Origin of the sequence: Aromatoleum sp., from assembly GCF_036675785.1 — a bacterium.
Classification (GTDB): Bacteria; Pseudomonadota; Gammaproteobacteria; order Burkholderiales; family Rhodocyclaceae; genus Aromatoleum.
On the sequence record NZ_JAKFEF010000025.1, the window covers coordinates 55,419 to 151,434 of the forward strand.

At 65.7% G+C, this 96,016-nt stretch carries 92 protein-coding genes, 4 tRNA genes and 1 pseudogene (1 of these 97 running past the window's edge); 22 read left to right on the forward strand and 75 right to left on the reverse strand.

Features of this window, described 5'->3' with window-relative positions; genetic code table 11:
* The 3 genes from V6M37_RS06950 to V6M37_RS06960 form a co-directional block, all read right to left on the reverse strand.
* Positions 1 to 178: the 5' portion of a SlyX family protein gene (locus V6M37_RS06950; RefSeq protein WP_332671815.1), read on the reverse strand. The gene continues 26 nt to the left of window position 1, outside the view; the window shows 178 of its 204 coding nt (coding positions 1-178); its start codon is at positions 176 to 178; its stop codon lies beyond the left edge, outside the window.
* Positions 179 to 197: 19 nt separating this feature from the next.
* The gene (locus V6M37_RS06955) at positions 198 to 1,811 is read right to left on the reverse strand and encodes an NAD(P)/FAD-dependent oxidoreductase (RefSeq protein WP_332671816.1); all 1,614 of its coding nucleotides are present in this window, start codon (positions 1,809 to 1,811) and stop codon (positions 198 to 200) included.
* A 276-nt stretch (positions 1,812 to 2,087) separates the two neighbouring features.
* Positions 2,088 to 2,795, reverse strand: a complete 708-nt coding sequence (locus V6M37_RS06960; RefSeq protein ID WP_332671817.1) for an alpha/beta hydrolase — start codon at positions 2,793 to 2,795, stop codon at positions 2,088 to 2,090.
* 224 nt (positions 2,796 to 3,019) lie between these two features.
* Here V6M37_RS06960 and V6M37_RS06965 point away from each other — a divergent pair, with 224 nt between their 5' ends.
* The 5 genes from V6M37_RS06965 to V6M37_RS06985 all read left to right on the forward strand — a co-directional run bounded on the left by V6M37_RS06965 (position 3,020) and on the right by V6M37_RS06985 (position 8,854).
* A complete protein-coding gene (locus V6M37_RS06965) occupies positions 3,020 to 3,451 on the forward strand; it encodes a hypothetical protein (RefSeq protein ID WP_332671818.1) in 432 nt (143 codons plus the stop codon).
* 236 nt (positions 3,452 to 3,687) lie between these two features.
* Positions 3,688 to 6,489 (forward strand): bifunctional diguanylate cyclase/phosphodiesterase, encoded by a 2,802-nt coding sequence (locus V6M37_RS06970; RefSeq protein ID WP_332671819.1) that lies wholly within the window; start codon positions 3,688 to 3,690, stop codon positions 6,487 to 6,489.
* A gap of 116 nt (positions 6,490 to 6,605) precedes the next feature.
* Entirely contained in the window at positions 6,606 to 6,821 is a 216-nt protein-coding gene (locus V6M37_RS06975) for a dodecin (protein ID WP_332671820.1), read from the forward strand.
* Positions 6,822 to 7,039: 218 nt separating this feature from the next.
* Positions 7,040 to 8,104, forward strand: a complete 1,065-nt coding sequence (locus V6M37_RS06980; protein ID WP_332671821.1) for an alpha/beta fold hydrolase — start codon at positions 7,040 to 7,042, stop codon at positions 8,102 to 8,104.
* A 270-nt stretch (positions 8,105 to 8,374) separates the two neighbouring features.
* Positions 8,375 to 8,854: a VOC family protein gene (locus tag V6M37_RS06985; protein ID WP_332671822.1), complete on the forward strand. Its 480-nt coding sequence runs from the start codon at positions 8,375 to 8,377 to the stop codon at positions 8,852 to 8,854.
* 74 nt (positions 8,855 to 8,928) lie between these two features.
* Here the strand turns inward: V6M37_RS06985 and V6M37_RS06990 are convergent, their stop codons facing one another.
* Positions 8,929 to 10,122, reverse strand: a complete 1,194-nt coding sequence (locus V6M37_RS06990) for an MFS transporter (RefSeq protein WP_332671823.1) — start codon at positions 10,120 to 10,122, stop codon at positions 8,929 to 8,931.
* A 28-nt stretch (positions 10,123 to 10,150) separates the two neighbouring features.
* Complete coding sequence (locus V6M37_RS06995) at positions 10,151 to 10,558, reverse strand: MarR family winged helix-turn-helix transcriptional regulator (RefSeq protein ID WP_332671824.1); 408 nt, start codon at positions 10,556 to 10,558, stop codon at positions 10,151 to 10,153.
* A gap of 242 nt (positions 10,559 to 10,800) precedes the next feature.
* Between V6M37_RS06995 and V6M37_RS07000 the strand changes: the two genes are divergently transcribed.
* Both V6M37_RS07000 and V6M37_RS07005 read left to right on the forward strand, forming a co-directional pair.
* On the forward strand, positions 10,801 to 11,982 hold the full coding sequence (locus tag V6M37_RS07000) for a trans-sulfuration enzyme family protein (protein WP_332671825.1): 1,182 nt from the start codon (positions 10,801 to 10,803) through the stop codon (positions 11,980 to 11,982).
* Positions 11,983 to 12,061: 79 nt separating this feature from the next.
* Positions 12,062 to 15,130 (forward strand): EAL domain-containing protein, encoded by a 3,069-nt coding sequence (locus V6M37_RS07005; protein ID WP_332671826.1) that lies wholly within the window; start codon positions 12,062 to 12,064, stop codon positions 15,128 to 15,130.
* Between the two features lie 167 nt (positions 15,131 to 15,297).
* Here V6M37_RS07005 and V6M37_RS07010 read toward each other — a convergent pair whose 3' ends face one another.
* From V6M37_RS07010 to rpoE, 22 genes are all read right to left on the reverse strand, one after another.
* Complete coding sequence (locus V6M37_RS07010) at positions 15,298 to 15,675, reverse strand: hypothetical protein (protein WP_332671827.1); 378 nt, start codon at positions 15,673 to 15,675, stop codon at positions 15,298 to 15,300.
* A gap of 6 nt (positions 15,676 to 15,681) precedes the next feature.
* Positions 15,682 to 15,957 (reverse strand): type II toxin-antitoxin system Phd/YefM family antitoxin, encoded by a 276-nt coding sequence (locus V6M37_RS07015; protein WP_332671828.1) that lies wholly within the window; start codon positions 15,955 to 15,957, stop codon positions 15,682 to 15,684.
* A gap of 227 nt (positions 15,958 to 16,184) precedes the next feature.
* Positions 16,185 to 16,592: a hypothetical protein gene (locus V6M37_RS07020; protein ID WP_332671829.1), complete on the reverse strand. Its 408-nt coding sequence runs from the start codon at positions 16,590 to 16,592 to the stop codon at positions 16,185 to 16,187.
* A 332-nt stretch (positions 16,593 to 16,924) separates the two neighbouring features.
* Positions 16,925 to 16,998, reverse strand: a tRNA-Cys gene (locus V6M37_RS07025).
* Positions 16,999 to 17,067: 69 nt separating this feature from the next.
* A tRNA-Gly gene (locus V6M37_RS07030) sits at positions 17,068 to 17,143 on the reverse strand.
* Positions 17,144 to 17,179: 36 nt separating this feature from the next.
* Entirely contained in the window at positions 17,180 to 17,773 is a 594-nt protein-coding gene (pgsA, locus tag V6M37_RS07035; RefSeq protein ID WP_332671927.1) for a CDP-diacylglycerol--glycerol-3-phosphate 3-phosphatidyltransferase, read from the reverse strand.
* Between the two features lie 31 nt (positions 17,774 to 17,804).
* Positions 17,805 to 19,613 carry an excinuclease ABC subunit UvrC gene (uvrC, locus tag V6M37_RS07040; RefSeq protein ID WP_332671830.1) on the reverse strand — a complete coding sequence of 603 codons (1,809 nt, stop codon included), beginning with the start codon at positions 19,611 to 19,613 and terminating at the stop codon, positions 17,805 to 17,807.
* Between the two features lie 19 nt (positions 19,614 to 19,632).
* On the reverse strand, positions 19,633 to 20,703 hold the full coding sequence (gene nagZ, locus V6M37_RS07045; protein ID WP_332671831.1) for a beta-N-acetylhexosaminidase: 1,071 nt from the start codon (positions 20,701 to 20,703) through the stop codon (positions 19,633 to 19,635).
* The gene (gene acpS / locus V6M37_RS07050; protein WP_332671832.1) at positions 20,700 to 21,077 is read right to left on the reverse strand and encodes a holo-ACP synthase; all 378 of its coding nucleotides are present in this window, start codon (positions 21,075 to 21,077) and stop codon (positions 20,700 to 20,702) included. Before acpS ends, nagZ begins: the two co-directional genes overlap by 4 nt.
* A 10-nt stretch (positions 21,078 to 21,087) precedes the next feature.
* Positions 21,088 to 21,843, reverse strand: a complete 756-nt coding sequence (locus V6M37_RS07055) for a pyridoxine 5'-phosphate synthase (protein ID WP_332671833.1) — start codon at positions 21,841 to 21,843, stop codon at positions 21,088 to 21,090.
* Positions 21,840 to 22,562 carry a DNA repair protein RecO gene (gene recO / locus V6M37_RS07060; RefSeq protein WP_332671834.1) on the reverse strand — a complete coding sequence of 241 codons (723 nt, stop codon included), beginning with the start codon at positions 22,560 to 22,562 and terminating at the stop codon, positions 21,840 to 21,842. The genes V6M37_RS07055 and recO overlap by 4 nt, the downstream gene beginning before the upstream one ends.
* Before the next feature lie 21 nt (positions 22,563 to 22,583).
* Complete coding sequence (gene era, locus V6M37_RS07065) at positions 22,584 to 23,504, reverse strand: GTPase Era (protein WP_332671835.1); 921 nt, start codon at positions 23,502 to 23,504, stop codon at positions 22,584 to 22,586.
* Positions 23,501 to 24,178 (reverse strand): ribonuclease III, encoded by a 678-nt coding sequence (gene rnc / locus V6M37_RS07070; protein WP_332671836.1) that lies wholly within the window; start codon positions 24,176 to 24,178, stop codon positions 23,501 to 23,503. Before rnc ends, era begins: the two co-directional genes overlap by 4 nt.
* Positions 24,178 to 24,537: a DUF4845 domain-containing protein gene (locus V6M37_RS07075; protein WP_332671837.1), complete on the reverse strand. Its 360-nt coding sequence runs from the start codon at positions 24,535 to 24,537 to the stop codon at positions 24,178 to 24,180. Before V6M37_RS07075 ends, rnc begins: the two co-directional genes overlap by 1 nt.
* Positions 24,538 to 24,555: 18 nt before the next feature.
* Positions 24,556 to 25,344 (reverse strand): signal peptidase I, encoded by a 789-nt coding sequence (gene lepB / locus V6M37_RS07080; RefSeq protein ID WP_332671838.1) that lies wholly within the window; start codon positions 25,342 to 25,344, stop codon positions 24,556 to 24,558.
* Positions 25,345 to 25,392: 48 nt separating this feature from the next.
* Entirely contained in the window at positions 25,393 to 27,189 is a 1,797-nt protein-coding gene (gene lepA / locus V6M37_RS07085) for a translation elongation factor 4 (RefSeq protein WP_332671839.1), read from the reverse strand.
* Between the two features lie 45 nt (positions 27,190 to 27,234).
* Entirely contained in the window at positions 27,235 to 27,510 is a 276-nt protein-coding gene (locus V6M37_RS07090) for a glutaredoxin family protein (RefSeq protein WP_332671840.1), read from the reverse strand.
* Positions 27,507 to 28,931 (reverse strand): DegQ family serine endoprotease, encoded by a 1,425-nt coding sequence (locus tag V6M37_RS07095; RefSeq protein ID WP_332671841.1) that lies wholly within the window; start codon positions 28,929 to 28,931, stop codon positions 27,507 to 27,509. Before V6M37_RS07095 ends, V6M37_RS07090 begins: the two co-directional genes overlap by 4 nt.
* Positions 28,928 to 29,401, reverse strand: coding sequence for a SoxR reducing system RseC family protein (locus tag V6M37_RS07100; RefSeq protein ID WP_332671842.1), 474 nt, complete (start codon positions 29,399 to 29,401; stop codon positions 28,928 to 28,930). The genes V6M37_RS07095 and V6M37_RS07100 overlap by 4 nt, the downstream gene beginning before the upstream one ends.
* Positions 29,398 to 30,372 (reverse strand): MucB/RseB C-terminal domain-containing protein, encoded by a 975-nt coding sequence (locus V6M37_RS07105; RefSeq protein ID WP_332671843.1) that lies wholly within the window; start codon positions 30,370 to 30,372, stop codon positions 29,398 to 29,400. The genes V6M37_RS07100 and V6M37_RS07105 overlap by 4 nt, the downstream gene beginning before the upstream one ends.
* Positions 30,369 to 30,917 carry a sigma-E factor negative regulatory protein gene (locus V6M37_RS07110; protein WP_332671844.1) on the reverse strand — a complete coding sequence of 183 codons (549 nt, stop codon included), beginning with the start codon at positions 30,915 to 30,917 and terminating at the stop codon, positions 30,369 to 30,371. The genes V6M37_RS07105 and V6M37_RS07110 overlap by 4 nt, the downstream gene beginning before the upstream one ends.
* A gap of 9 nt (positions 30,918 to 30,926) precedes the next feature.
* The gene (gene rpoE, locus V6M37_RS07115) at positions 30,927 to 31,526 is read right to left on the reverse strand and encodes an RNA polymerase sigma factor RpoE (RefSeq protein WP_332671845.1); all 600 of its coding nucleotides are present in this window, start codon (positions 31,524 to 31,526) and stop codon (positions 30,927 to 30,929) included.
* Positions 31,527 to 31,748: 222 nt separating this feature from the next.
* Between rpoE and nadB the strand changes: the two genes are divergently transcribed.
* Positions 31,749 to 33,332 carry an L-aspartate oxidase gene (nadB, locus tag V6M37_RS07120; protein ID WP_332671846.1) on the forward strand — a complete coding sequence of 528 codons (1,584 nt, stop codon included), beginning with the start codon at positions 31,749 to 31,751 and terminating at the stop codon, positions 33,330 to 33,332.
* Here nadB and V6M37_RS07125 read toward each other — a convergent pair.
* The 9 genes from V6M37_RS07125 to V6M37_RS07165 form a co-directional block, all read right to left on the reverse strand.
* Positions 33,329 to 33,799, reverse strand: a complete 471-nt coding sequence (locus V6M37_RS07125) for a protein YgfX (protein ID WP_332671847.1) — start codon at positions 33,797 to 33,799, stop codon at positions 33,329 to 33,331. The two genes, nadB and V6M37_RS07125, sit on opposite strands and share 4 nt — an antisense overlap.
* A gap of 22 nt (positions 33,800 to 33,821) precedes the next feature.
* The gene (gene fabF, locus V6M37_RS07130; RefSeq protein WP_332671848.1) at positions 33,822 to 35,060 is read right to left on the reverse strand and encodes a beta-ketoacyl-ACP synthase II; all 1,239 of its coding nucleotides are present in this window, start codon (positions 35,058 to 35,060) and stop codon (positions 33,822 to 33,824) included.
* Positions 35,061 to 35,080: 20 nt separating this feature from the next.
* The gene (gene acpP / locus V6M37_RS07135) at positions 35,081 to 35,320 is read right to left on the reverse strand and encodes an acyl carrier protein (RefSeq protein ID WP_002930040.1); all 240 of its coding nucleotides are present in this window, start codon (positions 35,318 to 35,320) and stop codon (positions 35,081 to 35,083) included.
* A gap of 89 nt (positions 35,321 to 35,409) precedes the next feature.
* Positions 35,410 to 36,168, reverse strand: a complete 759-nt coding sequence (fabG, locus tag V6M37_RS07140; protein WP_332671849.1) for a 3-oxoacyl-ACP reductase FabG — start codon at positions 36,166 to 36,168, stop codon at positions 35,410 to 35,412.
* Entirely contained in the window at positions 36,165 to 37,094 is a 930-nt protein-coding gene (gene fabD / locus V6M37_RS07145; protein ID WP_332671850.1) for an ACP S-malonyltransferase, read from the reverse strand. The genes fabG and fabD overlap by 4 nt, the downstream gene beginning before the upstream one ends.
* 18 nt (positions 37,095 to 37,112) lie before the next feature.
* A complete protein-coding gene (locus tag V6M37_RS07150) occupies positions 37,113 to 38,078 on the reverse strand; it encodes a beta-ketoacyl-ACP synthase III (RefSeq protein ID WP_332671851.1) in 966 nt (321 codons plus the stop codon).
* A complete protein-coding gene (gene plsX, locus V6M37_RS07155; RefSeq protein ID WP_332671852.1) occupies positions 38,075 to 39,088 on the reverse strand; it encodes a phosphate acyltransferase PlsX in 1,014 nt (337 codons plus the stop codon). Before plsX ends, V6M37_RS07150 begins: the two co-directional genes overlap by 4 nt.
* Before the next feature lie 86 nt (positions 39,089 to 39,174).
* Positions 39,175 to 39,354 (reverse strand): 50S ribosomal protein L32, encoded by a 180-nt coding sequence (gene rpmF, locus V6M37_RS07160; RefSeq protein ID WP_312657000.1) that lies wholly within the window; start codon positions 39,352 to 39,354, stop codon positions 39,175 to 39,177.
* Between the two features lie 27 nt (positions 39,355 to 39,381).
* Positions 39,382 to 39,885 carry a YceD family protein gene (locus V6M37_RS07165; protein WP_332671853.1) on the reverse strand — a complete coding sequence of 168 codons (504 nt, stop codon included), beginning with the start codon at positions 39,883 to 39,885 and terminating at the stop codon, positions 39,382 to 39,384.
* Between the two features lie 105 nt (positions 39,886 to 39,990).
* Here V6M37_RS07165 and V6M37_RS07170 point away from each other — a divergent pair, with 105 nt between their 5' ends.
* Entirely contained in the window at positions 39,991 to 40,563 is a 573-nt protein-coding gene (locus V6M37_RS07170; RefSeq protein ID WP_332671854.1) for a Maf family protein, read from the forward strand.
* Positions 40,560 to 41,279, forward strand: a complete 720-nt coding sequence (locus V6M37_RS07175) for an SAM-dependent methyltransferase (protein ID WP_332671855.1) — start codon at positions 40,560 to 40,562, stop codon at positions 41,277 to 41,279. The genes V6M37_RS07170 and V6M37_RS07175 overlap by 4 nt, the downstream gene beginning before the upstream one ends.
* A gap of 13 nt (positions 41,280 to 41,292) precedes the next feature.
* Here the strand turns inward: V6M37_RS07175 and V6M37_RS07180 are convergent, their stop codons facing one another.
* The 4 genes from V6M37_RS07180 to V6M37_RS07195 are packed head-to-tail and all read right to left on the reverse strand — an operon-like array spanning position 41,293 to position 44,179.
* A complete protein-coding gene (locus V6M37_RS07180) occupies positions 41,293 to 42,243 on the reverse strand; it encodes a S49 family peptidase (protein ID WP_332671856.1) in 951 nt (316 codons plus the stop codon).
* Positions 42,224 to 42,592 (reverse strand): Rieske (2Fe-2S) protein, encoded by a 369-nt coding sequence (locus tag V6M37_RS07185; RefSeq protein ID WP_332671857.1) that lies wholly within the window; start codon positions 42,590 to 42,592, stop codon positions 42,224 to 42,226. The genes V6M37_RS07180 and V6M37_RS07185 overlap by 20 nt, the downstream gene beginning before the upstream one ends.
* Positions 42,571 to 43,227, reverse strand: a complete 657-nt coding sequence (locus V6M37_RS07190; protein WP_332671858.1) for an HAD-IA family hydrolase — start codon at positions 43,225 to 43,227, stop codon at positions 42,571 to 42,573. Before V6M37_RS07190 ends, V6M37_RS07185 begins: the two co-directional genes overlap by 22 nt.
* Complete coding sequence (locus V6M37_RS07195; RefSeq protein WP_332671859.1) at positions 43,220 to 44,179, reverse strand: RluA family pseudouridine synthase; 960 nt, start codon at positions 44,177 to 44,179, stop codon at positions 43,220 to 43,222. The genes V6M37_RS07190 and V6M37_RS07195 overlap by 8 nt, the downstream gene beginning before the upstream one ends.
* A 377-nt stretch (positions 44,180 to 44,556) precedes the next feature.
* Here V6M37_RS07195 and V6M37_RS07200 point away from each other — a divergent pair, with 377 nt between their 5' ends.
* The gene (locus V6M37_RS07200) at positions 44,557 to 47,526 is read left to right on the forward strand and encodes an Rne/Rng family ribonuclease (protein WP_332671860.1); all 2,970 of its coding nucleotides are present in this window, start codon (positions 44,557 to 44,559) and stop codon (positions 47,524 to 47,526) included.
* 114 nt (positions 47,527 to 47,640) lie between these two features.
* On the opposite strand, the gene V6M37_RS07205 is transcribed toward V6M37_RS07200, so the two are convergent.
* Complete coding sequence (locus tag V6M37_RS07205; protein ID WP_332671861.1) at positions 47,641 to 48,108, reverse strand: low molecular weight protein-tyrosine-phosphatase; 468 nt, start codon at positions 48,106 to 48,108, stop codon at positions 47,641 to 47,643.
* Between the two features lie 10 nt (positions 48,109 to 48,118).
* The gene (uvrB, locus tag V6M37_RS07210) at positions 48,119 to 50,179 is read right to left on the reverse strand and encodes an excinuclease ABC subunit UvrB (RefSeq protein WP_332671862.1); all 2,061 of its coding nucleotides are present in this window, start codon (positions 50,177 to 50,179) and stop codon (positions 48,119 to 48,121) included.
* 172 nt (positions 50,180 to 50,351) lie between these two features.
* Between uvrB and V6M37_RS07215 the strand changes: the two genes are divergently transcribed.
* From V6M37_RS07215 to V6M37_RS07225, 3 genes are all read left to right on the forward strand, one after another.
* Positions 50,352 to 51,560 carry an amino acid aminotransferase gene (locus V6M37_RS07215; protein ID WP_332671864.1) on the forward strand — a complete coding sequence of 403 codons (1,209 nt, stop codon included), beginning with the start codon at positions 50,352 to 50,354 and terminating at the stop codon, positions 51,558 to 51,560.
* 60 nt (positions 51,561 to 51,620) lie between these two features.
* A tRNA-Asn gene (locus tag V6M37_RS07220) sits at positions 51,621 to 51,696 on the forward strand.
* A gap of 39 nt (positions 51,697 to 51,735) precedes the next feature.
* Positions 51,736 to 51,811, forward strand: a tRNA-Asn gene (locus V6M37_RS07225).
* Positions 51,812 to 52,039: 228 nt separating this feature from the next.
* Here V6M37_RS07225 and V6M37_RS18715 read toward each other — a convergent pair.
* The 4 genes and pseudogenes from V6M37_RS18715 to V6M37_RS07245 form a co-directional block, all read right to left on the reverse strand.
* Positions 52,040 to 52,164 (reverse strand): annotated as a pseudogene (locus V6M37_RS18715) (IS21 family transposase); the annotation flags it as partial.
* A gap of 233 nt (positions 52,165 to 52,397) precedes the next feature.
* The gene (locus V6M37_RS07235; RefSeq protein ID WP_332671866.1) at positions 52,398 to 53,474 is read right to left on the reverse strand and encodes a hypothetical protein; all 1,077 of its coding nucleotides are present in this window, start codon (positions 53,472 to 53,474) and stop codon (positions 52,398 to 52,400) included.
* Positions 53,475 to 54,315: 841 nt separating this feature from the next.
* Positions 54,316 to 56,733: a Lon protease family protein gene (locus tag V6M37_RS07240; RefSeq protein WP_332671867.1), complete on the reverse strand. Its 2,418-nt coding sequence runs from the start codon at positions 56,731 to 56,733 to the stop codon at positions 54,316 to 54,318.
* 90 nt (positions 56,734 to 56,823) lie between these two features.
* The gene (locus tag V6M37_RS07245) at positions 56,824 to 57,111 is read right to left on the reverse strand and encodes a hypothetical protein (protein WP_332671868.1); all 288 of its coding nucleotides are present in this window, start codon (positions 57,109 to 57,111) and stop codon (positions 56,824 to 56,826) included.
* A 277-nt stretch (positions 57,112 to 57,388) separates the two neighbouring features.
* On the opposite strand from V6M37_RS07245, the gene moaA reads away from it, so the two are divergent.
* Entirely contained in the window at positions 57,389 to 58,468 is a 1,080-nt protein-coding gene (moaA, locus tag V6M37_RS07250; protein WP_332671870.1) for a GTP 3',8-cyclase MoaA, read from the forward strand.
* Between the two features lie 37 nt (positions 58,469 to 58,505).
* Here the strand turns inward: moaA and V6M37_RS07255 are convergent, their stop codons facing one another.
* The 3 genes from V6M37_RS07255 to V6M37_RS07265 all read right to left on the reverse strand — a co-directional run bounded on the left by V6M37_RS07255 (position 58,506) and on the right by V6M37_RS07265 (position 63,488).
* Entirely contained in the window at positions 58,506 to 59,711 is a 1,206-nt protein-coding gene (locus V6M37_RS07255; protein WP_332671871.1) for a DNA recombination protein RmuC, read from the reverse strand.
* A 78-nt stretch (positions 59,712 to 59,789) separates the two neighbouring features.
* A complete protein-coding gene (locus V6M37_RS07260; protein ID WP_332671873.1) occupies positions 59,790 to 62,285 on the reverse strand; it encodes an ABC transporter permease in 2,496 nt (831 codons plus the stop codon).
* A gap of 30 nt (positions 62,286 to 62,315) precedes the next feature.
* On the reverse strand, positions 62,316 to 63,488 hold the full coding sequence (locus V6M37_RS07265) for a M20 aminoacylase family protein (protein WP_332671874.1): 1,173 nt from the start codon (positions 63,486 to 63,488) through the stop codon (positions 62,316 to 62,318).
* Between the two features lie 218 nt (positions 63,489 to 63,706).
* On the opposite strand from V6M37_RS07265, the gene V6M37_RS07270 reads away from it, so the two are divergent.
* A complete protein-coding gene (locus V6M37_RS07270) occupies positions 63,707 to 64,609 on the forward strand; it encodes a histone deacetylase family protein (RefSeq protein WP_332671875.1) in 903 nt (300 codons plus the stop codon).
* Complete coding sequence (locus tag V6M37_RS07275) at positions 64,606 to 65,451, forward strand: DUF429 domain-containing protein (RefSeq protein ID WP_332671876.1); 846 nt, start codon at positions 64,606 to 64,608, stop codon at positions 65,449 to 65,451. Before V6M37_RS07270 ends, V6M37_RS07275 begins: the two co-directional genes overlap by 4 nt.
* Before the next feature lie 64 nt (positions 65,452 to 65,515).
* Here V6M37_RS07275 and gdhA read toward each other — a convergent pair whose 3' ends face one another.
* The 7 genes from gdhA to mltG form a co-directional block, all read right to left on the reverse strand.
* Positions 65,516 to 66,859 carry an NADP-specific glutamate dehydrogenase gene (gene gdhA / locus V6M37_RS07280; RefSeq protein WP_332671877.1) on the reverse strand — a complete coding sequence of 448 codons (1,344 nt, stop codon included), beginning with the start codon at positions 66,857 to 66,859 and terminating at the stop codon, positions 65,516 to 65,518.
* Between the two features lie 353 nt (positions 66,860 to 67,212).
* Positions 67,213 to 67,881 carry an ankyrin repeat domain-containing protein gene (locus tag V6M37_RS07285; RefSeq protein ID WP_332671879.1) on the reverse strand — a complete coding sequence of 223 codons (669 nt, stop codon included), beginning with the start codon at positions 67,879 to 67,881 and terminating at the stop codon, positions 67,213 to 67,215.
* A 2-nt stretch (positions 67,882 to 67,883) separates the two neighbouring features.
* The gene (locus tag V6M37_RS07290; protein ID WP_332671880.1) at positions 67,884 to 68,657 is read right to left on the reverse strand and encodes a TatD family hydrolase; all 774 of its coding nucleotides are present in this window, start codon (positions 68,655 to 68,657) and stop codon (positions 67,884 to 67,886) included.
* 30 nt (positions 68,658 to 68,687) lie between these two features.
* A complete protein-coding gene (locus tag V6M37_RS07295) occupies positions 68,688 to 69,050 on the reverse strand; it encodes a PilZ domain-containing protein (protein ID WP_332671881.1) in 363 nt (120 codons plus the stop codon).
* Positions 69,047 to 70,108 (reverse strand): DNA polymerase III subunit delta', encoded by a 1,062-nt coding sequence (gene holB / locus V6M37_RS07300; RefSeq protein WP_332671883.1) that lies wholly within the window; start codon positions 70,106 to 70,108, stop codon positions 69,047 to 69,049. Before holB ends, V6M37_RS07295 begins: the two co-directional genes overlap by 4 nt.
* Positions 70,105 to 70,737: a dTMP kinase gene (tmk, locus tag V6M37_RS07305; protein ID WP_332671884.1), complete on the reverse strand. Its 633-nt coding sequence runs from the start codon at positions 70,735 to 70,737 to the stop codon at positions 70,105 to 70,107. Before tmk ends, holB begins: the two co-directional genes overlap by 4 nt.
* Entirely contained in the window at positions 70,734 to 71,735 is a 1,002-nt protein-coding gene (gene mltG, locus V6M37_RS07310; protein WP_332671886.1) for an endolytic transglycosylase MltG, read from the reverse strand. Before mltG ends, tmk begins: the two co-directional genes overlap by 4 nt.
* A 113-nt stretch (positions 71,736 to 71,848) precedes the next feature.
* Between mltG and ygfZ the strand changes: the two genes are divergently transcribed.
* The 3 genes from ygfZ to V6M37_RS07325 are packed head-to-tail and all read left to right on the forward strand — an operon-like array spanning position 71,849 to position 73,944.
* Positions 71,849 to 72,877 (forward strand): CAF17-like 4Fe-4S cluster assembly/insertion protein YgfZ, encoded by a 1,029-nt coding sequence (gene ygfZ, locus V6M37_RS07315; protein ID WP_332671888.1) that lies wholly within the window; start codon positions 71,849 to 71,851, stop codon positions 72,875 to 72,877.
* A gap of 3 nt (positions 72,878 to 72,880) precedes the next feature.
* Positions 72,881 to 73,183: a DUF4936 family protein gene (locus tag V6M37_RS07320; RefSeq protein ID WP_332671889.1), complete on the forward strand. Its 303-nt coding sequence runs from the start codon at positions 72,881 to 72,883 to the stop codon at positions 73,181 to 73,183.
* A complete protein-coding gene (locus tag V6M37_RS07325) occupies positions 73,174 to 73,944 on the forward strand; it encodes an NRDE family protein (RefSeq protein WP_332671891.1) in 771 nt (256 codons plus the stop codon). Before V6M37_RS07320 ends, V6M37_RS07325 begins: the two co-directional genes overlap by 10 nt.
* A 92-nt stretch (positions 73,945 to 74,036) precedes the next feature.
* Here the strand turns inward: V6M37_RS07325 and V6M37_RS07330 are convergent, their stop codons facing one another.
* The 15 genes from V6M37_RS07330 to fdhD all read right to left on the reverse strand — a co-directional run bounded on the left by V6M37_RS07330 (position 74,037) and on the right by fdhD (position 90,013).
* Positions 74,037 to 74,516: a L,D-transpeptidase gene (locus V6M37_RS07330; protein ID WP_332671893.1), complete on the reverse strand. Its 480-nt coding sequence runs from the start codon at positions 74,514 to 74,516 to the stop codon at positions 74,037 to 74,039.
* A 4-nt stretch (positions 74,517 to 74,520) separates the two neighbouring features.
* Entirely contained in the window at positions 74,521 to 74,985 is a 465-nt protein-coding gene (gene tadA / locus V6M37_RS07335; protein ID WP_332671895.1) for a tRNA adenosine(34) deaminase TadA, read from the reverse strand.
* An 85-nt stretch (positions 74,986 to 75,070) separates the two neighbouring features.
* The gene (locus tag V6M37_RS07340) at positions 75,071 to 75,508 is read right to left on the reverse strand and encodes an OsmC family protein (protein ID WP_332671897.1); all 438 of its coding nucleotides are present in this window, start codon (positions 75,506 to 75,508) and stop codon (positions 75,071 to 75,073) included.
* Positions 75,509 to 75,884: 376 nt separating this feature from the next.
* Positions 75,885 to 76,295 (reverse strand): thioesterase family protein, encoded by a 411-nt coding sequence (locus tag V6M37_RS07345; RefSeq protein ID WP_332671899.1) that lies wholly within the window; start codon positions 76,293 to 76,295, stop codon positions 75,885 to 75,887.
* 63 nt (positions 76,296 to 76,358) lie between these two features.
* Entirely contained in the window at positions 76,359 to 78,443 is a 2,085-nt protein-coding gene (locus tag V6M37_RS07350) for a CoA-binding protein (protein ID WP_332671901.1), read from the reverse strand.
* A gap of 54 nt (positions 78,444 to 78,497) precedes the next feature.
* Positions 78,498 to 79,847 (reverse strand): phenylacetate--CoA ligase PaaK, encoded by a 1,350-nt coding sequence (gene paaK / locus V6M37_RS07355; protein WP_332671903.1) that lies wholly within the window; start codon positions 79,845 to 79,847, stop codon positions 78,498 to 78,500.
* Entirely contained in the window at positions 79,837 to 81,183 is a 1,347-nt protein-coding gene (gene padI, locus V6M37_RS07360; RefSeq protein WP_332671905.1) for an NADH-dependent phenylglyoxylate dehydrogenase subunit beta, read from the reverse strand. The genes paaK and padI overlap by 11 nt, the downstream gene beginning before the upstream one ends.
* A gap of 76 nt (positions 81,184 to 81,259) precedes the next feature.
* The gene (gene padH, locus V6M37_RS07365; RefSeq protein ID WP_332671907.1) at positions 81,260 to 82,525 is read right to left on the reverse strand and encodes an NADH-dependent phenylglyoxylate dehydrogenase subunit epsilon; all 1,266 of its coding nucleotides are present in this window, start codon (positions 82,523 to 82,525) and stop codon (positions 81,260 to 81,262) included.
* Between the two features lie 11 nt (positions 82,526 to 82,536).
* On the reverse strand, positions 82,537 to 83,787 hold the full coding sequence (padG, locus tag V6M37_RS07370) for an NADH-dependent phenylglyoxylate dehydrogenase subunit alpha (protein ID WP_332671909.1): 1,251 nt from the start codon (positions 83,785 to 83,787) through the stop codon (positions 82,537 to 82,539).
* On the reverse strand, positions 83,784 to 84,083 hold the full coding sequence (padF, locus tag V6M37_RS07375; RefSeq protein ID WP_312657066.1) for an NADH-dependent phenylglyoxylate dehydrogenase subunit delta: 300 nt from the start codon (positions 84,081 to 84,083) through the stop codon (positions 83,784 to 83,786). Before padF ends, padG begins: the two co-directional genes overlap by 4 nt.
* Positions 84,080 to 84,652: an NADH-dependent phenylglyoxylate dehydrogenase subunit gamma gene (gene padE, locus V6M37_RS07380; RefSeq protein ID WP_332671911.1), complete on the reverse strand. Its 573-nt coding sequence runs from the start codon at positions 84,650 to 84,652 to the stop codon at positions 84,080 to 84,082. Before padE ends, padF begins: the two co-directional genes overlap by 4 nt.
* Positions 84,653 to 84,863: 211 nt before the next feature.
* Positions 84,864 to 85,775, reverse strand: a complete 912-nt coding sequence (locus V6M37_RS07385; RefSeq protein ID WP_332671912.1) for a DmsC/YnfH family molybdoenzyme membrane anchor subunit — start codon at positions 85,773 to 85,775, stop codon at positions 84,864 to 84,866.
* A gap of 10 nt (positions 85,776 to 85,785) precedes the next feature.
* Entirely contained in the window at positions 85,786 to 86,433 is a 648-nt protein-coding gene (locus V6M37_RS07390; protein ID WP_332671913.1) for a 4Fe-4S dicluster domain-containing protein, read from the reverse strand.
* Complete coding sequence (locus tag V6M37_RS07395) at positions 86,430 to 89,180, reverse strand: molybdopterin-dependent oxidoreductase (protein WP_332671914.1); 2,751 nt, start codon at positions 89,178 to 89,180, stop codon at positions 86,430 to 86,432. Before V6M37_RS07395 ends, V6M37_RS07390 begins: the two co-directional genes overlap by 4 nt.
* A 17-nt stretch (positions 89,181 to 89,197) precedes the next feature.
* The gene (gene fdhD, locus V6M37_RS07400) at positions 89,198 to 90,013 is read right to left on the reverse strand and encodes a formate dehydrogenase accessory sulfurtransferase FdhD (protein ID WP_332671916.1); all 816 of its coding nucleotides are present in this window, start codon (positions 90,011 to 90,013) and stop codon (positions 89,198 to 89,200) included.
* Positions 90,014 to 90,311: 298 nt separating this feature from the next.
* On the opposite strand from fdhD, the gene paaX reads away from it, so the two are divergent.
* On the forward strand, positions 90,312 to 91,271 hold the full coding sequence (gene paaX / locus V6M37_RS07405; protein ID WP_332671918.1) for a phenylacetic acid degradation operon negative regulatory protein PaaX: 960 nt from the start codon (positions 90,312 to 90,314) through the stop codon (positions 91,269 to 91,271).
* Between the two features lie 293 nt (positions 91,272 to 91,564).
* Here paaX and V6M37_RS07410 read toward each other — a convergent pair whose 3' ends face one another.
* Complete coding sequence (locus V6M37_RS07410; RefSeq protein WP_332671919.1) at positions 91,565 to 91,759, reverse strand: YfhL family 4Fe-4S dicluster ferredoxin; 195 nt, start codon at positions 91,757 to 91,759, stop codon at positions 91,565 to 91,567.
* A gap of 236 nt (positions 91,760 to 91,995) precedes the next feature.
* Between V6M37_RS07410 and V6M37_RS07415 the strand changes: the two genes are divergently transcribed.
* Positions 91,996 to 92,475: a MarR family winged helix-turn-helix transcriptional regulator gene (locus V6M37_RS07415; RefSeq protein ID WP_332671920.1), complete on the forward strand. Its 480-nt coding sequence runs from the start codon at positions 91,996 to 91,998 to the stop codon at positions 92,473 to 92,475.
* A 9-nt stretch (positions 92,476 to 92,484) separates the two neighbouring features.
* Here V6M37_RS07415 and V6M37_RS07420 read toward each other — a convergent pair whose 3' ends face one another.
* From V6M37_RS07420 to V6M37_RS07430, 3 genes are all read right to left on the reverse strand, one after another.
* Complete coding sequence (locus V6M37_RS07420) at positions 92,485 to 93,414, reverse strand: SphA family protein (protein WP_332671922.1); 930 nt, start codon at positions 93,412 to 93,414, stop codon at positions 92,485 to 92,487.
* Between the two features lie 175 nt (positions 93,415 to 93,589).
* Entirely contained in the window at positions 93,590 to 95,032 is a 1,443-nt protein-coding gene (locus V6M37_RS07425) for an aldehyde dehydrogenase family protein (RefSeq protein ID WP_332671924.1), read from the reverse strand.
* 9 nt (positions 95,033 to 95,041) lie between these two features.
* On the reverse strand, positions 95,042 to 96,016 hold a 975-nt coding region (locus V6M37_RS07430), incomplete at its 5' end, for an FAD-linked oxidase C-terminal domain-containing protein (RefSeq protein WP_332671926.1).

Sequence of the window (96,016 nt, forward strand, 5' to 3'; positions counted from 1 at the left end):
GCAGGTCGCGCGGACGGTCGGCGGGTGCGGCCGCGGCGAGCTGCCGCGCGAGTTCGAGGACCTGCTGTTGCAGCCGGTCGATCTGCAGCTGCTGCCGGTACACCGTCAGGTTCAGCTCTTCGAGCAGATCCTCGGACAGCGCGATCTTCGTCTCGATCTTCGTCAGACGTTCGTCCATCTCTTTCCCCTCGTCGCGCTCATGCATGGACGGCCTCCCCGAGCAGCGCGCCAGCGACCGCTTCGGCGACGCGGATCCCGTCGACGCCCGCCGACAGGATGCCGCCCGCGTAGCCCGCGCCTTCGCCGGCCGGGTACAGGCCCTTCACGTTCAGGCTCTGCAGGTCCTCGCCGCGCGTGATCCGCAGCGGCGACGACGTCCGCGTCTCGACGCCGGTCAGCACCGCGTCGGGCATCGAGAAGCCCTTAATCTGCCGCTCGAACGCCGGCAGCGCCTCGCGGATCGCGGCGATCGCGTAGTCCGGCAGGCTCGTCGACAGGTCGCCGAGCTTGACGCCGGGTTGGTACGACGGCTCGACCGAACCGAGCGCCGTCGACGGCCGCCCTGCGATGAAGTCGCCGACGAGCTGGCCCGGCGCCTCGTAGGTGCCACCGCCGAGCTCGAATGCGCGCGACTCCCAGCGCCGCTGAAACTCGATGCCCGCTAGCGGCCCGCCGGGATAGTCCTCGGGCGTGATGCCGACGACGATGCCGGCGTTCGCGTTGCGCTCGTTGCGCGAATACTGGCTCATGCCGTTCGTGACGACGCGGTTCGGCTCGGACGTCGCGGCGACGACCGTGCCGCCCGGGCACATGCAGAAGCTGTACACCGAGCGCCCGTTCTTCGCGTGATGCACGATCTTGTAATCGGCGGCGCCGAGCAGCGGGTGCCCGGCGTTCGGACCGAAGCGCGCGCGGTCGATCAGCGACTGCGGGTGCTCGATGCGGAAGCCGATCGAGAACGGCTTCGGCTCCATGAACACGCCGCGCGCGTGCAGCATCTCGAAGGTGTCCCGCGCGCTGTGACCGAGCGCGAGCACGACGTGGTCGCAGCGCAGCGCCTCGCCCGACGCGAACACGAGGCCACGCACGTGACCGTCCTCGATCAGCAGATCGGTCACGCGCTGCTCGAAGCGGATCTCGCCGCCGAGCGCGATGATCTCGGCACGCATCGTCTCGACCATCGAGACGAGCCGGAACGTGCCGATATGCGGTTTCGCGACGTACAGGATCTCCTCGGGCGCGCCGGCCTTGACGAACTCCGTCAGCACCTTGCGGCCGTAATGCTTCGGGTCCTTGATCTGGCTGTAGAGCTTGCCGTCGGAGAACGTGCCCGCGCCGCCCTCGCCGAACTGCACGTTCGACTCCGGGTTCAACACGTTCCTGCGCCACAGGCCCCAGGTGTCCTTCGTGCGCTCGCGCACCGCCTTGCCGCGCTCGAGCACGATCGGCCGGAAGCCCATCTGCGCCAGCACGAGCGCGGCGAAAATCCCGCACGGCCCGAAGCCGACGACGACCGGCCGGTTCGCGAAGCCTTCGGGCGCGCGCCCGACGAAGCGGTAATTCGTGTCCGGCGCCGGCGCGACGTGGCGATCCCCGGCGAACTTGCGCTGCACCGCGGGTTCGTCGCGCACGGTCACGTCAAGCGTGTAGATCAGCGTCATCGCCGCGACCTTGCGCGCGTCGCAGCTCAGCCTGAAAACGGTGAAATCGACGAGGTCGGCGGCGGAAATGCCGAGGCGTCCGACGATCGCCGCGCGGAGCGCTTCCGGCGGGTGATCGAGCGGCAGCCTGAGCTCGGTGAGTCGCAGCATGGGTGATTCCAGTGTCCGGGGTCGAAGATCGGGCGGGCGAAGAACGGCGCCGTCCGGAAAAGGGGCGATTCTAAACGGGATTGGACGTGGACCCGCTTCCCGAGGCCGGCGCCAATCCTCCGGCAGGAGCTCCCGTCGTCGATGCGGACGCGGCTTCAAATTCTTGACGCGGGATCCCGTTTACCAACGCCGGACCGGGATACCGTTCGGGCTAAGCCTGTCGAAGCCCTGCTGCCGCCCTTCGACGGTCCTCCGCGTTGTCGGTCGCGGCGCCGGTCAGCCCTCGGCCGCGCCGAGCACCTCGCCGAGCCAGGCTTCGATGTCACGCACCTCTTCCATCACCAGACCATGCTCCGCGAAGTACGGATGCCACGCGACGTCGTACCCCTGCGCGCGGAGCAACTCGCCCGACCGCTCGCCGAAATCGTAGGGAATCACCGTGTCGCCGTGCCCGTGCGCCATGAAAATCGGGACGTCGCGATTGGCCGGGTGGGCCTCGGCCGACAGCGTCTCGGCGAGAGGCAGGTAGGTCGACAGCGCGAGGATGCCGGCGAGGCGCCGCGGGTGCCGCAGGCCGGCATGCAACGCGATCGCGCCGCCCTGCGAAAAGCCCGCGAGCACGATATGTTCGTCCGGAATGCCGCGGGCGTTCTCGCGCGCGAGCAGCCGTTCGAGCATTCGCGCCGATTCGATCACGCCACGCGGATCCTCGCGGCGCTGCGAAAAGTCGAGCGAGACGATGTCGTACCAGGCGCGCATGACATAACCGCCGTTGATCGTCACCGGTCGCATCGGCGCGTGCGGGAAGACGAACCGCGTCGGAGGCAGGCGGTCGGGGTCGAACTCGGCGACGACGGGTTCGAAATCGTGGCCGTCGGCGCCGAGGCCATGCAGCCAGATGACGGCGCGAACAGGCGTAGCGGCGGGCTCGACCTCGACGGTCGGCAGCGGCGGCTCGGCCGCGGGCGGGATCGAATCAGTCATCGGCTTTTTCCCTCCACAGACCCGTGCATTGTAGCCAGCCGCGACGTATTTCTGCGATCCGGCGGCGGCCCGCCAAGTGATGCACGCCGAACTGCCATTGCCTCGTTCGAGGACATCGCGATATTCATTTTTGTTAGCTAGTATGCGTAACCCGCACACTGCCGGCACCGACCGACGCCCTTCGATCGCGCGATGCGCTTGTGTTGTCGCATCAAGGAAAGATCATGAAACCCGCGCTTTTTCTCCGAGTCGTCCTCGCGCTGCTCCTCGCGATCCCGGTCGCGCGGGCCGAGGACGTAACGCCGTCGACAAACGGATTCGATTGCTGGATCTCGGTGCTGGACTCGTACTACCAGGCGCACTACATCCTCTGCATCGTGGACCGGAGTGCCTCGCCCCCGCTCGACGCCTCGACCGCGGCGCCCAACCAGCTCGTCCTCGACGAGCTCCACCGGCTGGTCCATGAAGGCACGCACGCCGAACTCGACATGTACGTCGCGATGAATGCGCCGTTGCTCGAACCCGCCGCCCTCTGGCGCATCCGCATCCTGAGCTACCCGAGCGAGTATTCGTGGGAGGAAGAACGCCCGCAGATGCTGGCGCGAACGCTCTGCCCCGAAGGTTCCGACTGCCCGGTCTTCTTCCGGCGCTGGTGAGGCCGCGCGGCCGAAATCGAAAGACCGCCGTCCGCCGGAAGTCCCCTCGGCTCGCCCCCGAGTTCTGGCATACTTCGCCGAAAAAAAAGGAAGGGTTCCAAGCGCTTTCCCCCGGCGCGTGCGGCGCCGCAGTCTCGTGCAGCGCCGGCGAGGACCACCGCTCCTTCCCTGTCCGCGCCCTGCCCTCGCAGCGAAGCCCGGCTTTCAGGTGCGTCGCCGTTTGGAGAAAAGTCAGCTTGCGTCTTCCGATCCTGCGCCGCCGCACTATCCGCTCTACGGTGATGCTGCTCGTCGTCGCCTGTGTCTTGCCGGCGTGGCTGCTCGTCGCGGTCGTCACCTATGCGTCGTACCAGCGAGAGCGGACCGAAGCGCTGCTCGAGGTGGAAGTCGCGTCGCGCAGGCTCTTGCGGGCGGTGGAAGACCAACTCGACGCGGACCAGGCCGTCCTGCAGGCGCTTGCCGTGTCCGGTGAAATCGATCGCGGGGATCTCGCAGCATTTCACCGGCAGGCGTCCAGTGTGCTGAGCCATACCTCCGGATTCACGATCGTGCTGAGCGACGCACAAGGACGACAGCTCCTCAACCTGCTCAGACCGCCGGGGACAGCCTTGCCATCGCACGGCAATCCCGATTTATCGAAGCAGGTTCTGCAGACGGGCAAGGCCCGGGTTTCCGACCTTTTCATCAGCGGCCTCACCGGCTACCCTATGCTGTCCATCGAGGTCCCCGTGATGCGCGACGGCACGGCACTCTATGCGCTCAGCCTCGGCATCGACCCGGTGCGCCTGCGTGAGCGCCTCTATCAGCAACAACTTCCGCGGGACTGGATCGTGGGGATCATCGACCGGGCCGGGAAATTCATCGCCCGTATCCCGGACGGCGAGCGATTCGCGGGGCGCGACGCGGTGCCCGCGCTGGTGCACGCGATGCGGCAGGCCCCCGAGGGGTGGCTGGAAGCGTCAACGATCGAAGGCATTCCGGTCAGCGGCTTCTATATCCGTTCGGGGCGTTACGGGTGGTCCGTCGCGATCGGTATTCCGCAGGCGAGGCTGACCGCCGGCCTGAGGATCTCCGCCGGTTACTACGCAACGGGCCTGCTTCTGTTGCTGCTCGGCAGCCTCGCGCTCGCCGTCACGCTCAGCCGTCGGATTGCCGAACCGGTCCAGGCGCTCGTCGCGCCTGCGCTGGCACTCGGACGAGGCGACCCGGTCGTCGTCCGCGAGTCCTCGATCGAAGAGCCCGACGAAGTCGGACGCGCGCTCGGCAGGGCACAGCAACTGCTGCTGCAGCGCGCGACCGAACGCGACCGCGCCGAGGAGAAGCTCGCGCTGGCGGCCAAGGCGCTCGAAAGCGCGGCCGAAGGCGTGGTCATCACCCGGTGCGGGCACATTCTCACCGTCAATCGCGCTTTTTCGACAATCACCGGCTACGCCCCCGCGGACGTGATCGGCCAGCCGCTGTCGATGCTCCTGATCGAGACCGAGGCGGCCCATCGCGAAGAACGACGCCGGATCATCATGGAAACCGGCGTGTGGCAGGGCGAAGTCTGGGGACGGCGCAAGAACGGCGAACGGTACCCCGCGTGGAGCAGCGTCAGCCGGGCCCCCTCGGGGCAGGAGGAGCCGATCTTCGTGTCGGTGTTCTCGGACATCTCGGCGGCAAAGCAGTACGAGTCGAGGCTGCAGCATCTCGCGCATTACGACGCGCTGACCCAATTGCCGAACCGTCTGCTGTTCCGCGAGCGCCTGTCGGACATGCTCGCGCGGGCCGAGCGACACGGCAACGTGCTCGCGCTGCTCTTCATCGACCTCGACCGCTTCAAGCCGATCAACGACACACTCGGCCACCAGGCGGGCGACGAGCTGTTGCAGCGCGTTGCGGAGCGGCTCGCCGGCTGCGTGCGCACGAGCGACACGATCGCCCGGCTCGGTGGCGACGAATTCACCGTGCTGCTCGACGACCTGCATAGTCCGGACGAAGCCGGAATCATCGCCCGCAACATCCTCGACGCGGTCGAACGACCATACATCCTCCACGGCCAGGCCCAGTTCATCTCCGCGAGCATCGGCATCGCGTGCTACCCGTCCGACAGCGTCGACGCCGAAACGCTGTTGCGGCAGGCCGACATGGCGATGTATCGCGCGAAACAGGAGGGGCGCAACGGTTATCGCTTTTTCGCGCCCGAGATCAACCTGCAGGCGAGCGAGCGCCTGTTCATGGCCAACAGCCTGCGCGCCGCGCTCGAACGGGATGAACTGAAGCTCGTGTTCCAGCCGTCGATCAGCCTCGCGAGCGGCAAGGTCGAGGGGATCGAAGCGTTGATCCGCTGGGAGCACCCGGAAAAAGGCACGATCCTGCCGGCGCGGTTCATCTCGCTCGCCGAAGAATCCGGCCTCATCGAGCCGATCGGGGAATGGGTGCTCCGCGAAGCCGCGGCGCGCACCAGAGCGTGGAAGGAAGCCGGCCTCTTCTCGGGGCGGATCGCGGTGAACCTGTCGCCGCGCCAATTCCGCCGGGGCGACCTCGCGGCGCGCCTGCTGACGGTGCTGACCGAGACCGGGCTGCCACCGCAGGACCTCGAATTCGAGGTCACCGAAGGCATGGTGATGGAGCATCCCGAGCGGGCCGTTCTCGTCCTCACCGAGCTCGTCGCCGCCGGCGTGAATGTCAGCATCGACGACTTCGGCACCGGCTACTCGTCGCTCGCCTATCTCAAGCGCTTCCCGGTGCATCGTCTCAAGATCGACCGGTCCTTCGTCAGTGGCCTTCCGGACGACCGGAACGATCGCTCGCTGACGCGGGCCGTCGTCGCAATCGCGAAAAGCCTGGGCCTTTCCGTCATTGCCGAAGGGGTGGAGACCCAGGCGCAGGCCGACTTTCTGCGACGCATCGGTTGCGATTTCGCCCAAGGCCATCATTTCAGCAAGCCGCTCGGCGCCGACGCGCTCGAAGCCTTCCTCCGCGCGAACGCCGGCAAATCCTTGTGTCCCGAGCGCGCGGGGCTGGCGTCGCGCGCAAAAAACGAATCCGAGGCTTGAGAGAACCGATGTCCCGACCACGTCGCCCGACCACCGGCAGCGACCGTCGTCGGGCAAGCTCGTAGCGCCCTCCTATACTGGGGAATCCAACCGGCCTAACCCAGAAGGAGAAAACGATGTCGGACCAGAATCACGTCTACAAGCTCGTCGAACTCGTCGGCTCGTCGCCCAACGGCATCGACGACGCCATCCGCAACGCGATCGAGGACGCGAGCCGGTCGATCCGCAATCTCGACTGGTTCGAGGCGACGGAGATCCGCGGACACCTGCGCGACGGCAAGATCGCGCACTACCAGGTCAAGGTGAAAGTCGGTTTCCGCGTCGAAGACTGACACGCTCCTCAGCGTGCGGCCGGCCGGCTGCACGCGATCGCTCGACGCACCCGGCCCCTGCTCCGCCTCATGCAGCGAGTCCAGCGCCGCGCCTCCCCTTGCGCGGCGCCGCCGTCGGCGACTCCGGGCGGCCATCCTTCGGATTCGAAGTGTCGTGATCGAGGCCGCGATCGTACGGTTCCACGGCCGACTGTCGCTACTGCGCCGGCATCATCGCTGTGGAGGTAAGCCGATCGGGTGATTGCCCGGACGCCGGATCGACGACAAACGCCGCTTGCCGCCTGCCGGGGGTTTTCCCGAACGATCGAACGTTCCAAGGTGAGCTTGATCTTCTGTATATTGACGTTCACGTCAACGTCAACAAGAGTTGGCACAACGATACGACGGAAGAACAGGAGCGTGAAGGCTCGACCGGCTCCCCGCAGGCTGCCTCACCCGTCGATCATGAAGCACCCCACAGGAGACAATCAAAAATGACCGATCTGAGTACCCCCAGCATCCGTACGCACGACTCCTGGGTGGAACACCCCCAGGGACGCATTTACGCGCGCTCCTGGACTCCGTCGAACATGCGTTCGACGGCGGCCCCGATCGTGCTCTTCCACGATTCCCTCGGTTGCGTCGAGCTTTGGCGGGATTTTCCGGCCGAGCTCAGCGCGGCCGCGGGACGCCGAGTCGTCGCGTACGACCGGCTCGGTTTCGGGAAGTCCGGTCCCCGCCGCGCACGCCCTGCGCTGGATTTCATCGCGGACGAGGCGGCAACGTATTTTCCTGCGGTCCGCGAGCAGCTCGGGATCGGGCGCTTCATCGCCTTCGGGCACAGCGTCGGCGGCGCGATGGCCATTCATTGCGCGGCCGCATTCGCGGCGGAGTGCGAGGCGCTGATTACCGAGTCTGCGCAAGTTTTTCCGGAAGAGCTGACGCTGCGCAGCATCGCTCAAGCGAAAGAGCAATTCCGCGACGAGACTCAGATCGGGCGGCTCGCAAAATATCACGGCGACAAGACTGCATGGGTGCTCGACGCCTGGACGGAAAACTGGCTCGACCTCGAGTTCGCGTCGTGGTCGCTCGATACCGTGCTCCCGCGGGTGGCCTGCCCAGTACTGGCGATTCACGGTAACCAAGACGAGTACGGATCGACCTGCCATGCGGAGATCATCGGGAATCTTTCGAACGGCCGTGCTCAAGTCGAAGTCGTGCCCGACACCCGACACGTGCCGCACCGGGAGCGACCGGCTGTCGTTCTCGAGCTGGTGTCACGGTTTGCCGGCTCTCTCGATTGAGCAAGCGTCCGGTCGACACCTAGGCGTGCCGGGTCCGGCGATTGCTGCATGAATCCAGTCGCAGGCTCCCGGTGACCGGAAAGGCGGAAAACCGGAGTCGGGACGAATGCCCTCTCTCGGCGCAGATCGAACGCAAGGTGCCCATGCGCGTCCGTTCGCGCAGGGGACACAGCCGACAGGTCGCGTGACCGGTCACCTCGCGGAACGCCGGTCGGCGGCAACTCGACGCAAAGCCCTGTGTGCATTGCATCAAGAAGCGGGAGAACGAATGTGGTCAGCAAGAATACGATCTGTCTCTGGTACGACGGCACCGCCTTGGAAGCGGCGCAGTTCTACGCCAGGACGTTCTCTGATAGCGCGGTGGGAACGATCCTTCGCGCGCCCGGCGACTATCCCTCGGGCAAAGAGGGCGACGTCCTGACGGTCGAGTTCACCGTGATCGGCATCCCTTGTCTCGGTCTGAACGGCGGTCCCGAATTCACGCACAACGAGGCGTTTTCGTTCCAGATTGCAACCGACGACCAGGCCGAGACCGATCGTTTGTGGAGCGCGATTGTCGGCAACGGTGGCCAGGAAAGCGCATGCGGCTGGTGCAAGGACAAGTGGGGCTTGTCGTGGCAGATCACGCCCCGCGCCCTCACGGCTGCGATTGCCGATCCGGATCGCGCGGCGGCCAAGCGCGCTTTCGAGGCGATGATGCAGATGAGAAAGATCGACATCGCGGCGATCGAAACGGCTCGGCGCGGCTGACGCACAACGTTGGAGCGGCGTCGAAGACTCACTTGCCTCTCATCGTCATGCTCCTCCGAACGGCGCGGGCCGCCTTAGTTGCCGGTTACGGTGGCCCGCAATCGCACCACATGCCGGCCGTGGAGCAGGTAGAACGCCCCCGCGCACAGGACGGCGAGCGCTGCCATGCCCCAATACAGATTGCGGTAACCCGTCTCCGAGATCGTCAGCCCCAGGAGATAAGGTCCGAAGCCCAGGCTGGCGTCCAGGAAGATGAAGAACGTCGAGGTCGCCATGCCCATGCGTTGGGGTGCGACGACCTTCACCGAAACCGCGTACAGCGCCGACTGCAGGTTTCCGAATCCCAAGCCGATCAATGCCGCGGCCGTTAGCAGCGTGACCGCGGTCTGCGCGTTCGCGAGCAGGACCAGCCCGAGCGCGAGGAGCACGCAGCACGGATAGACGACGATGGCGGATCCTTTCCGGTCCATCAGCCGGCCGGTCAGCGGGCGGGTGCACAGCACCAGCGCCGAATACACGATGAAGAAAAAGCTCGCAGCGCTGACGAGTCCGAGCTCGACCGCATAGACATTGATGAAGGCCAGCACGCTCGCGTAGCACAGCCCGGCGAGGAAGGCCACCGCGGCGACCGGAATCGCACGCGACTCGAGCAGCCGGCCGAAGGAAAACTCGAAGCCGCGGATTTCCCGGTGCGCGGCGTCGAGTTCGGGAACCTTCAGCCAGGTGGCCGCCACCAGGCCGATTACCGCGACCGCCAGGCAGGACGCGAAGATCCAGTCGAAACCCGCGTGCTGCAGCAGCCACAGGCCCAGGAAGGGGCCGATCGCCGAGGACAAGGTAGTGCTGAGGCTGAAGTGGCCGATGCCCTCCGCCTTGCGCTCGGGCGGGATGATATGCGCAACCGCAGTGCCCGCAGCCGTACTGCCCACACCCAGCGCCAGCCCGTGCAGGAAACGCACGACGAGCAGCGTCGCGACGGAATTGCTGAGGAAATACAGGCAGGTGGTCAGCGCAAAGGCCGCCGCCCCGAGGATCAGGGTTCTTTTCCGGCCGATGACGTCGACCAGTTGGCCGATGACGAGCCGCCCCAGCAGAGTGCCAATGACGAAGATGCCGGCGACCAGACCGGCCTGGCTCAGCGACGAACCGTATGCCTCGACCGCATAGGCGCCGACCACCACGATCAGCATGTAGAACACGAGGGCCAGAAGGCAGTTCACGCCCGAGACGATCAGGAAGTCGCGGGTCCAGAGAGGTGACGATTGCATGTTGGGGAGAGAGTGTCGTTTGGGATCGTTATTTGAGATTGCCGAGCAGTTGTCCGAAGACGGCAACCGTCTGTTTGAGTGCAGTAGAGTCGATGCCGGCAGTGACCTGTTGTTCGAGCGCGGTGATCTTCCCCCGGCATTCGGAATAGACGCGCAGGCCTTGTTCGGTCAGTGCAACCGCCTTCTCGCGCCGGTCGTTTCCCGGAATGCAACTCAGATAACCCAGTTCCTCCAGACGCTGCACCCGGCGCGTCACGCCGGGCTTTTCGATACCGTAGTGCTGCGAGATCTGAACGAGCGAGACATGGGCATGCTCGTGCAGATAGACCATGACTTGCCACAAGGAGTAGGACAGCTCGTAGGGCTGGAGCAACTGATTCAGCGCCTGGATCAGGGGCCGGTAGACCAACAGGTAGGATCTGAAGAAGCCTTGCATCGTGCTCTGGTTATCTTGATTAACGGTTAACTTACGCAACCTTATAGCGGCGTCGATCTGCCGTCAATCGCGCCGTCCGATCCCAAGCCGCCTGCATCGCGTCTCGGGTCGAAGGCCCGCGCCGACAGGATTTCGGCATCCACCGCTATCGCATATGCCCGCAGTGAAATACCCGACCACAGCACCGGGCGGAATAACCGGTGCGACAATTGTCGGCCTCTCCACATTATGAGAATCCGGCAATGAATCACCTACGCACCCGCGCAGTCCATGCCGGCCAGACTCCGGACCCGGAAAGCGGCGCGATCTCGACGCCGATCAACCAGACGTCCGCCTTCGCGTACGTCACGCTCGCCAACGGCGCCGCGATCTTTGCCGGCGAGGCCGACGGCTTCCGTTACAGCCGTTTCGCCAACCCCACCGTCAAGGTGCTGGAAGACAAGATCGCTGACCTGGAAGGCGCGGAGGCTGCCGTCGCGTTCAGCAGCGGCACGGCCGCCGTGTGCTCGACCGTGCTGTCGCTGCTCGCCCCTGGCGACGAGATCGTGTTTCTCGGGCCGCTTTACGGCGGCACGGAGAGCCTGTTCAACGCCTTCGGCGGGCGCTTCGGAATCCGGGTCGTGGACGCGGCGGAGCGCGGGCTGGAAGCGAGTCTCTCGCCCGCAACCCGCCTGATCTGGGTCGAAACGCTGACCAACCCCACGCTGCACCTGCACGACCTCGCGACCGTTGCCGCGATGGCGCGGGCGCGCGGCATCATGACGATCGCTGACAACACCTTCTGCTCGCCGTGCCTGACGCGTCCGCTCGAACACGGCATCGATCTCGTGATGCATTCGATGACGAAATACCTGGGCGGTCACGGTGACAGCACCGGCGGCGTGCTCGCCGGCCCACAGCCGTTGATCGCCCAGGTGCGCGCAACCGGCATGGGGCATGTGGGCGGTAATCTTGCCCCGCACGAAGCCTTCTTGATCCTGCGCGGCGTGAAGACTCTGCCCCTGCGCATGGCGGCCCATTGCGAGGGGGCCACCGAAGTCGCCGCCTTTCTGTCGACGCACCCCGCGGTGGCTGCAACACACTACCCGGGGCTCCCGGGCCATCCGCAACACGCGCTCGCGCGGCGACAGATGGAAGGCGGGTACGGGGGCATCGTGTCGTTCGAACTCGCGCGAGGCACCCGCACCGCCGCCGCGGCCCTGCTGGACAACCTGAAGCTCTTCACACAAGCCGTGTCGCTGGGCGATGTCGACAGCCTCGCCTGCCACCCGGCGAGCACGACGCACAGTTGCATATCGCCCGAAGCGCGGGCACGGAGCGGGATCGGCGAGGGCCTGGTCCGCCTCAGCGTCGGGATCGAGCACCCGCAGGACCTGATCGCCGATCTGCGCGGCGCCCTCGCCGTGAGCGAAGCAGCCGGCTGATCGGGCGCCGGATTCGGAATGAATTTCCGCCCGTTCCTGCGACTCAAAGTCGATAGCAGCGCAGAAATGGGAGCAACGCATGTCGAGAGCGATTCAATCGAGCTGGTTGTCCCGACCCGAGAACAACGCACGGGTAAAGACCGCGTGGGAGGCGCTTCTGAAGGGGCACCTGTCACGACCGCTTCCCGTCATTCGACCTGCAATCAACGAGTCGTGGCGGCGCTGCGTTGCGAAACACGTCAGTCCGTTCGGAGATCCCCACCCGCCTCTGGAGCGGGGTGAGCTCGAAACACTGCGGCGCCACAACGAGCGGCTGCTGGCGGCGGCCGCGCCGTTCCTGGTCCAGGCGCGCGGTTTTCTCGCACATACCGGCACCGTGATGATCCTCACCGACTCCCAGGGCACGATTCTCGATGTCGAGGGAGACGCACAGCTTCGCGATGCGATCGAGACGGCGTGCCTGGTCCCCGGATACAACTGGCGCGAGGCGACGATGGGCACGAACGCGATCGGTACCGCACTTGCCGCCGATCAACCCGTTCAGGTTCACGCGTCGGAGCATTACCGGGAGGAAGTTCAGAAATGGACGTGCTCCGCGTCGCTCATTCACGACCCCATTGATCGTTCAGTCCTCGGCGTGCTGGACCTCAGCGGGCTGCGACGCGATTACAGCCCGCAGAGTCTCGCGCTGATTTCCGCCATCACCGACGGTGTCGAAGCGAGGCTGGTGCAAATGGAAACCGAGCAACGGCTTCAGTTGCTCGAAGCCGCCGTGACCCGGTTATCGAGCCCCGAGGGCGTCGTCGTTTTCGACGCTCACGGCCGTCTGGTTAAGGCGAACGAACGGGCTTCGGCTGCGGCCGCTGCCCTCGGCGTCACTCTGACGGCGGGCGTGCGGATTCCGGTGGCGGGCAGCGGACGGCCCGACGACGACAAGCCTCCTGTTCTGCCAACATGGGTGTTCGAAAATCGCGTCGAACCCGTGTTTCAGTGCGGCGGGCTGCTCGGGTTCGTCGTCTCGTTCGGGTTGCCGCCCGGTGAAACAAGCATTCCCAAGACAGGCTCCGCCCGCAAGCCGAACGCCCCGCCCTATGCCACCCTGCTCGCAACGATGATCGACCAGTCCGTCACGCTCATCGCGCTCAAGGATCTCGATGGTCGCTATGAATTCGTCAATCGACGTTTCGAGGAGGTGTTCGGCCTGCGCTCAGCGGACGTCCTGGGCCACACCGACGCTGACTTGTTCGAGCCAGAAGCGGCCCGACAGATTCGCGCTCGTGATTTCGAGGCAATGGAGCGAATGGCGCCGACCGCGTCAACCTCGGAACTCGACCTCGGCCCGCGTCGTGTCCGGCTTGCGAGCAGTCGCTTCCCGGTTTTCGACGAGAAAGGCGAGGTCGTGGCGTTATGCGTGCAGGCCACCGAGCTCGATCGCGCGGCGGACATTGCGCCTGCCCCCTCACCCGCGGAGGCGCTGCGCCGCACCGACGATGCAGTTCTGATCGCCGATGCCGAGGGCGTCATCCTCACGGTGAACGACACGTTTACCCGGGTCACCGGCTACGCGCGCGACGAGGCCGTGGGGAAGCGCCCGAACTTGCTCAAGTCGGGCCTGCATTCGAAGGAGTTCTACCACCGGATGTGGCGCGGGCTGATTGAACAGGGCCACTGGCAGGGAGAAATCCAGAATCGACGCAAGAGCGGAGAGATCTTTCCGGAATGGCTGACGATCTACAGCGTGAAGGACGCAGGGGGCCAGACTCAGAACTTCGTCGCGATTTTCGGCGAAAGCGCCGCCTTGGCCACTGCGCGCGAGCGCGCGGAATACGCGACCACGCACGACAGCCTCACCGGCTTGCCCAACCGGGAGCTGCTGGCCTCCCGGCTGTCCGGCTGCCTTGCCGAAGCGCGAAAAACGGGCGAGCGGGTCGCGGTGCTGCTGATCGATCTGGACGACTTCCAGGGCGTCAACGACTCGCTCGGACATGAAGTTGGCGACCTGCTCCTGCGCCAAGCCGCCGACCGGCTGCGCCGCAGCCTGTGCAATGCTCATACCCTGGCACGGGTTGGAGCGGACCAGTTCGCGGCCGTCCTCAGAGGCGCGGACAATGACGGGCTTCGGCGCGTCGCGGTCGAAGTTCTCGACTATCTCTCGGTCTCGTTCTGCCTGCGCACCCACGAGGTGCTCGGCGGAGCGTGCATGGGAATCAGCATTGCGCCGGACGATGGTTCGGAAGCAGGCGAATTGCTGCGGCATGCCGGCACCGCGCTGAACGAGGCGAAGCGCCGTGGGCGCAACAGCTTCCAGTTCTTCTCGTCGCAGATGCAGGTGGCGGTTCAACAACGTGTAACGCTGGCGACCAGCCTGAGAGCGGCGATCGACAACGACCGCTTCGAGATCGTCTATCAGCCGCAAAGCGAGCTCGAGAGCGGCAAGCTCGTCGGCGCCGAGGCCCTGCTGCGCTGGAAAGACGACGTGCTCGGGGAAGTTCCGGCCGGACGTTTCATTCCCGCCGCGATCCGCGCCGGATTGATCACCACGATCAACGAATGGGTGCTGAACAAGGTCGTGGGTCAGGTGGCGTTGTGGCGCGAGCAGGGATACGAGCCGCCCCGGATCTCGATCAACATCGCGGCCGAGCAGTTTCACGAACCCCGCTTCGTCGAGCACATCTGCGATCTTCTCGAGCGCCGCGGCGTCCCGCAGCGGGCGATCTGCCTCGAGCTGACCGAGGGGACGCTGATGGAAGATCTCGACGGGGGAACGGAGCTCCTTTCCCGGCTCGCCGAGCACGGCATCGTCGCGAGCATCGACGACTTCGGCACGGGCTATTCGTCTCTGGCCTATCTCAGCCGTTTGCCCGTCCATGAACTCAAGGTCGACCAAAGCTTCGTGCAGGGCATCGAGAGCGAGCCGCGCAAGCGATCCATCGTCATCGCAATCATTCAAATGGCACACGCGCTCGGCATGACCGTGCTCGCGGAAGGCATCGAAACGGAGGCGCAACTGTCGTTTCTGAAGGAGCGACATTGCGAACTGGGACAGGGCTTCCTGTTCCATCGCCCGCTCGATGCAGACCGCTTCGAGCATCTCTTCGCGATGCAGGCTAAGCGCGGGCAGGAGCCTGTCGCGCTGACCGCGCGGTAGCGGCGCTCAACCGCGCGGCCGTCATCGGGCACTTTCCCGCCACCTTATTCCGACATCACGGGAGTGGCGGGACCGGCTTTGCCACTCCACTCGTGGACGAAAAAACCCGCCGAAGCGGGTCGACGACAAGCGGATAGGTAGGCATCGGCCTGCACGGAGAGCCCTCCTCAAACCGCGTAGCTCAACTGGCGCTGATGCCGCATCGCCAGGAGCACTACCCGGTCGCTCGAATGTGCATACAGCACCACGTGACGCTTGAGCACATACTCACGCACGTGCGGCAACCGCGCCTCATCGGCAAGGGCTTGAACCTTGCGGGCACGAATCTGCGCTTGAACGGACCGCCCGCCGAAAAACCGCGCAGGGCGACCACCGGCTGGCGCCCATCGGAGCGTCTCGGTCATCTCACGCAACTCGGCACGAAGCGCACGAAAGCGGTCGTCCGCGGTCGTCTCGTCCTGCTCGACAATGAACGCCCTCGCCTCCTCCAGGCAGGCAGCGAAGTGCGGCGTCGCGACGACGGAGGCTCGCTGGGGTAGCGCCACGGGCGTTCAGCCCGCAAGCAGGCGGTTGAGTTCGTCTTCGGTGACGACCTCCCCCTCCAGCACTTGGCGCAGCCCGACCTCGGCGTCGTCCAGCAGCACCAGGCTGGCGTGCTCCTCTTCGAGCGTGTGGTAATAGTCGAGCTTTTTGGCGTCGACTATGGCTACGTAGCTCGCGCCGTTCTTGGTCAGGATCTTTTCGGCCCCGGCCCCCACGACTTCCTCGGCGAGCTCGGTCAAGCGCGCTCGCGCCTCGCTGATCGGGACCACGTCGCTGGCACGCATCTTCGGTTCCTTAACGAATTCGTTAACGTTCACTGTAGCGAACGAACCGGGTTGTGGAAAGTTCGATCGGCCCTGGCACTGGGCGCGGTGCCGCGGCAGGGAGGTACCGCTCGGCCGCCTACAAATGGGGCGGTTTGCATCGTAGTGCGGACATTCATCATCAGGGCCAATCTGATCAGCCAGCAGGATCGGCGGTCGTGCATGACGCGCCGACGCCCTGCCCGAATTCACCGCATTGGATTCGCTTCGAACGCGGAAAAAGCGCCCTCCTCATCTCCGCGTTCCTTCAGCACCTCGCAACTTCCATAGATTTCGCCACGGAGTTGCTGCGCCGACCAGGGAAGGAACAGCTCAGCCTCAAATAGAGCGGTCGGGAAGGACATGCCATTACAAGAACCCTGCAGCTTGAGCGGGAAGTTCCTTTTGCCGAGCGGCCGTACTTTCGTCACCACGCGGAATCCGGCCAGGACTCCTTGTTCGACGAACGCGCATTCGCTCAGGTCACCGGAGGAGAGAAAGGCGGCGCCGGCCTGCTCGCCGATGAAGACTCGCGCGTCACCTTGCCATTGGCCGACCTTGAACCCGAGGCGTGGACACCCTGCGTTTTCGACCGTGATCTGCCGGTGGCCGAACAAAACGGATAATGCATTCGCGGCGGGCGGACGAGAGCGGCAGGCAGATTCCGGTGAATCTCAGGATTTTGTCGAACGGATGCAACGGGAGCGGATCGTGGGCGGGGGACGGCCCGGGGCACTGAGGGACCGGCAGATAGCCAGCGACGGGGCCAACAACGAGATGAGGCTGAAGCCGGATCGCGTTTCGCCGGCATTCGAACTCGCGACCACGGCCGATTTGGCCGTTGACCTGCCGCTTTACTCCGCCCAACACCGGAGTGGCAAAACCATTTTGCCACTCGTCCCTAGCCGAAAAAAAGCCCGCTAAAGCGGGCTTAGGTCTTTGATTCTTTTGGAGGCGCGAACCGGAATCGAACCGATGTACACGGCTTTGCAGGCCGCTGCATAACCACTCTGCCATCGCGCCAAGCTACTCGCCTGACTTCCCGATGCGCTTCGATCGGGGAAGCATCCGAATGGGTGCTTCGAGAAATTCTGGAGCGGGAAACGAGTCTCGAACTCGCGACCTCAACCTTGGCAAGGTTGCGCTCTACCAACTGAGCTATTCCCGCTGAAAGACCGCCATTATAGTTCACGATCGGCAACTGTCAACCGTTCTTGCCCCGCATTTTTCGATCATGTTGCACGAGATGCGGCATCGCGCGGTGAAGATAGTATCCCATCGACCACAGCGTCAGCGCTGCCGCGATGTAGATCAGGATCTCTCCGACGATGCGCAGGTTCACGGACAAGAGCGGCGCATTGTAGAGCAGCAGCGGGATCGCCGTCATTTGGGCGGCAGTTTTCATTTTTCCGACGAAAGCGACAGCCACGCCGGCCGATTCGCCGACTCGGGCCATCCACTCGCGCAGGGCCGAAATCGTGATCTCGCGTCCGATGATGACCACCGCAATGATCGAATCGACCCGGGCGAGTTGCACGAGCAGGATCAGTGCGGCGGCGACCATCAATTTGTCGGCGACCGGGTCGAGGAAGGCACCGAAGGCCGAAGTCTGGTTCAGCGCGCGCGCAAGGTAACCGTCGAACCAGTCGGTGATGGCGGCGACGATGAAGATCAGGGTTGCTGCGAGATTTTTCCCGTCGGCATCGAGCCAGTGATCGGGAAAGTAAAAGACGCCGACGAACAGCGGAATCAGCGCAATGCGCGCCCATGTCAGCGAGTTTGGAACGTTGAATAGCATTGAATAAGGCCGGGAGGCCGTGGGGAGCGCGTCAATGCAGGGCATTGTATATCGCTTCGGCAGTCTTTCGGCTCACGCCCCCGACGCGGCACAGGTCTTCGACCGTCGCGGAGCGCACCCCGTCGAGGCCGCCGAAACTGGCCAGGAGGTTCCGGCGCCGGGTCGGCCCGACGCCGGGAATGTCCTCGAGCCGCGAGCCGATCCGCGTCTTGGCCCGCTTCGCACGATGCCCGGTGATCGCGAACCGGTGCGCCTCGTCCCGGATTTCCTGGATCAAATGCAGCGCTGGGTGGTCGGGGGCGAGGTTCAGCGCCCGCCCGTCGGGAAAGATCAACGTCTCGAGACCGGGCTTGCGCTCCTCGCCCTTCGCTACGCCGACCATTGCGATCGACTCCAGCCCGACGTCGGCGAGCACCGCGCGCGCAGCGCCGACCTGCCCCTTTCCGCCGTCGATGAGGATCAGGTCGGGTGACACGCCTTCTCCGGACGCGACCTTCCCGTAGCGGCGCTCGAGCACTTGACGCATCGCGGCGAAGTCGTCGCCCGGCGTGATCCCCGTAATGTTGTAGCGCCGATATTCGGAGTTCTTCATCGCGCCGTCGACACACACGACGCAGGATGCGACGGTCGCCTCCCCCATCGTATGGCTGATGTCGAAACACTCGATCCGCGCGGGGACTTCGTGCAGGTCGAGCGCTTCGCGAAGCGCGTCGAGCCGCAGCTGTGCGCGACCGGTGTCGTGCTTGCGTGCGAGGATCGCGAGGCGCGCGTTGTTCTCGGCCATCTCCATCCACGCCTTCTCCGCCTGAAAACGCGGCGCGACCGGCGAACAGGGTTTGTCTGTGATTTCGGCCATCAGCGTTCGGACCGCGGCAAGCGGGACGTTCACGAGCAACCGCGCCGGCAAGGGCTGGTGGCGGTAATGCTGCTCGATGAACGCGAGCGCGCCGTCAAGCGCACCGATTCCGGCAGCGGCGCTCGGAAACTGCGGACGGTCACCGAGGTGCCGGCCGCCGCGCACCATCGCGAGGTTCACGCAGACGACGCCGCCCTCCTCGACCGCCGCGACGATGTCCACGTCCTCGTCCTTGCGGCTGTCGACGAACTGGCGCTGCAGCACCGCCTGCAGCACCCGGACCTGATCGCGGCACGCGGCCGCCTCCTCGAAGGCGAGTCGTTCAGCGGCCGCGTTCATGCGCGCCGTGAGGTCGTCGATGACTTCCGACGCACGCCCCTCGAGAAAGCGGGCCGCGAGCTTCACATCTCCGGCATACGCGGCCTCGTCGATCAGCCCGACGCAGGGCGCGGTGCAGCGTTTGATCTGATACAGAAGACACGGGCGCGACCGGTTCTGGAATACCGAGTTTTCACAGGTGCGCAAGCGAAACGTCTTCTGCAGCAGGTGGATGCTTTCGCGCACCGCCCACGCGTTCGGAAACGGGCCGAAGTAGCGCGCGCCTTTCGAGAAGGCACCGCGGTGATAGGCGAGACGCGGGAAGTCGTCCGCGGACAATTCGATATAGGGGTACGACTTGTCGTCGCGGAACAGGATGTTGTAGCGGGGCGCGAGGGTCTTGATGAGGTTGTTTTCGAGCAGCAGCGCCTCGGCCTCGGAGCGCGTCGGCGTGATGTCCACGCGCCGGATCTGGGCCACCATCATCGCGATGCGGGGACTCGGCTGCGTGCGCTGGAAATAGCACGACACGCGCCGCTTCAGGTTCTTCGCCTTGCCGACGTAGAGGACCCGTTCCTCGGCGCCGATCATGCGATAGACGCCCGGATCCTCCGGGACATTCCTCAGAAAGTCCTTGGCGTCGAACACGCTGCCCGAGCCACTCATCGAAAGCCGCCCATCCGCGTTACGCGGTGTCCTCGACGATTCCGGCCACGACGGCACGCGCCTGCTGGTAAATCGCATTCTGCTCGAGCGTCGCCGCATCTCCGCATTGCGGCCGCGAGCGGAGCGCTTCGATACGGGCCCGGCTTTCCGCGCCGATCTCCGGCATCCAGTGATCGAGCAGGTCGGAGGCGAGGTCGGGACGATTGCACACCAGCACCATGTCGCAACCCGCCGTATGAGCGGCGCATGCCCGCGCCAGAATGTCGCCGGCGACGGCGGCGCCCTCCATCGTGAGATCGTCGCTGAAAATCACGCCGCCAAATCCGACGCGCGTGCGAAGAACGTCCTGCAACCAGAACGACGAGAAACCCGCCGGTTTTGCGTCGACGCGCCGGTAGATCACGTGCGCCGGCATCACCCCGGACAACCGGCTCCCGAGGCGGTCGCGATATGGCGCGATGTCCTCGGCCCAGATCGCATTGAAGTCACGCTCGTCCACGGGAATCTCGACATGCGAATCGGCTTCCGCGAAACCGTGACCCGGAAAATGCTTGCCGACACAACCCATTCCCGCCTCGGCCATGCCCGACACCAGCGACTGAGCGAGCGCCGCGACGACCTGGGGGTCCCGGTGGAAGGCGCGGTCGCCGACGACGCGGCTGCAACCGTAGTCGAGGTCGAGCACCGGCGTGAAGCTGAGGTCGACACCGTGCGCGAGCAACTCGGCGGCGAGCACGTAGCCGGCCGACCGTGAAGATTCCAGCGCGACGACGTGATCCCGCTCCCAAAGGCGACCGAGGCAACGCATCGACGGGATGCGCGTGAAGCCGTCGTTGCGGAAGCGTTGCACGCGCCCGCCCTCATGATCGACGGCAATGATCAGGGGCCGCTCGCGCAGCGCGTGGATCTCCGCCGTCAGCGCCGACAACTGCCGTGAATCGCTGAAGTTGCGCGCGAACAGGATCACCCCGCCGACGAGTGGGTGACGCAGGCGTCCGCGCTCCTTGTCGGTCAGCGTGTAGCCGGCGACGTCGAGCATCACCGGCCCGAGCGGCAGGACCTTTGCGGGCGAAAAAAACTCGTCGGTCATCGTTTCTCGATCAGGGCGAAGGCGACGACGTAATCCACCTCGTCGGTAAGACTCAAATGGGCGTCGAGGCCACGTTCGCGCAGGAAGTCGGCAAGGGCGTCGTCGAAGCGGAACAGCGGTTTTCCGAGCTCGTCGTGATCGACCGCGACCGCGTGCAAGGTTGCCGGTACCGCGACACCCGTCCCGAGCGCCTTGCCGAACGCCTCCTTCGCGGCAAAGCGCTTCGCGAGGAAGCGTGCAGGATCGCGGCTGGCCGAAAAGCCGTCCTGCTCCGAACCGGCGAGGATCCGCCCTGCAAAACGCTCGCCATATCGCTCGAGCGACTGACGCATCCGCGCGACCTGAACGATGTCGGTGCCGATACCGTGGATCATCGGGGCCGGCTCATCGCGCCGCGTCCGCCGCCTCGCGCATCAGCCGCTTCATCTCCCGGACGGCGTCGCGCAGACCGGAGAAGACCGCCCTGCTGACGATCGCGTGGCCGATGTGCAGTTCACGCACGCCCGGTAATTGCGCGATCGGCTGCACGTTGTAGTAGTTCAGCGCATGGCCGGCATTGAAGCGCATACCGAGCGCGCAAACGGCCTCCCCGGCGCGCCGCACCTTTGCGACTTCGGCGAGGACCGCCGGACTTTCCGCGTCACGCCCGGCGGCGTGGAATGCATGCGCGTAGGGGCCGGTATGGATTTCACAGACGCGCGCGCCGATCCGGGCCGCCGCCTCGACCTGCCGGAGTTCGGCATCGATGAACACGCTGGTGACGATCCCCGCGTCCGCGAGGCGGCCGATGGCCTCCTTCAGCCGCTGCTCCTGAACGACCACATCGAGCCCGCCCTCGGTCGTCACCTCATGACGTCCTTCCGGCACCAGCATCGCCATTTCGGGCTTCAGCGCGCAGGCGATGCCGACCATCTCGTCGGTCGCGGCCATCTCGAGGTTGAGCTTGATCTGCGTGAGATCGCGCAGCTTGCGAACGTCCTCGTCCTGGATGTGGCGCCGGTCTTCGCGTAGATGCACCGTGATCCCGTCGGCGCCGCCGAGATGCGCGTCCACCGCAGCCCACACGGGGTCCGGCTCCCACGTGCGGCGCGCTTGCCTGAGGGTCGCCACATGGTCGATATTGACGCCGAGTTCGATCACAGTTCCTGAAACTCCTTCAGCACCCGACGCGACTGCAACGGCTGTCCGCCGAGATAATGGTTGATCAGCATGCGCAGCAGCGCCTTGCTCTGGACGAGGGTTTCCACCCGGGAAAAATCGTCCCGGGCCATATCGAGCAGCACCTGTCCGTCCACAACCGGCATCCCTTCGGTGCCGTGCGCAGCCGGCGTCGGACCCTTCTCGATTATATAGACGTACTGCCCGGCCGGATCGACGGCACGATCCGAGTCCACCTCGTTTTCGAGCCCGAGCCCATACCCCAGTTCGCGGAGCAATCCGAGTTCGAAGCGACGCAGGATTGGAGCGGCGCTCTCGTTCCGTCCGAGGCTCGCGAGTGCCGTTGCGTAGGCATCGAACAACGCCGGATGCGGATCCTCGCGTGCGGTCAGGCGCACCAGAAGTTCATTGAGGTAGTAGCCGCACATCAGCCCCTGTCCGCCGAGCAGCGGCTGCCCGCCGCGCCATTCCGCGCGCACGAGCGTCTTGATTTCACCGCCGCCCGACCAGTCGAGCAGCAAGGGCTGGAACGCCATGATGACGCCCCGCATCGCCGACATCGGGCGTCGGGCGCCCTTGGCGACCAGCGCGACGCGCCCGTGGTCGCGGGAGAAAGCCTCGACGATCAGGCTCGTTTCCCGCCATGGGTAAGTGTGCAGGACGAACGCCGGCTGCTGATCGACGCGCTGCTTCGGATTCACTGACGGATGCGCCGAAGCGCGTTATTCGTAACCGAGGCTCTTGAGCGCGCGCTCGTCATCGGCCCAGCCGCTCTTGACCTTGACCCAGACTTCGAGAAAAACCTTGCCGTCGAACAACTTCTCGAGCTCGACGCGCGCTTCGGACGCGATCCGCTTCAGCTGCTCGCCGCCCTTGCCGATCACGATGCCCTTGTGCCCCGGCTTGTCGACGACCACCGCCGCGTGAATGCGGCGCAGGCTGCCTTCGGTTTCGAACTTCTCGATCTCGACCGCGATGCCGTACGGCAGCTCGTCGCCGAGCAGACGGAAGAGCTTTTCCCGCAGGAATTCGGCCGCGAGAAAACGCTCGCTGCGATCGGTGATCTCGTCCGCGCCGAACATCGCCTCGCCCACCGGCAGCAGCGGGACTGCCGCCTTCAGGAGCGTCTCGACGTTCGTTCCGCGCTCCGCGCTGAGCGGCACGATTTCGGTGAAGGGATACGCCTCGGCCATCTTCGCAATGAAGGGCAGGAGCCGGCTCTTGTCTTCGAGCCGGTCGACCTTGTTGATGACCAGCACGACGCGCGCATCGGCCGGCAGGACGTCGACGACCTTGCGATCGTCCTCGCCGAAACGCCCCGCCTCGACGACGAAGAACACCAGATCCACGTCGGCGAGAACCTGCGAGACCGTCCGGTTCATCGAACGGTTCAGCGCGTTGCGATGGCGGGTCTGGAATCCGGGGGTATCGACGAACACGAGCTGCGCGTCGTCCTGCGTGAGGATGCCGGTCACGCGATGCCGTGTCGTCTGCGCCTTGCGCGAGACAATGCTGATCTTCTGACCGATCAGCCGATTCAGCAGCGTCGACTTGCCGACGTTGGGGCGGCCGACGATCGCGACGAAACCGGCGCGAAACGGAACCTGGTGATCAGCGCCATCCGGCGCATTCTCGAAATTCATTGCTTCCTCAACTGGGCGAGCGCAAGTTCGGCCGACTGTTGCTCCGCGGCCCGACGGCTCTGCCCGCACCCGATGGTGCGAACGTTCAGCGCGTTGACCTCGCACATCACCTCGAATTCCTGCGCGTGCGCTTCGCCGCGCACTTTTACCGTGACGTAGGTCGGAAGCGGCAGTTTGCGGCCCTGCAGCAGCTCCTGCAGGGCGGTCTTGGGGTCCTTGGCCGCGACGCTCGGATCGATCGCTTCGATGGCCGCCGCGTAGAGCCGGTCGATCACCGCCTTTGCCGCCGGAAAGCCGTCGTCGAGAAAGACGCCGGCGAAGACCGCTTCCAGCGCGTCGGCGAGGATCGACGGGCGGCGGAAACCACCGCTCTTCATCTCGCCTTCGCCGAGACGCAGGTAGTCGCCGAGCTGGAGCTGCGCCGCGACGCGATGCAGCGCGTCCTGGCACACGAGGGAAGCGCGCAGGCGCGACATCTCGCCTTCGCGCAGTCCGGCAAACCGATCGAACAGCGCCATCGCGACGACACAATTGAGGATGCCGTCACCGAGAAACTCTAGGCGCTCGTTGTTGGGCTGCCCGAAGCTGCGGTGCGTGAGGGCCTGCCGCAGCAGCGACGGATCACGAAAATGATGGCCAAGCGCGCGCTCGAGGCGCTCGAACTCCGAAGGCACTACCGCGCAGCCGAAGAGGCGTGGAAGTCGAACAGCAGGCTGACGTTTCCGGCGACCGGCACCTTGCGCTCGTATGCGACCTCGACCAGCGTCTTGCCGCCCTGCTTGGATATTTCCAGGTCGGCGCCGGTGATCGTCTCGACGTCGTCGATCTGTCCGCGGCGGTCGAAGTTGCGTCTCAGCTCCGCCGTCGCCACGCCGTTGTCGCCCTCTTCGGCGACGAGCTTGACGTTCCGCTTGATCGCCAGATACTCGTTGACCGCGGGGACGGCACGAAAGCCGATCAGCAGCGCGAAGCCGAGCAACGAGGCGACGATCAGGAGGCCGATCAGGCTCAGCCCCTCTTGTTTGCACTTCATGCGATCACACGCTCCGTATTAGTGGAAGCCGCCGATGCGCTTCATGTCACTGAAGTTGAACCAGATGAAAAAGGCGCGTCCGACAATGTTCGCGTCGGGGACGAATCCCCAGACACGACTGTCGCTGCTCGCGTCCCGGTTATCGCCCATGACGAAATAATGGTTTGCGGGTACGACGCAACTCACGCCGGCCGTAGTATAGGTGCAGTTTTCCCGGTACGGAAAATCCAGCACATGCGGAACGAATGACGGAGCGTCCCGTTCGATCAGCACCGAATGCTCGACCTCGCCGAGCTTCTCCATAAAGCGTGGCGAATAATACAGCCGGTCGGGGTGAAGATAATCCCCCTGCGCCTGCATTTCGACCGGCTCACCGTTTATCCGCAAGCGCTTGTTCAGGTATTCGACCTTGTCACCAGGAAGCCCGACCACGCGCTTGATGTAATCGAGCGACGGGTCGGCCGGATAGCGGAACACCATCACGTCGCCGCGCTTCGGATCTTCGACCTCGACGACCTTCTTGTTGATCACCGGCAGGCGGATGCCGTAGACCCACTTGTTGACAAGAATGAAGTCACCGACGAGCAGAGTCGGAATCATCGACCCCGACGGGATCTTGAACGGTTCGACGAGAAAGGAGCGCAAGCCGAACACGATCAGGATGACGGGAAAAAAGCTTGCACCGTATTCGACCCACCACGGCGACGGCGCCGCGGGGCCCCGCCGCTTGCGCGCGAACAGTCGATCGATCAACCACAGCACGCCCGTAGCCACGAGCAGCAAGAACAAAATCAGGGCGAAATTCACACAGACTCCGGAGTGGAGGATTTCGGCAAGTGGATGCCGGATGCCGCGTCACTTGCCTTCATCGACGCGCAGCACGGCAAGGAAGGCTTCCTGAGGAATCTCGACGTTGCCGACCTGCTTCATCCGCTTCTTGCCTTCCTTCTGCTTCTCGAGCAGCTTCTTCTTGCGTGTGATGTCGCCGCCGTAGCACTTTGCGAGGACGTTCTTGCGCAATGCCTTGATCGTCTCGCGCGCAACAATATGCGAACCGATCGCCGCCTGCACCGCGACGTCGAACATCTGGCGCGGAATCAGGCCGCGCAGCTTCGCGGCGACCTCGCGGCCCCGATACTGGGCGGAGGCACGATGGACGATCACCGACAGCGCGTCGACCTTCTCGCCGCCAACCAGCAGATCGAGCTTGACGAGGTCGGCGCTGCGGTATTCCTTGAATTCATAGTCGAGCGATGCGTAGCCGCGCGAGACGGATTTCAGCTTGTCGAAGAAGTCCATGACGACTTCGTTCATCGGCATGTCGTAGATGAGCTGAACCTGGCGTCCGTGGTAGCGCATGTCCACTTGGGCGCCGCGCTTCTGGTTGCACAGCGTGATGACCGGTCCGACGTAATCCTGCGGCAGGAAGATCGTTGCGGTAATGATCGGCTCGCGGATTTCCGCGATTTTCGACAGATCCGGGAGTTTGGCCGGGTTTTCGACGCGGATGACTTCGCCGCTGTTCATCAGCACTTCATACACGACCGTCGGCGCGGTCGTGATGAGGTCCATGTCAAACTCCCGCTCGAGCCGCTCCTGGACGATGTCCATGTGCAGCAGCCCGAGGAAGCCGCACCGGAAGCCGAAGCCGAGCGCCTGCGACACTTCAGGCTCATACTGCAGCGACGCGTCGTTGAGCCTCAACTTTTCGAGCGAGTCGCGAAGCTGGTCGTATTCGCTCGACTCCACGGGATAGAGTCCGGCGAACACCTGGGGCTTGATTTCCTTGAAGCCCGGCAGCGGCTCGGCCGCAGGTTTCGTCGCCAGCGTCACCGTGTCGCCGACCTTCGCCGCCTGCAACTCCTTGATGCCGGCGATCACGAACCCGACCTCGCCGGCCGACAATTCGGAGCGGGCAACGGAGCGTGGAGTGAACACGCCGACCTGATCGCACGGATACTGTGCGCCGTTCGCCATCAGGAGGATCCGGTCCTTCGGCCTGAGCACGCCATCGACGACGCGCACGAGCATCACGACGCCGACGTAATTGTCGAACCACGAATCAATGATCAGCGCCTTCAACGGCGCCGTCGGATCACCCTTCGGTGGCGGCACCCGCCGCACGACCGTCTCCAGCACATCCTCGATGCCGAGGCCCGTCTTCGCCGAGCACAGGACGGCTTCCGACGCGTCGACGCCGATGACGTCCTCGATTTCCTGGCGGGCGTTTTCCGGGTCTGCGGCAGGCAGGTCGATCTTGTTCAGGACCGGGACGACTTCGACGTTCTGCTCGATTGCCGTGTAGCAGTTCGCCACCGTCTGCGCCTCGACCCCCTGCGACGCGTCGACGACGAGCAACGCGCCTTCGCATGCCGACAACGAACGGCTGACCTCGTAGGAGAAATCGACGTGCCCCGGCGTGTCGATCAGGTTGAGGTTGTACACCTGCCCGTCTTTCGCCTTGTACTGGAGTGCCGCCGTCTGGGCCTTGATCGTGATCCCTCGCTCGCGCTCGAGATCCATCGAATCGAGGACCTGCGCCTCCATTTCACGGTCCGACAGTCCGCCGCAGTAGTGGATGAGACGGTCGGCCAGCGTTGACTTGCCGTGATCGATGTGCGCGATGATCGAGAAGTTTCGGATATGTTGCATGCGACAACAAAAGAAAGGTGCCGTGCGGCACCTTGTATGTATGGGTTAATCCGGGCAAGTCGCGGATTCTAGCGGAAAACGGCGGCAATAGGCACGGATGGCCGCCTCGTCCAGATGATAGCGGCACAACTGCGTATCGCCCGCCAGGACGACGGGCACCAGTTCATCCCATCGGACCTCGAGCTCGGGATCGGCATCGACGTCGAAGACGCATACCGTCCAGCCCAGTTCGGCTGCAAGCGGCCGGAGTCGGTCGAGAAGATCGTGGCACAAGTGACACCACTCGCGACTCATGACGGTGAACTCTCGACCGCCCGTCATTCGCCGGCCCGCAACGTGATATACGAATTGCCGTCCGCCCGCTCCACGAGCAGCGTCACCTGCTGTCCATCCTTCAACCCCGAGACCATCCGGTCGAATGTCTGGACCGATGTCAGCGCCGTCTGCCGCCCGCGCGAGACGATCGCGACGATGAGGTCACCGACCTGCAACTCGGCCCGGGCCGCCGCCCCCTGCACCCGCTCCACGACGAGCCCGCGATCGATCTCGCGCTCCCGTCGTTGCGCGGCGGTCGGCTCGCCGACGACGAGTCCGAGCTTGTTGGTCGACGGCGCGGGACGTCGGGAGGGCGAAGATTTGCCTCCCTTTTCGTCCTGCCACTCACCGACAGTGACAGCCAGTTCCCGCGACTCACCCGCCCGGTACACGCGGACCGGGACACGCGTGCGGGGGCGAATCGCGGCGACGATCCGCGGCAGATCCGCGGACGCGGAGACGTCCTTGTCGCCGAAGCGGACGATGACGTCGCCCTGCTCGATGCCGGCGCGAGCAGCGGGACCGTCGGGGTCGACCGTGCTGACGAGGGCGCCTTCGGCTTGCGGCAGGCCGAAGCTCTCTGCGAGCCCGCGCGTCACTTCCTGGATCGCGACGCCGATGCGTCCGCGCTGAACCCGTCCCGTCGTCCGCAACTGCTGCTGGACGTCCATCGCGACGTCGATCGGGATCGCGAACGACAGCCCCATGAAACCGCCGGTCTGGCTGTAGATCTGCGAATTCATGCCGACCACCTCGCCGCGGAGATTGAACAATGGCCCGCCGGAATTGCCGGGATTGATCGCGACGTCGGTCTGGATGAAGGGAACGAAATTCTCGTCGGGAAGGCTTCGCCCCTTGGCGCTGACGATGCCGGCAGTGACCGAATGGTCGAACCCGAACGGCGAGCCGATCGCGACGACCCACTCGCCGACCTGCAGCGCATTCGGATCGCCGATCGCGAGCCGCGGCAGGCCGGTCGCGTCGATCTTGATCAATGCGACGTCGCTGCGCGCGTCCGCGCCGATGACTTTCGCGTGAAACTCGCGCTTGTCCACCAAGCGGACGAGAATTTCCTCCGCATCTGCGACAACGTGCGCATTCGTGAGGATGTAACCGTCCCCGCTGACGATGAAGCCCGATCCGAGGGAGCGATTATCCGGATCGGCGTGAGGAATCCCGGGCCTACGCGGGATGAAGCGGCGAAAGAAGTCGAACATCGGATCGTCTTCATCGATGCCCGGGAAATTCGGTGTCGCCGCCTTAACGGCCTGGCGCGTGCTGATGTTGACGACCGCCGCCCCGTGTTTCTGCACCAGCGCGGTAAAGTCCGGCAGCGAGGCCGCACCGCCGGTGAGGGGCGTCAGAGAACAGACCGCAGCAAGAAAAAGGATCCGGAGCGAGTACCCGAGGGACCGCAGCGGCGTCATTCGAATACCCCTCCGCAGCGCGAGCGCGGCGACGGACCCTTCGACAATTCGACGTCGAGACTGCGCCGCCACCTTCCGCTGCGGAGCAACAGGCGGTTCAGTCCGATCACCGCTGCAAGTCCGCCGGCGCCGCCCGCGAAGGCGAAGAGATCCTCGCCCGCCGCGGGTGCGAGCGAATGACCGATCGCAGCGCCGGCGATCAGCAAAGCGACGCCGAGACCATACGTCGCGAACGCGCTGCGCAACGGCATGCGCTCGTCGATGCGAATGCCGACTCCGTCTCCGACTCGGGCACCGATCCGGTTCGGCAGACGGAATTCCTCGTCGGGAGTCTTCAATGCATAGGCAAGACCGATCGAGCGGCAGCCTCCCGGTTCGTCACAACGTCCGCATCCGCCCGACGACCGGTCGACCCGAACCCACGCGTCGCCGTCCTCCAGCCGCGTGACCACGCCATTCGCCTCGATCATCGCGCTGCGGGCTCGATTCCGTCACCCATCCTGCGGACGGTTTCAAGAGGCACTTCGCCGAGCGCGGTGACCACGTGTCCCGCGACGATCCGCTTGTACATATTGACCGCCCCGGTCGCCATCGGGACGACCCCCGGTCGCGCACCGCTCGTGCCCACCGGTTCGATGAATACGGAAACCGCGGCCAGTCCGTCACTGAATACGAGATGCAATGCCTCGCCACGATCCCGGCCCAGCGGCCTGCGCACCACCGAGGTCAGCGCGAACCCGGGCAGCGGAGCACTAAGTGACCAGCCGATGTCCTCTCGGGCGACCTCGACGCCGTGTGCCCGCACGACGCGCCAGTCGCTCTCGCCGGTATAACGCGGTTTGAGCGCCTCGCTGCCGATCTCGCCGCCGATCTTCACGTCGCTGAACGTGAATTGCTCGATGATTTCGCCGGCTTCCCCAACCGTGCGGGCCTTCAACAGCAGCCCGGTTTGCAGTTCCGCCCAGAGCAGATGTCCGTAACGCAGATTGTCCTTCGGCTCGAGGACGATCAGTTGCGCGTCGAGCCCGGCGACGCGGCCCACTTCCCCCTTGCGGATGCGATAGTTTTCCGCCAAGCCGCCGAACGAGACCGGCAAACGGGAAGGGAACGCCCGCTGTCCGCCGGGCTGGTCGACGATGACCATCTTCTGGTCGGGTAGCACACAGCGGACTTCGCTGTTGTTGCGGATCACCTCGCGCGGGCTGCCGTCGAGCACCTCGAGGCGCTCACGCTCGCCGCCGACCGGATCGGCCAGGTGCGCGATACGGGAAGTCTCGAAGTTCTTGCCGGCCTGATAGATGAAGGTCCCGGAATAATTGAGACGATGCCCTGCGCTCGCGATGCGACCCAGCCAGGAGAGCGGATCGCCCGGCGCTTCGGCGAAAACCGCCGAATGGACAAGAAACGCGCAGAACCCGACTACGACTGCGAAACCCTTCATCGAGCAGAATCCTGTCTCACATCCGCGACCGTACGTACATGCTGGATCGCGCCCGAGATCGGACCACCGCCGGTCATCGCCTGGTGCGCGAACAGGTATTCACGATGAGGATCGATCGTCTGGCCGGGAGAGGACGGCCGGACCGAAACCGCAACGCTTTCCGACACGGGGATGCGAGGCGCGGCGGCCATCTGCGGCGATGCATTCTTCGGCCCGGCGTACAAGCCGTGCGCGACCCAACCCACCGCCGCGACACCCATCAGGGAAGCAGCGAGCGGCATGATCTTTCGCCAGGCGTTGTCCTGAGCCGGCGCGCGGCCGCTCGTTCTCGGCGCGAGCAGCGTCGGCTCCCCTTCGATGCCCGCCATCACCCGTTCGACGAAATCGGGGGATACATCGCGATCGCCCCTGATGACGTCCCCGATCGCACAATAAGCGTCCCAGTCGGCGCGCAGGGGCCGATCCCGACGCATCGAGTCGAGCACTGCGTGCATTGATTGTTGATCGAGATCGCCGTCCAGCAGTGCCGACAATTTGTCCTTCATGAGTACCACCTACCAACGTTTGTCAGGAGCCGTGTCCAGCAGCGGCCGAAGTCTTTCCGCAATTGCCTCTCGCGCCCGGAAGATCCGGGAACGCACCGTCCCGATGGGGCATTCCATGATGCTGGCGATCTCTTCATAGCTAAGCCCTTCCAGTTCCCGCAGCATGATCGCCGTCCGCAACTCTTCGGGCAGCGCCTCCATCGCCTCATCGACCGTCCTTCCGATCTGCTGCGTCATCATCAAGCGCTCGGGCGTGTTGATGTCGCGCAGCTGGTCCCCTTCCTCGAAGGTCTCCGCCTCCTCGGAATCGAAGCCGGTCGATGTCGGGGCCCGCCGGCTCTGGGATACCAGGTAATTTTTTGCAGTATTGATGCCGATGCGATAAAGCCAAGTGTAAAAAGCGCTGTCCCCTCTGAACGAACCCAAGGCGCGATACGCCTTGATGAACGTTTCCTGGGCAACATCCTCCACCTCGGCAGAGTCGCGAATCAATCGCGAAAGCAGCCTGTGCAGCTTGCGTTGGTATTTGCTTACCAGCAAACCGAAGGCTTGCTTGTCGCCGCGCTGGACGCGTTCGACAAGCTGCTGATCTATCTCGCGATCGCTCATGGGCGGGTCGTTTCTCTAGGTTGGGCAAAATCCGCGCCAGTATAACGACCGCCCCAGAGTACGGCAAAGCCGAGGCTAACCGAACAGACACAGGCCCGGAAAAATAGTTCAGATATCGGAAGGGTCTTGCAACGCGTGTGCCTGAACCGACCCAAACCGCATCCCGGCGCGCCTTCCCATCATGCTATAGTCCCCCGCGTCAGACCTTGGACTAACACGATCTTGTTAAGACAATACGACGTACTCATTCTGGGTAGCGGCACCGCTGGCCAGTCCTTGGCATTGCGGCTCGCGAACCACCTCCGAGTCGGATTGGTCACGAAACGCGCCTTGCTGGACAGTGCGAGCAATTGGGCTCAGGGCGGCATCGCCGCCGTCCTCGACACGTCCGACAGCATCGAGGCCCACATTCAGGACACGTTCACCGCGAGCGCGGGGTTGTGTGATCCGCAAGCGACGCGCTTCGTCGTCGAACACGGCAAGGCTGCGATCGAATGGCTGATCGGACGCGGCGTGCCCTTCACGCGCGAAGACCAATCGGAACTCGGTTATCACCTGACGCGCGAAGGCGGCCACTCGCATCGTCGCATCATCCACGCCGCCGACGCGACCGGCGCGGCGGTGCAGGCGACGCTGAGCAAACAGGTGCAAACGCACCCGAACATCGAAATCCTCGAGAACCATATCGCGATCGATCTCGTGCTCGGCGAAAAGATCGGGCGCCCCGGCGAAGGTTGCTTCGGTGCGTACGTGCTGGATATCGCGAAAGACCAGGTCGTGACAGTGGGTGCGCGCCATACCGTGCTCGCCACGGGCGGAGCCGGCAAGGTTTATCTATATACGACAAATCCGGACGTCGCGACCGGCGACGGAATCGCAATGGCGTGGCGCGCGGGTTGTCGCGTCGGCAACATGGAATTCATCCAGTTTCATCCGACTTGCCTGTATCACCCGCACGCCAAGTCGTTCCTGATTTCCGAGGCCGTGCGCGGCGAGGGGGGCGTGTTGCGGCTGCCGGACGGCACCCGTTTCATGCCCGAGCACGACCCGCGCGCTGAACTCGCACCGCGAGATGTCGTCGCCCGCGCGATCGACTTCGAAATGAAGAAACGCGGTCTGGACTGTGTGCTGCTCGACATCAGCCACAAGCCGGCGGACTGGCTGCGCTCGCATTTCCCGAATATCCACGCGCGCTGCCTCGAACTCGGCATCGACATCACCCGCGAGCCGATTCCGGTCGTTCCGGCCGCTCATTACACCTGCGGCGGGATCGTCACCGATCTGTCTGCGCGAACCGATGTACCCCGGCTTTACTCGGTCGGCGAATCCGCCTTTACGGGACTGCACGGCGCGAACCGGCTCGCCAGCAATTCGCTTCTCGAATGCCTGGTCTTCGGCGAAGCAGCCGCAAAAGACATTCTCGCGAGCGCCCGTGAAGAATTTCCGGTGCTGCCGGACTGGGACGAAAGCCGCGTAACGGATGCCGACGAGGAAGTCGTGATCACCCACAACTGGGCGGAATTGCGCCGGGCGATGTGGGATTACGTCGGAATCGTACGGACGACCAAGCGACTGCAGCGCGCGCAGCACCGGATCAGGCTGCTGGCACGCGAAATCGACGAGTTCTACTCCCACTTCCGCGTCACGAACGATCTGATCGAACTACGCAACCTCGTTGTCACCGCCGACCTGATCGTCCGATGTGCGCTGCGGCGGCGGGAAAGCCGTGGCCTGCATTACTCGCGGGACTTTCCGGAAACGCTCCCGCGCGCCCGCGATACCATCCTTCACCCGCGCCGGAATTAACCGACGTCTGCCGACGCGCTCGCATCGGGCTTCCCCGACGCAAGCGCCTTGTGCTTCAGCCAGATTCTCAACCCGCGCCACGCGCCAGGCGACAGGTTGTCGGGTAGTAACATCACAGCTGCCGCTCGGCTCGGGGCTTGATCCGGAGTGGCGGCGACGCGCCACTGCAGCCAGATCGCCCAGCCGAAGTCGGTACAGCCCCGATCCAGGAACGCCTGCGCGGCTTCGCCGCTGCACGATACCGCAAGTTTTCCCGAGTCCTCGAGGACCATGCGGAGGCCGTCTTTCGCACGTTCGCCACGAAACGCAACGAGCATCGACACCCCCAGTGCAATCGCAGCCGCGAGACGGACCGCCCACGGCAGCGACGAGAGCAGAAACGCCGTCGCCGCGATCAAATGGATCGCGGCGACAAGGACCAGCGCTTGCCGGGACGGCACAAGCTCCAGCTCGATCGGGTAGCGCATCAGGGCATGCGCTACGGCGTCATCAGATGCGACGGAAAGCCAAGGTACCGTTCGTCCCGCCGAAGCCGAACGAGTTCGACAACGCGGCGCGGATCTCCATCGAGCGCGCCTCGTTCGCCACGTAGTCGAGATCGCACTGCTCGTCCTGCTCGAAAATGTTGATGGTCGGCGGGGCGATCTGGTGGTGCAGCGCCAGCGTCGTGAAAATGGCTTCGACTCCGCCCGCTGCGCCCAGCAGGTGGCCCGTCATCGACTTCGTCGAGTTCACCGCAATCGACTTCGCGCGCTCGCCGAAGCAGCGCTTCACTGCAGTTGTTTCGGCGACATCCCCGAGCGGCGTCGACGTGCCATGGGCATTGATATAATCGACATCGCCCAAATCCATGCCGGCGTCGCGCATTGCGTTGGTCATGCAACGTGCGGCACCTTCGCCGTTTTCGGCCGGCGCCGTCATGTGGTAGGCATCGGCGCTCATGCCATAACCGACGACTTCCGCATAGATCTTCGCGCCACGGGCCTTCGCGTGCTCGTATTCCTCGAGCACCATCACCCCCGCGCCCTCGCCGAGCACGAAGCCGTCACGCCCCTTGTCCCACGGGCGACTCGCGGTCGCGGGATCATCGTTGCGCGTCGACAATGCCTTCGCCGACGCGAAGCCGCCGACCGCAAGCGGAGTGACCGTCGACTCCGCCCCGCCCGCGACCATCACATCGACATCACCGTACTGGATCAGTCGGGCTGCTTCGCCAATGCAATGCGTCGCAGTGGTACATGCAGTCACCATCGCGAGGCAAGGCCCCTTGAGACCGAACATGATCGACAGGTTGCCGGCGATCATGTTGATGATCGTACCGGGGATGAAGAACGGGGAAATCTTCCTCGGCCCCGCTTTCAGGTAATCGTCATGGGTCGATTCGATCATCGGCAGACCGCCGATTCCCGAGCCGATGTTGACGCCGATGCGCTCGGCGTTCGATGCAGTCACTTCCAGTCCGGAATCCTTGAAAGCCTGGACTCCGGCTGCCATGCCGTAATGGATGAAGACATCCATCCGGCGCGCCTCTTTCGGCGATAGATAGGCGCCGATATCGAAACCCTTCACTTCGCCGGCGATCTTCACCGGAAAGGTCGAGGTATCGAAACGGGTGATCTCACCGATACCGGAGCGGCCGTTGACAATGTTGTCCCAAGCCTCCGGAACGGTGTTCCCGACCGGGGAGACGATGCCCAGACCGGTAATGACGACTCTGCGACGGGTCAATGTTCGCTCCGGTACTCAGATTACTTCTTCAGATGCGCGTTGACGTAGTCAATCGCCTGCTGAACGGTGGTGATTTTCTCGGCTTCCTCGTCCGGGATCTCGCACTCGAACTCTTCTTCGAGCGCCATGACCAGTTCGACGGTGTCCAGCGAATCCGCGCCCAGATCGTCGACGAAAGACGACTCCGTCTTGATCTCCGACTCGTTTACGCCAAGCTGCTCGGCGACAATTTTCTTGACGCGCTGTTCGATGTTCTCCATGAACAAACTCCTTCCCTGAATGATCCAGATATGAAAAAAAGCCGGCGTATTCTACCAAAACGGCTGACAACCGCTATCGCGGCCGGCGCTCACGACATGTACATACCGCCATTCACGTGCAGGGTCGTGCCCGTGACGTAAGCAGCGGCGGGTGAAGCAAGAAACGCGACCGCCCCGGCAATCTCTTCCGGACGCCCGAGACGTCCGAGCGCGATGTTGCCGAGCAACGCGTCACGCGCGGCCTCGGACAATGCGCGAGTCATGTCGGTGTCGATAAAACCGGGCGCGACGCAGTTGACGGTGATGTTCCGGCTGCCGAGCTCGCGCGCCAGCGCCCGGCTCATGCCCGCGACGCCGGACTTCGCTGCAGCATAGTTCGCCTGCCCCGGATTGCCGGCACTGCCGACGACCGACGTGATGTTGATGATGCGCCCGCTGCGCGCCTTCATCATGCCTCGCATCACGAGACGCGACATCCGAAAGACCGCCTTCAGATTGGTGTCGATCACCGAATCCCATTCATCATCCTTCATGCGCATCGCGAGGTTGTCGCGGGTGATCCCGGCGTTGTTGACAAGGATGCAGACCGCGCCGAATCGCTTTTCGATGTTGCCGATCGCCGCTTCGCACGCGGCCGCGTCGGTCACGTTCAGCGCGATTCCGCTGCCTTTGATTCCGGCTTCATGCAATCCCTTTTCGATCTCGGCCGCGCCGGATTCCGACGTCGCGCTGCCGACGACCGTCGCGCCGAGCCGCCCGAGTTCGAGAGCTACTGCACGACCGATGCCGCGTGATGCGCCGGTCACCAGCGCCACTTGTCCTTCGAGAGAGAAACCCGTCGTGCTCATTTCACCGCCGCGATCAATTGTTCGAGACTCGCGGCGTCGTGGATCGACCCGCCCTGCACTTCGCCGGCGATGCGCCTCGTCATTCCGGCCAGGACCTTGCCGGGACCGCATTCGAGTACATGACTCATGCCCTGCCGCGCCAATTCCTGTACCAGTTCAATCCAGCGCACCGGCGAAAACGCCTGACGCACGAGTGCGTCGCGAATGCCTTCCGGATCGCTGCAGACCGCCACATCGACGTTATTCAACACCGGAATGCCCGGCGCGCTGATCGTAATCCCGGCGAGGCGCGCCGCAAGGCGCTCCGCGGCCGGCTTCATCAGCGCGCAATGGAAGGGCGCACTGACCGGGAGCAGCATCGCGCGTTTCGCGCCACGGGCCTTCGCAGCCTCGATCGCGCGTTCGACTGCCGCCTTCGCGCCGGCGATCACGATCTGTCCGGGCGCGTTCAGGTTGGCCGCCTCGACGACCTCGCCCTGCGCAGCTTCCGTACAGGCTTCGCGCACCGCGTCGACCTCGAGACCGAGGAGAGCGGCCATCGCGCCTTCGCCGGCCGGCACGGCTTCCTGCATTGCCTGCGCGCGGAAGCGCACCAGCGGTACCGCATCCCTGAATTCGAGCGCTCCCGCCGCGACCAGTGCGGAATATTCACCGAGACTATGCCCGGCGACGAACGACGGCTTCGGGCCGCCGACAGCGATCCACGCGCGGTACGCGGCGACGCCGGCAGTAAGCATCAGCGGCTGTGTGTTGACGGTCAGCGCAAGCCGGTCAGCTGGGCCTTCGCTCGCCATCCGCCACAAATCCTCGCCCAGCGCGTCGGACGCCTCGGCAAAGGTATCGCGGATCTCGGGACGCTCTCCGTAGCCCGCCATCATGTCGACGGACTGAGAGCCCTGTCCTGGAAAAACCAGTGCAAAAGCCATCGTGTCTTGATCCTGTAATCAGAGTTGGAGCAGCGCGGCGCCCCAAGTGAAGCCGCCGCCGACGCCTTCGACGAGGAAGCGATGGCCCGGCCGGATGCGTCCGTCCCGAATCGCGACGTCGAGCGCCAGCGGAATCGATGCGGCGGACGTGTTCCCGTGACGGTCGACGGTGGTGATCACCTTCTCCATCGATATGCCGAGGCGCTTCGCAGTCGCCTGGATGATCCGCACGTTGGCCTGATGCGGGATCATCCAGTCCACTGCGCCGACTTCGACGCCGCCCTGCTCGAGAACTTCGAGCGCGACGTCGCCGAGCACACGGACCGCGAATTTGAATACCGCCTGCCCGTCCATGCGAAGAAAGGGATCGCCAATGATCTGGCCCGACGCGACGCTGCCGGGCACGCAGAGGATCGGGTGGTGACTGCCGTCGGCATGCAGCGCGCTGGCAAGCATTCCCGGCGTCTCGGATGCCTCGAGAATCACCGCACCCGCGCCGTCGCCGAACAGCACGCAGGTGCCGCGGTCCGACCAGTCCAGGATGCGCGAAAAGACTTCAGCACCGACAACGAGCGCACGCTTGTGGCTGCCGGAACGGATGAATTTCTCCGCGACGCTCAACCCATAAACGAAGCCGCTGCATACTGCCTGGACGTCGAATGCCGCCGAGCCGTTGCGGATGCCGAGCTTGGACTGGAGAAGCGCCGCCGTGCTCGGGAAAATGCAGTCGGGCGTCGAAGTCGCGACGATGATCAAATCGATATCGTGCGGTTCGACGCCGGCGGCCTCGAGCGCGCGTTCGCTGGCGATTTTCGCGAGGTCGCTGGTCACGAGCTCGGGCGGCGCCAGGTGACGGCTGCGAATCCCGGTACGTTCGACGATCCACTGGTCCGAAGTGTCGATGCCTCGCGCGACAAGATCGTCGTTCGTGACGGCGCCGCCCGGCAGGAAACTGCCCGTGCCCGCGATCCGCGCATAAATCATGCTGCCACTCCCATAGCCGTCATCCGTTCGGAAATACGTTCAATCAGGCGGTTCGACGCTGCTTCGGCCGCACGATGTATGGCCTGCTCGAACGCGAATACGTCGGCCGAACCGTGGCTCTTCACGACCACCCCGCGCAATCCGAGCAATGCCGCGCCGTTGTATCGACGGTGATCCACGCGACGCTTGAACCGTTTGAGCGCCGGCATCGCGACGATCGCCATTGCCTTACTCAGAAGGCCGCGACTGAACTCCTCCCGAAGGAAGGTCGCCAGCATCTGGGCGAGCCCTTCGGACGTCTTCAGCGCGACGTTGCCGACGAAGCCGTCGCAGACAACGACGTCGGTCGTGCCCTTGTAAATGTCGTCACCTTCGACGTTGCCGTAGAAGTTGAGCCCGCTCGTTTTCAGCAACTCGGCAGCGCGCTTGACGGCGTCGTTTCCCTTGATCGCCTCTTCGCCGATATTGAGGAGACCGACCGTCGGCCGGTCGACATGTTCGACGGCCGAAACCAGCATTGCCCCCATGACCCCGAACTGGAGCAGATGTTCAGGCAGGCAGTCGACGTTTGCGCCGAGGTCGAGCACGTAGGTCTGCCCTGTGCGCGTCGGCAGGACCGATGCGATTGCCGGCCGATCGATTCCCGGGAGGGTTTTCAGGACGAAACGCGAAATGGCCATCAACGCACCGGTGTTACCGGCTGAGACCGCCGCCTGTGCGCGCCCAGACTTCACGAGATCGACCGCGACGCGCATCGACGAATCCTTCTTCGTCCGCATCGCGATCGCAGGGGGATCGTCCATCATCACGACTTCGGATGCCGCCTGGAGCGACACTCGCTCGCCGAAGGCAGCCCCGATCGCCTGCGACGCCTGGTCGAGCGCCTCCTGTCGTCCAACCAGGATGACTCGGGCTTCGGGATGACTACGAAGGAAGGCGTGTGCAGCCGGCACCGTCACTGACGGCCCGTGATCGCCACCCATACAGTCGATGGCAACGGTGACACCCATCGGTTTTCCGCGTGGCTCGGAGAAGAATTCGAGATGAAAAAACGGCGCAGTCGCACGAAGCGCCGCGCCGTTTCCGGTAACCGGAGTTACTCGCCCTTGGTCTTGACGACCTTCTTGCCGCGGTACACACCGCTCGGGCTGATGTGGTGACGCAGATGCACCTCGCCAGTGGTCGGCTCGACCGCCAGGGAAGGATCGGTCAGGAAATCGTGCGCGCGATGCATGCCGCGCTTCGAGGGGGATTTTTTGTTCTGCTGAACGGCCATGAAACACTCCTAATACAAATATCGCGCCTATTCCGCGCCGTCGTTCTTGCGAAGCTTGACGAGCGAAGCAAAAGGCGATTCCTTTTCACCCCCCTTCACGGGGCGCGGCGCATCACAACTTTCATGCCTCGGAGCAATCGGCACCGCAAGCACGATTTCATCCTCGACCAAGGCCAGCACATCCAAATCGGGCGCCCCCTCGATCGCGTCGAATTCATCGTTCTCGAGCTCATCCTCCGGGATCGATTGCCCCGGCCTGACGAGTTCGAGCACCACGTCGATATCCAGCGGCCACTCCATCCGCCCGAGACAGCGCTGACACCGCATCGGGAACACCCCGGCCGCCGTCAAACGCAGCCGCGCTTTCCGATCCAGCCCGAACTCGCCGACCAGGCTATAGGCGATCTCGCCCGATGTATCGACAAGCACATCGGACAGCCGACCCAAATCCTTCAGCGCGACCGTCCCTGAAACGCTGGCGCCTTCGGCGGCGAACCTGAAGGGATCCGGAATGACGCTTCGTCGTGGCATAAGGGGCGCATGATATTATTTTTGGCTTACCCTGTCAAAACCCGGCCGCACGCCGAATTCCTTCCGCCGCCCGCACACGTCCTCGACCTTCCTGGACCGACGCCGATGAAAATCATCCTCGCTTCAACCTCCGCCTATCGCCGCATGCTGCTCGAACGCCTGCAACTCCCGTTCGAGGTCGCCCGTCCCGAGGTCGACGAGACGCCGCTGCCCGATGAGCTGCCGCCGGCCACCGCGGAGCGACTGGCGATGGAGAAGGCCCGCGCGGTGGGACGCGTGCGAGACGCGCTGGTGATCGGCAGCGATCAGGTCGCACATATCGGCAGCGAAACCTTCGGCAAGCCGGGCACGGTGGAGCGCGCAATCGACCAGTTGCGGCGGATGAGCGGCAAGACGGTTGTGTTTCACACCGCGCTGGCGCTGCTGAATACGCGAACCGGGGAGATCCGAACCGAAGCCGTCCCGACCCGCGTGCAATTCCGCGTGCTTTCGGACGACGAGATCGTCCGCTACGTCGAAAAGGAACGCCCCCTCGATTGCGCGGGCAGCGCGAAGTCCGAGGCGCTCGGAATCACACTTCTCGATTCGCTCTCCGGGGACGACCCGACCGCTCTCGTCGGCTTGCCGCTGATTGCGCTGTCGGGGATGCTTCGCGCCGAAGGCGTGGTCCTGCCGTGAACACCGCCCATGGAACGTTGTTTCTCGTCCCGGTCAGCCTGGGCGACACGCCGTGGACTCGATTTCTTCCTGCCGACGCCCGAAGCCTCGCTTCCGGCATTCGGCATTTCGTCGTCGAGAATGCCAAGACGGCACGAGCCGAGCTCAAGCGGCTCGATCATCCGTGCCCGCTGCGCGAACTCGACATTCGAGTCCTGCCCGAGCAGGGCACCGACGCCGAGCTCGGTGCGCTGCTCGAACCCGCTCTCGCCGGCCTCGCCTTGGGCTTGATGTCGGAAGCCGGATGCCCGGCTGTTGCCGATCCTGGCGCGGCGCTCGTCGCGCGCGCCCATGCACTGGAAATACCGGTCCGCCCCCTCGTGGGACCGTCGTCGATTCTGCTCGCGCTGATGGCCTCCGGCCTGAACGGCCAGAGCTTCGCGTTCAACGGCTATCTCCCGGTCGCCGACGCGGAACGCGATTCGCGCATCCGCCAACTCGAGGACGAGTCGCGCCGGCTCCGGCGGACACAAATTTTCATCGAAACGCCGTACCGGAACGAGCGTCTTTACGACGCGTTGCTCGCCACCTGCCAGCCCGCCACACGTCTGTGCGTTGCCCGGAACCTGACGACCGACGAGGAATGGATCCAGTCCCGCACGGTGGCCGAGTGGCGCCGATCGGCTCGACCGGATCTCGCACGGCGCCCTGCCCTCTTTCTGATCCTCGCACGCTGAAAGCGGAGGCCGATCAGCGCAGGCTGAGGCGCCCGAGCGCCCCCATCATGTTCTCCGCAACGTCGGCACCAAAGCGCTGAGCGAAGCGCTCGGCGAAATTGCGCTTCTGCGTGAAGTCCCGCACTTCCTCCGCCTGGAAGACGTTGCGCGCGACCGATTCCACCGTGCCGAAGCCGTCCGCAAGACCCAGCTCGACGCTGCGTGCGCCGGTCCACACCAGCCCGGAGAACATCTCCGGCACTTCCTTCAGCCGGTCGCCGCGGCCCTTTCGCACGACCTCGATGAACTGCTTGTGGATGTCGTCGAGCAAGCCGTGCGCATGGGCGAGGTGGTCCGGGCGCTGCGGCGAGAACGGATCGAGGAAACCCTTGCTCTCGCCGGCCGACAGCAGTCGCCGCTCGACCCCGAGCTTGTCCATCGCCCCGACGAACCCGAAGCTGTCCATCAGCACCCCGATCGACCCGACGAGACTCGCCTTGTCGACGTAAATGCTGTCGGCCGCGACCGCGACGTAGTAGCCGCCCGATGCACAGACGTCCTCGATGACGGCGACGATCTTCAGGTCCGGCCGGGTGCTTCGCAGGCGCGCCACCTCATCGTTGATCATTCCCGCCTGCACCGGACTGCCGCCCGGACTGTTGACCCGCAGCACGACCCCGCGGACCGCAGTGTCGGCAAAGGCGTCCTGGAGCGAGGCGATCACCTGTTCGGCGCTCGCCTCGCTACCCGAATCGATCACCCCGTGGATGGACACCATTGCCGTGTATCCCTCGCGGTCGGCGAGTTGGTCTGCCGTATCGCCCCAATCCCCCAGCAGGTAGATGATCGCGGTCAGGTATGCGAAACCGAGCAGCTTGAAGAAAATCCCCCAGCGCCGGCGACGCCTTTGCTCGACGAGCCCTTCGGATGCCAGCCGCTCCAGCACCTTCCGCTCCCAGTCGCCTTCACGCTTTTCGCTGTCCATTTTCCTGTTCCGTAACGTAAATATTGCCGTCGCGCTCGATCACCGGAACGGGAGTCAGACTCCGTCCCCTGCACGGCCCCATGACGCATCGCCCGGTGTCCGGCTCATAGTGCGCCCCATGCATCGAACAGACGAGATAAAGCCCGCGGGCATCGAAAAAGCGCCCGTGCTGCCAGTCGAGCTCGATCGGAACGTGCGCGCATCGATTGAGAAACACCCTGACCGTACCGGCGTAGCGCACCGCGAAGGCCGGCGCGCGCCCGCTCGGCAAATCGACGTCGAACCGCAGGCCCTCGCCGCCGTCCGCGAGCTGCGACGACGCACAGATCAAGCGTTCGCGCGCAGCCACGCTGCCAATTCCCCGGGCGTCTCCACTACCGCCAGCGGCGACTCCTGCTCGAGGCTCGACCGCTGGTGTGCGCCGAACGCGACCCCGAGCCCGCGCACTCCCGCGTTGCGGGCCATCTGCAGGTCGTGCGTGGTATCGCCGACCATCAGAGTACGCTCGCGGCCAACGCCGAGTTCGTCCATGATTTCTTCGAGCATCGCCGGATGCGGCTTGGAGAAGCATTGATCCGCACAGCGCGTCGTGTGAAAGAAATCTCCCAGCTTGCTGTGCTCGAGCGCCCGCTTGAGTCCGAGACTGCTTTTCCCGGTCGCAACCGCGAGCAGGCGTCCCGCGCCCGACAGTTCGGCGACCATCTCGAACGCGCCGGGGAACAGCGTCAGCTCGCGGTCCTTCGCGAGGTAATGATGCCGGTAGCGCTCGGCCATCCGCGGGTAATCGGCGACCGCGAGTTCCGGAACGGCGTAATGCAGCGCGTCCGACAGCCCGAGGCCGATGACGTGTCGCGCCCTTTCCTCCGACGGCTCGGGCAGGTTCAGGTCACGGCAGGCACCGAGAATCGCGGCGACGATCGCCGCCGCGGAATCCATCAGCGTCCCGTCCCAGTCGAAGACGATGAGTTCGTATCGGTCAGCCATGTTTCTGCGGTTCGGTCCGGTCCAGGTGATCGAGAAACACACGGAGTTCGTCGGGCAGTTCGGACTGCAAAGCGATCCGCTCGCCGCTCAACGGATGGACGAAGCCGAGTTGCGCCGCGTGAAGGAACATGCGCTTCAGCCCTTCGGCTTCGAGCGCCTTGTTCAGCGCGAAATCCCCGTATTTGTCATCGCCACATAACGGAAACCCGACATGCGCGAGATGCACGCGGATTTGATGCGTACGTCCGGTCATCAGTTCGACCTCGAGCAGGCTGAAGCGCGCCCAGCGGCGCACGAGGCGCACGATGCTGTGAGACGCCTTCCCGTCGCTGCTGACCCGCACCCGCCGCTCGCCCTCGGGCGTCAGATATTTGAACAACGGCTCCTTGATGTGCTGCAGCGGGTTCGGCCAGCGACCCGCGACGAGCGTCAGATAGCGCTTTTGCACGCGTCCTTCGCGCATCATGTCGTGAAGCGCGGTGAGCGCCGGGCGCCGCTTCGCGATGATGAGCAGGCCGGAGGTCTCACGGTCGATCCGGTGTGCCAGTTCGAGCATCCGGGCTTCCGGGCGCTGGCTGCGCAGCTGCTCGATCACGCCGTAGCTGACGCCGCTCCCCCCGTGCACCGCCTTGCCCGACGGCTTGTCGACGACGATCAGCGCGTCATCCTCGTAGATCACCGGAAGCGGCTTGCCGGCGGGGGTCGGCCCGCTCGCGACCGGCTCGGCGAGCCGGACCGGAGGGATGCGGACCTCGTCGCCCTCCGCAAGGCGATAAGTGGGCCCCACCCGACCGCCGTTCACGCGCACCTCGCCGCTGCGCAGGATGCGATACACGTGGCTCTTCGGCACACCCTTGCAGATTCTCAACAGGTAGTTGTCGATGCGCTGCCCCGAAACGGATTCGTCGACCCGTTCGCGCCTTACTGCAATCGCTTTGCCTTGCGCCATCATCCTGAAATATACTTACGCCCGGTCCCGGTTGCGGTCGGCGCTCCTCGCGCACAGAAGCGGAGACGAGCGGACGACAACGAGCCCAAAAGCGAGCTCCCGGAAGACCAAAAACGTATCGTCGTTGCCGAAAAAGGCACTGATGGTAACGCAATCGACAAACTTCGATCCAATTGATTGAACGTGGATGCGTAGCTCACCCGCAGGATCAAGTGTTCCGGCCGTTCGCGGGAATACATGAAATTCGACCAGCCGTCCCATCAACGCCGATTACCGACCGGAAAAAAGTAGCCCTAACTACCCGCTCCTGATCACGTAGCAAGCGCGATGGTGCGCGCCGTTCGTCCTGCCCGTGGGTTTCGCACGGGAGAACGAAACATATGAAGCGCATGCTTTTCAACGCGACGCAGGCCGAGGAATTGCGCGTCGCGATCGTAGACGGTCAGAAACTGATCGACCTCGACATCGAATCGGCCGCCAAGGAACAACGCAAGAGCAACATCTACAAGGCGGTCATCACCCGCATCGAGCCGAGTCTGGAAGCGGCGTTCGTCGATTACGGCGCCGACCGGCACGGTTTTCTTCCGTTCAAGGAAATCTCCCGCTCGTACTTCTCCGCCGGCTCCGAAGGCGGCAAGGCCCGCATTCAGGACGTCCTGAAGGAAGGCCAAGAACTCATCGTCCAGGTCGAAAAGGACGAGCGCGGCAACAAGGGCGCGGCGCTGACGACCTACGTCTCGCTCGCCGGCCGCTACCTCGTGCTGATGCCGAACAATCCTCGCGGCGGCGGCGTGTCGCGGCGGGTCGAAGGTGACGAGCGCAGCGAGCTGCGCGAAGTCATGGATCAGCTCGACGTACCGTCGGGCATGAGCCTGATCGCGCGCACGGCCGCGATCGGTCGCAGCGCCGAAGAACTCCAGTGGGACCTGAACTACCTGCTGCAGTTGTGGCGCGCGATCGACGGCGCCGCGCAGTCGCAGTCCGGCGCGTTCCTGATCTACCAGGAAGGCAGCCTCGTGATCCGCGCGATCCGCGACTATTTCCAGCCCGACATCGGCGAGATCCTGATCGACACGGACGACGTGTTCGAACAGGCGCGGCAGTTCATGGCCCACGTGATGCCGTCGAACGTCAACCGCGTCAAGCGCTACAGCGACGATGTACCGCTGTTCTCGCGCTTCCAGATCGAGCACCAGATCGAATCCGCGTACTCGCGGCAGGTCGGCCTGCCGAGCGGCGGCGCGGTGGTGATCGACCATACCGAAGCGCTGGTGTCGATCGACGTGAACTCGGGACGCTCGACGCGCGGCGCCGATATCGAGGAGACGGCGTTCCGCACGAACCTCGAAGCGGCCGAGGAGATCGCACGCCAGCTGCGCCTGCGTGACCTCGGGGGCCTCATCGTCATCGACTTCATCGACATGGAGTCGCAGAAGAACCAGCGCGAGGTCGAGGGCGTACTGCGCGACGCGCTTCGCCATGACCGCGCGCGGGTGCAGACCGGCAAGATCAGCCGCTTCGGCCTGCTCGAACTGTCGCGCCAGCGTCTGCGCCCGGCGCTCGCCGAGACGAGCTATATCCCCTGCCCGCGCTGCAATGGCACCGGCCACATCCGCAGCACCGAGTCGTCGGCGCTGCACATCCTGCGCATCCTCGAGGAGGAAGCGATGAAGGAGAACACCGGCGCGGTGCATCTGCAGGTGCCGGTCGATGTCGCGACCTTCCTGCTCAACGAGAAGCGGGTCGACATCGCGCATATCGAGGTTCGGCACAAGATCCAGCTGATCATCATTCCGAACCGTCACCTCGAGACCCCTCATCACGAAATCATCCGGCTGCGTCACGACCAGCTGAACCAGGAAGAGACGACGCTCGCGAGCTATCAGATGGTCGGAAAGCCGGCCGAGGTGGATCTGCGCCTGCCGTCGAAGGATGGCGAAAGCCGCCCTGCCCGCGCCGAAGCCGTCGTCAAGGGCATCGCGCCGGCGCAGCCCGCCCCTGTCCGCGAGCCCGAGCCGGTCGCCCCGGCGCCGCAGCCCGGTCTCTTCGAGCGCCTCTTCGGCTGGCTGCGCGCCGGCAAACCGGCGCCGGCCCCGCAGCCGGCCGCCGAAACCGCGCCGAAACGCGAAAGCCGTCCCCGTACCGAGCGGGGAGACAATCGCCGGGGCGCGAATCGTAATCGTCGCGAAGGTCAGCGCTCCGAACGCGAAGACAGCGCCCCGACCCTCCAGCCGCTGCGGTCCGCAGGTCGTCCGGAACGCGCAGAACGTCCGGAACGCCTGGAGCGCATCGAGCGCCCCGAAGCGGTCGAACGCGAAAAACAGCCTCGCCAGGAACGCGCCGACAACGGCGGCCGTACCCGCCAGGGACGCGGCCCGCGCAATCAGCCGAAGCCCGCCGAGACGATCGAGAACGTGACCGAGTCGCAGGCGGCCGAAGTGGCCCTCGCAGTCCCGGCGGGCGCCGTCGAGGCGCCGGTTGTCGCCGGCGGCGAGGAAGGCGCCCCCGAGAAGCGGCGGCGTCGCAGCCGCGGTCGTCGTGACCGTCGCGGCGGCGAGGAGCAGGTCCAGGCCGTGGCGGTGTCGGGCGACGAATCGGCGCTCGCCGAAGCGCCGGTTGCCGAGGAGGGCGAAGCGCCGCGGGAAGCCGTCGCAACCGAAGCCGTAACCCCGGCCGCTGCGGTCGAAGCCGTTGCGGCAACGGAGGCGGCGCCGCTTCCGGTCGTTGCTGGAGCCGCCGAACCAGCCGTCGTCGAGGCGGAAGAAGCGCCGTTGCCGGTCATCGCGCAGCGGGAAGAATCCGCCGCGCCGCTGGCCGCGCCCGTGTCGTCTTCAGCGGCCCGGCCGGAACTCGCGATGAGCGAAAACAGCGAGGCGATCGTGTCCGTCGGCGCTACCGCTGCGCAAGCGCTTGAATCGGCGGCTGTGGATGAAGCCGGGCCGGTTCAGCCGGAAGTCGCCGAAGCGGAAGCCGAACCGTCGGTAGCGGTCGCCGCGGCGGCTGCAGAGCCGGAAGTGCGGACGGCGGCAGCGACCACGGTCGTCGAGGCGGGAACGGCGCTGCCTGCCATGCCCGCAGTCGGCGCCGCGCAAGCGGAACCGGCCGCGGTTACCGAGGGCGCGACTGTAGACGCGGTCGCGGAAAGCGCAGCGGCGCGTTCGCCTTCCGCTCCGATCGATCTGGGCGGGACGCTCGCAGAAAGCGGGCTGGTGATGATCGAAACGAGCCGCGAGAAGGCTCAAGCGGTTCCGCTCGCAGCGGAAGCGCCGGTGCAGCCGCTCGGGCGCCGCCCGCGGCCCGCTCCGGTCGTCGTCGATGAACCGCTGCAGCAGGTAGAAACGCACAAGTAACAACGCACTGCGAACGGCAAAAAGGGGCGTCCTTCCGGGCCGCCCCTTTTTTTGTTCGCCCTGCAGCCGTAAAGGCGACCGCTCCGCTTGCCGGTCCGCCCGGCGGCACGAATCTCAGCGCGCGATCAACTCCTCGAGCAATCCCTGCACGCCGTCTTCGCAATAATCCAGCACGGCTTCGAATCCCTTGTCGCCACCGAAATACGGATCCGGCACGTCTTCGCGGTCATGATTCCGCGCGTAGTGCATGAACATCTGCAGCTTCGGCCGATAGACCTCCGGACAAGCGCGGCGCATGCTTTCGAGGTGTTCGCGATCCATCGCGAGCAGAAGGTCGAACTCCTGGAAGTCGGCTGCTTCGAGCTTCCGCGCGCGCAACGACGACAAGGCGTAGCCCCTTTTCCCCGCGATTTTCTGCGCGCGCGGGTCCGGCGGCTCTCCCGCGTGGCCGCCATGCGTGCCCGCCGAGTCGACGGTGATCACCGCTCCGAGCCCCGCCTTGACGATCGCGTGTCGCGCGACCGCCTCCGCGGTCGGCGAACGGCAGATGTTCTCGGTGCAGACGAACAGGATTTTCGTCAATCTCCCCTCCCTAAGACGTGCCATGCTGGTCGGCGCCGAAAGCCCGCTGGCGGAGCCTGAAGAGCTCGTCCCGCGCCGCCGCGGCCTTCTCGAACTCGAGGTTGCGGGCATGCTCCTGCATTTCCTTCTCGAGCTTCTTGATCGATTTCGCCAAAGCCTTCTCGCCCATCGAAAAATACTCGGCCGACCGCTCGGCCACGGTCGCGGCCCGGCGCTCGTCACCCCCGCCCGCGTACACGCCGTCGATGATGTCCTTGATCCGTTTCGACACCGTCCTGGGCACGATGCCGTTCGCTTCGTTGAATGCGATCTGCTTCGCCCGGCGCCGCTCGGTCTCGCCGATCGCCGCATGCATCGAACGCGTGATCACGTCTGCATACAGGATCGCGCGCCCATGGACGTGGCGCGCGGCGCGCCCGATCGTCTGGATCAGCGAACGCTCCGAGCGGAGGAAGCCCTCCTTGTCCGCATCGAGGATCGCGACGAGCGACACTTCGGGAATATCCAGGCCTTCGCGCAACAAGTTGATGCCGACCAGGACGTCGAACTCGCCGAGACGCAGGTCGCGGATGATTTCGACGCGCTCGACGGTGTCGATGTCGGAATGCAGGTAACGCACGCGGATGCCGTTGTCCGCGAGGTAGTCCGTCAGATCCTCGGCCATGCGCTTCGTCAGCGTCGTCACGAGCACGCGCTCGCCGGCGGCGATCCGGCGTTTCGCTTCCGACAGGAGATCGTCGACCTGGGTCGTCGCGGGCCGCACTTCCACCGCGGGGTCGATCAACCCGGTCGGCCGGACGACCTGCTCGACCACTTGCCCCTGATGCTCGGCTTCATAGGTGGCCGGCGTTGCGGAAACGAACACCGTCTGCGGCATGAGGCGCTCGAATTCCTCGAACTTCAACGGACGGTTATCGAGCGCGGACGGCAGGCGGAAGCCATAGCCGACGAGGTTCTCCTTGCGGGAGCGGTCGCCCTTGAACATGCCGCCGACTTGCGGAATCGACACGTGCGACTCATCGACGAACATCAGCGCATCGCGCGGCAGGTAGTCGATCAGCGTCGGCGGCGGCTCGCCGGGGCCCCGTCCAGACAAGTGGCGCGAGTAGTTCTCGATACCCTTGCAAAACCCCATCTCATTGAGCATTTCGAGGTCGAAGCGCGTCCGCTGCTCGATCCGCTGTGCCTCGACGAGCTTTCCCGACGCCTGAAAAAACAACGCACGGTCGCGCAGTTCGTCCTTGATCGCCTCGATCGCCTTCAACACCGTCGCCCGCGGCGTCACGTAGTGGCTCGACGGATAGACGGTGAAGCGGACGAGTTTCTGCTTCAGGTGGCCGGTCAGAGGGTCGAACAGCGTCAGATGTTCGACTTCGTCGTCGAACAGTTCGATGCGAACGGCAAGCTCGGCGTTTTCCGCCGGAAACACGTCGATCACGTCACCGCGCACCCTGAAGGTGCCGCGACGGAAGTCGATGTCGGAGCGCGTATATTGCATCGCGACGAGCCGCTGGACGAGGTCGCGATGGCCGATGCGCTCCCCTTCGCGCAGATGCAGGATCATCGCGTGGTAATCGACCGGATCGCCGATCCCGTAGATACAGGAGACCGTCGCGACGATGACGACGTCGCGCCGCTCCATCAGGCTCTTCGTCGCCGACAGCCGCATCTGCTCGATATGCTCGTTGATGCTCGAATCCTTCTCGATGAAAAGATCGCGCGACGGCACATAGGCTTCGGGCTGGTAATAGTCGTAGTACGAAACGAAATACTCGACGGCATTCTGCGGGAAGAACTCGCGAAACTCGGCATAAAGCTGCGCGGCCAGCGTCTTGTTCGGCGCGAGGACGAGCGCCGGCCTTCCGCAGCGGGCGATGACGTTCGCCATCGTGTAGGTCTTGCCCGACCCCGTGACGCCGAGCAGCGTCTGGAACAACAGGCCGTCCGCGATCCCTTCGGTGAGCAGCTCGATCGCCGCCGGCTGGTCGCCCGCGGGCGCGAACGGCTGATGAAGACGGAATGGACTGCCTTCGAAAGTGATCACCGGAACGCTGTCGGTCGAACTCGTCATGCTAAAATTTCCGGCTGTTTCAGGCGCCTGCCCGACCGTCGCACCGAGAAGGGAGACGCGGCAGGACGCTCATTATTTCGCAAAACGCGGCTCAAGGCACGGCAGCAGGCACCCGAACCTCGAAGCGATGTTCCGGACCGGGCCGCGCACCCCGCCCAACCTGGAGTTGTCCATGCCCGCTTCGATCTTCGCCGCCGTCGATATGGCGCCCCGTGACCCGATTCTCGGCCTGAACGAGGCCTTCAACGCCGATGGGCGGACCGAAAAGGTCAACCTCGGCGTCGGCGTCTATTACGACGACAACGGCAAGATCCCGCTGCTCGCCGCCGTCCGCGCCGCCGAAAAGGCACGGCTCGAAGCGATGCCGCCGCGCGGCTACCAGCCGATCGAAGGGGCGCCCGCGTACAACAACGCCGTGCAGAACCTGTTGTTCGGCAAGGATTCGGCGCTAATCGCGAACGGGCAAGTCGTCACCGTCCAGGCCCTCGGCGGCACCGGTGCGCTCAAGGTCGGGGGCGACTACCTGAAGCGCCTGAACCCGGGCGCGACCGTCTATATCTCCGACCCGAGCTGGGAAAATCACCGCGCGATCTTCGAGTCGGCGGGCTTCCCGGTCGACGTCTATCCGTACTACGAGCCCGAGACCCGCGGCGTGAATTTCGCCGGGATGAAGGCCAAACTGGAGAGCCTCGCCGCCGGCTCGGTCATCGTGCTCCACGCCTGCTGCCACAATCCGACCGGCGCGGACCTGACTGAAGCGCAGTGGGGAGAAGTCGTCGAAACCTGCCGTGCGCGCAACCTCGTGCCCTTCCTCGACATGGCCTACCAGGGCTTTGCCGACGGCATCGAGCCGGATGCCATCGCCGTTCGGCTCTTCAGCGCCAGCGGCCTCCAGTTCTTCGTCTCGAGCTCGTTCTCGAAGTCGTTCTCGCTCTACGGCGAACGCGTCGGCGCGCTGTCGATCGTGACCGGGAGCAAGGACGAAAGCGCGCGCGTGCTGTCGCAGGTCAAGCGCGTGATCCGGACGAACTACTCCAACCCGCCGACGCACGGCGGTGCGGTCGTTGCTGCCGCCCTGAACTCGCCGGAACTGCGCCAGATGTGGGAAGACGAGCTCGCCGGCATGCGCGACCGCATCCGCGCGATGCGTGTCGGACTCGTGGACAACCTGAAGGCCGCCGGCGTCGCACAGGATTTCTCGTTCGTCATCCAGCAGCGCGGCATGTTCTCGTACACCGGGCTGTCCGCGGCGCAGGTCGAGCAACTTCGCACCGAATTCGGCATCTATGCCGTTTCGACCGGGCGCATCTGCCTCGCTGCGCTGAACTCGCGCAACATCGGCTACGTCGCGAAGGCGATCGCGTCAGTCGTGAAAGGCTGAGAATTACGTTAGGTAAATATTGACGAACACCCGCGCGGTGCCTATACTGCGCGGCTCAATTCCCCGATAGCTCAGTCGGTAGAGCAACGGACTGTTAATCCGTGTGTCCCTGGTTCGAGCCCAGGTCGGGGAGCCAATTTCGGCTCGGGCGAAGCGTTTCCCGGGCGCATACTGATCCCCGATAGCTCAGTCGGTAGAGCAACGGACTGTTAATCCGTGTGTCCCTGGTTCGAGCCCAGGTCGGGGAGCCAAAGCAACTCCAGCGCGCGGTTCAGACCGACAGCAGCGATCGCCGGATCCATCGCTTCCTCACCCACGCGAACGTAGCCCACTCCGTTCTCGGTCTTACCCTTGGTCCGGGCGCGAAACGGCGCGCAGGCCCGTGCCTGAACGTCCCAGTGCCGGCAGAACGCCTCGAATCAGCTATTTAACTGCACGCGGAGCGCGCCCGCGCGCTCCGGCTGTCGATACGGTACTCACCCGCCGGCCGCCAGATACCGCCGCACCGTGTTGCGCGCGACACCCAGCTCCTTGCGATGCGCTTCGACCCGCACCCCAACTTGCCCAGACGAACAATCGTCGTGTCCGCCTCCGGCTCCAACATCTCCCGTGCCCCGTGACCAAAAGGGCGCACAGGATTCACCACCACACCTCCTGCTTCCAACTTTGCCTCCTTGCGAACAAGGGGGTCAGTTCTTCGTGTCGTCAGGGGGTCAATTTACGCTGTCGCCTGACAACTGTGGGACCTGAGCGATCAATCCTGACCTTCTCTGGGGATGCGGTCGAATCTCGAGAACGACAAGGAAGCTCGCCGCCGCTCTGTCGGTCCCGCAGTGGTCACTTGCCAGAGAGGGGGACTTCCTCTTGCGGTACTGGTTCTAATTTCACCGGATAAGGGACGGTTTTGCGGAGACTTTCCTCGATCCGGTCAGATATGTAATAGACCTCTGCCATCACGCCTGTAGCGCGATCCTCCATCAGACCAAGCCACATGTCGTCCAGCGCGCCGTTCAAGTTCACCCGAAGTTGCGCTTCCATTTCCGGCCGTTGGTTCTCATGGGCAATAGCTCCAAAGGCAGCCGCCCCCAGCGAGATCAGCATGCTTCCAACGCGACCGAAAGGGGCCCCGACAGCACTTGCGCCACCACTGGTCGCAAGCTTGTCCGCCAGTTGTCCGCTGACCCGGTTCGCCACTGGCGATAACCTGGAGTCCGTTGGCCCGGCTCCTGCATCACCAGCTTTCTTTCGGATCTGAGCGACCAGAGCCACATAGGCCGGAAGCCTGGCGATCGGGTCGGCGTGGACAACCTGGTAGAGCGAAGCGCTGTGGGCGGGCGGAGGCGCCAGCGCAATTGCGGGAATTTCCTTGAGCCGCTGGTCAAACTGAGCTTGAGGTATACCGTAGCGCTGCGGGATTCCCTGAAGTTGCTCGCCGAGGAACTGGGCGTAGAGCTGCGTTGCTTGCCCCCTAACCGCCTCGGGATCAATCTCCTTGGCGACGGGATTCAAAACTCGATCGTTGTATTGCCCCTGCAGATACGTGGCCAGTCGTTTTACGGACGAATCCGCCTCTTCCCCCGCACTCAACTCGTACCATGCCAACTTGATAGCCAGCCATTGCTGGGTCCAGTAGCCAGTGAACCACGGAATGAAGTCTGCTTCGGTGCGCTGGGAGACGCGATCCCTCCATCTCTCCATGGAACTGCGCGCGTTGTTCTTGGCAAGTCCCTTCACGGCTAGCGACGCAGCGGTTATGTCGCTATCGACCTGCCACCAAGTATCCTCCGAGATTTGAATATGAACCGGCGGAGTTAGGTCGGCAGCGCGATAGGGAGTGACGCATCCTGTCAACGCCAACGTTACGGCGACGGCCAGGGAAGGTAAATTGAAGGTCGCAATCCCGTCAAATGGCATCAACGACAGTCGCCGACCTACTACCGTCGCACAGATTCGAACCGAGCATTTCACACCGGTTGCACCCGCTTCCTTACTCCGTAACCCCTGCGCCCTTTCTCTCACTGGCGTGGGGCGGCGTCTTTGCCAGCTTTGACCACCCGTCGGACGGTTTGATCCTCAGCGTTGGACGGTATCCGTGAAGCTCGCAGAGAACTTCGGGCCCTAGAAACATTCGTGGCCCCAATGTTGCAATGCACCCTTTCCATGGTAAGGGTGCAGTTGTCGCCTCCGCCCCTCCTCCTTTGTGTGGATTTCAGCCCGGGCTCGCCAGCGTTCCGGCTGTTCTTTTTTCTAGACCTGGTGCTGCCCATGGGCGGATGAGTCGGCGGCGGACTGGACGCTCTAAACCAGGGCCGCTGCCGCTAACCGATGGCGAACCTGCCCCCAAAGTAACTCCGTTGCCAGAACGCCCTTTTCCCTGGACGGGGAAGACGCCTCGGCCAACGCGTGACGCGGTTTCCCGGGCGGTCAGCATGGCGGGAGATTCCACGGCGGCGGGATGAGCGCCGCGAACACGAAGAAAAGGCCAGTATCGACGGTTCGAGCCCAGGGCGGGGAGCCAAATCGCACGTCAGCGTGAATTCCGCGATCGATTCCCGTATTCGAGGGCCAGTCTCCGTCACGGAACCTCCGTACGTTTTCGATGATTCCCGCTCTGCGTCGCCGATGCTGTTGGCAAAGTTGCGCGAACGTCGCGGGATTTACGCGAGATCGCTGAATAGGCACCGAGCTCGCCGATGCCCATCGTTCAGGCCGTTTCGGAAATTGCACCCAATCCGCATACAGTCGAAATGCGGCTTCAATGTTCCGATTGCCGCCGATGCCTGCGACTATCGCGCCCCTCGCTGTAAGCATGCTGCGCGGCCGTCATCGCCGCGAGCGCGGCGGCGACGCGCTGGTTGATCGTGCCTTTCGGTATCACGCCCTTCGCGTCGGGCTTGCCGGCCGGCAGGCCGGTCAGGACGGCCATCGCTTCGTCGACAGTTTCGACTGCATGGACATGAAAGCGCCCGCAGCGTGCGGCCTCGACGACGTCGGGGCGCAGCATCAGGTGGCGCACGCTCGCGGCGGGGATAACAACCCCTTGCGTGCCGGTGAGACCGCGCACTGCACACAGATCGAAGAAGCCTTCGATCTTTTCGTTGACGCCCCCGACGACCTGGGCCTCGCCGAACTGATTCACCGACCCGGTCACCGCCAACGACTGGCGGATCGGCACCTGGGCGAGGGCCGACAGCAACGCGCAGACTTCCGCAAGCGAAGCCGAGTCGCCCTCGACCGGCGCGTACGACTGCTCGAACACGAGGCTTGCGGAAAGCGACAGCGGCGTGTGCCGCGCGTAGCGTGACGCAAGGAAGGCCGAGAGGATGAGGACGCCCTTCGAATGGATCGCGCCGCCCAGTTCGATCTCCCGTTCGATATCGACGACGTCGCCTTCACCCAGCCGAACGGTCGCGGTAATACGCACCGGGTGCCCGAACTGCTCACCCGCGATCTCGACGATCACCAGCCCGTTGATCTGACCGCAGCGCTCGCCGACGCTGGAAATTAGCGTCGTGCCGTCGACCATCGATTCCAGCACTTTCTCCGAATAACGCGCGTAGCGACGGACGCGCGCCGCGGTCGCCCTGTCGACGTGGTCGCGCATGACCACCGACGCCTCCTCCTGGCGCGCGTGGTAATCCGCCTCGCGCATGAGATCGGTGAGCAGGCGGGTGCGCAGCGACAAACGTCCGGCATCCTCGGCAAGACGGGCGCCGTGCTCGACGAGACGCGCGACGCCGGTGCGGTCGAACGGCAGCAGCCCCGCGCCGCGCGCGAGCGTGGCGAGCAGGCGGACGTAGTAGCCGACGTTTTCGCCGCTGCGCGGCAGATCGTCGTCGAAATCGGCCGCGACCTTGAACAACTCCGGGAAGTCCGGATCGTCTTCGGTCAGCAGGTAGAACATCTCGCGATCCCCGATCAGCACGACCTTCAGGTCGCACGGCACCGGCTCCGGCTCGAGCGTCGCGATGCTGGTCCAGCCCTGCGCTTCCGCCGGCGGCTCGATCCGGATCTCCCGCGCGCGCAGTGCGCGTTTGAGCCCCTCCCACGCGAACGGCTGGGTCAGCAGGCGCTCGACGTCGACGACGAGATAGCCGCCGTTCGCGCGATGCAGCGCCCCGGTACGAATCAGGTTGAAGTGCGTCACGAGCGTGCCCATCTGTGCGATGTGCTCGATGCGGCCGATCAGGTTGCCGAAAGTCGGGTTGTCTTCGCCGACGACCGGCGCGCCGCGCGTCGCCGAATTGTCGACCAGCACCTTGACCTGGTACCTGTGGAAACGCTTTCCGGGGTCCTCGTCCGTGTCCTCCTCGTCCTCGGCCGGCGCGCCCCACTCGCCGCCGCTTTCGAGCAGTTCCCGCGTGATCGCGTCGAAGAACGCGAGGACCGGCGCAAGATCGGCGTAACGCGCCCGCAAGCCGCGCATCAGGTGCGACACGGCCGGCCCGAGCGCGTCCCGCTCGGCGCGCTTCACGGCTTCATGCAACTCCGTCCGCCATCCCGGAAACTGCTCCAGCAGCGCCGTCAGCCGGTCGCTCCATGCGCCGACTTTGCCCTCGATCAACTCGCGCTCCGGAGGCGGCAACGTTTCGAAGTCCTCCGGCGACATCGTGTCGTCGCCGCGTTTCGGAGCGAACACGAAGCCCTCCGGCGTCCGCAAGAGCGAGATGCCCTCGCTCGCGCATGCCTGCCCCAGTTCCCGCAGCGCATCCTCCTCGCGGGCCTTGTGTCCCTCCTGCAACGCATCGACCCGCGCACCGTGGGTTTCACTTTCCAGCGCGGACTCGATCGCCGGACCGAGATCCCGGATGAAAGTCTGCATGTCCGCGCGCAGCGCCGCTCCCCGCCCGGCCGGCAACCGCAGCAGCCGGGGCCGCAGCGGCTCGTCGAAGTTGTGCAGGTAACATAGGTCGGGTGGAATCTCGCCTTGCGCGGCCAGCGCTCGAACCAGGCGGAAGACGCCGGCGTGACGGCCGGTTCCGGGTTCGCCGAGAACGAACACGTGGTAGCCGGGCTGGCGCATCGCGAGGCCGAAGCGCAGCGCCTCCTCGGCCCGCGCCTGCCCGAGGCCGCCGGGCAGATCCAGCAGCTCCGCCGTCGTATCGAATGCGAAATCGTCGGGTTCGCAACCGGTGCGCAGTCGACCCACCGGAAGGGAAGAGAGATCGGCCATGTTGTTATTCCCCTGCCGAAAAGGAAACGGGGACTCCCTCGCGAGAGTCCCCGTCATAATCGCCTTGTAATCGCCGGGGCCGCAAGCCCGCTAGCGGAAGCCCCGGCGCTGACCCACGTCGTGCCCCCAGCGTTGATCGTGGTGCCCGATCTCGTGCTCGAACTGCGGAAACCGGCGATCGTGTTCCATCAGGAGCGCCATGATCGTCCCCGCGTGCTCCTTCGGAAAGCCCTGCCGGGTTCCCCCGCGCGTGTCGGTCATCAGCAGGAAGATGAACTTCCGGCACTCCGGACTGCCCCACAAGAGGTCGATCTTGCGCAGGTGGGGAAAACGCTCGTACAGCTTTTCGGTAGGTGTTTCGGTCACTCTTCCCGTCATCGGGACAACTCCATCGGGCTCGCTTGTCCGCCCGTTCAGAACTAATACTTTCGTCTTATATCCGACAACTCCGCCCGTCGCCATCCCCACAACCGCCGCGCCGTGACACAATGCGCATGGATGCCTTGAAACCGTACCAACGCTGGGTTGCAGGTCCGTCCGACGTCTCGGGACACGGATTAGGGACGAACTCTTTCCCGGATGCCTTGCGCCAAAGCAAGGAAAGCGCAATCCTTGAGCAGGACAATTCTCCTGCTCCATTCTGCGAAGCCGCCCCATGAAGATCATCCCGATCCAGTCCAGCTTCTCGAATCCGCTGCCCGAAAGCGTCCTGGATGAGACGCAGACGGCAGGCGAGCTACGAGACAGGCTCGGCCGTGCCGTTCATGACCTGCGTATATCCGTTACGGATCGCTGCAATTTCCGCTGCGTCTATTGCATGCCGCGTTCCGTGTTCGGCAGCGACTACGCTTTCCTTCCGCGAAACGAATTGCTCTCGTTCGAGGAGATCGTGCGTGTCGCCCGCCGTTTTGCCGAACGGGGGGTGCGCAAGATCCGCATCACCGGGGGCGAGCCGCTACTCCGCAAGCACGTCGAAAACCTCATCGAACAGCTTGCGCAGATCCCGGGGGTCGAACTGACGCTTACGACCAACGGCGTATTGCTGCCGAAGATGGCGCGCACGCTGAAGGATGCCGGATTGAACCGGGTCACCATCAGCCTCGACGCGATCGACGACGCGACTTTCCGGCTGATGAACGACGCGGACTTCCCGGTCGCGGCGGTCCTCGAGGGCATCGACGCGGCCAAGGCCGCCGGGCTCGGGCCGATCAAAGTCAATATGGTCGTCAAGCGGGGCGTGAATGATCAGGGCGTCGTGGACATGGCGCGCCACTTCCGCGGCAGCGGACACATCCTGCGCTTCATCGAATTCATGGACGTCGGCAGCTCGAACGGCTGGAAGATGGACTCCGTCGTGCCTTCCCGCGAGATCATCGAGCGGGTCGGCGCGATCTTCCCGCTCGAGCAGATCGATCCGAACTACACCGGCGAAGTGGCCGAGCGCTGGCGCTACCGCGACGGCGCCGGCGAGATCGGCGTGATCTCGTCGGTCACGCAGGCCTTCTGCTCGACCTGCTCGCGGATCCGCCTGTCCACCGAAGGAAAGCTCTACACCTGCCTGTTCGCGCAAAGCGGCCACGACCTCCGGGGTCTGCTGCGGGCGGGCGCCTCCGACGTCGACCTCGATCGCGCGATCGCGGCGGTATGGAAAGGTCGGGAAGATCGCTATTCCGAGATCCGCACCGCGAACACGGCGGGCCTGCGGAAAATCGAGATGTCGTATATCGGCGGTTGAGGCAGGACAGCAGGCGCACGAGGCATCCGCCGGTTCATCAACGCGCGACGCCCAATCGCCCGCGACGGATTTCCGGATCCTCGTCCAGCGGTCCTCCGTCCGGCAGCTCATCGAGTTGCGCCGCTTCGATCTTCTGGAAGTGCGCGCTGATCTTGCGCGAACTGACCTGCACGTCCTGAACGTCCTTGCTCGCCTGCTCGATGTGCCGGGCCAGCGCGTTCATCCGCTCGTCGAAGCGGGCGAAATCCTTCGCGAGCTTGCCAAGCGCGTCCTTGATCACGTGGACCTGCTTGCGCGTCTCGACGTCTTTCAGCACCGCTCGCGCGGTATTGAGCACCGCCATCAGCGTCGTCGGCGACACGATCCACACGCGGCGGCTCTGCGCGTATGCGACGACCTCGGGATGGAACGCGTGGATTTCGGCGAACACCGCTTCCGCCGGCACGAACATCACCGCGCCGTCGGACGTGACGTCCGAAATGATGTACTTCGACGCGATCGCGTCGACATGACGCTTCAAGTCGGCGCGGAATGCGCTTTGCGCGAGCTTGCGCTCGACCTCCGGGACCCCGTCGCCGCACATCCGATGGTAGTTCTCGAGCGGGAATTTCGAATCGACGCCGACGAGACCGGTCGGTTCGGGCAGGCGCAGCATGCAGTCGACCCGCGCGTTGTTCGGCAGCGTGTATTGGAATTCATAAGCTTCGGGCGGCAGCATGTTGCGCACCAGCGCTTCGAGCTGGATCTCGCCGAAGGCGCCGCGCGCGCGCTTGTCGCCGAGCAATTGCTGCAGGCTCACGACGTTCGTCGTCAGGCCGTCGATCTTCTTCTGCGCCTCGTCGATCGTCGCCAGCCGCGCCATCACGTTCGCGAACGTCTCGTTGGTCTTGCGAAAGCCTTCGTCGAGTCGCTCGCTGACGTGGCCGGACAAGGTCTCTAACCGGCGGTCCATGCTCCGTGTCATCGCCTCGATGCTCGTCGCAAGCTGGCCGGAGGCGCTCGCAAGCCCGCGCTGCAGCAACTCACGATCGGCGCGCGCGTGCTCGGACAGTCGGTCCGCCTGGCGCGCGAGGCCGTCGTGCAGGTCGCCGAGCATCGCCCGGTGCTGGCCGGCGAGCGCATCGCCGACTTCGCCGACGAGAATCTCCGGCAGGTCCTGTTCCAGCCGCCGGACCCGGAACGCGAGCCAGACGACGATCAGGATCAATCCGCCGACGAGGGCCGGCAACACGTATTCAGGCATGCGTGGAGGACTCCGGGAACACGCGGGTTACGATGAATGCAGCTGCCGCGCAAATTAAGGCGACGGGCGCGAGGAGCGTCATCCGAGCGCCCGCAGGCTCGCGAGCGGCGGGCGTTCGAGCAGTTTTCGCGTTCCGAGCCAGCCGCCGGCCACGACACCGGTAGCGCCCGCCAGCGTCGCGAACAGTAACGGCCACGCCGCCGGCACGTACGCGATCTTGAAGACGTAATGCGCGAGGCCCCAGCCGATCGCGGTCGCGCCGATCCCCGCCAGCGCCCCCGCGACGCCACCCAGGACGAGGAACTCCGCAAGCAGCGCCTGGCGAACCTGCCGGTTGCGCGCGCCGAGTGTGCGCAACATCGCCAATTCGTACTCGCGCTCGTCGTGCGTCGATTGCAGCGCCGCGTAGAGCACGACGAAACCCGCGAGCACCGCGAAGCCGAACACGAACTGGACGATCAGGATCAGTTTGTCGGTCATCGAGCGCACTTGCTCGATCACCGCCGCGACATCGATGACCGACAGGTTCGGGAAGCGATTCACGAGCGCGGCGGTGAACGCGTGATTCTCGGGCGGAAGATGGAAGCTCGTGACAAGGGTCGCCGGATCGTACTCGAGCATTCCGGGCGCGCCGATGAAAAAGAAGTTCACGCGCATCGAATCCCATTCGAGCTCGCGCACGCTCGTGATCGGCGCTTCGACGAGCCGCCCGGCGACGTTGAAGCGCACGCGGTCGCCGATTTTCAGCGCGAAGGTTTCCGCGAGCCCCTTTTCGACCGAGAATTCCGCGACCGCCACATCGCCGTGCCATTTGCCGTCGCTCACGCGATTGCCGTCCGGCAGCCGGCTGCCGTAGCTCAGGTTGAACTCGCGTTCCGCAAGGCGCTTCGTGCGCACGTCGACGAAATCGTCGGGTTCAACCCGCTTGTCGTTGATCGCGACCAGGCGTCCGCGAATCATCGGCAGGATCTCGGGCGCCGCAAGTCCGTGCTCCGTGAAGAACGCGGCGAGCGGTGCCCGCTGATCCGGCTGGATATTGATGATGAACCGGTTCGGCGCGTCGGGAGGTGTCATGGCGCGCCAGTTCTCGAGCAGGTCCGCGCGAATCAGCGTCAGCAACAGCAGCGCGGCCATGCCGAGGCCGAGCGCGGCCGCCTGGATTACGCTGCCCTTCATGCGCCGCGCGAGCGACGCGAGACCGTAACGCCATCCGCCGCCGCGCAGCGCTCCGCGCCCTTTCGCGCTCGCCGCCGCACTCAAGGTCCACCACGCCCCGAGCGCGAACACCGCGAGCGCCGCCGCGAAGCCGCCGGCGATCATCAAACCGAGTTTGAGGTCGCCGGCGATCCAGAAAATGATCGCAAGCAGCGCCGCGGCGCCCAGCGCCCCCGCCGCGCCGCTCACCGATTCGACCCCGCCGATCTCGCGGCGCAGCACCCGCACCGTGGACACCTTGCCGAGGCGCAGCAACTGCGGCAGCACAAAGCCGACGAGCAGGACCATGCCGACCGCGATCCCGTGCGCAACCGGCAGCAGCGACGGCGCCGGGAGCTCCGCCGCAAGGATTTCGACGAGGACGACCGCGAGGCCGAACTGCACCGCCCAGCCGATCGCGCTGCCGAGTGCGGCGGCGATCAGGCCGAACAGCACGAATTCGCCGATGACGATCGTCAGCACCTGGGCCTGCGCCGCGCCAAGGCAGCGCATCACCGCGCAGGCGTCAAGATGCCGCTGCATGAAACGGCGCGCGGACAGCGCGACCGCGACGGCCGCGAGGATCACCGCGAGAAGCGCCGCGAGCCGGAGGAAGCGCTGCGCCTGGTCGAGCGACGCGCGCACTTCGGGCCGCGCATTCTCGATGCTCTCGACCGACCGGCCGCGCCCCAGCCGTTCCCGAGACCAGCGCTCATATCCGCCAACGGCCTCGGGCTCGCCGGCGAGGTGCAGCCGCCAGGTCGCGCGGCTACCGACGGTCAGCAGCCCCGTTGCGGGCAGGTCGGCGGCGTTGAAGATCGCGCGCGGCAACAGGCTGAAGAAGTTCGCGCCGCGATCCGATTCGAAACTCACCATCGCGCCGACGCGAAATTCGAGCTCCCCGAGCCCGACGGGGTCACCGACCACGACGCCCAACTGAGCGAGGAGGCGCTCGTCGAGCCACACTTCGCCACGCTCCGGCACCCGCTCCGCGGTCGCATCCGCCCGATTGGGACCCGGCGCGATCCGCACGCTTCCGCGCAGCGGATATCCCGGCTGGACCGCCTTGACCCCGGCGAGCTGCGCGCCGTCTTCGGTGCCGACCATGCTCGTGAACAGCACGGTTTCGACGACGCGTAGGCCGCGCCGCCGCGCCTCGTCGACGAACTGCGCTTCCCACGGACGATCAGCGCGCAGCAGCAGGTCGCCGCCGAGGAGCTGGTTGGCCTCCCGGTCGAGTCCGCGCGCGACGCGGTCGGCGAGAAAACCGACGCTCGTCAGGCTCGCGATGGCGATCACGATCGCGAGCCCGAGCAGGTGGAGTTCGCCCGCGCGGAGATCGCGCAGCATCATGCGGAAGGCAAGCCGGAGCGTTTTCATCGGGATTCCGGGCGCATGCGAAGTCCGGCGTCAGCGCGCCGGGGCCAGAATCCGGCGCACCAGCTCGACCCAGTACGCGACGCCGGTCGGGATGATCTCGTCGTTGAAGTCGTAGGTCGGATTGTGCAGCGTGCATCCGCCCTCGCCCGCCCCGTTGCCGATCCACACGTAGCTGCCGGGCTTGCGTTGCAGGAAATACGCGAAATCCTCGGCGCCCATGCTCGGCCCCGCGTTCGTCGTGACCCGGTCGGGGCCGACGAGCGCGCTCGCGACTTCGGCCGACAACGCCGCTTCCGCGGGCGTGTTCACCGTCGGCGGATAGCCGCGGCGGTATTCGACCGCGACCTCGACGCCGAATGCCGCGGCGATGCCGTCGCCGACGCGCCGCAGCGCCGTCTCGATCTGGTCCTGCACGGCATCGCTGAATGCGCGCACCGTGCCGCACAGCTCCGCCCGGTCGGGAATCGCGTTGTATGCCTCGCCAGCGTGGAACTGCGTCACGGACACCACGGCGGAGTCCACCGGATCGATCGTCCGGCTGACGATCGTCTGGATCGCCTGGACGAGCGCTGCCCCCGCGGTGACCGGGTCGGCGCCGAGATGCGGCATCGCCGCGTGCGCGCCGTGCCCGGTAAGCGTGATGTCGAAACGGTCCGCGCTCGCCATGACCGGCCCGGGATGGACGATGAAATGCCCCGGCGCGAGACCCGGCCAGTTATGCATCCCGAAGACCGACTCCATTGGAAAGCGCTCGAACAATCCGTCCTCGATCATCGCCAGTCCGCCGCCCTCGCCTTCTTCCGCTGGCTGGAAGATCAGGTAGACCGTGCCGTCGAAGTCCCGGCGCGCCGCGAGCGCCTCGGCCGCACCGAGCAGCATCGTCGTGTGCCCGTCGTGCCCGCAGGCGTGCATGCACCCGGCGTGGACCGAGCGATGCGGGAAGTCGTTGCGTTCCTGGATTGGCAGCGCGTCGATGTCCGAGCGCAGGCCGATCGCCCGCAACCCGCGCCCCGCGCGGACGACGCCGACGACGCCGGTCCTGCCGACGCCGCGATGCACCTCGATGCCGAGCGACTCGAGACGGGCCGCGATCAGGTCGGCGGTGCGGTGTTCGGCGAATGCAAGCTCGGGATGCGCGTGCAGGTCGCGGCGGATCTCGGTGAGTTTCGCAAGCTGCGGCCGGATGGATTCGATGACGCTCATGGCTGGACCCTTATCGCTTGGGTTTTCGTATGGGCTTCTGCTGGAGTACGTCGAGTGTACTGATCCTCGCGGCGGCCGTCGAACGCGATTCGCCGGACAGAGCGGGGCAACGGCGTCCGCGGGGGCTTCGCAGCTCTTGCGCGTCGATTCGGCTAGACTTGCCGCGGCCCGATCCTCCCTCGTCACCCGGCCCCAGTCCCGGCCCATCGGAGCGCCGCATGAAACTCTTCTACGCCGACCACTTCGTGCTGCCATTGCCGGAAGGCCACCGCTTTCCGATGGAAAAATACTCGCGGCTGCGCGAACGGCTCGCGGCGTTCGGCCGCTTCAGGCCCGGTGACTTCCGGGTGCCGGACGCGGCGAGCGACGACGAAATCCTGCGCGCGCACGACGGCGCGTATCTCCGGCGGGTCGTCGGCGGCACACTCGACGCGGCCGAACAGCGGCGAATCGGCTTTCCGTGGTCGGCGCAGATGGTCGAGCGCTCGCGCCGATCGGCCGGGGCGACCCTCGCCGCCTGCCGCACCGCACTGGCCGAACGCTGCGGGGCGAACCTCGCGGGCGGCACACACCACGCGCACCGTGACTTCGGCTCCGGGTTCTGCGTCTTCAACGATGCGGCGATCGCGGCACTGACGATGCGGGCCGAAGGCCGCGTACGCCGCGTTGCGATCATCGACTGCGACGTCCATCAGGGCGACGGCACCGCCGCGATCCTCGCCGACGAGCCCGACGTCTTCACGTTCAGCATTCACGGCGCGAAGAATTTCCCGTTCCGCAAGGCGCAGTCCGATCTCGACATCGAACTCCCGGACGGGACCGCCGACGAAACCTATCTCGACGCACTGCGGCGCGGCCTCGATGCCGTGTTCGAACGTATCGCCCCCAACCTCGCGATCTACCTCGCCGGCGCCGATCCATACCGCGACGATCGTCTCGGCCGTCTCGCGCTATCGATCGACGGACTGGCCGCGCGCGACGCGCTGGTGCTCGGCGAGTGCTCGGCCCGACAGGTGCCGGTCGCCGTCGCGATGGCGGGCGGCTACGCCCGGGAGATCGATGACACGGTGGCGATCCATGCCAACACCGTGCTGGCCGCGTCCCGCTTTGCCGCCCGATGAAGGCCGCGACCCTGTTCGGCGTCGATTTCACGTCCGCGCCGTGCGTGCGAAAACCGATCACCGTCGCGGCGGGGCGCGTCGACCGAAAGTCGATCCGCCTCGATGCGCTCGAACTCTTGCAGGACTGGCCCGCGTTCGAAGCGTTTCTCGACCGCCCGGGCCCGTGGCTCGGCGCCTTCGACTTCCCCTTTGGGTTGCCGCGCGAGGCGATCGTCGATCTCGGCTGGCCGATGACGTGGACGTCGCTCGTCGAGCATTGCGCGTCGCTCGGCCGGCAGGCATTCCGCGAACAGCTCGACGCGTACCGCGCGACGCGACCGCCCGGCAAGCGCTACGCGCATCGAGCCGCGGATGCGCCGGCGCGTTCGCATAGCCCGTTGAAGCTCGTGAATCCGCCGGTCGGACTGATGTTTGTCGAAGGTGTCCCGCGGCTGTTGCGCGCAGGCGTGAGCTTGCCGGGACTGCAAGACGCGGAACCGTCCCGTATCGCGCTGGAAGCCTATCCGGGCCTTCTTGCACGCGCGATCTCGCGGGCGCCGTACAAGACCGACGAGCGTGCGAAGCAGACCGGTGCGCGACGCGATGCGCGCGAATCGATCGTCGCTGCGCTGGAGAGCGGCGCGCATCCGCTCGGGCTCCCGCTGTCGCTCGAAGGGGTGCAGCGCGCCGCGCTGATCGAGGACGCTTCGGGCGACCTCCTCGACGCGACGCTTGCGCTCGTCCAGTCCGCGTGGTGCCTGCAGGCGGGGCCGCCCGATTTCGGCTTGCCCCGGGGAATCGATCCGCTCGAAGGCTGGATCGCGACGGTGCCCGGGCCGGCGGGAGTCCCGCCCGGCGCCTGAACGACACCGCCGACGAGCGAGAGACCCGCGGGATGCCGCGCCCCTCGTCTCGAAGTCGCTGCGCTTAGATGACGCCCTGCGCGAGCATCGCTTCGGCGACCTTCACGAAGCCGGCAACGTTCGCGCCGTTCGAATAATTCACCTTGCCATCGGCCTTCGTGCCGTACTCGATGCACATGCGGTGAATTCCCTGCATGATTTCCAGCAGCCGCGCATCGACCTCTTCGCGCGTCCACGACAGGCGCATCGCGTTCTGGCTCATCTCGAGGCCCGACGTCGCGACGCCGCCGGCGTTGCTCGCCTTGCCCGGGGCGTACAGGACGCCGTTCTTCTCGAACACGCGCACGGCCGCGGCGGTGGAAGGCATGTTCGCGCCCTCCGCGACGCATTTCACGCCGTTGCGGACGAGCACCGCCGCGTCGTCGCCATCGAGTTCGTTCTGCGTCGCACACGGGAAGGCGATGTCGACCGGCACGTGCCACGGCCGCTTGCCGGCTTCGAAGCGCAAGCCGAGCCGCTCGGCGTATTCGCTGACGCGGCCGTAATGGACGTTCTTGACGTCCATCAGCACCGCGAGTTTCTCCGGGGTGAAGCCGGCTTCGTCGATGACGGTGCCGCTCGAATCCGACGCGGTGACGACCTTCGCACCGAGCGCCATCGCCTTCTCGATGCCGTACTGCGCGACGTTGCCCGAACCCGATACCGAGACCGTCATGCCCGCCATCGTCTTGCCGGTGTGGCGCAGCATTTCCTCGGCGAAATACACCATGCCGTAGCCGGTCGCCTCGGGACGGATCAGCGAGCCGCCAAAGCTCAGACCCTTGCCGGTGAACACGCAGCTCGCCTTGTTCGAGAGCTTCTTCATCATCCCGGCCATGAAGCCGACTTCGCGGCCGCCGACGCCGATGTCGCCGGCCGGGACGTCCGTATCCGAGCCGATGTGGCGATACAGCTCGGTGATGAACGCCTGGCAAAAGCGCATCACTTCGCCAGGGCTGCGGCCCTTCGGATCGAAGTCGGAACCGCCCTTGCCGCCGCCCATCGGCAGCGTCGTCAGCGCGTTCTTGAACGTCTGTTCGAACGCGAGGAACTTGAGGACCGACAGATTCACCGACGGATGGAAGCGCAGGCCACCCTTGAACGGGCCGATCGCGGAACTGTGCTGGATGCGGTAGCCGCGGTTGACCTGAACATCGCCTCGATCGTCGACCCACGAGACGCGAAACTGGATCAGGCGCTCCGGCTCGACGAGGCGGTCGAGCAGCCCATGCTCGGCGTAGCGCGGATTTTCGGAAATGAAAGGCCACAGGCTTTCCATCACCTCGGCGACGGCCTGGATGAACTCGGGCTGACCGGGGTTGCGTTGTTCGACGTGAGACAGAAATTCTTCGAGGGACTGGTAGCGCATCGATATGGCCTTTCATCTGGAAAATAACCGGAAGCCCGGGATACGGGCCGCCCGGGATTTTCCTCGAATTGAGCACCCGGCGCATGGATTTTGTGCAGCAAACGCCCACTCCCGGTGCTTTTTTAATCAATTGGTGTGCCCGCGCACGTTCCCGGTGATTATGCGGTGGCTGCCGATGCATTCCTGCACCATTGCGGAGCGCTTGATGCACTTTTTTGGGGCATGCGAGACGCAAAAACGAGCAGAACGACCGCCCGCCGTGCTGCGCCGGGTTCGCTGCGCACACCAGCACTTATGACATCGGTTTCGTCCGCCGGGCCGACTCGAAGTCCTTTTCGGGCGCGACCGCAGCGCTATTCGACCTCGATCCGCGGCGACTTCGGGGCGCTCCCGCGTCGCGCGCGCTCGGCGCGGATCAGCTCGGCAATGTCGCTATTCGCATTCGCCGCCGCCCAGCTGTCGGCGGTGAAGCCGCCGTCGTTCTTCTGTTCGAGATTCACGTCGGTCTTCAGCAGCCGGCGGACGACGTCGAGGTGGCCGTTGCGGGCCGCGACCATCAGCGCATTCGACTTGTTCGGCGCGAGCGCATCGACTTCCGCGCCGCGTGCGAGCAAGCGTTCGACGATGTCGAGGTGGCCTTCGAACGCCGCATACATCAGCGGCGTCCAGCCGTCATGATTGACCGGCGCGCCGGCTTCGAGGAGTTGATCGACGATGTCTTCGTGCCCCTTCAGCGCGGCCAGCATCAGCGCCGAATCGCCGGAGGCGTTGCGCTGCGCGACCTTCGGACGGAACTTCAGGATCGCCGCGACGGTTTCGCCGTTGCCTTCGCGCGCGGCGAGCATCAGCAGCGTGTTGCCCTGGTCATCGACGGTGTTCGGATCGACGCCGCGGTTGAGCAGCTGCACGAGTTGCGCGGCGTCGCCACGAAGCGCCGACCCCAACGAGTCTTCGTAACTGTTCGCGAACGCAGCACCGCTGAATGCCAGCGCGGCGAGTAAGGCGGCAATCGATCGGATCACGGTCAGCTCTCCTTTGCGTGCCGGAACAGGCGGAAGAAGTTTTCGGTCGTCGCCGCCTCGATGCGCTCGAGCGGCTCGTTGCGCAGCCGCGCGATCTCCTCGGCGACGTGGACCACCCAGCCGGGCTCGTTGGTCTTGCCGCGATGCGGCACCGGCGCGAGATACGGCGAGTCGGTCTCGATCAGCAGCCGGTCGAGCGGAACATACCGGGCCACGGCCTTGAGGTCAGTCGCGTTGCGAAACGTGACGATCCCGGAGAACGAGATGTAAAAGCCGAGGTCCAGCGCGGCCTCGGCCACTTCGCGCGTCTCCGTGAAGCAATGCATCACCCCGCCGGCGTCGGTCGCGTCCTCTTCGCGCATCAGGCGCAAGGTGTCCGCCGCCGCCGCGCGGGTGTGGATGATCAAGGGCTTGCCGCACGACCGCGCAGCGCGGATGTGCGTGCGGAAGCGCTCCCGCTGCCACTCGGGCGCGTCTTTCTGCCAGTAGTAGTCGAGCCCGGTCTCGCCGATCGCGACGACCTTCGGATGGTCGGCGAGCGCGAGGAGCCGTGCGAGGTCGGGTTCCTCGACGTCGTCGCCGTCGGGATGCACGCCGACCGACGCGAACAGATTCGGGTGTCGTTCCGCGAGCGCGAGCACGCGCGGAAACTCCTCGAGCTTCACCGCGACGCACAGCGCATGGCCGACGCGGTTCGCGGCCATCGTCGCAAGCGCCTCGTCCTCGCGCTGCGCCAGTTCGGGGAAATCGAGATGACAGTGGGAATCGATGAACATCGGCAGGCGGCAGGAATCGGTGCGTGGAAATCAGAGCGTGTGGGTCGGGCGGTTCGAGCCGAGGTTGCCGGCGAGGATCTGCTCGATCCGGGCGCGCAGCGCCTTGCCGGATTCGTCGGCGCTGAAATGGACGCCGATTCCCTGCGTCTTGCCCCCCTGTGCCCCGTGCGGCGTGATCCACGCGACCGTGGCCGCGACCGGATGCTTCATCGGGTCGTCCATCAGTTGCAGCAGCATGAACACTTCGTCGCCGAGCTGATGAGGCCGCGGCGTCGGCACGAAAATTCCGCCATTCGCCAGGAACGGCATGTAGGCGGCATAGAGCGCGGACTTCGAGTTGATGTTCAGCGACAGCACGCTCGGGCGCGCGACGCTGGATTTGGCTTCGCTCATGGTCGGGATCCGGTCACCGCGCGCGCATAGCGCAGGAGCATGTCTTCGAGCATCAGTCGGGCGTTCAGCGGATGCTGTGCGACCCGGCGGATGCTGGCGAGTTCATTGTAGCAGCCGAGTACCGACGCGACGGTCGAGCGCGGCGCGAGCGCGGACAGCGTGCCCTCCTCGCCGGGGAAGAAGCGGATCCGCCCGCCGAGCCGCAGCGAGGCGAGATCGGTGACCCAGCGCTGCATCCAGTCGACGAGCTGCACGATGCCGAAGCCGGCCGCGAGCGCCTCCTTCGATTTCAGCCACGCGTCCCACTGGCCCGCGAGCTTCAGCGGGTCGCCCGCCGGAAGCTGGGCGAGATCGCGGACGAAGCGCGCACGCAGCGTCGCCGTGCCGCGGCCCGCGAGGCGTTGCGCGGCGAGCGGCATGCCGCCGGTCAGCGCGAGCAGGTCGTCGTCTGCCCCGTCCTGCGCACGCATCCACTGCGCGAGCGCGTCGGCGGGCGGTCGGGCGAAGCTCCACTGCTGGCAGCGGCTGCGGATCGTCGGCAGCAGGCGGCGCGGCGCCGACGACACGAGCACGAACACACAACCTTCCGGCGGTTCCTCGAGGAGCTTCAGCAGCGCGTTCGCGGTGAAGGGATTCATCGCCTCGGCCGGGTCGACGACGACGACGCGCCGGCTGCTCTGATGGCCGGTCACCGCGACCGATTGCTGCAGGTCGCGAATCTGCTCGATGACGATCTGCGACGATTTCTTCTTCCCCGCGTCGGGCTCGCGCTCGCCGCCCTCCTTCGCGTCTTCGCTGTCGCCAACATCGGCGTCCGCCGCGGGCACGACGGTAAACAGGTCCGGGTGATTCCCGGACAGGCGCAACTGGCATGCGGTACAACGGCCGCAGGCGTGGCCGTCGGAACCAGGCGCCGAGCACAGCAGGCGGGCGGCGAGCGTTTCGGCGAGTTCCCGCTTGCCGAGGCCGGCAGGCCCGACGAAGAGCAGCGCGTGCGGCAGGCGCTGCCCGAGTTCGCACAGTCGTTGCCACGTGTCCTGCAGCCACGGGTAAATCATCCGAAACAGCGCTCCGCGACGATCGCAGCGACCTCGGCGCGAATCGCTTCCGGCGCGCGGTCCGCGGCGACGACGCGGACCCGCTGCGGCGCCATCCGCGCGCGGTCGAGGTAGGCGGCGCGCACCCGGTCGAAGAAATCGCGCTGTTCGCGTTCGAAGCGGTCTGGACTGACACCGGTGTTCGCGACCCGCGCCGCGGCGACTTCCGGCGGCAGGTCGAAGACGAGCGTCAGATCCGGCTGGAATCCGGGGTGCACCCACGCTTCGAGCGCGGCGAACTTCGCGGCGTCGAGGCCCCGCCCGCCGACCTGGTACGCATAGGTCGCGTCGCTGAAGCGGTCGGACACGACCCAGCGCCCGGCCGCGAGTGCGGGCAGGATGCGCGCGGCAAGATGCTCGCGGCGCGCGGCGAACATCAGCATCGCCTCGGTTTCGAGATCCATCGGTTCGTGCAGCAGGAGCTCCCTCAGGCGCTCCCCGAGCGCCGTGCCGCCGGGTTCGCGCGTCTGGTCGACGTCGCAGCCGCGCGCCCGCAGCAACTCGACGACCGCGGCGATCTGGCTGCTCTTGCCTGCGCCGTCGATGCCTTCGAAGGTGATGAAGCGCCCGCGCGCCAGGATCGAACTCAACTGCCTGCTCTCCGCTGGTATTGGTTGACGGCCCGGTTATGGTCGCTCAGGTTCGTCGAAAACACGCTCGTGCCGTCGCCGCGCGACACGAAGTAGAGGTATTCCGTCGCCGCCGGCCTGACCGCCGCGTTCAGCGCTTCGAGCCCGGGCATCGCGATCGGTGTCGGCGGCAGCCCCGGCCGCGTGTAGGTGTTGTACTCGTGGTCGCTTTCGAGGTCGCGCTTGCGCAAGTTGCCGTCGAACGCGTCTCCGTGCCCATAGATCACCGCCGGGTCGGTCTGGAGCCGCATGCCGATGCGCAGGCGATTGACGAACACCGACGCGACCAGCTCGCGGTCCTCGGGGCGCCCGGTCTCCTTCTCGACGATCGACGCGAGGATCAGCGCCTCATATGGCGAGGCGAGCGGCAGGTCGGGATTGCGCGCTTCCCAGATCAGCGCGAGCCGCTCGTGCATCGCGCGGTACGCACGCGCGAGGACCGCGAGCGAACTCGACTGCTTGTCGAAGAGGTAGGTATCCGGGAAGAACAAGCCCTCGGGATGCGGTTCGGTCGCGCCGATCCGCTGCAGGATCTCGGCATCCGAAAGCCCGACCGTGTCCTGCACGAGATCCGGATTCGCCTCGAGCGCCGCGCGCACTTGCCGGAAGCTCCAGCCCTCGACGAAGCGCAGGTCGCCCTGCGACACATCGCCGCTCGACAGCTTGAGGATCAGCTGCCAAGGCGTGACGCCCCGGTGCACTTCGTAGCTCCCCGCGAGGATGCGGTCGCCCTTGCCGCTCAGCCGCGCGATCCAGTAGAGCACGCGCGGGTTCACCTCGACGCCCGCGCGGGCGATCGCGGCGGCGGCCTGCCGCATCGTGTAGCCGCGCTGGACCGTGAAATCGACGACCGGCTGCGCGAGCGGAAGCGGCCGGTTCGCGTACCACGAGACGGCTCCGGCCGCGGCAGCGATCGCGAGCGCGACGACGAAAAACAACTTTATGAACAGGGACTTCATTCGAGACAGAACAATTCGAGCCGGATCGGTTTGCCGGAGCTGTTTCGACTCCGGCGACCGGGAAAGGGGCCCTATAATACTTCATCGCTTTCCCCGACTCCGGCCAAACCGACATGAACACGACCTGGACCGAATACCTGACCGAACAAGGCGCGACGCTCGATGGCGCCGGCATCCATTTCGACGCTCCCGATGCCGAAGTCCGCTCGCTCGCGTCGGGCACCGTCGTCGTACCGCTTGTGCATCTGGGCCTGATCCGCAGCCGCGGCGAGGACTCGGCACCTTTCCTCCACAACCTGCTGTCGAACGACGTCAAGAACCTCGCGCAGGACGTCGCGCAGTGGACGAGCTTCAATTCCCCGAAAGGCCGGATGCTCGCCAGCATCCTGCTGTGGCGCGAGTCCGACGCCCACGTGCTCGCGGTGTCGGCCGGGATCCAGCCCGCGCTGCTGAAGAAGCTTTCGATGTACGTGCTGCGCAGCAAGCTCAAGCTCACCGACGCGGACGCCGACACGGTGCTGATCGGTGTGAGCGGGACCGGTGCCGATCGTGTTCTCAGCGCCGCGGGGCTCGCGCTGCCGGCGACCGCGATGACGCAGACGGTAGCTGGCGACGCCCGCTGCATCCGCCTGGACGACAACAACACGATCGTCGCGCTTCCCGCCGCCGACGCGCCCCGGGTGTTCGGCGCCCTTCTCGCAGCCGGCGCCGTGAAGGCCGGAACCGTGGCGTGGGAACTCGCGATGATCCGCGCCGGCGTGCCGCTGATCACGTCCGCGACGCAGGAGGAATTCGTCGCGCAGATGATCAACTACGAAGTCATCGGCGGCGTGAACTTCCAGAAAGGTTGCTATCCGGGGCAGGAGATCGTCGCGCGCACGCAGTACCTCGGCAAGCTGAAGAAGCGGATGTACCGCGTGCACTTCACCGGCGACGCGTTGCACGCGCCGGGTGCGGATCTCTACACTGCCGAGTTCGGCGAGCAATCGGCCGGGAAGCTCGTGACCGTCGCGCCGGCCCCGGACGGCGGCTTCGAGGCGCTGGCGGTGATGCAGATGAGCTCGGCCGACGGCGACGTGCATGTCGGCAGCCCGACCGGGCCGCGTTTGTCCTTTCTCGATCTCCCGTACGCGCTGCCCTGAACCATGACCGACAGCGGCAGCCGTCCCACCCATTACTTCATCTATTACCGCGTGCGGTCCGACGCGACGCGCGCCCGGGCGAAAGTCCGGGCGATGCAGGCGAGCCTCGCGACGCGGACCGGCGTTGCCGGCCACCTGATGGAACGTTGCGGCGATGACGCGACGTGGATGGAAATCTACGAATCCGTTGCCGACCCGGCGGCCTTCGAAGCCGCACTGGGTATTGAGATCGAAGCCCACAAGCTCGCGGCGCTGATCGAACCCGGTTCGACTCGCCATCTCGAACGATTCGTCGAATGTGCCTGATCGTCGTCGGCTGGCGTGCCCACCCCGACTACCCGCTGGTCGTCGCCGCGAACCGCGATGAATATCTCGCACGCCCCGCGGTGGCGGCGCACTGGTGGACCGACTTTCCCGACCTGCTCGCCGGCCGCGACCTCGAGGCCGGCGGCACGTGGATGGGCATCGCCCGCAACGGCCGCTTCGCCGCGCTGACAAACTACCGCGACCCGACACTTCACCGCGCGGGCGTTCCGTCGCGCGGCGCGCTCGTCAGGGATTGCCTCGTCGCCGACCGCGACGCCGACATGATGCTGCGGGAAATCGCCGCGGTGAGCCCGGCCTACGCGCCGTTCAACCTGCTCGTCAGCGACGGCACGTCGCTCGGCGTCCACGAGAGCACGACCGGCGCCATCCGCCTGCTCGAACCCGGCATCTACAGCCTGTCGAACCACCTGCTCGATACGCCCTGGCTGAAAGTCCGCCTCGCCCGCGCACGCTTTGCCGTCGCACTCGCCGGGCTGCCCGACGGCGCGGCATTCCTCGCACTGCTGCGCGACGACGTGGCGGCCGAGGACCTGCACCTGCCGGAAACGGGGGTCAGCAGGGAATGGGAGCGCTGGCTGTCGCCGGCCTTCATCCGCGCGCCGGGCTACGGCACGCGTTGCTCGACCTTGATCGCGGTCCACCGCGACGGGCGCGCCCGGTTCAGGGAATGGACCTGGGACGAGTGCGGCGAACTCGCGGGTGAAGTGGCGCATACGTTCGGGGTCCGCCGGGAGCAGTGACCGCACATCCCGGTGGCGGACGCGACCGGCTCGTTCTTCCCGCCCCGTTCCTCGCACCCGCTTGTCGCGCCCGCTTCTCGCCCGCTTCGCGCTCATTCACCGATATCGACGACGGTTCCCGCCGGCACGAGATCGAACAGCTCGATGACCTCGCTGTTCCGCATCCGGATGCAGCCGTGCGAGCGCGCGACGCCCATCGGCTGGTCCTCGCCGGTGCCGTGGATGTAGATGTAGCGGCGCATCGAGTCGACGTTGCCGAGGCGGTTGCGGCCAGGCTCGCAACCGCACAGCCACAGGATGCGCGACAGAATCCAGTCGCGATCGGGACGCGCCGCGGCGAACGCCGGCGTCCACAGTTCGCCCGTCAGCCGCCGCCCGCGAAAGACGGCTCCCGGCAGTGCCCTGGCACCGATCTTTGCGCGAATGCGGTGACGCCCGCGCGGCGTGCGGTTGCTGCCCTGCTCTTCGCCGGGCCCATTCGCCGCGGTCGAGATCGAATAGCGCCGGATGCAGGCGCCGTCGGCCGCGTACAGGTCGAGCGTCTGCCGCGCGATGCTGACGTGGATCCGCATCGGCTTACGCGATCAGCGTTCGACGCCGCCGCGCGGCGAAGAAGCCGGACAACAGGCTCCCGCATTCGTCGGCGAGCACCCCGCCGGAAATCTGCGCGTGGTGGTTCAGTCGCAGTTCGGCGAAAAGGTCGATGACGCTGCCGGCGACGCCGGTCTTCGGGTCGCGCGCGCCGAAGACGACGCGCGCGATGCGCGAATGCATGATTGCCCCGCTGCACATCGCACAGGGTTCGAGCGTCACGTACAGCTCGCAGCCCGGCAACCGGTAATTGCCGAGCCGCGTCCCGGCGTCGCGCAACGCCATCACTTCCGCGTGCGCAGTCGGATCGTTGCGGCCGATCGGCTGATTGAAGCCGCGGCCGACGATCTCGCCATCGAGCACGACGACTGCGCCGACCGGCACCTCGTCACAACTCCCCGCAATCCGCGCCTGCTCCAGCGCCGCGCGCATAAAATCTTCGTCGTTCATCGAATCCGCCTCCAGGCCGCGCAGTTTACTTGAGCGGCCGGGGCCGTTGCGAGGCGCAGACGTTACCGACGCGGCGGATCGGCGTTCAACTTCTCAGCGTCGCATTCAGCGTGATTTCGGGAACGCTCGCGAGCGCCTTCGACAGCGGGCAGTCGCGCTTGGCCGCCTCGGCGATCTCGCGGAACTTCGCGTCGTCGATCCCCGGGACGGTCGCTTCCAGCGCCAGCGCGATCCGGTCGATCGCGAAGCCTTCGCCCTGCTTGACGAGCCTGACGCTCGCCGACGTGTCGACCGCGGTGGTCGCGAAGCCGGCCTTGTCACAGGCGAACGAGAACGCCATCGTGAAGCAGGCGGCGTGCGCCGCGCCGAGCAGTTCTTCCGGGTTCGTGCCGCGGCGGTCGTCTTCGAAGCGGCTGCCGAAGCCGTATGGGTAGTCCTTCAGCGCGTCGGTCTCGGTGCTGATCCGGCCCTCGCCCTGCTTGCCCTGGCCTTCCCAGTGGACGGTGGCTTTCTTTTCGGTCATCTCGTGCTCCTTGTCGATGCGAATGAATTCCCCAGCTTCGGGCGGCGGCGGTCGCGCCGCGCGTCGCAATACGGAGTGCGCGCCGGGAAGCCGTTGCGGGGCCGGCCAGATCCGGCCGGTGCGCCGCCGCGCGAATCGAAGCAAGGACGGCTCCCGGGGAGGACCCGACGGGATGCAGGCCTACACGTGATGCGGCGCCCACCCGCCGTGAAACCCGGAGCCGCACAGGCGCGTTCTCGTCCCCCGCCAGTTCTACGGAGAACTGAGCACCGCACGGGCACTTGCCGTTAATCGCCTGCCCGCGCAAACGCAAGAACCCGGCGACCGGGCAGTGCCGGTGGCCGGGTTCGATGCGGGAAAACGCGGGTGCGGCGAATCAGGCCGCCGCGAGCGCCTTCTCGCGCTTCGCCTTCAGGCGCTGCGCGGTCTTCTCGGCACCGACGACGAAGCGGTTGTGCTTGCCGCGGGCGACTTCCTCGAGCCCGTCACGCGCGGTGAATTCGAAGGTCACGGCCGGGCCGTTGACTTCGGTCACCGTCACCGTGATCTCGATCCACATGCCGAGCAGCGTCGCGCCGACGTGATCGAGTTCGACGCGCGTGCCGACCGAATCCTTGCCCGCGTCGATGTTTTCCAGCAGCAGGTCGCGGCACACGACTTCGATGTCGTACAGCAGCGCCGGCGTCGAATAGACGCGGCAGTCGTCGCCCATGAAGCCGATCGTGCGCGCCTGGTCGATGTCGTAGCGCCGCGTCGAGGTCAGTCCTGCCTTCAGTGTTTCGCTCATTTCAAATTCTCCTTGGATGTCGATTGGCGACCGGCCACGAGCGCGGACGGTCGCCTGCAGGTATTACGAATTGCGTTTGCGGATCGCGTCGCTGTCGAGGCGGGCTTCGACGTAACGGGCGAGCGCGCGCGTGCCGCGGCCGCAGTTGCGGAACACACAGACGCCCTGGTCCATCAACCGGCCGGCCATCGCGTCGTAGAGCACGCCGCCGTCGACGATGCCGATGACCGGCTTGTCGTTCTCGGCGACGAGCGGCGGGTAGATATGCACCGTGCCTTTCGGGTCGGACAGGTCGTGACCCGGGCGCAGCTTGCTCGATTCGAGGCCGCGGATTGCCGGTGCGGTCGGGTCGAGCCCGACGACGACCGCGTCGATGTTCGGGTCGTCGAGGAAGGCCTGCGTGACCTGCAGGTGCGCTTCGTCGTCCGCGCCCGGGTTGATGTCGATCGGGTTGCGCACCTCGACGAGCGCGTCGAGGCGCTTCGCCGCGAGAATCTCGCCGACGCGCCGGACGGTTGCCTCTTCGAGCGCGGGCATCTCGAGCGAGAAACTGCCCGATTCGATCGAATCGGCGATGCCGACCGCCTCGAAGCCCGCGCCGCTGATGCCGCCGACGCGCGACCCGATCTTCTTGTGATGCAGCGCGCCGGCGATGTAGAAGAGATCGTCGAACGCTTCGAAGTCCTCGGCAACGATCGCGCCGGCCTGGCGCAACACCGAGTCGGCGAGCCGCCAGTCACCGGCGATCGACGCGGTATGGCCCATCACGCCGCCCGCCCCCGCTTCGGTGCGGCCGGACTTGTAGACGACGACCTGCTTGCCATTGAGCACCGCGCGGCGCACCGCCTTCGCAAAGTCGAGCCCGTCGCCGTCGCGGAATCCCTCGATGTACAGGCCGATGGTCTCGATCTCGGCGCGCTCGGCGAAGTACGCGAGCAGGTCTCCGTGCGTGAGGTCGGTCTGGTTGCCGAGCGCGAGCATGTAGCGCGGGTCGAGCCACGGGTTGCGGGAGAGCCGCGTGATCATGAACGCGCCGCTCTGGCTCAGCATTACGGAGTTGCGCACCGGCTTCTTCTGCGGCTTCGGCAGGCGCTCGAGCGGAATGAACCACGAGTCGTAGCCGCCCGCGTGCGAGACGACGCCGAGGCAGTTCGCACCGAGGAACACCGGCCCGCCGCCGGGCCTGCCGTGCGCGGCGTTGATCCGTTCGGCGAGCTTCGCGGCAGGCTCCCGGCTTTTCGCGGTCTCCCCGAGTCCGCCCGGGATCAGCATCACCGACTCGACGGCGTCGCTTTCGATGATCTCGTCGACAAGGTCGTACACCGCGTCGGCGGCGACCGCGACGATCAGCAGGTCGAGCTTGCCGTCGAGCGCGCGCAGCCCTTCGACGCAGCGCACGCCGTCGATCTCGGCTTCGCCGGGCTTGAGGACCGTCAGCTGTTCCTTCGGATAGCCGCTGCCGACGAGGTTCTTCAGGATGATGCGGCCGAAGTTCATGCTCGTCGCCGACACGCCGATGATGCCGATCGACTTGGGGTGGATCAGCTTGTCGACCTTGTGGATCGGACGCGGGAGCCGTCCCGCGGCCGGCGCGCCGAAGTCGCAGCTTCCGGAAGCGACCGTCGGCCGCTTGTTGAACTGCACGCCATCGAGCCGGAGCGAACGAAGCACGGACGGCGCTTCCGGGTTCGCGGCCGAAAATTCGCGTCCCAGGCCGAGCATCAGCCCGAAGCAGAATTCCAGCACCTGGTCGGGCGGCCGCCGCTCGTCGCGCTGCGCGATCGCCGCCATCTTGCGGTATGCGACCGTGCGACGGAACAGGCGCAGGAAATCGGCCGCGTCGGTGAGTTCGACCGACGCCGAGACCTCGAGGCCGTCCTTGCGGAAGTTCGACGCATCAAGCGCGGCGTCCTGTCCGCCGCTGCCGGCGGACAGGACCGCGCCGAATTCGCGCGTGTTCGTCAGCTCGATACGCAAGTCCACGCCGCCGGGCGCGCCCTCGGCGAGCGCGGCGCCGAAGCTCTCGACGAAGCGTGCGATTTCCGCAGGGTTCAGCGTCTCCCGCCCTTCCGCGGCGGCGTTTCGCAACAACTCTCCGAGCACGACGTTGACCGTGGCGCCCGGGCTGATTCTCGACCGATCGTTCATCCAGTTGTCTCCGTTTTGTTTTCGTCCGGCTGGTCGCCGGCCTTCACCCTGCGCTCACGCGGTGGCCTTCGGCCGCTTGTCGATGACGCGCTTCGCCTTGCCGACCTGGGTGCGTTCGATGCGGTCCGTTTCGAGCACGTGCACGTCGGCGCTGACGCCGATGGCGCTCTTGATCTGGTGGCGGATCTCGGTCGCGATCGCACCGCGCTGGCGCTCGTTCAGAACCTGGGACAGGTCGTGCCGCACTTCGGCAAGCACCGTCAGCTCGTCCATGTGGTGTTCGCGCGTGACCTGCAGCTGGTAGTGCCCACACAGCGCCTCGTGCTTCAGCAGGATCTCCTCGATCTGCGTCGGGAACACGTTCACCCCGCGGATGATCAGCATGTCGTCGCTGCGGCCGGTGATCTTGCCGATGCGCCGCATTGTGCGCGCGGTGCCGGGCAGCAGCACGGTGAGGTCGCGCGTGCGGTAGCGGATGATCGGCAGCGCCTCCTTCGTCAGCGACGTGAACACGAGCTCTCCAGGCGTGCCGTCGGGCAGCACTTCGCCGGTTTCGGGGTCGATGATCTCCGGGTAGAAGTGGTCTTCCCAGATGTGCGGGCCGTCCTTCGTTTCGATGCACTCGCACGCGACGCCCGGGCCCATGACTTCGGACAGGCCGTAGATGTCGATCGCGTCGATGCCGAGCCGCGTCTCGATCTCGCGGCGCATCTCGTTCGTCCAGGGTTCGGCGCCGAACACACCGATGCGCAGCGAACACGACGCGGGATCGACACCGAGGCGCTGCAGTTCGTCGGCGACCGTCAGCATGTACGACGGGGTCGCCATCATGATCGTCGGGCGGAACTCGCGGATCAGCTGCACCTGCTTTTCGGTGTTGCCGCCGCCCATCGGGATTACGGTCGCGCCGAGATGCTCACCGCCGTAGTGCGCGCCGAGCCCGCCGGTGAAGAGGCCGTAGCCGTACGAGTTCAGGATGATGTCGTTGCGCGTGCCGCCGGCCGCGCGCAGCGAACGGCCCATGACGCTGGCCCAGGTCGCGATGTCGTTCTTCGTGTAGCCGACGACCGTCGGCAGCCCGGTCGTGCCCGACGAGGCGTGGACGCGCACGACGTCGCTCATCGGCACCGCAAACATCCCGTACGGGTAGTTGTCGCGCAGGTCCTTCTTCGTCGTGAAGGGGAAGCGCGCGAGGTCGGACAGTTGCTTCAGGTCCGACGGATGAACGCCGGCGGCGTCGAACGCGGCGCGGTAATGCGGCACGTTGTCGTACGCGTGCTGCAGCGACCATTTCATCCGTTCCAGCTGCAGCGCCGCGAGTTCGTCGCGGCTCGCCTTTTCGATCGGTTCGATCATGTCGCCCGCAGTCTCCCGCCCCTGTTCCCAATCTTGCCTAGCAGCCATGCGCCTGCTCCGAAAAACGTTGCACGAACTTCGCGTTCTCGACGACCTTGCCCTGGATGTGCTCGATCTGCTCCGGGGAGAGGTGGCGGAAACGTCCCATCACTTTCAGGTATTCGGTAACCGGCAACGGGTCGTTGACCGGTTTTGTGAAGCGCAGGCCATCCTGCGGGTTGAATTCCCACAGCATCACGAAGTTGGTCTCGACGGCCTTGCGCGCGACTTCCATGTTCTGGTCCGACGGGAAGCGCCAGCCCGTCGTGCAGGGCGAATACACATGCACGTACGCGAAACCGCGCTTCGACGCTTCGAGCGCCTTGTCGATCTTTTCGTAGAGGTCCTCCATGTACGCGGTCGATGCGGTCGCGACGTACGCGCAGCGGTGGTTCACCATGATCAGCGGCAGGTTCTTCGCGTCCTGCGTCTTGCCCTGCGACGGCAGCCCCTGCGAGCAGCCCGCGCCCACCGGCGTGGTCGAGGTCCAGGCGCCGTACGGCGTGCAGCTCGAACGCTGCATCCCGGTGTTCATGTAGCCCTCGTTGTCGACGACCATGAACAACATCTGCTCGCCGCGTTCGGCCGCGCCGGACAGCGACTGGAAGCCGACGTCGGACGCGCCGCCGTCACCCGCGATCGCGAGCGCCGTGACGTCGCGCCCCATGCGCTTGAACTGGCGCTTGACGCCGGCCAGCATCGCTGCGGTGTTGGTCAGCAGCGGGTGGAACACTGGCACCTTGGTGCCGGTCGTGCCGTTGAATCCGACCGAGCCCATCCCCGGCACGCAGCCCGGAGGCGTCGCGAGCACGGTGTCGGGGCCGACGCGGCGCAGGGTGTGGCGCATCAGGAGTTCCGTGTTGCAGCCTTGGCAGCCCGCGAGGCCCGGCGCGAAGAGGTCTTCCCAGTCGCCGACTTCGTTGTAGATGTTCGCGGTCGTCACGTATTTCAGCGCGCCCTTGCTGCACACCGGCACGCACGCGGGCTTGCCGTCGCAGGTGTCGCATTTCGACACGTGGCCCGAGACCTCGTCGAGCGCGATGCCGCCGTATGCACAGCCGACCGTGCACAGCAGGCAGTCGACGCATTTCGACGCGTCCCAGCCGATGACGCCGGTGTCGCCGTCCTTGTTCAGGGCGCCGGCCGGACACACGCTGACGCATTTCGGATCGCCGCACTGGCGGCACATCGCGAGCTCGAACGCCTTCTCCCTACCGACGATCTGGATGCGCGAGCGCGCGACGTCGTCGGTGCCGGTCTTCGCCTGCGCACAGGCCCTCATGCAGTCGCCGCACCCGTCGCACTTGGCGGGGTCGAAGGCGATCGTGCTGAATGCTCTTCCCATCATTTGCTCCTTGCGGGGGCGCCGGCATCACGCCGGCCTTCGCGCTCACGCCGACCTACGGTTCGTGCACTCGCGCTCATCGCCACGTCCTCGACATGATTTCGCGACCGACCGCGAGGGGGTTGTCGACGAAACGGTCGCGGACTTCGGTGAGGTCGATGCGGCGCAGGATCAGCTGCCACATGATTCCGCCGTCGAAATACTCGTTGATGCCGAAGATGCCGGTGAGCCGCCCGCCGTCGAAGATGATCGTCAGGTAGCGGCCATTCGCCTCGTCGAAGCGCGTGACGACGTCGCCGCCTTCGGGGACGTCGCTGCTGCCGACCGAGATCGCGTGGCGGCCGAAGAAGTGGTAGGTGTTCAGCGGCACGCCGCCGGCGTAGGCCTTGATGCCCGGGTCTTCGGCCATCGCCATGCCGGCGATGCGGCCCTGCTCGGTCGCCGACGGCAGGATCGCGTTGACCTGCTTGCGGGGCGCGAAGAAGTGCTTCGCCTGCGCGCAGTCGCCGGCCGCCCAGACGTTGTCGATGCTCGTGCGCATCTGGTCGTCGACGACGATGCCCTGCTCGAACGCGATGCCGGATCCGTTCAGGTAGCCGACGTCCGGCTTCACGCCGGTTGCGACGAGCAGCAGGTCGGCGTCGAGCGTGTCGCCGTTCGCGAGCGTCACCGTCGCGCCGGTCGCCGACTTCGCGAGGCCGACCACGCGACTGCCGGTCAGCACCGTCGCGCCCGCTTCGCGGAACGCCGCTTCGATCAGGCTCGACGCGGCGGCGTCGAAATAGCCGCCGAGCACCGTCGGGCCCATTTCGACGATCGTGACTTTCGCACCCGCCTTGACGAGGTTTTCAGCCGCGTGCATCCCGACGAGCCCACCGCCGAGCACGACCGCGTTGTTCGCGCCCGCGATCGCCGCGTTCAGCCCGGTCGCGTCGTCGAGCGTGCGCAGCACGTGGTAGTCGACGCTGTCGATGCCGGGGATCGGCGGAATCACCGGGGACGCCCCGGTCGCGAGCAACAGTTTTTCGTAGCCGAGCGTCGAGCCGTCGGCGAGCTCGGCGGTGTTCGTGTCGGCGTGCAGCGCGGCGAGGCCGGCGTTGCGGCGGAAGCTGACGTTGTTGCGTTCGAAGAATTCGTCGTCGCGCAGGAACACCCGCTCGGGCGCCGACTTGCCCGACACGACGTAGGGCAGCACCGTCGGCGAGTACGGCAGGTGCGCGTCGCGCGTGACAACGGTCAGGCTGCCTTCCGCGTCGTGCATGCGGATCGCGTTGACCGCTTCGAGCGCCGCGTGGCTGCTGCCGACGACCAGGTATTTCGTCTGTTCGATCACTCTGTCCATTTCCGGCATCCTCAGTCGTTCTCGTTCAGCCAGACGGGTTCCGACGGCATCGGGCCGGTCAGCAGCGCCTCGGTGTCGTCGATGACGCGGTGGAAATGCCCGGTCGTGATGTCCGCACCGGCGAGGCCGCCAATGAAGCTCATCGACGGCAGGTGCCGGCCGAGCCGGTACAGCACGCCGAGGATCTCCTGGTACATCGGGCCGCAGTTCCAGCGGAAGCCGACTGAGCGGTCGACGACGCCGAGCGCGCGCACGCGGCCGAGCGCCTTCTGCAGCGCCTCGATCGGGAACGGGCTGAAGGTCTTGATCTTGATGAGCCCGACGCGCTTGCCGGCGTCGCGCGCTTCGTCGACGGCGTCCTTCGCCGCGCCGGTCATGCTGCCGAGCGTCATGATCGCGAAGTCAGCGTCGTCCATCCGGTACTCCTCGACGAGCGGCGCGAAGCGGCGGCCGAACCGCTGCGCCCATTCTTCGTGGATCTCCTCGATCACGGAGAGCGCGTTCTGCATGCCGCGGCATTGGCTCTTGCGGTAGCGGACGAAGGTCGACGGTCCCTTGCCGCCGGAGCCGCCGGTCAGCGGATCGACCGCCATCGGCCGCAGCGGGTCGAGTGCGACGTGCCAGTTGACGTCCTTCGGACCCATGAACGCGTCGACGTCGGCCTGGTCGGGCAGCTCGACACGCGATGAGCCGTAAGACAGGTAGTTGCCGTCGAGGCAGATATTCACCGGCAGCATCACGTCGTGGTGCTCGGCGATCTTGAACGCCATGATCGTCGTGTCGAGCACCTCCTGGACGGTCTCGCAGTAGATCTGCACCCAGCCGACTTCGCGCACCGTCATCGCGTCCTGGTGTCCGCCCCACACGCACTGCGGCGTGATGCCGTCGCGCGTGACGATCGACATCACGATCGGCAGGCGCATGCCCGACGTGCGGAAGTACGGCTCGAACATGAACGCGAGGCCCGGGCCGCAGGTCGCGGTGTAAGTCCGCGCACCGGCGAGCGCGCCGCCCTGCAGCACCGACAGCACCGAATGCTCGCCTTCGGCATCGACGATGTCGGCGTCCATCTTGCCGTCGGCGATCAGCTTCGCTACGTGCTCGACGAGCGAGGACTGCGGCGTGATCGGGTACACCGCGACCATGTCGGGCCGCGCGAACGCGACGGCGAGCGCGGCGGCTTCGTTGCCTTCGCAGAGAATCGCCTTCGGCTTGCGCCGCGCTTCGGCGGTCGCCGGCTTTTCGAGGGTATCGGTGCTCACTGTGCCTCCCCGATCATCGTGATCGCCCCGTGCGGGCACTCGGTGGCGCAGATGCCACAGCCTTTACAGGTCTTGAGGTTGAAGTCGAACCACGCGGCGTGCTCTTCGACGCACTGCACCGGGCAGTACAGCCAGCACACCGCGCATTTCACGCATTTGTCGCGATCGACGACCGGCCGCACGCTGCGCCAGTCGCCCGGCAGCATCGGACTGACCTCGGTCGCGACCGGACAGAGATCGTCCGGAACCTTCGCCTTCTCGAGGTTGAACAGCGGATAGCTGTGACGCCGGGTCATGCCGCGGCCCTCCTTTCGACCTGGTGGACGACGGTTTCGGCATAGCCGCGCTCGAGCGCGGTCATGTTCTGCGCGAGGCCGGCGTCGCGGAAATCGGAATCCTCAAGCGCGCGCTTCAACGCGTCGAGCGAGACGACTCCCGTCGTGCGTGCGAACGCGCCGAGCATCAGCGTGTTGGTGATCGGGCGCTTGAAGATCTCGAGCGCGATGCGCACCGCGTCGCACAGACCGACGGTCGCGATCGTGTCGGGAAGCGAGAGCTCCGTGAGCGGCTTGTGCGTCGTCTGCACCAGTGTCCCGCCCGGCTTCATGCCCGCGAAGATGTCGACCGACTTCATCAGCGTCGGGTCGACGCAAATGATGCAGTCGGGATGGTAGATATTGGTCAGCTGGCGGATCTCGCGATCGCTCGCGCGGAGAAAGGACACCACCGGCGCGCCCCGCCGTTCGAAACCGAACGACGGGATCGACACCGCGTACTTGCCTTCCTCGACCAGCGCCGCGGCCAGAATGCCCGACGCCAGCACCGACCCCTGGCCGCCGCGGCCATGGAACCGAACTTCGTACATCTCGTCTCCTCCTGCTTGGCAGGCACGCACCTGCCTGGGTGCGTGTTGTCGTTTGTTGCGGTACTGCCGTTTGGCCCGTCCGGCCGACTGGCCGCGAGAGGGCCTTCCACTTCCGGCCGCTCGCCGTCGGCCTTCATTTCGCCCGCGTTGCCGGGACGGCCGGCGGGCCTCTCGTTGATGGATCGGAGCCGGGAAGTCCGGCCACGGGTCGTCAGCCGGCGCTGCCCCAGCCCGGTCTCGCGGCCGGACCGGAGACGCCGCGTCCGCGCACCGGTTGATGCTTCAGCTCGAGCCCCTGCGTGAAGGCTGCGCGCCGGATCAGCGTGTATTTCAGAAGCCAGCCGGCACCGACGGCGAGGGCGCCCGCCGCCGAAATCGCGACCACCGAAGCAGGGAATCCGAGGACGCCGACGCCAAGCAGAAGCGCCGGAGCGAGCGCGCCCATGACGACGACACGCTGGTCGATCGCGGCCAGTGCCCGCAGGCTGCCGGTCGGCGCGCCGGAAGCGCGCAGCGCCCGGATGTAGGCGCGCCACACGAGGACGCGAACCAGCAGCAGCAACAGCACGCCGGCGACCAGGCCGGTGCGCGACGCGAGACCGAGGCCGATCCACGGCGCCGAGACGGCGAGCAGTCCCGCCCCTTCGGCGAGTCCGGTCGCGAACACCACCGGGCGGCAGGCCGGATGCCGCCACGCGGGAATCCCCTTGTCGGCGTTCAGAATCCGCGCCTGGCTATAGACGAAGGCCGCGCCTGCAAGTCCGGCGCACATCGTCGCGGCGGTGCTGTTCGACAGCAGCGCCAGCGTACCGAGCCCGAAAACGACGGGCGCGACGAGGGCTTCGCGCGTCATCCACGACGTCGCGAGGTGCCGATAGACGTTCATTGCGCGCAGCGGGCGTCCGATCTCGAACCAGACGCAGGTCAGTCCGATGCCGATCAGCGCCATTCCTGCGACGAGCAGCGCGCGCACGTCGATGCCGGCGAGACTCAGCAGCGCCGCGGCGAACAGCAGGCCGCCGCCCGCCCCGCCGCAGATGAAGTTCGAGGCCGCGCGCCAGTCCCAGTTCTGCTGCAGCCGCGGACTCGCACCGCCGCCAGCCTTGAATGTCTTCGCTTTCATGCGCAGCGCCTCACTTCTGGTCCCAGATGTAATACACGCCCGGCCCGGTGCCGAGATCCTCGTGCATGCGGAAATGCTGCGTGCCGGCGAGGAGCTTGCTCACCTTGCTTTCGGCGTCGTCGATGTCGCCGAAGCTCATCGCCCCCGAGATGCAGGAGTTGACGCAAGCCGGCGTGACCTCGGGGTCGCGGCCGGGAACCTGCCCGGTCTTCGCCGCCTGGTCGATGCGATCGATGCAGAACGTGCACTTCGTCGCGACCGAGATCCGGGCCGGATCGAAGCGGACCTCCTCCGACTTGATCGGCTTGTCGCCGTACGCGAAACGCGCCTCGTCGACGATCGAGCGCGCCTCGTACGGACAGGCCATCACGCAGTTCGCGCAGCCGATGCAGACGTCGTAGTCGATCGCGACGAGGCCGTCCGGCCGCTTCGTCGTCGCCGACGTCGGGCAGACCTCTTCGCACGGGGGCTCGTCGCAGTGCATGCACGCCACCGGCAGGAAGCTGCGGCGCACGTCGGGGAATTCGCCGGTCTCGAGGTCGAGCACGCGACGCCACTGCACGCCCGGCGGTGTCGCGTTGGCGTTCTTGCACGCCGCGGTACAGGTCTGACAGCCGACGCAGCGGCGCAGGTCGATCGCCATTACATAACGGGTCATGCTGCGCTCCTTTCGACGCGGCGCACGGCGACGCGGACGATGTCCGCGCCGGAGCCGGTCGCGTCGGTCAGCTCCATCGACATCGGCGCGATCGTGTTCAGGCTCGGCAGGCCGAAGTCCTTCGCGAACGGCGTCGCCCAGTGGTCGAACTGGCCGAGGATGACGAGCGTGTCGGGACGGACGCCCTGCGCGAGGACCGCGTCACCGTAGGTCGCGCCGATGTGCGAGCGGATCTCGACGCGGTCGCCGTCATTGATGCCGAGGCCCTTCGCGGTCTTTGCGTTCATGATCACGCCGGTGTGGCCGCGGACGTTCTGGGACACCTCGCGCATCAGCGCTATGGTCGCGTTGCCGCCGGTGTGGTACTGCATGCTCTTCGTCGCGAGCAGCCACAGCGGGAAGTCTTCCGGCTTCGCGCCGGCGTTGACGAGCTGCTGCTCCCAGCGACCGGGCACGTCGTGCCAGTCGGGCAGCGCGGCGTATTCGGAAAGCTGCTCGTCCCACCAGTGCATGTTCTGCTCGTGCAGGCGGTTGCGCAGTTCGCGTCCGACGCGCAGGAGCCGCTCCTGGTACGGCATCTCGTAGCGCAGGCCGTGCTTTTCGAGCGTCGGCGTCAGGTACCAGTCGAGCTTCGACATCGGCACCGTGTAGAAGCCGTGCTCCTTGAACCATGCGAGGTCGTGCGTCTCGACGCCGTTCGACAGGCTCGCCGACGACGCCTTGCAGATCGCGTCCCAGATCTCCTCGACGCCGTGTTCGGCCTGCTTGTCGAGGCTGAAGTCGTAGTGCTCGCCCTTCAGCGGTGCGCCGCCGCCGGCTCCGCGGTTCAGCGCATTGTTGTAGCCTTCGAGCAGCCCCGTGCGCTTCGCCAGTTCGGTCGTGATCCACGTGAAGTCGCGCGTGTCGCCTTGCGGCTCGACGGCCGGCTGGCGCAGCACGACGCCGCGGTGCTCCCAGAATTGCTCGACGAACTTCGTGCCGCCGACCTTAATCATCTGCAGCGATTCGAGGTCGGTCGCCTCAGGCAGCAACAGGTCGGCCATCCAGTTCGTCTCGTCGACGGTGTAGGCGAAGCAGACGGTGTAGGGGAAGGTCGCGATCGTGTCGACGAGCGTGCGCGTATCCCAGAACGAGATCGCCGGGTTCGAGCGATAGACGAACCAGACGTCGGGCATCGTCGGCGCCGGCGCGTTGAAGTCCTCGGGGACTTCGCGCTGGAACATCCACGCGAGCTGCGTCGGGCCGAGCGCCTGGCTCCACGCGGTGTTGCCGACGATCGGCACGAGCGTGCGATGCAGGTTCCGCCCCGTCGGCTTCGCCACCCAGTGCGCCTTGTCGGTCGGGTTGAACTTCTGCGCCATGAAGCCGTCTTCGCCGGCCGTCACGCTCATGTGGCGATCGTCCTGCGGGCGGTTCAGCCGCACCGTCGTGCCGAGCGTGCCCCCGGGGTTTTCGAGCGCACCGACGAGCGTCGCGAGCAGCGTGCGCGCCCAGCAGCATTCGAACGCGCCCCAGCCGTTATTGACCGATTTGCCGAGCGAGACCGCGACGGGCCGCAGGGGCAGCGTCTTGCCGTCGATCTCGATCGTCTCGCCTATGCACGCGTTTTCGAGGTATTCGTTCGCGATGCGGCGGATCGTCTCGGCCGGCACGTCGCAGATCTTCGCCGCCCATTCGGGCGTGTATTTGCGCATGTGCTCGACGAGCATCGTGTACGCGGTCGTGCCTTCGACGTCGCCGAGTTCGCGCCGCTCGTCGTCGGCGTCGACGCTGACGGCGCCGCTGACGCGATAGCGCCCGGTGAGCGCCGGGACCGCGCGGGGCGTGTCGAACGGCACCGCCTCGCCGCTCACGATGTCGCGGATGAGCGGCTTCGACGTCGCGGCGTCGCGCAGGTACAGGCCGTCAGGACCGACCAGATACGGCGACGACGTGCGGTCGCGCAGGAACGGGATATCGAGCGATTCGACGCCGTGTTCGCAGACGAGCACGTGGATCAGCGCGAACATGAAGGCCGGATCGGTCTTCGGCCGGATCGGCACCCATTCGGCCGAGCACGCGCCGGTGATCGACAGGTGCGGCTCGACCTGCACACGCTTATAGCCGCGCACCCGCGCGTCGGCATGCCGCGTGACCGCGCACGGCCCGCCCGACGCTTCGACGTTCGCGCCGATCGAGATCACGTAGCGCGCGAGCGGCGTATCGGCCGCGACCGTGAAGGCGCGGTGCCAGAACTCGCCGTACAAGTGCTCGGAATGCACGCACTTGACGCCCTGCCCGGAGCCGAAGCTGAAGTCGATTGGCCCCCAGGCGGCGAGAAACGCCGGGAAGGTGCCCATGTACATCGCGGGCGTGCCGCCGTGACCGAAGCTCGCGGCGAGCCGCGGCAGTCCGGACTCGTCGACCAGCCCCTTCTCCCGCGTCGCACGCAGCTTCGAGGAGAGCATGTCGAGCGCCTCGTCCCACGAGATCGGCACGAAACCCGGGTCCTCGTTGCGGCCCTTCTTCGGGTTCGTCCGCTTCATCGGCTGCAGCACGCGATGCGGGTTGTACGTCTTCTGCACGAGCCCGTACGCCTTCACGCAGACGCGACCGCGCGCCGGATGCACGTCCTCGGCGGCGAAGTTCGGCTCGATCTCGGTGGCGACGCCGTCCTCGACCTTCACATTCATGAAGTCGGGCCCGGCGACGCAGTTGTAACAATAGGTCGGGACTTTCTTCACCGACCGAGGACTTGCACTGGACATGCTTCCCCCGTTGCCTCTTAGTGAACCCGTTGCGGATGGGAATAGACGCTGTGCCGCTCGCCGCGGGCAAAACCGATCAGCGTGACGCCGGCCTGCTGCGCGATGCGCACCGCCATGCCGGTCGGCGCGGACACGGCCGCGACGACGCCGATGCCGACGGAGGCGGCCTTCTGCACGATCTCGTAGCTCGCCCGGCTCGTCATCAGCAGGAAGCCTTCAGCGAACGAGCGGTGCTGCGCGGACGCCGCACCGATGAGCTTGTCGAGCGCGTTGTGGCGCCCGACGTCCTCGCGCACCAGCTCGACGCCTCCGTCGGCCCGGCACCACGCGGCGCCGTGGACCGCGCCGGTCAATTCGAAAAGATGTTGCAGCGAACGCAGCTCCCGCTGCGCGCGGTTCAGCGCGCCCGCCTCGATCGTTCCGACCGGTGCGACGCGCCCGACCGGACGGGCGGCGAGCTGGTCGAGACTTTCGATGCCGCACAGCCCGCAGCCGGTGCGGCCAGCCAAGGCCCGCCGGCGCCGGCGCAGGTCAGCGAAGCGCTCGCCGGCGAGTTGCATGCGCACTTCGGTCCCCGCCGCATGCTCGACGACGTCGAGGTCGTAGATCTCGCTCACACCGCGCACGATGCCTTCGGTGAGGCTGAAGCCGAGCGCGAAGTCCTCGAGGTCCTGCGGCGTCGCCATCATCACCGCGTGCGAGAAGCCGTTATAGACGAGCGCGACCGGGACCTCTTCCGCGACCGTGTCTTCGCTCGCCGTCGCGCCGTCTCCGACCCAACGCTCGACGTCGTATCTGCCATGCGCTTCTGCCATCGACTCGAAACCTTGCATTTGCACACCTCGCGACCGCTTTGACACGCCCAGGGATTGCGCCCGATCAACCGCAACTTCTGGACTTAACGATACAAATGCAGCCATTCTTGGTCAATGTATTTGTATCACGTCAGGCAGAATTCTTCACAGAGGTTGACCTGGATCAAAGGGCGACCGGAACGCGGGCAGCGGACCCCACGCAAGGCATCGGCGATGCCGGCCTGCAATGGTTTCTTGAATCGCCTTCCGGACGCTAGAATCGACCGGCATCGAAGACCTCGGCACCCCCCACATCGACTCCGACGGTAACCAATCAATGAAAAGCCGATTTCTCGAGCAATGGATCGACGACTACCTGGCCGAGCGCCGGGTACGGGCGAACTCGCTGATCATCACGATCTACGGCGACTTCATCGCGCCCCACGGCGGCACCGTCTGGCTCGGCAGTTTCATCCGCCTCGTCGAGCCGCTCGGGCTCAACGAGCGCATGGTGCGCACCAGCGTCTACCGGCTGTCGCAGGACAAATGGCTGGTGTCGGAGCAGATCGGGCGCAAGAGCTATTACAGCCTCACCGCGTCCGGGCGCCGCCGTTTCGAACAGGCATACCGGCGCATCTACGACGACCGCCAGGAGGTGTGGAACGGGGAATGGCAGCTCGTGATCCTGCCGGCGAGTTTAGGCGGCACGCAGCGCGACACCCTGCGCAAGGAGCTGTCGTGGGCGGGGTTCGGCGCAGTCGCGCCGGCGGTGCTCGCCCACCCCTCGGCCAGCAGCGACACGCTGCTCGAGATCCTTCAGGACACCGGCGCGCACGACAAGGTCGTCGCGATGACGTCGAACACGATCGGCGCGCTGTCGGGCCGGCCGCTGCAGGAACTCGCGCGCGAGTGCTGGAATCTCGAAGAAATCGGCGGGAAGTACCGCGAATTCATCGACCGTCTGCGCCCGGTGCTGCGGGCGCTGCGCAGCACCCGCAATCTCGATCCGGAACAATGCTTTCTCGTGCAGGCACTGACGATGCACGAATTCCGCCGCACGCTGCTGCACGATCCGTTGCTGCCGGACCAGCTGATGCCCAACGATTGGAGCGGCGCGGTCGCGCGCGAACTGTGCCGCGACGTCTATCGGCTGACGTATCGCCTCGCCCAGGAACACCTGATGGCGGTCTGCGAGACGCCGAACGGCCCCCTGCCCCCCGCCGCGCCGTACTTCTACGAGCGCTTCGGCGGACTGGAGAACGTCGCGGCCGAAGCGACGGCCGGGCGGGATTATTGAACCGGCGACCCGGAATCGGTCGTTCGCCCCGACCCCGGTCGAGGGGCCCTCACAGGGCTTCGACCAGCCAGCCCCGAGCGAATTGGAAGAGCTGGATGCGAACGGCGTTCGCTTGCCGCGTCAACAGGCGAAAGAGGGCCTCGGCATCGATGCCGACGTCAGTGGAAATCGGCAGTCAAAGCGATTTCATGATACACAGCTATGAATATTTTCAGCCCGTCTCGTATCCATTCAGGGACGGACTCGGCGCGCTTCGGCGCACGGCCGAACCGCGCTGCGGCGATCGGGGCCTGCTAGGCAGCTAGCGGCAGGATCGCGTCGACCGGACAGACGTCGGCGCACTGCGGTTCGTCGAAGTATCCGACACACTCTGTGCATTTCGCGGCGTCGATGACAAACGTGTCGGGGCCCGCCGCGATCGCCTCGTTCGGGCACTCGGGCACGCACACATCGCAATTGATGCAGTCTTCGTTGATCGTCAACGCCATCGCGGTCTTCTCCTGTTCGCATATGAAGGGTGCCGGACCGCAGTGCGGTCGAACCCGACCGCCGCCCGTCCAGGGGGAGGATGCGAAGCCGCATCCACGCCCCGGACGATAACGATTACGTCGCTTTCTGTCAAACTGTTTGATGTCAAACAATCACGAGATGGTTTGGCTGAAGACCGAGATACGGTAGCATTCGCATTGTTGCCGCACCATCGATCGCAGTTCCCGGAAGTGACATGACCAGAAAGAAGACCCTCGACGAAAAAGGCCTCGATTTCGGCATCCTGCCGAGCCTCGCGGGCTACCAGCTGCGGCTCGCCCAGATCGCGATTTTCCGGGATTTCGCGCAGTCCCTCGGCGAGTTCGACGTCACTCCGGGACTCTTCGGCGTGCTCGTGATCATCGACGCGAACTCGGGCCTGAAGCAGAGCGAGCTCGCGCGCGCCGCGCACCTCGACCGCTCGACGGTCGTCTCGGTGATCGACAACCTCGAACGCCGCGGCCTCGTCGAACGGCGGGCCGCCGACAACGACCGCCGCTCCAACGCGCTCGTGCTGACTCCCGACGGCAGCGCGCTGCTGAAGAAGCTCAAGCGCCGCGTCAACGAACACGAAAAGCGCCTGGTCCAGCACCTGACCGAAGACGAGCGCCAGACCCTCGTCACGCTGCTGCAGAGGATTTTCCCGGAGAACCGGGCCTCGCGGCCGAACGCGTAAGCGCCCGGGTCAGAAGGGAAGCACGAGCTTGAACCAGGCCTTGTCGCCGCGGAAGCGGTTTTCAGCCGACGTTTCGCGCTGCCACTGCGCGATGAACATCGTGCCGCTCTTGGCCGTGTAGCTCACGCTCGGGCCGATCGCGAAGACCTCGCCCTTGCGCCCCCGCGACCACAGGCCGGGCACCGCCGCGAGGGTCTCGCCTTCGAGCTCGTCGTCGGTCGTCTGCTTCAGGTAGTAGCCCGACAGACCGACCGCCCACGGCCCGAAGTGCTTGCCCGCGACGTAGTCCATATGGAAATCGTCGCCGGAGTCGTAATCCATCTTCGGCGCGCCGGGCGCGGGGCGGAAGTCCTCGTTCTTGCGCTTGATGTTGTACATGAACTTGCCCGATAGCTCCCAGCCCGAGTCCGACAGCCACGTCACCGCGAAGATCGGCTCGATGCTCCAGTAGTTCGTGCCGATGCTCTTCCTCGGGTCGCCCGACTCGTACTTGCCAGTCGGCAGGTTGAAGTCGAGCGCGACCGTCCAGTGCAGGTTCGGCGTGTGCCACGCGACGATGATCGGGTTGATCGTGATGTCGCCGACGCCGCTCGCCGACGCGCCGGGGCCGCCGAGTTTCACGTCCTGGCTGACGAACGGCACGATCAGGTGCATCCCCCAGTCGCCGCCGAGAATCTTCGTGTTCGTCATCTTGATGAAGCGCAGCGCATCGAACCACGCGCGCACCGACGTCCCCGGCACCTTGTCGCCGTCGCCGTCGCGCAGCTTCGCGTCGTAGTAGCCGAAGTAGTTCAGAAAGTAGTTGCCCGGCGGCGGGACCGCGCCGGCCAGCCAGTTTTCGGCGCCGTTCGGGTACTGGTCGCCGCCCTCTTTCGCCGTCGCGTTGCCGACGACCGCGGTGGCGAGCGCGACCGCGATGCTCAGTTGCCTGATTTTCATGTCTCCTCCCTGATTATTTCCACGAAGCCCGCCACCAACTTCAGCCGTAGGGCGGAAAAGCGCAGCGCCTTCCGCCACACCGCGGCGTGAATCTCCCCATAGGGCGGAAGGCGCTTTCGGCTTTTGGCTGCGGCGAAACTGCGTTTTCCGCCCTACGACGTCGCGCCTCCGCCCTCTAGAACGGGAACTGCCGCTTGCCCATCTGTACGGTGATCCACTTGAGTTCGGTCATCTCGTCCATCGAGTGATGCCCGCCCTCGCGCCCCATCCCGCTGTCCTTGATGCCGCCGAAGGGCACGTGCGGCTCGTCCATGATCGAGGCGTCATTGATGTGCACCATCCCCGCCTCCAAGCGCAGCGACAGGTCGAACGCCTTCTGCAGGTCGTTGGTAATCAGGCCGGACGAAAGCCCGTAGCACGAGTCGTTGGCGAGCCGCAGCGCCTCCTCGCTGTCTGCGGCGCGGATCACCGACACGGCGGGGCCGAAGCTCTCCTCGCGGAACACGACCATCTCGGGCGTGACGCCCGCGAGGATGGTCGGCTGGTAGAACGCTCCCTCGCTCTTGCCGCCGTGGAGCAGCTTCGCGCCCTTCGCGACCGCGTCGGCGACGTGGCGGTCGAGCACCGCGCACTGCTTGCGGTCGATCAGCGGCCCGATCACGGTTTGCGGATCGTGCGGGTCGCCCACCTTGAAGCTGCTGATCTTGGTCGCGAGCTTGTCGCAGAAGGCATCGAAGATCGGCGCCTCGACGATCAGGCGCGAGTTGGCCATGCACACTTGCCCCTGGTGCAGGAAGATGCCGAAGGCCGCGGCATTCACCGCGTAGTCGAGATCCGCGTCCTTCAGCACGATCAGCGGGCTCTTGCCGCCTAGCTCCAGCGTGATGCGCTTGAAGTGCCTGCCCGCTTCCGCCGACAGCTCGCGGCCGACCTCGGTCGAGCCGGTGAAGGTGATCATGCGCACGCGCGGATCGGAGACGAACTTGTTGCCCAGCACCGAGCCCTGCACCGGCACGACGTTGAGCACGCCCTTCGGCAGTCCCGCCGCTTCGAAGATCTCGGCGATCTTAAGGCCCGTGACCGGCGTATAAGTCGCGGGCTTCAGGATGAAGGTGTTGCCGGCCGCGAGCGCGAGCGCGACCTTCTTCGTCGCGAGCAGGAACGGGAAGTTGAACGGCGCGATCCCGGCGATCACACCCAGCGGGCGGCGCACGCTCATCGAGAACACGCCCGGGCTGTCGGAGGGCATCGTCTCGCCGGTGATGCGGCGGCACTCGCCCGCGGCGCTCCTCAGCAGATTGACGACGAAGGACGCCTCGAACATCGCCTTGCCGAAGGTCGAGCCAGCCTCGTCGATCAGCACGTCCGCGACCTCGGGGATGCGCTTCTGCAGCTCGTCCGCCGCGCGCAGCAGGATCGCCTCACGCTCGTTCGCGAGCGTGTTGCCCCAGCTTTCACGCGCGCGGTAGGCGGCGGCGATGGCACGTTCGAGGTCGTCGGCGGAGGCCTGATGCACCCGCCCCCACACCTCGCCCGTCGCCGGATTGATGTCGTCCAGGATCGTCTCGGTCGACGACGACACCCACTCGCCGTCGATGAACAGCTTGTATTCCTTCATGCTTCCCCCTTACAGGCTGATGCCGCACCGTCCCGGCGCGATGATGTTGTTGGGGTCGAGCGCCTTCTTCAGGCGCTTCTCGACGTCGCGCTTCACCGGGCCGTAGGTCGCCGCAACCTTCTCGGCGAAGGCCGTGTTCGCGCGGTACATGCCGTAGCCTTCCTTCGCGAAGGTGTGCAGCAGCTCGTCGTAGCACGCATACGCCTTCTCCATCTGCTCCGGAATCGAGCGGTCGTACAGCAGGTCGATGACGTGGTGCATATCGCGCCAGCCGACGATGAATTCGCCGACATAGTCGAAGCCGTACTTGGCGAGGATGGTCTTCGCCATCTGCATCTGCTTGAGCGTCTCGGCGCCCTTCGCCTGCGACACCGGCGCGAACCAGATGGAACCGCCGCCCCCACGCCAGTTGTAGAGCCCGAATTCGCCGAGATTCGGCTTGCCCTTCATCAGGTCGAAACGGTATTCCAACGCCTGGCTGCCGTTCGACTGCTCCTGCGTGATGATCTTGCCGCCGGTGCCCGCCGCAACCGCCTCGATGATCTTCCAGTTGGCGTCGTTGGTTTCCTTCGTGCCGTAGAGGCCCGCGTAGACGTTCCACGCGCCGATGTTGTGATCCGCCTGGATCTTCTTCACGGCCTCGTCGGGGATCGCGCCCGGCCCGGTGTAATAGTCCGCGCGCTTCACCGGCGTGCACGGCGCCTCCCACAGCGTGTGCGCGATCACCACCGCGTTCGGGATCACCATCGCGATGCGCAGCGGCCGCAGCGCCTCGACGATCTTGGTGATGTCGGTCTCGTTCGGGTACTGGATGCAGAAAGGGCGGAAGTCCGGCGGCGCGGGCATCAGCCACATGCCCATCTTGGTCACGACGCCGTAGTTCGACTGCGTGAACATGCCGTCGAGCGTGGGCCCGTAGCCCCACTTGAACACCTGCCAGGTGTTCGAGTTCTCCATCGCGCCCATGCCGGTGCGCAGCACCTG

Coding starts and splice junctions, on each gene's coding strand:
- V6M37_RS07390 (WP_332671913.1), bottom strand. CDS start 86,433: ATGACCCGTTATGTAATGGCGATCGACCTGCGCCGCTGCGTCGGCTGT.
- plsX (WP_332671852.1), bottom strand. CDS start 39,088: ATGGGTGTCACCGTTGCCATCGACTGTATGGGTGGCGATCACGGGCCG.
- V6M37_RS07255 (WP_332671871.1), bottom strand. CDS start 59,711: ATGCCTGAATACGTGTTGCCGGCCCTCGTCGGCGGATTGATCCTGATC.
- V6M37_RS07150 (WP_332671851.1), bottom strand. CDS start 38,078: ATGATTTATGCGCGGATCGCGGGCACGGGCAGTTTCCTGCCGGGCGGC.
- V6M37_RS07290 (WP_332671880.1), bottom strand. CDS start 68,657: ATGTTCATCGATTCCCACTGTCATCTCGATTTCCCCGAACTGGCGCAG.
- V6M37_RS06990 (WP_332671823.1), bottom strand. CDS start 10,122: ATGCAATCGTCACCTCTCTGGACCCGCGACTTCCTGATCGTCTCGGGC.
- V6M37_RS07395 (WP_332671914.1), bottom strand. CDS start 89,180: ATGTCCAGTGCAAGTCCTCGGTCGGTGAAGAAAGTCCCGACCTATTGT.
- V6M37_RS06975 (WP_332671820.1), top strand. CDS start 6,606: ATGTCGGACCAGAATCACGTCTACAAGCTCGTCGAACTCGTCGGCTCG.
- V6M37_RS07215 (WP_332671864.1), top strand. CDS start 50,352: ATGCCCGCTTCGATCTTCGCCGCCGTCGATATGGCGCCCCGTGACCCG.
- V6M37_RS07385 (WP_332671912.1), bottom strand. CDS start 85,775: ATGAAAGCGAAGACATTCAAGGCTGGCGGCGGTGCGAGTCCGCGGCTG.
- V6M37_RS07000 (WP_332671825.1), top strand. CDS start 10,801: ATGAATCACCTACGCACCCGCGCAGTCCATGCCGGCCAGACTCCGGAC.
- rpoE (WP_332671845.1), bottom strand. CDS start 31,526: ATGAGCGATCGCGAGATAGATCAGCAGCTTGTCGAACGCGTCCAGCGC.
- V6M37_RS07410 (WP_332671919.1), bottom strand. CDS start 91,759: ATGGCGTTGACGATCAACGAAGACTGCATCAATTGCGATGTGTGCGTG.
- fdhD (WP_332671916.1), bottom strand. CDS start 90,013: ATGCAAGGTTTCGAGTCGATGGCAGAAGCGCATGGCAGATACGACGTC.
- V6M37_RS06955 (WP_332671816.1), bottom strand. CDS start 1,811: ATGCTGCGACTCACCGAGCTCAGGCTGCCGCTCGATCACCCGCCGGAA.
- tadA (WP_332671895.1), bottom strand. CDS start 74,985: ATGAACGACGAAGATTTTATGCGCGCGGCGCTGGAGCAGGCGCGGATT.
- uvrB (WP_332671862.1), bottom strand. CDS start 50,179: ATGACGAGTTCGACCGACAGCGTTCCGGTGATCACTTTCGAAGGCAGT.
- V6M37_RS07195 (WP_332671859.1), bottom strand. CDS start 44,179: ATGATGGCGCAAGGCAAAGCGATTGCAGTAAGGCGCGAACGGGTCGAC.
- lepA (WP_332671839.1), bottom strand. CDS start 27,189: ATGCAACATATCCGAAACTTCTCGATCATCGCGCACATCGATCACGGC.
- V6M37_RS07295 (WP_332671881.1), bottom strand. CDS start 69,050: ATGAGCGAAGCCAAATCCAGCGTCGCGCGCCCGAGCGTGCTGTCGCTG.
- padI (WP_332671905.1), bottom strand. CDS start 81,183: ATGGGAAGAGCATTCAGCACGATCGCCTTCGACCCCGCCAAGTGCGAC.
- acpP (WP_002930040.1), bottom strand. CDS start 35,320: ATGGAGAACATCGAACAGCGCGTCAAGAAAATTGTCGCCGAGCAGCTT.
- V6M37_RS07275 (WP_332671876.1), top strand. CDS start 64,606: ATGAAGGCCGCGACCCTGTTCGGCGTCGATTTCACGTCCGCGCCGTGC.
- fabD (WP_332671850.1), bottom strand. CDS start 37,094: ATGGCTTTTGCACTGGTTTTTCCAGGACAGGGCTCTCAGTCCGTCGAC.
- V6M37_RS07240 (WP_332671867.1), bottom strand. CDS start 56,733: ATGGCCGATCTCTCTTCCCTTCCGGTGGGTCGACTGCGCACCGGTTGC.
- rpmF (WP_312657000.1), bottom strand. CDS start 39,354: ATGGCCGTTCAGCAGAACAAAAAATCCCCCTCGAAGCGCGGCATGCAT.
- V6M37_RS06965 (WP_332671818.1), top strand. CDS start 3,020: ATGAAACCCGCGCTTTTTCTCCGAGTCGTCCTCGCGCTGCTCCTCGCG.
- V6M37_RS07270 (WP_332671875.1), top strand. CDS start 63,707: ATGAAACTCTTCTACGCCGACCACTTCGTGCTGCCATTGCCGGAAGGC.
- V6M37_RS07260 (WP_332671873.1), bottom strand. CDS start 62,285: ATGAAAACGCTCCGGCTTGCCTTCCGCATGATGCTGCGCGATCTCCGC.
- V6M37_RS07005 (WP_332671826.1), top strand. CDS start 12,062: ATGTCGAGAGCGATTCAATCGAGCTGGTTGTCCCGACCCGAGAACAAC.
- era (WP_332671835.1), bottom strand. CDS start 23,504: ATGAATTTCGAGAATGCGCCGGATGGCGCTGATCACCAGGTTCCGTTT.
- V6M37_RS07425 (WP_332671924.1), bottom strand. CDS start 95,032: ATGAAGGAATACAAGCTGTTCATCGACGGCGAGTGGGTGTCGTCGTCG.
- V6M37_RS07110 (WP_332671844.1), bottom strand. CDS start 30,917: ATGAAGGACAAATTGTCGGCACTGCTGGACGGCGATCTCGATCAACAA.
- padH (WP_332671907.1), bottom strand. CDS start 82,525: ATGGACAGAGTGATCGAACAGACGAAATACCTGGTCGTCGGCAGCAGC.
- pgsA (WP_332671927.1), bottom strand. CDS start 17,773: ATGCTATTCAACGTTCCAAACTCGCTGACATGGGCGCGCATTGCGCTG.
- V6M37_RS07415 (WP_332671920.1), top strand. CDS start 91,996: ATGACCAGAAAGAAGACCCTCGACGAAAAAGGCCTCGATTTCGGCATC.
- V6M37_RS06960 (WP_332671817.1), bottom strand. CDS start 2,795: ATGACTGATTCGATCCCGCCCGCGGCCGAGCCGCCGCTGCCGACCGTC.
- V6M37_RS07200 (WP_332671860.1), top strand. CDS start 44,557: ATGAAGCGCATGCTTTTCAACGCGACGCAGGCCGAGGAATTGCGCGTC.
- moaA (WP_332671870.1), top strand. CDS start 57,389: ATGAAGATCATCCCGATCCAGTCCAGCTTCTCGAATCCGCTGCCCGAA.
- V6M37_RS07340 (WP_332671897.1), bottom strand. CDS start 75,508: ATGACCGAAAAGAAAGCCACCGTCCACTGGGAAGGCCAGGGCAAGCAG.
- V6M37_RS07075 (WP_332671837.1), bottom strand. CDS start 24,537: ATGAAGTGCAAACAAGAGGGGCTGAGCCTGATCGGCCTCCTGATCGTC.
- V6M37_RS07320 (WP_332671889.1), top strand. CDS start 72,881: ATGACCGACAGCGGCAGCCGTCCCACCCATTACTTCATCTATTACCGC.
- V6M37_RS07190 (WP_332671858.1), bottom strand. CDS start 43,227: ATGGCTGACCGATACGAACTCATCGTCTTCGACTGGGACGGGACGCTG.
- nagZ (WP_332671831.1), bottom strand. CDS start 20,703: ATGACCGACGAGTTTTTTTCGCCCGCAAAGGTCCTGCCGCTCGGGCCG.
- paaX (WP_332671918.1), top strand. CDS start 90,312: ATGAAAAGCCGATTTCTCGAGCAATGGATCGACGACTACCTGGCCGAG.
- V6M37_RS07330 (WP_332671893.1), bottom strand. CDS start 74,516: ATGCGGATCCACGTCAGCATCGCGCGGCAGACGCTCGACCTGTACGCG.
- V6M37_RS07095 (WP_332671841.1), bottom strand. CDS start 28,931: ATGACGCCGCTGCGGTCCCTCGGGTACTCGCTCCGGATCCTTTTTCTT.
- ygfZ (WP_332671888.1), top strand. CDS start 71,849: ATGAACACGACCTGGACCGAATACCTGACCGAACAAGGCGCGACGCTC.
- V6M37_RS07345 (WP_332671899.1), bottom strand. CDS start 76,295: ATGAGCGAAACACTGAAGGCAGGACTGACCTCGACGCGGCGCTACGAC.
- V6M37_RS07245 (WP_332671868.1), bottom strand. CDS start 57,111: ATGACGGGAAGAGTGACCGAAACACCTACCGAAAAGCTGTACGAGCGT.
- mltG (WP_332671886.1), bottom strand. CDS start 71,735: ATGAAGTCCCTGTTCATAAAGTTGTTTTTCGTCGTCGCGCTCGCGATC.
- V6M37_RS07235 (WP_332671866.1), bottom strand. CDS start 53,474: ATGCCATTTGACGGGATTGCGACCTTCAATTTACCTTCCCTGGCCGTC.
- V6M37_RS07265 (WP_332671874.1), bottom strand. CDS start 63,488: ATGAGCGTCATCGAATCCATCCGGCCGCAGCTTGCGAAACTCACCGAG.
- V6M37_RS07420 (WP_332671922.1), bottom strand. CDS start 93,414: ATGAAAATCAGGCAACTGAGCATCGCGGTCGCGCTCGCCACCGCGGTC.
- gdhA (WP_332671877.1), bottom strand. CDS start 66,859: ATGCGCTACCAGTCCCTCGAAGAATTTCTGTCTCACGTCGAACAACGC.
- acpS (WP_332671832.1), bottom strand. CDS start 21,077: ATGATCCACGGTATCGGCACCGACATCGTTCAGGTCGCGCGGATGCGT.
- V6M37_RS07350 (WP_332671901.1), bottom strand. CDS start 78,443: ATGAACGATCGGTCGAGAATCAGCCCGGGCGCCACGGTCAACGTCGTG.
- V6M37_RS07325 (WP_332671891.1), top strand. CDS start 73,174: ATGTGCCTGATCGTCGTCGGCTGGCGTGCCCACCCCGACTACCCGCTG.
- V6M37_RS07125 (WP_332671847.1), bottom strand. CDS start 33,799: ATGCGCTACCCGATCGAGCTGGAGCTTGTGCCGTCCCGGCAAGCGCTG.
- padE (WP_332671911.1), bottom strand. CDS start 84,652: ATGTACGAAGTTCGGTTCCATGGCCGCGGCGGCCAGGGGTCGGTGCTG.
- V6M37_RS07105 (WP_332671843.1), bottom strand. CDS start 30,372: ATGAAGGGTTTCGCAGTCGTAGTCGGGTTCTGCGCGTTTCTTGTCCAT.
- uvrC (WP_332671830.1), bottom strand. CDS start 19,613: ATGAGTGGCTCGGGCAGCGTGTTCGACGCCAAGGACTTTCTGAGGAAT.
- V6M37_RS07090 (WP_332671840.1), bottom strand. CDS start 27,510: ATGACGGGCGGTCGAGAGTTCACCGTCATGAGTCGCGAGTGGTGTCAC.
- padF (WP_312657066.1), bottom strand. CDS start 84,083: ATGACCCGGCGTCACAGCTATCCGCTGTTCAACCTCGAGAAGGCGAAG.
- paaK (WP_332671903.1), bottom strand. CDS start 79,847: ATGGCTGCTAGGCAAGATTGGGAACAGGGGCGGGAGACTGCGGGCGAC.
- V6M37_RS06995 (WP_332671824.1), bottom strand. CDS start 10,558: ATGCAAGGCTTCTTCAGATCCTACCTGTTGGTCTACCGGCCCCTGATC.
- holB (WP_332671883.1), bottom strand. CDS start 70,108: ATGATTTACCCGTGGCTGCAGGACACGTGGCAACGACTGTGCGAACTC.
- V6M37_RS07165 (WP_332671853.1), bottom strand. CDS start 39,885: ATGCCACGACGAAGCGTCATTCCGGATCCCTTCAGGTTCGCCGCCGAA.
- V6M37_RS07170 (WP_332671854.1), top strand. CDS start 39,991: ATGAAAATCATCCTCGCTTCAACCTCCGCCTATCGCCGCATGCTGCTC.
- V6M37_RS07100 (WP_332671842.1), bottom strand. CDS start 29,401: ATGATCGAGGCGAATGGCGTGGTCACGCGGCTGGAGGACGGCGACGCG.
- V6M37_RS07015 (WP_332671828.1), bottom strand. CDS start 15,957: ATGCGTGCCAGCGACGTGGTCCCGATCAGCGAGGCGCGAGCGCGCTTG.
- V6M37_RS07180 (WP_332671856.1), bottom strand. CDS start 42,243: ATGGACAGCGAAAAGCGTGAAGGCGACTGGGAGCGGAAGGTGCTGGAG.
- fabG (WP_332671849.1), bottom strand. CDS start 36,168: ATGAGCACGACGGGTTTCTCTCTCGAAGGACAAGTGGCGCTGGTGACC.